Raw genomic sequence first — 111,557 nt, 5'->3', positions numbered from 1 at the left:
AGGAACTTCTCGAGCAGCGGAAGATCGTCCTCGGCCACGGGGCGCAGGATCACAGGATCATCACTCATTCCGGTCACCCTACGTCCGGCGCGGGTCGTGGCGGCCGTGCCGCCATCCGGGTGCACCCTGTCACGACACGTTTCTCCGGCTGAGATCAGTGGCATCGGCGCACATACCGTCGGCGGGATCGGGTGCTCGACGCCCACTCGAAGCTGCCGGATCAAAGGGGCGTGAAGCCGCGTGGAGAGCGTGCAGAGGATTCTCCGCCCTCACCGGCTCCACGGCACGAACACACCGCGGCGCAGCACCGTACGCCTTCTGCGGTCTCTTGCGGCACTCCCGCTGCTCGCGGTGCTCGCGAGCGCGTGCGACTCCCCCACCGGCACCGGACCGGTCACCTTGAACTGGTACAACTTCCCCGACGACTCCGGGGCCCTGGCGACTGCGGCAGGCAACTGCACGAAGGCTTCGGGCGGGCGGTACCGGGTCGCGTACAACAAGCTTCCGCGCACGGCGGACGGCCAGCGCCAGCAACTCGTGCGGCGGCTCGCCGCCCGGGACAGCACCGTCGACATCCTCGGGCTCGATGTCACCTGGCCCGCCGAGTTCGCCGAGGCGAAGTGGATTCTGCCCTGGAGGGGCGCGAACCTCCGGCGCGCCCGCCAGGACACCCTCGAAGTACCTCTCGAGACGGCATCGTGGAAGGGCAGGCTCTACGCGGTTCCTTACAACACGAACACCCAACTGCTCTGGTACCGCGACGACATCGTCCCCACGCCGCCCACGACCTGGGCCGAGATGCTGGACATGGCACGTGCTCTCGCCGAGCGGGGCAAGCCGCACTACGTGGAGATCCAGGGGGCCCAGTACGAAGGGCTGACGGTCTGGTTCAACTCGCTCGTCGAGAGCGCCGGGGGTTCGATCCTCAATGCCCGCGCGACCGCTCCTTCGCTCGGCCCACCCGCCGTCCGGGCGGCCACCATCATGCGCGACCTTGCCACCTCACCGGCTGCCGACCCGTCCCTGTCCAACCAGATGGAGGACCAGAACCGGCTGGCCATGGAGTCCGGAACCGCCGCCTTCGAGGTCAACTACCCGTTCGTCTATCCGTCGATGAAGGCCAACAACCCGAAGCTGTTCAAGAACTTCCGCTGGACGTCCTACCCCCGCGTGCAGGCGGGACGACCCGCGAAGCCCACGATCGGCGGCATCGACCTCGCCGTCGGCGCCTATTCACGCCACGCCGACCTGGCCTTCGAGGCCGCACTGTGCCTGCGCAACCGGCAGAACCAGATGACGGCGGCACTTCAGGGCGGTCTGCCGCCCACGCTGCGTTCGCTGTATTCCGACCCGGCGCTGGTCAAGGACTATCCGTTCGCCGCACAGGTGCTGGCGGCGCTGGAGAGCGCCAGCATCAGGCCCAAGACCCCCGCCTACCAGAACGTGTCCATCGCGATCTCGCACACGCTCTCGCCGCCGTCCGGCATCGAGCCGCGCAGCGACGTGGAGCGCATCGGCAGCCAGATCCAGGACGCCCTCGAGTCCAAGGGGCTGATCCCGTGAACCGACCGGCGGCCGCGCACGCCACCGGGCCGGCCCCGGCGCCGGGCAAGGCCACGGCGCTGTCCGAGGGCGCGCGGCAGGAGCGGCGGCTGGGCCTGCTGCTCTGCGCCCCCGCTGTCATCGTCATGCTGGCGGTCACGGCCTATCCCGTCGGTTACGCGGTCTATCTCTCGCTGCAGCGCTACGACCTGCGCTTCCCGAACCAGGCGCGCTTCGTGGGGCTGAGCAACTACGGTGCGGTGCTCTCCTCAGAGTTCTGGTGGCAGGCGTTCTGGGTGACCCTGGTCATCACGTTCGTCTCCGTGGCGGTGGAGCTCGTCCTCGGCTTCGTGCTCGCCCTCGTCATGCACCGTACGATCTTCGCGCGCGGGACCGTGCGCACAGCGATCCTGATCCCGTACGGGATCGTCACCGTGGTCGCCGCCTTCTCCTGGCAGTACGCCTGGACGCCCGGCACCGGATACCTCGCCGCACTGCTGCCGGCGGGCGACGCCCCGCTGACCGAGCAGTGGCCCGCGATCGGACTGATCATCCTGGCCGAGGTGTGGAAGACCACCCCGTTCATGGCGCTGCTGCTGCTCGCGGGGCTCGCCCTGGTGCCGGAGGAGACCCTGCGTGCCGCGCAGGTGGACGGCGCCACCGCCTGGCAGCGGTTCACCCTGGTGACGGTGCCGCTGATGAAGCCCGCCATCCTCGTGGCGCTGCTCTTCCGCACCCTGGACGCCTTCCGGGTCTTCGACAACATCTACATCCTGACCTCGGGCGCGCACGGCACCGGTTCGGTGTCGATCCTCGGCTACGACAATCTCTTCACCGCGCTCAACCTCGGCATCGGCTCGGCCGTCTCCGTGCTCATCTTCCTGTGCGTCGCGCTGATCGCCTTCGTCTTCATCAGGCTGTTCGGGGCCGCGGCCCCCGGCGCAGGGGAGGTGGGACGCTGATGGCCCGTGCGGGCGAGCGGCATGTGACAGGCTGGACGGTCGCCAATGTGGTGGTGATCGCCTATGCGCTCTTCCCGGTGCTGTGGATCGCGTCCCTGTCGTTCAAGGATCCGAGCACCCTCACCGACGGCAATTTCATTCCGAGCAAGTGGACATGGGACAACTACCGAGGCATTTTCCAGACCTCGGAGTTCACCCGCGCCCTGATCAACTCCGTGGGCATCGCGCTGATCGCGACGGCGATCGCCGTGGTACTGGGGACCCTTGCGGCCTACGCGGTGGCCAGGCTGCGCTTCCCCGGCAAGGGGCTGCTGATCGGAATGTCCCTGCTGATCGCGATGTTCCCGCCGATCTCGCTGGTCTCCCCGCTGTTCAACATCGAGCGGATCCTGGGCATCTTCGACACCTGGCCGGGTCTCATCATCCCGTACATGACCTTCTCCCTCCCGCTCGCGATCTACACCCTCTCGGCGTTCTTCCGGGAGATTCCCTGGGATCTGGAGAAGGCGGCCAAGGTCGACGGCGCCACCCCCGCCCAGGCGTTCCGGCTGGTGATCGCCCCACTGGCGGCGCCCGGTGTGTTCACCACGGCCATTCTGGTCTTCATCTTCTGCTGGAACGACTTCCTGTTCGCGATCTCGCTGACCTCGACCACCGCGGCCCGCACCGTCCCGGCGGCCATCGCGTTCTTCACCGGCAGCAGCCAGTTCGCCCAGCCCACCGGTTCGATCGCCGCCGCCGCGGTCGTCATCACCGTTCCCATCATCGTCTTCGTGCTGCTGTTCCAGCGGCGCATCGTCGCCGGACTCACCTCCGGGGCCGTCAAGGGCTGACCGGCCTGGCCGGTCCTCAGCACAAGGAGCACTGACCGTGGCCGAGATCGTCCTCGAGGGCGTCACCAAGCGATACCCCGACGGTGCCCTGGCGGTCCGCGACGTCGACCTCACCGTCGGGGACGGGGAGTTCGTCATCCTGGTCGGACCCTCCGGATGCGGCAAGTCCACCACGCTCAACATGATCGCCGGACTCGAGGACATCACCGAAGGAACCCTGCGCATCGGCGGTCAGGTCGTCAACGACAAGGCGCCCAAGGACCGTGACATCGCCATGGTGTTCCAGAGCTACGCCCTGTACCCGCACATGAGCGTGCGCGACAACATGGGCTTCGCCCTGCGTCTGGCCAAGGCCGACAAGGCCGTCATCCGCACCAAGGTCGACGAAGCCGCGCGGATCCTCGATCTGACCGAGCATCTGGAACGCAAGCCGGCGAACCTGTCCGGCGGACAGCGCCAGCGCGTGGCGATGGGCAGGGCCATCGTCCGCGACCCCAAGGCCTTCCTGATGGACGAACCGCTGTCCAATCTCGACGCCAAACTCCGGGTGCAGATGCGCACCCAGATCTCCCGCCTCCAGCAGCGTCTCGGCACCACCACCGTCTACGTCACCCACGACCAGACGGAGGCGATGACGCTCGGCGACCGCGTCGTCGTCATGCGCGGCGGCGTCGTCCAGCAGGTCGGCACACCGCAGCATCTCTACGACGAGCCGCGCAATCTGTTCGTCGCGGGTTTCATCGGCTCCCCCGCCATGAACTTCCTGAACGCGACGCTGGAGGAGAACGTCCTGCGCACCTCCGTCGGCGAACTCGCGCTGGAGGCACGGACACTGAGGCAACTCGAGTCGCAGGGCGCCCCCCGGGATCTGATCGTGGGACTGCGCCCCGAGGCCTTCGAGGATGCCGCCCTGGTCGACCCCGGCCGCGCGGGCACCGCCTTCACCACCACCGTGGACGTGGTCGAGTCACTCGGATCGGATGTGTACGCCTACTTCACCGAGACCGCATGGCGGCCCACCACGACCACGGAACTCGAAGAACTCGCCGCAGACTCCGGCGTCTTTGACACCGGGACCACCGAACACCAGATCGTCACCCGCCTCAGCGCCGCCACACGGATCCGTGAAGGGGCGCCGGCCGAACTGTGGGTCGACACATCCCGGATGCACCTGTTCGACCCGCGCACCGGCGTGAACCTCACACACCCGCAGAACGCCGGCGGCCGGGGGTAGGGCGGGGCGCCACGCGGCGCCCCGCCCCTGGAGGGCGTGTGTACGGTCAGCTCTTGTCAGGCCGCTCGGTCACCCGGAGGCTGTTGATCAGGGGCTTTCCGAACCCGCCGCGGGCTGCGAAGCGTACGTTGAGGGTCCCGTCGGTGACGGTGACCGTATACGTGCGCGTCAGGGCGGTGTAACTGCCCGCCTCCAGCGCGATGTCGAGGGCGGGCAGCACCTCGGCGCCCTCGGCCAGCACATCGAAGACGCGCTTGTTCGGCCGCGTCGAGGACAGTTCGGCGAAGCCGAGCTCCACGGTGTAGACCCCGTTCGGCACACTGTCGAAGCGGTACTCGTACATGCCCTCGCGGGCGCTGCGGTACAGCTTCTGCTCGTCCGTGCCCATGATCGTACGGCTGGTGGACCTGGTACCGGAGTTGCCCTGGTAGCCGTACGAACCGGCCGAGTACCTGCGGTCAGGTGACCAGGCGTCGCCCGCGGCGTCCACACTCCCGGCGCCGGCGCCCGAGTCGAGCGCCATCTGGTAGCGGGGCACGATCATCTTCACCGGTACGGTCAGGACGGGACTGCGGCCACTCACCGAGGTGATCTTCACATCGGCCGTCAGGACCGTGCCGGGCTCCATGCCGGTGGTGTCGACGGTGAGGGTGACCGGCACCTTCGCCCCGGTCGGAAGGTCACCGCCCGCCGGGGTCGCCGTCAGCCACGGCGCGTCCTCCGTCACCGTGAAGGCCGTGCCGAAGCCGGGGTTGGTGAGGTCGAACGTACGCGTCCGCCGCTGCTGTGGTGGCGCCACCACGTCCAGGGACGGACGGGATGCTGTGACCTTGCCGGTCCTGAGGGACTGCGTGACGCCGCTGACCTCACCCGCCGTGACCTGCACCGTGCTCTGTGCGGACTGGTACGCGGGGGCAGTCAGCGACACCGGCTGTTCGCCGGACGGACTCTGGACGACGTACCCGCCGTCGGCGGCCGTCGTGGCGGTGACCGCCGAACTCCCGGCGCCCACGGTGACCGTTGCCCCTTCGACGCCCTTGCCGTCGTTGGCGTCGAGCACCCGGCCGGCCACCACACCGCTCTTGGTGGTGCGGAAGGCCACCGCCAGCCCGCCGTTGAGCACGGCGCTGTTGAACGAGTAGCGCAAGGCGTCCGTGCCGGTGGCGTTCTCCACGCCGATCGTGGCGCTGGACCCGGCTTTCAGGCCGGTTCCGGTGGTGTCCTTGTAGTGGTACGACACACGCCCGTCCTCGCCGATCACGGCGGAGAAGGAGAACGTGTCGTTCTGCGCGGACCAGTGGGACACCTGGCGCCACTCGATGACGAAGGAGCGGTGGGGCGCGGAGCCGGTGACAGCGGTGAAGACACCTGAGCCGGTGCCGGCCGCGCCGACCATCAGATCGTCCCAGAACGGGTAGAGCGCCGCGTTGGGCGTGCCGGTGCTCGGGATGTCGCCGTTGACGTCGCCGGTGTGCGCGCCGCCGAAGCTGACGGTGCCGTTGGTGCCGACGTATGCCGTGCCGTACGTCTTGCCGTACAGGGGTACGGAGAACGGCAGATCGACGCGTTCGGTGGTGTTGTCGCCGGTCAGCGCGAGCTGTCGGTCGCCGGGCACATACGTCCGGTCAGCTGCGGCGCACGCGTAGCCGTAGGTGTCGATGCGGTCGGGGAGGGTCACGGCCGCCGTGGTGTCGGCGGTGAGTGTCACACGGGTGCTGCCCGGGGTGACGCAGCGGGACGAGTGGGTGGCCCGTATGTCGTACGTACCGAGCGGCAGGGTGGCTTCGAAGCGGCCCTGGTCGTCGGTGGTGGCGGTCACCGGGGTGTCGGCGACGGTCACGGCCGCACCGGCGGCGGGGCCCGCGGAGGAGGAGACGGTGCCGGTGACTTTGGCGGAAGGCGCCTGCGTCAGTGTGAAGTCGCTGGTGGCGGTGGCTCCCTCGGTGACGGACGCGGTCGCGGACTCCTGTCCGTAGCCGAACTTGCCGACGGTCAGCGTGTAGTCGCCGACCGACAGCGCCGGGAAGCTGTAGCTGCCGTCGGCAGCCGTCGTGGCGGTGCGGTCGGAGGGGCCGTCGGCGGTGATCCTCGCTCCGGCCACCGGTTCCCCGCCGGAGCGGACGGTGCCGGTCAGCGCGCCGACCGCGCCGCGTGGTGCGGCCTGGACCGCTGCGAGCGCATCGAGCCGGCCCTCGCCGAACACGTTGTTGTCGGCGGCGGTGCCTCCGCAGGTGGTGTTGTCGGTGTCGACCGCGGTGCCGTCCAGCAGGGCCTCGGTCTGGGCGATGTCCCCTTCGAGGGCGGGCGCGGCGGACCACATCAGGGCCACGGTGGCGGCGGTGTGCGGTGAGGCCATCGACGTACCGGAGAACGACCCGTATCCGCCGTTGCGCACGGAGGAGCGGACGTTGACGCCGGGGGCGGCGATATTCGGCTTGATCGTGCCGCCGGGACCCGCACCGCGCGAGGAGAACGACGCGATCGTGTTGTTGATGTCGAAGGCCCCGGAGCTGTACGACGCGGTGTAGTCGCCGGGGGAGCCGCTGGTGGCGCAGGAGGGCCCGGAGTTGCCGTTGGAGAAGGCAGGGAAGATACCCGCGGCGCGCCAGGTGTCGACGATCTGCTGGTACCAGTCGTCGTGCACCGAGCTGCCCCACGAGTTGTTCACGATGTGCGGCGCGAGATCGGGACGCGGGTTCTGGCGGTTCAGATCGGTGGGCGCGACGATCCACTGTCCGGAGGCGAGCAGGGATGCCTCGGAGCAGGAGCTGGTCTCGCAGCCCTTGGCGGCGATCCACTTGGCGCCGGGTGCGACTCCGATCTTGTTGGCGCCGCCGTCGTCGCCGACCATCGTGCCCATGGTGTGGGTGCCGTGGTCGTTGTTGTCGCAGGGCGCGGCCCCGGCGCAGACCCCGGCCGGGTCGAACCAGTTGTAGTTGTGGTCGTACGCTCCCCCCGCACCGAGACCGCGGTACTGCCCGCGGACGGCCGGATGCTGGTGGTCCACTCCGCTGTCGATGTTCGCGACGACCATGCCCTCGCCGCGGACACCGAACTGGTCCCACACCTGGGGGGCCTTGATGCGGTCGATGTTCCACTCGACGGCGTCCACGGCCCCCTCCCGGTCACCCTTGGCGGGCTTGGGGATGGTCACCTTGTCGTCGGCGTCGATACGGGCGACCTCGGGCCGCTGGGCGAGGGTGCCGGCGAGCTTCTCGGTGCCGACGACACGCACCGCGTTGACGATCCAGTACGAGGTGTACTCGGCCTTGACCCCGTCCAGGGCCTTGATCAGTCCTGCCTGAGTACGGGCGGCGTGCTCCGTTTTTGCGCGGAAGACGGCTTCGCCCTTGCCTGCTTTGCTGCTCTGCCGTGATGCGGCGCTGAGGTCGGCGGCGCTGTCGAGGTAGACCCAGAAGGCGGCCTTGCCCTCGTCGAGCTGGACCCGCAGTTCGGGTTCGATCTTCCGTTCGGCCGGGCTCAGTGTGGGCGGCGGCTCGGGCGCTGCGGCCGCGACACCTGCGCCGAGGGGTAACAGCAATATGGCGGTGAGGGCAGCGAGCGCCGCTCGTAACGGTCTGTTTCTTCGTGCCACGTAGTCTCTCCTCATGCGTCGTGTGCGCCAGGTGGAGGTGCATGCATACGTGTGCTGTGAGTGCCCTGTGAGCGCCTTGTGAGCGCCTTGTGAGCGAATCGTGAGGCACGCGCCATGGTGATCCACGGACCATGTGCATTACAAGACCGTCTCCGTCCCCGTTCCGCTCCGCGCCCCCGTCCAGGACTGCCCCGGGTTCGATCCGACCGGCGCAGGACGGCCGGGCGTCGACGTACGGCGCAATCTAGGCTGGGTGACGAGCGCGCCCGACGAGCAGCGTCGTCGAGCGGGCAGCCGTCCCGGCGCTGGAACGGAAGGCCATGGCAGACACGGAGAGCGTCCTGCGGTGCCTCACCGGCATCCTGCAGGCGGGCCATCTGACAGGCATCGAGCAACTGCCCGGCCTGCTGGCCCGGCAGGCCGAGCTGGTGGGCGCGTACGGCACCCGTGTCTTCGTCACCGACCTGCGCCAGCTGGTGCTACGGGAACTCACCGGCCGCGGCCTCGACGCAGGCGAAGGCGGCGAGGAGTTCGCCGTGGAGTCCACGCTGCCCGGGGTGGCCTTCCGCGAGACGCGCATCCTTTCGTCCCCGGTCGCAGAGTCGGGCCGCACGCGGTACTGGGTTCCGGTGCTGGACGGAACGCAGCGGCTGGGAGTGCTGCGCGCGGATGTCGCCGAGGGCACACCCGAGGACCAGGCACGCGCCACGCTGATGCATCTGTCGTCGCTCACGGCATTGCTGATCGTCAGCAAGCAGCCGTTCAGCGACGCTCACGCCCGCCTGGTGCGTACGGAAACGATGAATGTCGCCGCGGAGATGCAGTGGAAACTGATGCCGCCGCTGGCGTTCGCCAACGAGCAGATCGCGCTCGGTGCCGCGATGGAGCCGGCCTACAAGGTCGCCGGTGACGCCTTCGACTACGCGACCGCCGCGGACACGGTGCACCTGGCCATCTTCGATGCCATGGGACACGACAGAGCAGCCGGGCTCACCGCGAACCTCGCGGTGGCGACCTGCCGCGCCCAACGGCGGGAAGGGCATGACCTCATCAGCACTGCTCGGGCCATCGAGCAGACGCTGCTCGACGAGTTCCATCACGACCGCTACGCCACCGGCGTCCTCGCCGACCTCGACAGCCGCACCGGAGAGCTGAGCTGGATCAATTGCGGGCACCTGCCACCGGTCGTGATCCGTGGGGGCCGGTGGGTCACCACGCTGCACTGTCCTCCCACCCACCCGATGGGAACCGACCTCGGCCTGCCCGCCATCGTCCGCAAGGAGCATCTGGAGCCGGGAGACCGCCTGCTGCTGTACACCGACGGCATCACCGAGGCCCGCGACGCACTGGGCCGCGAATTCGGACTGGACAGGTTCGTCGACTTCATCGTCCGTCACCAGGCCGACGGACTGCCGGTCCCCGAGACGCTGCGCCGCCTCATGCGCGCGGTCCTGCAGCACCACGAGAACCACTTGTCCGACGACGCCACCGTCGTCTTCCTCGAATGGCACGGCACCGCCCGCAACGCCGCGATGCGACCGACCGCGCCCGCCTCGAATGCCGGCTCTCATGGCGACGCACTCGCCCTGTGACACCCGGGACCGCGTCCCCGACGGCCGGCTACCGGCCCTCGGTGTCGCCCGTGCGCGCGTTCTCCTGGGCGGTTCGGCCCGCGGTGAGCCCGCCTGACACGCTCTCGGCGCGGCGGGGCTCCATCACGTCCGGTTCGGCGTCCCTGATCTCACGCGTCACCTCTTCGTGAGCGCTGAGGTGGGGCTTGCCGTGCTGGCGGGGACGCTTCATGAGGGTCTCCTCCTGTCATGTGTGGGTGTGTGCCGCACGCGTACCCAAGGCTCGCCGTCTCATCCCCTCAGTGTGGCGGGGGATCCTCCGTGGGGTGCGCTCCGGGGGCGACAGCAGGATGTGCGAGCGGAGTGGGCGAGAGGACGGTGGGCTCCTCGCCGGATTCCAGGAGGGTGTTGGCGGCGCCCACGATCAAGGGGTCCGGTTCGCCGACTGCCTCGATGTCCTTGCTGATGTAGTCGCAGCGTTGGAGCAGACTGCGCATGGCCTCGAGCCTGCCGCGCTTTTTGTCGTTGCTCTTGACGACCGTCCAGGGAGCTTCGGGGGTGTCGGTGGCGCGGAGCATGTCGACCTTCGCCGCGGTGTAGTGGTCCCAGCGGTCCAGCGAAGCCACGTCCGTCGGCGAGAGTTTCCACTGCCTGACCGGGTCCACCTGACGGATCGCGAAACGGGTGCGCTGCTCCGTCCTGGACACGGAGAACCAGAATTTCACCAGCACAATGCCGTCCTCCACCAGCATGCGCTCGAAGAGCGGGCACTGGTGCAGGAACAGTTGGTACTCGTCCTTGGTGCAGAAGTCCATGACGCGCTCGACGCCGGCCCTGTTGTACCAGGAGCGGTCGAAGAAGACGATCTCGCCGGCTGACGGCAGATGCGCGACATAGCGCTGGAAGTACCACTGGGTCCTCTCACGCTCCGTGGGTTTCTCCAGCGCCACGACGCGGGCTCCACGGGGGTTGAGGCGCTCGGTGAACCGCTGGATGGTGCCGCCCTTCCCCGCGGCGTCACGGCCCTCGAAGATCACGATGAGCCGCTGACCGGTGTCCTTGACCCATCGCTGAAGCTTGAGCAGCTCGATCTGCAGCACCCGCTTGCGCTGCTCGTACTCCTTGCGCCGCAGTTTGGTGTCGTACGGATAGTTCTCGCGCCACGTCCGGATCGCGCGGCCCGACTCATCGAGCAGAATCGGCTGCTCCGGTCTGGTCTGGTCGACCGTCAAGCCGTCCAGCAGACTCTCCACGTCCTGGTCTTTGCCCTCGTCACCCTTCACACTCACCCCCTTCCCCCTTTTTCGTCACATGCATCGCTGCCGTCGCGGCGATGTGCCTGCGGCTCGTGCCGGCGGGGCGCGCCTGAGACACGCGCGGGACCCGACAGGGCGCTACCGGCCGCCTTCGCCCTTCCTGCCGTCCGGCAAGGGCCACAGGTGCGCGGTCTCACCCGGCGCGAGCTGGTCCACGACGTCCGCCAAGGCCGAGCACGCCTCCTCGATCCTGCGGCGGATGCCGATCTGCTCGGTGACGATCGCGGCCAGCAGCAGGGCGGTCAGTGCGGCGGCCCCGTTGAGCGCCTGCAGGATGACCATGACCTCCGGCAGAGTGCGGCCCTCGAACGGTCCCTTGCCGGACGTCGCCGCCGAGATCGCCAGCACCGAGATCAGGAGCGCGCCCACCGCCGCGCCCGGCAGCTGATAACGCAGCGCGGCCCAGATGAGCATCGGGAACGCCAGGAACAGCAGCGGCAGCTCACTGCGGGTGGCATGGAACATGATGCCGAGCGACGCCAGGCAGAGGGCCACACCCTCGGTCCACCAGTACGGCCTCGTTTCCCGCGGCAGCCGGGCCCGGCGCAGCACCAGCAGCAGCGGGGTGACGACCAGGACCCCCATCACGTCCCCTGCCCACCACGCCAGCCAGACCGGCCAGAATTCGTCCGCCGGCAGCGAGCCGCTGAGCACCACGGTGCCGGTGCCCATGGTCGCGCTGATGAGCATGCTGCCCGCGCCGACGCACACCAGCGACAGCCCGTCCCGCAGTCTGTCGAGCTCCGTGCGGAAGCCGATGCGCCGGAGAACGAAATACGCCGTCACCGGTGCGATCGTGTTTCCGGCAATGACGCCGAGGAACGCCACCCCCACCGGTTCGAGCGAGGCCATCGACAAGAACGCACCGAGCGCGATACCGGGCCATACCCGGATCCCCATCCACAGCAGGCAGCTGAGGGCGATACCGGTGGGAGGCCACAGCGGCGTGACGACCGCCCCCTCCACCACGACCTGCTCGAGGAGACCGATCTGCCCGCTCGCCCAGTAGGCGGCGGCGACGGCGAGGATCCGCAGCAGCGCTGCGGCAGGACGTCGGACTCTCTCGCGGCAGACCACGCCTGACATCACACAACGTCCTCACGCCCGCGTCGCTCTGACACGCGCTAGCGGCGTTCACGATCTACCGAGGGCCGGCCGGCGGATCCTCCGCGGCTGCTTCCGGCGGACGGTGGAGCAGGACCAGGACGGCGGCGTCGTCGGTGTGATCGTTGAGCTCCGCCACCCCCATCACGCGGGAGGCCAGTTCCCCCGCCCCCACGCCGGACCGCACGCCGGAGCGGACCAGGCCGGCCACCGCGTCCAGGCCCGCCTCGATGGGGTACGAGGGTCCTTCCACGACGCCGTCCGTGAGCAGGACGTACGCGTCACCGGGCAGCAGGCGCCGCCGTGCCACGGGGTACTTCTCTCCGGGCAGGATCCCGAGGGGCACGCCACCCTCGTCCTCGGCCACTCCGCCTTCCCCGCTCGCTGTCGCCCACACGGCGGGCACATGTCCTGCGCGCGCGCTCTGCAGCTCCGCCGTGACCGGGTCGAAGCGCAGGAAGCTGCAGGTCGCGAAGAGCCCGTGGTCCACCGAGAGCAGGAGGTCGTTGGCCCGTCCGAGGATCTCGCCGGGGTCGGTGGTGGCGATGGCGACGGCTCGCAGCCCGATGCGGACCTGCCCCATGAACGCCGCGGCCTCGACGCCGTGGCCCTGTACGTCGCCGATCGAGAAGCCGAGGGAGCCGTCGGGCAGGACGAAACCGTCGTACCAGTCCCCGCCTATGTCGAGGCCGTTGCGTGCCGGCGCGTACCGGGCGGCGACACTCAGACATCCCGGCGACGGAAGACCGGCCGGCAGTGTGGCGCGCTGCAGGGCCTCGGCCAGCTCGACGCGGACCTTCTGCCGCTCCGCGCCCTGCCGGACACGGTCGGTGAGCTGGCCGAGCGTGCTCAGCAAGTCGTCGGCGGTCGCCGACCGTATGGGACGACGCCGGGTCATAGACCTCTCCGAGATACGCCCGAAGGCCACTGGCCCGGCCACTGCTGTACGGCACTGTGGACGGGTTCAGCTGGGCTCGTACAGTGCGGGTTCATTGTATTTCCGACCGTCCCGGTGCCGCACGGTGCGAGCCGGCGGCAGCAGTTCCAGGTGAGTATCCGAGGCAGGCTTCCTGAGTACGCCGGCCGATCCCCTTCCGCGCCGCGCCTGGTCGAATGACGGCCATGACTCCCTGTTCACCCCGCAGCCGCCGTATGCACCATGTGACCGCCACCGGCACGGCCCTCGCGGGCGTTCTCGTGCCCTTGGTGGCCGGTGTCGTCATCGCCAAGGTGATGGGCGCGGACCCCATGGCGCCGGTCAACACGCTGATCGCCCACGGTGGACGGCGCATCGGCATCCCCGCGTCGCAGTGGCGCGGATGCCGCGGGTACGCCCTGCTCGGGCTGGGTCGCGGACAGCGGGACCGTTCGAGGTGCTGCCGGTACGGGCGGATACGGAGAAGCCACCGGTCCGCCGGGCGCCCCGGCTGTGCGGCCCTGTGAGGAGCGCAGTGACGCAGGGTGCGCAGCGTCACCGGGGGTCACCCTGCTCGTCGTCAGGCGTGCGGCACGACGGCCACTGGGCAGGGGGCATGGTGGATCACGGCGTGGGTGATCGATCCGATGTGGGAGCCCGACGCGGCCCGGCGACGGCCGACGACCACGAGTCCCGCGTTCGCCGCCGCGTCGACAAGATGGCCGGCCGCCCGGCCAGATGCGGCCTTCTCGGACACCTCCACGTGCGGGAACTTGTCCCGGTAGGGGCGTACGGCTTCCGACAGCGCCGACTCTCTCTCCGCCCTGGTGCCCGAGTCGGCGTCCGCACCGCCGGAAGCCCCCGCATGATGACGGAAGGCCGGGAGGTGCCAGGAGTTCAGGATGTGCAGCGGCACGGCGTGCCGCGCCGCGAAATCAAAGGCGAAGTCGAGGAGTTCGTCCGTCACGTCATGTACGTCCAGACCGAGGACGACTCCGGGGCGTCCCCCGCCACCGGCCCCGTCCTCGGAGTAACCCGGTCGGACCAGGATCACCGGGTGCTTCGCATCCCCCACGACCTCCTGCCCCACGGACCCGACCAGGAAGCCCATGGCACCGCTGAGCCCGTGTGACCCCATGACCAGCAGGCCCGCGTCGTCGGCTGCGCCCACCAGCACCTTGGCGGGGGCATCCTCGACCTCCTCGGTCACCGTGACGACGTTCGGCAGCCGCTCCTGTACGCGCTTCTCCATCGCGTCGAGCAGGCTCTGAGCCTCGTCGTCCCTGGTCTCGCGGGTCGCTTTGACGGCCGCGAGCTGGTGCTCCTGCCACCGCGACGCGTACACCAGCCGAAGGGTGGTCCCACGCGCCGCGGCCTCGTCCGCTGCCCAGTCCAGAGCCGCCAGGCTCTCGTCGGAGCCGTCCACTCCCACTGCGACGGGTCGGGACATGTTGCTCTCCTTGCCTCGGGCTGTCACAGGCATCCGTGCACGAGGGCGCCTGATCAAGAAATTACTCACTCAGTGGAAAGGGCGCGATTCAGGGCTTCACGCCCAGTGAACGTGGCCCGGACCCCCACTCACCGAAGTCCGGCCGCGGCCGCGGCACCGCCCGGTGTCACACCTCCGGCACCACGGCGACGGGGCATTCACTGTGATGGAGCACCGCGTGCGCCACCTTGCCGAGTTGGAGGCCGCCGTGACCATGCCTGCGGCGCGCTCCGACGACGACCAGGCCCGCAGCGGCGCTGCCCTGCACCAGCACCTTGTGTGCCGGGCCTTCGACGGTGGAGCGGTGCAGTGCAAGCCCCGGGTGCTCCTGTACGCCATCGGCGGCAGCCGCGTCGATCCTGTCGGCCGCTGCTTCCTGGTCGTCCGCGCCGGATCCGCCCGGCGCCCGGGGGTGACCGAGGGCCTTGTACAGCAGGGTTCGCCATGCCCGCACGGCCTCCAGTCGGCAGCCACGTGCCGCGGCCTCCTGGAACGCGTACCGGATGGCGCTTGATCCCTCGTCCGGGTCGGGGACACCGAGCAGGACGGGCCGGCCGGCCGTTTCCCACCCGGCTCTGTCTCCTCGCACCACGACCACCGGACAGTGGGCGCGCGCCGCCACACCCAGCGACACCGATCCCAGCAGCCGGCCCTTGAGCCCTCCCCGGCCGCGGGATCCGGTGACCAGCATCGCCGCGTGGTGGCTCTCGTTCACCAGGGTGGTCACGGTGTCCTCCGCGAGAACGTCGGTGACCACCTCGACATCGGGGTCTGCGCGGCGGGCACGCTCGGCAGCGGCGGCGACCAGGGTGTCGATCAGCATCTGTTCCGAGGGGCGATCAGGGCTGTCCGCCGGCGAGACGCCCTCGTACCGCTCCCACCTGGAGGCGTACACCAGGCGCAGCGGAAGGCCGTGGACCGCCGCCTCGCGCACGGCCCAGTCCACCGCTTCGAGGCTGCAGTCGGAACCGTCGATTCCCACGACCAGGGGCAGCATCCTCTCCCACCGCCTTTCTTCGCCCAAGGGAAGGCCTACTCCGTCACCGTCGCACGGTGGGACCGGCATCGCGCGGGACGGCTTGCCGAAGTAGTCGCGGTCATGTCCGAACAAGACGGGGGTCGCGCACGTACTGGACGTACAACAAGCCAGATCGGAACCGAATGACGAACAAGGATGGATGCGATGACCGCGATGGGCAGAAGCGGGTGGACTCGACCGGGACGCAGGAGCGTCGCTCTGCTCACCTGCGGTGCGCTGGCCGCCGGGGGGCTCACAGCCACCGCGATGGCCGTGCTGCAGCCTCAGACGGCCGTGGCCTCGAGCCACCGGGAAGCCCCGCTCATATCGGGGCAACCCCAGTACGACAACACGGACGTGTACGCGTTCGTCAGCCCTGATCATCCCGACTCGACGACGCTGGTGGCGAACCTGCTGCCGATGCAGGAGCCGGGTGGCGGGCCGAACTTCTACACGTTCGCCAACGACGCGCGCTACGACCTTCACATCGACAACAACGGTGACGCCAAGGACGATCTGCTGTACCGGTTCACGTTCAAGGACCACCGCAAGAACGACCGCACCTTCCTCTACAACACGGGTGTGGTCGAGAGCCTGGACGACCCGGACCTCAACTTCACGCAGACCTACGACATCGACCTGCTGCGACTCGAGCACGGCAAGGTGATCTCCAGCCACAAGGTGGCGAAGAACCTGCCGGCCGCACCCTCGAACGTCGGCAAGGCGTCGATGCCGCACTACAAGAAGCTGCGTGACCAGGCCGTCCACAAGATCCCTGGCGGGCTGAAGTCCTTCGCCGGCCAGGCCGACGACCCGTTCTTCCTCGATCTACGGGTCTTCGACCTCCTGTACGGAGGTGACCTGTCCGAGGTCGGGAACGACACGCTCAAGGGCTACAACGTCAACACGATCGCCCTGCAGGTGCCGACCGCCTATCTCCAGCAGTCCGCGAAGCAGCCGGTCATCGGCGTCTACGCGACGACGGAACGGCAGAACGCCGGCGGCGAGTGGACCCGGGTGTCGCGGCTCGGCATGCCCCTGGTCAACGAGGTCGTCAACCCGGTCAAGGACAAGGACAAGTTCAACGCCTCCTCGCCCGAGAACGACGGTGACTTCCTGAAGAACGTCACGGAGCCGGAGCTGCCGAAGCTCATTGACGCGATCTACAAGATCAAGGCTCCGGCGGAGCCCCGCGACGACCTCGTCTCGGTGTTCCTGACCGGCGTGAAGGACCTCAACCAGGTGGAGGGGGTCACGGCGTCGGAGATGCTGCGGCTCAACACCTCCATCAAGCCGGTCGCGAAGCCGAAGCGGCTGGGGGTGCTGGACGGCGACACGGCCGGCTTCCCGAACGGGCGGCGGCTCACGGACGACGTGATCGACATCGCCTTGCAGGTCGTCGAAGGTGAACTCGTCGGCTCCAAGAACGACTTGGGTGACGCGGTCAACAAGAACGACAAGAAGTTCGACCGCTCCTTCCCCTACGTCGCCCTGCCCGCCGCGGGCTCCGACACGCGGGCAGCCGCGAGTTCGACCACGAAGAACGCAACGGGCCTGACAGGCGGAGGGTCCTGGGGCACCGGGTCGTGGGACAACACCACGATGCTGGCCTCTGCGGCATCAGCGGCTGCGGGGGCGCTGGTGGTCGGCCTCGCGATGATCTGGTTGCGTTCGCGCCGCCGCCCCGCCGGACGCCGCTCCTGGATCGACTGACCGGCCAGGGCATCCGGCACCTCTGACCGGCCCGGCGGCGCGATCCGTACCCCCCACGGCGGCGCCGCCGGGCCGCCCCCCGAAATCCCCAGGTCCACCGAGACCACCGAGAAAGGCGAGACACATGCCGGTACGGAAGCCGCAGTTCGCGCGAGCGCCCGAGAAAGGGCGCGGGCCGCGAGGGCGCATCGCTGTGGCTGCGGCCCTTGCGGTGGGGCTCACCGTCACATCGGTGGTGATGGGGACGGACAGCGACTCCGAGCCGGAGGGACGGCCCGCGCAGGTGCTCGCGGCAGCCGTGCCCGTCGAGCGGCTGACGGCAGGTGACCTCGCGCAGGGCATCGAGGGCCTGCAGAAGCACCTCCGCAGCCAGCCCAAGGACGCCACCGGATGGGCGACGCTGGGCGCAGCGTATGTCGAGCAGGCTCGGACCAGCGGAGATCCGACGCGGTATCCGCAGGCGGAGAAGGCGTTCAATCGTTCCCTGGAGCTGCGCCCGGCCGACGAGAACGACGCGGCACTCGCAGGCCGGGCGGCGCTGGCCGCCGCCCGGCACGACTTCGACACGGCACTGGGTCAGGCGGACCGGGCGCTGCGCGTCAATCCCTACAACGAGCGGGCGCTGGCGAGCCGGGTCGACGCGCTCGTCGAACTCGGCCGCTACGAACAGGCGCAGGATGCGGTGCGCCTCGCCGACCGGCGACGCCCCGGCATCCCGGTCTTCACCCGGTACGCCTATGTACTGGAGCTGCGCGGCGATGTGACGGGGGCGCGGCGGGTTCTGCTGCGTGCGCTGGACTCCGCCGCCAGTGACCCGGATGTCGCCTACGTCGCCACCGCGCTCGGCCGACTGGCCTGGAGCCAGGGCCAGTACGGGCGAGCTCTGGATCACTATGCGACCGCGCTGCGTGCCGAACCGGATCATGTGCCGGCGCTGGAGGGGCGGGGCCTCACCCATGCCGCGCAGGGCAACAGGCAGCGTGCGCTGAGCGACCTCGAAGAGGTCGTACGCCGGTACCCGCTTCCGGGCCAGCTCGCCGCTCTCGGCGAACTGCGCGAGGCGGCCGGGCAGCGCAAGGAGGCCAAGGAGCAGTACGAACTCGTCAGCGCGTGGACCCGGCTGGCCCGTGCCAACGGTGTCGCCACCGACCTGGAGTCGGCCCTCATCGAGGCCGACCACGGCGACGCCCGCGAGGCGCTGACATCGGCGCGCGCCGAATGGGCCCGCCGCAAGAGCGTCCACACGGCGGACGCGCTCGCCTGGGCATTGCATGCCAATGGCAAGGACCGGGAGGCGCTGGTCTTCGCGAAGAAGGCGACGGCGAAGTCGCCCGGCTACCGCAATGCCTCCTTCCTCTTCCACCGGGGCATGATCGAGCGCGCGCTCGGGGACGATCGGGCCGCCCGCCGCGATCTGCGCGCCGCACTCGAACTGAACCCGGGCTTTTCGCCCACCGGGGCACGCGAAGCCAAGTCCGCGCTGTCCGCGCTGTCCGGGCGCCGGGGGGATTCATGAAGCGACGTACCACCGCTCGCGCGCTCGCCACACTGGTGGCGGGAGCGGCTCTTGTCCTGCTCCCCGCCCAGGCGGCACAGGCACACCCGCTGGGGAACTTCACTGTCAGTCAGTACGACGGCCTCGTCGTGGCTCCGGGACAACTGCGCGTGGCGCATGTGGAGGACCTGGCGGAGATTCCTGCCGCACAGGAACGGACCCGTATCGACACCGACGGGGACGACCGGCTGGCAGCGGCCGAACTCTCGGCATGGGCCCGGACCCGGTGCGACGGTGCGGCCGCAGGCGCCCGGCTCACGGTCAGCAGTGAGGCGTCGGCGTCGCAATCGTCGTCGATCTCCGCCGGGAGCGCAAAGGCGCAAGTACGCCCAGGGCAGGCAGGACTGCAGACCTTGCGTGTGACGTGCGAGCTGACGGCGTCGTTGCCGCGAGGTGAGGGGATCAGGCTCGCGTACCACCCGGCGGACGCCACGACCGGGGCGGGCTGGCGGGAGATCACCGCGCAAGGCGATCTGATGACGCTCGCGGCGTCGGACGTGCCGTGGGACTCCGTCTCCCGGCGGCTGACCGCGTACCCCGACGATCTGCTCGCCTCACCGCCGGACCACCGGTCGGCAGACGTCACGGTCCGTACCGGCGGACCTGCTCTCACCGACGCCGGAAAGCAGGACAGCGGCTCCCCGGTGGCGGGCGTGCTGCCGCGAGGAGCTGACCGGTTCGCGCAGGCGCTGACCGGGCTGGTGGCCCGGCACGAACTGACCGTCGGCTTCGGGGCGTTCGCCCTCGGTGTGTCCCTGCTGCTGGGTGCCCTGCATGCGCTGGCGCCCGGCCACGGCAAGACCATGATGGCCGCTGCCGCCACGGCAGGCGGCCGGAACTCACTGCGCGACATGCTCGCCCTCGCGGCATCGGTGACCATGACCCACACCCTGGGCGTCTTCGCCCTGGGCGCCCTGATCACCGCGGGGCGGGCGGCGCCCACCGTCGTGTCCTGGCTGTCCGTCGCGAGCGGCAGCCTGGTCGCGGTCGCCGGAGCGCTGCTGCTGCGCAGGGCGTGGCGCCGACGCCACAGCGCCCACGGGCACGGCCATACCCACGGGCACGATCATGACCACGGGCATGGTCATGGCCCAGAGCATGGTCATGACCACGGGCATTCACACGGGCACGGGCAAACGCCAGGTGGCGGCGGCGAGTTGCCGCAGCGCGAGGAACGGGTACCCGTTCTCACCGCCGCTCGGCCCCACGAGCACAGCACCGTCCATGCTGCCTCCGCGCGCACTCCCGCGGGTCGCGGCCAGGAGCACACTCACCCCCACAGCCATGACCACAGCCACACCCCTCCCGCCCCCGGTCTGCGCGGGGTCATCCTCCTCGGCCTCGCCGGCGGGCTGGTCCCCAGCCCGTCCGCGGTGGTCGTCCTGGTCGGTGCCGCCGCGCTCGGCCAGGCGTGGTTCGGGTTCCTTCTGGTCCTCGCATACGGGGCAGGACTGGCGCTCACACTGGCGGGGGCCGGATTCGCGGTGGTGCGGTTGCGGGACACCACGGTGCGCAGGCTGGCGATGCGGCCTAGGGGCCGGGCCGTTGCGCTGGCCCGGCGGGCGGCGCCGCTCGGCTCGGCCGCTGTGGTCCTCGTGCTCGGGTGCGGACTGCTGCTCAGGGGCGCAGCAACGGCGCTGGGGTGAGTCGTGCAGCAGACCGCGCCCACCCGCCTGGCCGCGCGGTGCCTCTCAGAGGCGGCCGGTCTTCCCGAATTCCGCGACGGCTTCCCGGTGGGTCCCGCCTCCGGGCTGCCGTCGGATGGCCACAGCCGCGCTGTGCAGGGAGTGGAGCGCCATCAGCAGAAAGCCGATGTCGTCCAGGTACACGGGGTCGGGAACAAGATCCACGGGAGAGAGTGTGTAGATCACCGCGCACCAGAACAGTGCCTTGCTCCGCAGCGGGATCCCGGCGGCGAGCAGCAGTCTGCGTGCCTTGAACACACGGACCAGCAGTACGCCGGTGGCGACCGCGACGCAGACCAGTGCGATCACGGTCAGGGTGAGCCAATCTGTGCCATCCATGTATCTCGTATACCCGCCGGGACCCCTCTGCGTCATCTCGGGCCTCTCCCATGAGGCGAGAACCCCGCCGGCCGGCGCGTGGCCCGCGGGACGCGCTCACAGCGGCTCGGCGTCGAGCAGCGCGGCCCACGCGCCCTCCGTGCCGCCGATGCCGCCCGGCGTGCCGGGCAGCGCCTGCTCCGCCCAGATGACCTTGCCACCAGGGGTGTAGCGGGTGCCCCACCGCTCGGTCATCTGGGCGACCAGGAACAGGCCACGGCCTCCCTCGTCGGTCGTGGCCGCGTACCGCAGGTGCGGCGAGGTGCTGCTGCCGTCGGAGACCTCGCAGGTCAGGGCGCGATCACGGATCAGCCGTACCCGGATCGGGGCGGAGCCGTAGCGGATGGCGTTGGTGATCAGTTCGCTGAGCACCAGTTCCGTGCCGAAGGCGAGCTCGGCCAGGTCCCACTCGTCCAGCTTCTCGGCCACGGCCGCCCGCATCCGCGCCACGGCTGCCGGATCGACCGGCACCTCCCACTCGACGACGTGGTCGGCGGGAACCACACGGGTACGGGAGATGAGCAGGGCGACGTCGTCCTTGGGCCGGCCGGGCAGGAGCGCTTCGAGCACTGCCCGGCAGCTCTCGTCGGGCGGCCGGTCAGGATGTCCTGCCAGGGCCTCGCGCAGCATCTCCATCCCGACGTCCAGGTCGCGGGAGCGGTCCTCGATCAGGCCGTCGGTGTACAGCACCAGCTGGGTGCCCTCGGCCAGCTCCAGCTCGGCGGTCCGGAACGGCATGCCGCCCAGCCCGAGCGGCGGCCCGGCCGGTACGTCGGCGAACTCCGCGCAGCCGTCGGGATGCACCAGCGCGGGCAGCGGGTGGCCCGCCCGTGCCATCGCGCAACGCCGGGAGACGGGGTCGTAGATCGCGTAGAGGCAGGTGGCGCCCAGGACGCCGGCGCCCACCTCCGTGTCCGACTCGTCCTGGTCGATCCGGCCGACCAGATCGTCCAGGTGGCCCAGGAGCTCGTCGGGCGGCAGGTCGAGGGTGGAGAAGTTGTGCACCGCGGTGCGCAGCCGGCCCATGGTGGCGGCGGCATGCAGTCCGTGGCCGACGACATCGCCGACGACCAGCGCCACGCGCCCGCACGGCAGCGGGATCACGTCGAACCAGTCGCCGCTCACCCCGGACTGCGCGGGAAGGTAGCGGTGTGCCACGTCGAGGGCGCTCTGCTCGGGCAGGGCCCGTGGCAGCAGGCTGCGCTGCAGAGTGACCGCGAGCGCGTGCTCGCGGGTGTAGCGGCGGGCGTTGTCGATGTTGACGGCGGCCCGGGCGACCAGTTCCTCGGCGAGGGACAGCTCCTCCTCGTCGAACGGCTCCGGTTTCTGCGAGCGCCAGAAGTTGACCACGCCCAGCACCACGCCCCGCGCCTTGAGCGGGGTCGCGATGAGCGAGTGGATGCCGTATTCGATGATCCGGCGGGTGCGCTCGGGGTCCTGGGCGTGCCAGCCGGTCGCCGCCGACAGGTCGGGCACCAATTCGGAACGGCCGCTCCCGAAGCCCCGGGCCTGGGGGGTGGAGGGGAGGAACTCGATCAGCTTGCCCAGCGGATACAGGGGCGCGTCGTCATGAATGCCGTTGACCGCGGTGCGCCGCATCTCGTCGGCACCCGTACCGCTGGGCTCCTCGCCCTGGAGCACGGGGTCGGCCAGGTCGACGGTGACATAGTCGGCGAACCGGGGAACGGCCACGGTGGCGAGCTCCTCGGCGGTGTGCACCACATCGAGGGTGGTGCCGATACGGGTGCCGGCGTCGTAGAGCAGCTTGAGGCGTTCGCGGGCGACCTCGGCCTTGCCGGACAGCGCCCGGAGCTCGGTGGAGTCGCGGAGGGTGGTGACCGTGCCTCCAGGGCCGCCGTCCCGGCCCGTCCGCCGCTGGTTCACCGCCAGCAGCCGCTCCCCGGCCAGGTGCACCTCGTCGGTGACCACGCGACCGGAGGCGAGCACGTCGACCGTGCTCGGGTCGAGGCCGGGCAGATCCGTGACGTGACGCCCCTCGGCATTGGGCGGGAGGTCGAGCAGCCGTCTGGCCTCGTCGTTGGCCAGCACCAGCCGGCCGTCGTCGTCGACGATGAGCACCCCTTCGCGCACGGAGTGCAGCACCGTGTCGTGATGCTCGTACATGCGGGTCATCTCGGCCGGACCCAGGCGATGGGTCTGCCGTCGCAGCCGTCTGGTGATCAAGGCCGTGCCGCCTGTGGCGAGCGCGAGCGCGACGGCGCCCGCGCCGACGATGATCGGCAGATTGCGGTCGACCACGCTGGTCACGTTCTCGACCTTGAGGCCGGCGGAAACCAGAGCGATGAGCTTGCCGCGCGGGTCGGACACCGGGTCGTAGGCGGGCACGGTCGCCTGGACCTCGTGACCGAGCGGGCCGTCCACGCTCTCGGTGTACACCCGGCCCTGGAGCGACGGTTCGATCGTGCCGACGAACCGCTTGCCGATCCGGTCCGGAATGGGGTGGGTGTACCGGATCCCCTCGGTGTCCATGATCACGATGAAGTCGACCCCCGCCTCCTTGCGGGCCAGCTCGGTGATCGGCTGGAGCACCTTGGAGGGGTCGGGGCTGTCCAGCGCCTTCGCCAGGCCCGGAGAGCGGGCGAACGAGCTGGCGACCGCGATGGAGCGGTTGATGGCCTCCTTCTCGCCGTCGTGCCGGGCCTGCAGCACCAGGGCGACCACCCCGCACGCCACGAGCAGCACCACGACCGCCACCTGCAGGACGAAGACCTGCCCGGCGACGCTCCGTGGGCTCTTTTCGGTCAGTGACCGCACCGACGCGCCCCGAATCGGTCGAAATCATCGACCATATCGCATTTCTAACACTGTTGGCAGGGTGGTGCTATCGGCCGGAGTCGGCCGGGTCCGGGTCCCAGGAGCGGTACGCCCTGGCCGCAGCCCGCTATCCCGGGAGCCGGACGCCCTCGACGGCGTTGTCGAAGACCGGCCGGTATGTGCTCCACAGCGCCGCGGGAGCGCTGAGATAGATGACGTGCTGGGTGCCGTCGGGCTCCGCGAAGGCCAGTTCCACGGCGCGGAAGCCCCGCTCCCGTCCCTCGAACGTGAACTCCCAGTATCCGGCCGGCCCACCCCGGAAGGTCGTCCCGTTCATCCGTACGCGCTCGTACCCGGGGTTGTCCCGGCGCGTCTGCGCCTCTTCGACCTCTCGCCAGTGCCGCAATGCGTCACCCCCGGCGAAGCGGGTGGCGCTGACGCGCAGTCCCACCAGTCCGGACGGGTCCACGTAGGCGATTTCACCGCCGCCGGTCGTCGTGCGCTTCCAGTCCTTCGGCACCGGTACCGCCACGCCCTTGCCCTCCTTCCGGAGGCGGTAGCCGGCGGGAACGGGCGGGACCGAAGCATTCAGGCTGCTCGAGGACGAATTCGGCTTGTCCCCGCCCCCGTCCCCGTCCCCGTCCCCGTCACGACCGTTCATGACGAGTGCCGCACCCGCGACGACGGCGCCCACCGCCAGGACCGCCACGGACGACAGCGCTGCCCGACGGCCCCGGCCCGGCGAGCGGGACGTACGAGGCTCCGACTCGGCCGCCGGCCGGGACAGCTTCCAGGTTTCGACCGGCGACTCGGCCACCTCGGCCGCCTCGGCCAGCAGGCGTTCTGCCCGGTCGGCGTGCATTCGGGCCGCCGGTTCCTTGACCAGCAGGCCGGCAATGACACCGCCCAGGCGCGGCGCGCGCAACGGCTCAGGCTCGTCGACCGCGATGGCGTGCGCGGTCGCGATGGCCGAAGCGCGCCGGAACGGGGGCCGCCCCTCCACCGCGTGGTAGAGCGTGGCCCCCAGTGACCAGAGGTCGGAGGCGGGGCCGGCCCCTCCCGCCTCACCCACCAGGCGTTCCGGAGCGACATAGTCGACCGACCCGACCCACTCCCCCGTCGTCGTGAGGGAGGGCGCTCCGGCCGGCAGGGCGATACCGAAGTCGGTGAGGACGATCCGGCCGTCATGGCCGAGCAGCACATTGGCGGGCTTCACGTCCCGGTGGAGCACCCCGGCCTCGTGTGCGGCGCGCAGCGCGCCGGCCACGGCGGCCCCGATACGCGCGGCTTCGCCCGGATGCAGCGGACCCTGTTCCTTGATCGCGGCGGACAGGGTGATCGAGGGTATGTACTCCATGACGATGCACGGCCGGCCCTCGTCGACGACCACGTCATGCACCACGACCACATGGGGATGGCTGATGCGCGCCGCGCTGGTGGCCTCGCGGCGGGTGCGTTCATGAAGGATCCGGACCTCGCGGTCATCCAGGTGTGCGGGGATGTGCAGCTGCTTGACTGCGACGTCACGGCCCAGGAGTTCGTCCTCGGCCCGCCACACCGTCCCCATGCCACCACGGCCCACGTGCTCGGCAAGCCGGTACCGGCCTGCTACGAGTCGCCCTGCCTCGGACAAGGCCCCGCCCCCTTCTGCACCCCGGACTCCAGGGGTCGCAGCGGCCACGATAAACCGTTTCCGCGGGATCGCGCGGGTCGCGGCTCTCCCATATGGATGTCAGCCTGGACGCATGAGCTGGGCATCGTGGACGACTCGCGGCGTGTACTCGGGGAGCGGCGGCGTGCGCACCGACGAGGTCGGCGTGCTGTCCGGTGATCTGACCGTGCATACCACCTGGGTCGACGGCACTGCGGAGATCACCGTGCAGTACACCGGCGCGGCCGACTGGTTCACCATGACGGGGAGCCCCGTGCAGTGCCCGTCCGAGGAGGCCAGCCGCGCTCTGCACGAGCAGGTGGTGCAGGCGGTACGGGACGGCTCCGGGGCGACGGTGCCCCTCCCCCCGCTCCCGGAACCGGAACCGGAACAGTGACCCAGCGCGGCGTCGCATCGCGCCGCCGCGAACGTGACATGTGAGAAGTACCCGGAAGGTCAATGATCACCGTAGTCACGATTTGTCACGGGTCTGCCGGTGTCGCATGGTCAGGAGCCCATGTGACGGATGGGAGGATGCCTCCATGAATCCTGACGTGTATTTCGACATCACCATCGACGGCGAGCCGGCCGGCCGGATCGTCTTCACGCTGTTCGACGACGTGGTCCCGAAGACCGCGAAGAACTTCCGTGAACTGGCCACGGGTGAGCACGGCTTCGGATACGAAGGCTCCGCCTTCCACCGTGTGATTCCTGACTTCATGCTCCAGGGCGGTGACTTCACCGCGGGCAACGGCACCGGGGGCAAGAGCATCTACGGCGCGAAGTTCCCTGATGAGAACTTCCAGCTCAAGCACACCAAGCCGGGCCAGCTGTCCATGGCCAACGCGGGCCCGAACACCAATGGCTCGCAGTTCTTCATCACCACCATCGTCACCGACTGGCTCGACAACAAGCATGTCGTCTTCGGCGAGGTCGTCGAAGGCATGGACGTCGTCAAGAAGATCGAGTCGCTGGGCTCGCGCAGCGGCGCACCCAGCGCCGTCGTCCGGATCGAGAAGTCCGGCGCGGTCGGCGCATAGGCGCCGCACAACGGTCAACACCGGTCAGGGGAACAGGCTCCGGGCTTGTTCCCCTGACCACCGACGCGGGACGGCAGTGCGGGTCCCCGGTGCCGACGGACCGCCGGGCCTCTTGGTCGCCGGGTGTGGCCGGACCATGATGTCGCCATGCACCGGCCGCTCCCATCCTCCCTCCACACTCCCGCAGTCCCCCAGTGGTCGACCGACGACGCCGTCCTGAACGTGGCGCTCGTCTACCCCATGCAGGGCCCGGCCGGCATCTTCGGCCCCACATGTGTCTCCTGCGCCCGGCTCGCTGCCGAGGAGCTCAACAAAGCGGGTGGCGTCCTCGGCAGGGAACTGCGGCTGCTGGAGGTCGACGGCGGCGCAGCGCCGCCGCAGGTCGCACAGGATGTGGAGGCCCTGGTGGCGACCGGCGCAGTGCAGGGCGTCACGGGCTGGCACATCTCCTCCGTACGACAGGCGGTTGCGCCTCGTATCGCGCACCGGGTGCCGTACGTCTACACGGCTCTCTACGAAGGCGGCGAGCGCACCGAGGGTGTGTTCATGACCAGCGAGACACCTGCCTGGCAACTGCTGCCCGCCATGGAGCTGCTCGCCGGGACGCGGGGGGTGCGGCGCTGGTACGTCGTCGGCAACAACTACGTCTGGCCGCGCCGCACGGCGAGGGGCGCGCGCGGCTACGCCCGCGCATGCCGGGGCGGCCGCGTCTGCGGCGAGTCGTATCTTCCGCTGGGCACCGAGGACTTCCGGACCGTCCTGCAGCGCATCGAGCGGACGGACGCCGACGCCGTGCTGATGCTGCTGGTGGGCAGCGACGCAGTCCGCTTCAACAGGGCGTTCGCCGCCTCGGGGCTCGACCGGCGGTGTCTGCGGCTGAGTACTCTGATGGACGAGAACATGCTGATGGCCAGCGGCCCTGAGGCTACCGTGGACCTGTTCAGCACGGCCGGGTTCTTCGCCTCCCTCGCGAACCAGGACACCATGGACTTCCACGGCCGGTACGCCGGCCGCTTCGGGATCGATGCCCCGGCACCGGGAAGCCTCGGTGAATCCTGTTACGAGGGAGTGCTGTTGCTGGCGGCACTGGTCGAACGGGCGCGAACCCTCGATGTGTCCACGATCGGAGCGACTGCCGACTCGGTCTCGTACGAGGGGCCACGTGGCCTGCTCCGACTGCGTGACCGGCATGTACGCCAGCGCATCTATCTGGCGCAGGCGGACGGGCTCGACTTCAATGTGCTCGCTCAACTGAGCGGCCCTCACGGTCTGTTGTAGCCCTGCCCTCCAGGGCGTCCGCGAGCCTCGCCAGTAAGGTGCGCAGCTCCTCGTCGTCGCTGCCGCCCAACTCCAGCCAGTCGGCCCGCACCTGACGGTCGAGCCGCTGCCGGCGCTCCATCCCCCGCGGGGTGAGATACGCGAGGACCCGGCGCCGGTCGGCGGGGTCGATCCGGCGGTAGACCAGGTTCTGGTCGACGAGTTGGTCGACCAGCTTGGTGAGTGTCGGCGCGGGCAGTGAGGTGCGGTCGGCGATGACCGACATGTGATGCCCGCCTTCGGAGAGCAGGCCGAGTACCCGCCACGCCTCTACGGAGCAGTCGAACTCGTCGAGTACGGACTGCACTCGGCGCACCGAGAGACGTTCGGCCCGGGTGAGCAGCTGGAGCAGTTCCTGCGGCCGGCTCGCCATCATGCTCCTCATCTCACGCCTGTGCGGGGACACTCGACAGCGTACGCCGCTCGCTGCCTGCCTTGACAGGGTTGACGACAGCCCGATACTTTCCACAGGAAGTATTTATTGCCGTTACTGAGGTGCCGTCAATCAGGCGTCCCAGTGCGGCTTTTTCTATTTTCCCGGCGACCTCTGTGCTTCAAGAGAAACGCGGCTTCAATGGAGCCGAAACGCCGAGGAAACAGCGTCGGCGCAGTCTGTGACCGCACTTCAGTAGACCAGTCCGGACACCACCACCGGACGGCTGGGAATTCGCGCGCCGACCGCCGCAGCATCTGAAGCACCGAGTATCTCTCTCACCATCTGTCCCTCCCTCCCCGAATCCCGAATTCTTCCTCTCGTTCCCATGCCCTTCTTGGGCAAGGAGGTATTTCATGTCCGGGCTCAGTATCAGTAGACGCGGCCTGCTTGCGGGCGCATCGGCCATCGGCGCGTCCGCCGCCCTCAGCGCCTGCGGCGCCAGGACCGGCAGCGGTACGTCGTCCGACGACGCCGGCGTCGAGGCGGACACCTCGGGCGGCACAGTCAGGATCGGCCTGCTGAACTCACTGTCGGGGACGATGGCGATCAGCGAGGTGACGGTCCACAACTCGCTGCTGCTGGCCGTCAAGGAGATCAACGCCTCCGGCGGTGTGCTCGGCAAGAAGCTCAAGGCCGTGAGCCAGGACGGCGCTTCGGACTGGCCCACCTTCGCGGAGAAGGCGGAGAGCCTGATCAAGGAGGACAAGGTCGCGGCCACCTTCGGCTGCTGGACCTCGGCGAGCCGCAAGGCCGTCAAGCCGGTCTTCGAGAAGTACAGGTCGCCGCTCTTCTACCCCGTGCAGTACGAGGGTCTCGAGCAGTCGCCGTACATCTTCTACATCGGCGCGACGACCAACCAGCAGATCGTGCCGGCCCTCGACTACCTCAAGAAGCAGGGTCTGACCCGGCTCGCTCTCGTCGGCAGCGACTACGTCTTCCCGCGCACCGCCAACAAGATCATAAAGGCCTACGCAAAGGCCAACGGCATGAAGGTGGTCACAGAGGACTACGCACCCCTGGGATCCACCGAGTTCAGCACGATCGTCAACGAGGTCAAGGGATCGGGAGCCGACGCCGTATTCAACACCCTCAACGGCGACAGCAATGTGGCCTTCTTCAAGGAGTACAAGTCCGCGGGCATGACCGCGAAGAGCATGCCGGTGCTGTCGGTCTCCATTGCGGAAGAGGAGGTCAAGAGCATCGGTACCCAGTATCTGGAGGGTCAGCTGACGGCCTGGAACTACTACCAGACCACTCCCGGCGCGGCGAACACCGCGTTCGTCAAGGCGTACCAGGGCGAATATGGGGCCGGAAAACCGACCAGCGACCCGATGGAAGCCGCCTACATCTCCGTCCACCTCTGGAAGGAAATGGTCGAGAAGGCGAATTCGTTCGACATCGCCAAGGTCAAGGCGGCGTCGGACGGCATCACCTTCGACGCCCCTGAAGGCAGGGTCACCGTCGACGGCGCGAGCCAGCACGTCCACAAGACCGCCCGGATCGGCAAGGTCGGCGCGGACGGGCTCATCACGGAGGTATGGAACTCGGGCGGGCCGATCAAGCCCGATCCGTATCTCAAGGGCTACGACTGGGCTTCCTCTCTCTCCTGAGCCGGTACCCGGCCCCTTGGACGGATCCGGCCTTTCAGGGCCGGGTCCGCCCCGCGCCCTCGGCAGCCCCACCAGCCCCATGCCCGTCTCCCACCCGGAGCCGCTCCATGACGGTCATCCTCAACCAGTCCTTCACCGGCATCAGCATCGGTGCCGTACTCCTGCTCATCGCGCTCGGCCTGACCCTGACCTTCGGTCAGATGGGTGTGATCAACATGGCGCACGGCGAGTTCATCATGGCCGGTGCCTACACCACGTACGTCCTGCAGAAGTCCGTCAGCGGCGCGGGGGTCTCGCTGCTCGTCGCCCTGCCGGTGGCCTTCCTCGCCGCCGGCATGATGGGAGCACTGCTCGAGTGGCTGCTGGTCCGGCGCCTGTACACCAGGCCGCTGGACACGCTGCTGGTCACGTGGGGTATCTCCTTGATGCTCCAGCAGCTGGCGCGTGACCTCTTCGGCGCCCCCAATGTGCAGACCCGCGCCCCTGACGCGCTCACCGGGAACGTCTCGGTGACGGACTCGATCACGCTCGCCAACAGCCGGCTGTTCATCCTCGCCCTGGCGCTCCTCTCCGTTCTCGTGCTCACCCTCGTCCTGCGGTTCACCTCGCTGGGGCGCCGGATCAGGGCCGTCGTTCAGAACCGCGATCTCGCCGAGGTGTCGGGCATCGCCACCGGCAGGGTCGACCGGATCACGTTCTTCATCGGCTCCGGACTGGCGGGCGTGGCGGGCGTCGCACTCACGCTCGTCGGGCCGATCGGGCCGACGACGGGAACCAACTACATCGTCGACGCCTTCCTGGTGGTGGTCGTCGGCGGTATAGGCCGGCTGAAGGGCAGCGTGATCACGGCCTTCGTACTCGGCGTTCTCCAGTCGGTACTGGAGTACTCCACGACCGTCAGCGTCGCGAAGGTGATCGTGCTCGTGGCGATCGTCGCCTTCCTCCAGTGGCGACCCCAGGGCCTGTACACACTGCGCACCCGGAGCCTGGCATGACGACATCCGTGACTCCCCCGACCTCGGCCCCCGACTCGGCGGAGGCCGGTCCCACTTCACCCCTCAGGCGACTGCGGGTCCCCGGCGGATTCGCCCTCGGTGCCGTACTCCTGCTCGGCGTGGCGCCGCTCGCCCTGTCCGACTTCCGGCTCGCGCTCCTCGCCAAGTACCTCTGCTGGGCGATGGTCGCCGTCGGCGTCAGTCTGGCCTGGGGCCGTGGCGGGATGCTCGTCCTCGGCCAGGGCGTCTTCTTCGGTCTCGGCGGCTACGCAATGGCCATGCACCTCAAGCTCACCGACGCCGCGGCGGGGCCGGGTGGCAGTCCCGGCGCGCTGCCCGACTTCATGCAGCTGTACGGAACCGGTGAGGCCCTGCCCTGGTGGTGGCGGCCCTTCGCCGACCCGGCCTTCGCGCTCGCCGCGACCGTGCTGCTGCCGATGGCGGTCGCCGCCCTGCTCGGATTCCTCGTCTTCCGCCGCGGGGTGCGCGGTGCGTATTTCGCGATCCTCAGCCAGGCGCTCGCCGCCGCCCTCGCCATCTGGCTGGTCGGACAGCAGGCGACCACCGGCGGCACCAACGGACTCACCGACTTTCAGGGCTTCTTCGGGTACGACCTCGACGACCCCGTCAACCAGCGGATGATCTACTTCATCATCGCCGTCTGCCTGCTGTTGCTGATGGCTGCCGCCCGCGCGCTGTTCGTCAGCCGATACGGCGAACTCCTCGTCGCGGTACGGGACTCCGAGGAACGGGTCCGCTTCCTCGGCTACAACCCCGCCCATGTCAAGCTGGTGGCGTATGTCGTCGCGGCGGGTATGACCGGCCTCGCCGGTGCGCTGTTCGTGCCGGCCGTCGGGATCATCTCGCCCGCTCTGATCGGCGTCGTGCCGTCCATCGGGTTCGTCATCGGCGCGGCCGTCGGCGGCCGGGCGTCGCTGCTGGGCGCGGTGCTCGGCGCGATCGCGGTGGCCTGGGCACAGAGCACACTGTCCGACGCCTTTCCCGGCGCGTGGACGTACCTCCAAGGGCTGCTGTTCGTCGTGGCGGTCGGCTTCCTGCCAGGTGGCCTCGTGTCACTGGGCGCCGTCCTGCGCAGTCGCCGTACCCGTACAGGAGAGAAAGCATGAGCAGCGACAAGCCGGGCGAGGGGCTGAGCGTCCGCGATCTGCGGGTGTCGTTCGACGGCTTCACGGCGGTCGACGGCGTGAACCTGGATGTACGCCCGGGCGATCTGCGGTTTCTCATCGGCCCGAACGGTGCCGGGAAGACCACGCTGGTCGACGCGGTCTCCGGGCTGGTGAGGGCCACCGGCTCGGTCCGCTTCGGTGGGCAGGAACTCATCGGCAAGGCGGTGCACAGGATCGCCCGCCTCGGGATCGGGCGTACGTTCCAGACGGCCACGGTCTTCGAAGAGCTGACCGTCCTTCAGAACCTGGACATCGCCGCCGGGGCCGGGCGGGGACCGCTGACAATGCTCCGGCGGCGCAGGGGCGTGCCGGAGCCGGTCGCCGAGGTGCTGGAGACCACCGGGCTGACCGGCCTGCGCGACCGGCCTGCGGGAGTGCTGGCGCACGGCCAGAAGCAGTGGCTGGAGATCGGCATGCTGCTGGTGCAGGACGTACGGCTGCTGCTTCTCGACGAGCCGGTGGCGGGAATGAGCCACGAAGAGCGCGAGGCGACGGGTGAGCTGCTGCGACGCGTGAACGAGGACAGTACGCGCACGGTCGTCGTGATCGAGCACGACATGGACTTCATGCGGTCCTTCGCGAGCAGCGTCAGCGTGCTGCACGCCGGCAAGGTTCTGAGCGAAGGCACCGTCACCGACGTCCAGGCCGACCCCCGGGTGCAGGAGGTCTACCTCGGCCGCGCCTCCGTCGCCGAACCCGTCCCGTCCGCACAGGAGGCATGATGCTGCAGATCCACGACGTCCGGGCCGGCTACGACCGCTCCCCCGTCCTGCACGACGTGACGCTGTCGGTTCCCGAGAACAAGGTCGCGGTGGTCCTCGGTCACAACGGGGCGGGCAAGAGCACCCTGTTGCGGGCAGCCATGGGACTGCTCAGGCCGAAGAGCGGAACGGTGCTGCTCGACGGCGAGGACATCACCCGTATCGCCCCGCACCGGAGAGTCGCGCGGGGCATCGCGTACGTGCCCCAGGGCCAGCAGTCCTTCCCGCACCTCACCACGGCCGAGAACCTCCAACTCGTCGCGGACGGGCGGCGCGACGGAAGGGCGGCGATCGCCGACGCCCTGGATCTCTTCCCCGTACTGCGCGAACTGACCGGCCGGCGGGCCGGACTGCTCTCCGGTGGCCAGCGTCAGCAGCTCGCCATCGCCCGAGCGCTCATCACCCGCCCGAGACTGCTGCTCCTCGACGAGCCGACAGAGGGAATCCAGCCCTCTGTCGTGACCGAGATCGAGGAGACGATCCTCGCCCTGACCCGGCGCGGCGGAATGTCCGTGCTGCTCGTCGAGCAGCACGTCGGCTTCGCCATGCGTGCTGCGGAGCGCTACTACGTCCTGGAGGCGGGACGCATCACCTCGTCCGGGGAAGGGGGAACCGGCGCGGAGCAGACCGTTCGGACAGCGCTCAGCGTGTAAAGCGTTGCAAGATCTTTCCGAAACTTGCAACAAGCTCTTGCAGATTCGCTAACGTGGACGAGCTGACACGCCACTCGCCGTGAAAGGGGCTTTGAACGTGCGCAGTTCATCCAGAAAGAGGCATGTGCTCGGCTGGCCGGCGTTGCTCTCGCTTCTGCTCGCAGCCGTCGTCCAGACGGGCCCGGCCCATGCCTCGGCAGCCGGAGGCGGCGTTCCGTCGACATTCCGTGCCGCGACGTCGACCAGCTGGGGCCAGCAGGTGTTCGTCACCGGCGACGCGGAGGCTCTGGGGGCCTGGGATCCGGCGCTGGCCCTGCCCCTCGACGCGGCCGCGTATCCGACGTGGTCGGGCGAGACCGCGCTCCCGGCCGGCACGGCCGTCCAGTACAAGTACTTCATCAGGAACCCGGACGGCTCGGTGATCTGGGAGGAGGGCCTCAACCGCATCCTCACCCCCTGGGCGGACTCGCCCGTGACCACTACTGACCGCTTCCGATTCTCGTCGGACACCCCCGCGTCCGGTACGGCGCCGACATGCGTCACCTCGAGCAGCGGCTGGCGGTACACGTTCGTCCGCAACGACTGCGGCACACCGTACGAGTTGCAGGTGATCTACCGGGACGGCAGCGAGAGCGGGTGCCGCCACGTGGCTCCGGGGTCCGAGGCGACGTTCCCCGGGTACGGAACCCGTGCGAATCACCCGGTGGCGATCCACCACTGCTGACCTCAACTCGCCGATCTGGCCGAAACAAGTGCCTCCGTCCGCTCAGTCGCGGACATCACCTGTACCGCCCTGCCGGCTGCTCATAGCATGGTCGCCCGAAACAGCCTGACAGCCGAAGATGCGGGTGAGGACTGGATGCAACGCGAGTCGTGGCGCCCGGACGCCATCGACACGAAGGTGCCCAGCGTGGCACGAATGTACGACTACTTGCTGGGGGGCGACGACAACTACCAGTCCGACCGCGAGGCCTGCGAGCAGCTGCTGCAGCAGGTTCCCAGCACCAAGGTACTGGCGGTCAACAACCGCCGTTTCCTGCAGCGCGTGGTGCGCCTGCTGGCCAGCGAGTACGGCGTGCGCCAGTTCATCGACCACGGCTCCGGTCTCCCGACCCAGGACAACGTCCACCAGGTCGCCCAGGCCGTGGATCCGGCCTCACGCGTGGTGTACGTCGACAACGACCCGATCGTGCTGGCCCATGGCCGGGCTCTGCTGGAGGAGAACGACCGCACCGCTGTCATCCACGCCGACATGCGGGACACCGACGTCATCTTCGGTCACGAGGAGACGACGAAGCTGATCGATTTCAGCCGACCGGTCGCGGCCCTGTTCGTATCGGTGCTGCACTGCATTCCTGACGAATCAGACCCGGCAGGGCTCGTCCGTCAGGTCGCCCAACGCCTCGCGCCGGGAAGCTTCCTCGTGGTCTGCCAGCTCGTCAGCGACCGTCCGGACATCCGGAAGTTCGTCACCGACTTCATGGCAGAGGCCACCGGGGGTCACTGGGGACGGGTACGCGAGGAACACGAGGTGACCGAGTACTTCAACGGGCTCGAGATCCTGGAACCCGGCCTGGTGGAGGTGTCGACCTGGCGGCCCGACTCCGACCTCGCCCCCACGCAGCTGACCGATGAATGGATCGAGTGGGGCGGCGTCGCCAGGATCCCGTGAACGCCGCCGGCGGACACGGCATCATGTCCGCGGACGCAGTACAGCGCTCCGGACGGGACCCGCCTCGCGGCAATCCCGTCCGGAGCGCTGTGGTGCTCACAGACCGGCCAGGCGCTCCCGTATCACCGCGATCGACTCCCTGGGGGTGAGCGCGCAGGCGCCGAGCCGGTCCAGCATGTCGCGGTACTGCTCGACGATCTGGGGCTTCTGACTGAACGTACTGTCGGTCAGATGCTCGATGTAGACGGCATCCTTGAGCTCGTCCAGTGCGAAGCGCAGGTAGGTCACACCCGTGCCGACGCCGACCGAGGCGGTCACGTCGAGCGGGGCGATCTGCAGGACCACACGGCGCTGTTCCATCATCGAGGCGAGATACTCGAGTTGCTCGCGCATCACCTCCGCTCCGCCGACCCTGCGCATCAGTACGGACTCGTCGATGAGTGCCCACAGACGCGATGCGTCCGGCTGCGCGAGCTGCCGCTGCCGCTCCTGCCTCAGGTCCACCCGCCGCTCGACGTCATGCGGATAGAGGTGTGCCGGTCCGGAACGGATGACCGCCCGGGCGTAGGCGGGCGTTTGCAGCAGGCCGGGCACATAGAACGGCTCGTAGGTACGAATGGTCGCGGCCGCACCCTCCAACGCGACCAGTGGAGCGAAGAAGTCGGACAGCACATCGCTGAACGAGCGCCACCAGTCCGGTCGGCGTGACTGCTCCACCAGCCGCATGAACTCGGCGACACGCCCTTCGTCGCTCACCCCGTACAGGCTCAGCAGAGCCGCGGCGTCCGCCGGCTTGCAGCCGTGCCGGCCCAGCTCGATCCGGCTGGTCTTCGACCGGGAGAAGCCGAGCCTGGTGTCCACGGCGGAAGGATCGAGCCCGGCGCCGACCCGCAGCTCTCGCAACTTGCCGCCCAGGATCAGTTTCAGGGCCGTCGGGTTGCTCTCGACCGCCCCCAGTGACTCGACGAACAACGACGGGCTCGGTACCACTGCAGCCATCGCGCGCTCCTGCGGACTATGAAAGGACCACGACAGTATCGAGCACAGGCGGGAGCGGCCAGGGGTAACCGGTCGGCCACCCACCGTGTTTCAGCCAATCATCGAGTCGAAATCGCCCTCGCGGGCTCCGGTCACGAAGGCGGCGATCTCGTCCCGTGTGTAGACGAGCGCCGGTCCCTGCGGATCCCTGGAGTTGCGCACGGCGACATACCCGCCCGGCAGGGACGCCATCTCCACACAGTTTCCTGTTGCGTTGCTGCGGCTGCTCTTGATCCATATCACCGAGTTCAGCTCGATCGCCCGCATGCCGTTGGGGAACTCCATGCCCAACCCCTTTCATTTCGCACATCCGTTCGCCGTGGAACCGGCCAGTGCAATCCCGGATGCAATTGCATTCTGAGGGCGCGCTCGACAATACTCGTGCCACACCGAGTGCCGCAGCATCGAACTCCGAAGCCTGCAGGGGGACATGACCAGTGACGATTCACATGTCAGCCTCTTCCGCGACGAGGTTCGACCAAGAGGTGCCGCTGCTCGGCCACGCCGATCGCGGGACGGCGGCACTGTCGCAGGGCCTGCCCGCGGACCCCGTGGCTCCCGGTTTCGAAGAATGCCCGGGTCCAGGCCTGTTCGCCGCCTGCGGACTGGACGGCCAGCTCCAGAACGCCCGTCAGGCACGGCAGTTCGTCGGTCTGACCCTCGACAGATGGGCGCTGCAGCCGCTCGCGCCCGACGCGGAACTCGTCGTCAGCGAGCTCGTGGCCAACGCCGTCCAGCATGCACTGGCGCCCACTCCGGCGGACCCCACGGACTACCCCCTCTGGCTGGGCCTCTTCCGCCATCCCGGGCACCTGGTCTGCGCCGTGGCCGACCCCAGCCCGGACCCGCCGCGCCGGCGCAACGTCGGCACCTCGGCGCTCGGGGGCCGCGGGCTTGCGCTGATCGACGCACTCAGCGACAGCTGGTCCTGGTCCCGTACGCCGCCGCGCGGAAAGACGGTCTGGGCAACCCTTCCGCTTCCCGGCACGATCCGCGCCCTGCGTCAGCCACCGCATCCGCGCCCCGCGTAGCCGGCAGCTGAAGCCCCGCGGAAGCTGTCAGTGGGCATCGTTCATGATGATCACGAGTTTGCCGGCGACGTGCCCTTGGCCGAGGTACCGCATGGCTTCCACGGCATGGCCGAGCGGATAGGTACGGTCGATGACCGGCCTGATCGCTCCTGACTCGGCGAGCTCTTTGAGCAAGATCAAGTCACGCTTGTCCTGTGTCGCCGCGAACGGGCGCAGGCGCTGGCGTACGAACGGAGCGACGACGAACGCCGAGGCGATCCGCCGGGCGGGGCCGAGCCACCTGCCCCCGCCGCCGGAGGACAGTACGAGGGTCCCCGTGGGGGCCAGCGCCCGGCGCAGTGCCGCGAGGGAGTGATTGCCGACAAGGTCGAGGATGACGTCGTAGCGCTGCTCGGCGGTGGTGAAGTCCTGGGCGGTGTAGTCGATGACGTCATCGGCGCCGATCGATCTGACCAGATCGACGTTTCTCGTGCTGCAGACCCCGGTGACGCGGGCGCCGAGCCATGCGGCGATCTGAACGGCGAATGTGCCCACGCCACCCGAGGCACCGTTGATCAGGACCCGCTGCCCGGCCCGGACCTGCCCTCGATCGCGAAGCCCCTGCAGTGCGGCGGTGGCGGCCACCGGGATCGTCGCAGCCTGCTCGAACGACAGCGCCGCCGGCTTCGGGGCGACGAACCGTTCGGGGGCACGGACGTACCCGGCAAGGGTGCCGGCACATTCCGCGTACACGTGGTCGCCGACTTCCAGGCCCGCCACACTCATGCCCACCGCCTCGATCTGCCCGGCCACGGCCCTGCCGAGGACGTGGTTCGTCCGCGGCCGACGCAGTCCGCCCGCCATGGCCCGGACGGCAAAGGGCTCGCCACTCAGCAGGAAGGCGTCGGCGGCGTTGAGGGCGGCCGCGTGCACCCGGATCAGCACCTCGTCGTCGGCGGGTGCCGGCTTGTCGATCTCCCTGATGTCGAGTGCGTCGGGTGACCCGTACACGTGGTGGACGACCGCCTTCATCGCGTCCGGCGACTGCTGCGCAGATACATCGGTGACACGCATCCCGGGCCCCTTCTTCAGCACATCGATAGGCTTACAATGTAAGCCAGCTTACCGCGTAAGCTAAGGTCCTGATGAAGGCCTGTCAAGGAGGAAGGGTGGAGCGACCATGGCACCGCGGAGCGCCGCGGGTGCGGCCCCACGTGAGCCGCTGAGCACGGAGCGCGTGCTGCGCACCGCACTGGCACTCGCCGATTCCGGCGGCGCCGAAGCGCTGACCATGCGCAGGCTCGGCCAGGAACTGGGCGTCGAGGCCATGTCCCTGTACAAGCACGTGGCCAACAAGGACGCGATCCTGGACGGCATTGTCGATCTCGTCGTGGGCGAGATCAGCGTCCCGTCCCCGGAGGACGACTGGAAGGCGGCCATGCGCCGACGGGGGATCTCGGCACACGAAGTGCTGCTACGCCACCCATGGGCGTGCAGGCTGCTGATGTCCCGTCCCCACGTCGGGCCCGCGATGCTGCGCTATGTGGACTCGACACTCGGCAGCCTGCGGGAAGCGGGCTTCTCGATCGAACAGGCCGACCGTGCCTGGAGCGCCATGGACAGTCATATCTACGGCTTCACGCTCCAGAGACTCAACTTCCCCTTCGAGGTGGAGCAGTTCCCCGAAGCAGCAGCGACCCACCTGCCTCAACTGCCTCCCGGCCGTTACCCGCACCTGACCGAAATGGCCGTCCACGTCATGGAGGGCACGTACGACGGCGCACCCGACTTCGTCTTCGGCCTCGACCTGATCCTTGACGGCCTGGAACGGATGGTCGCAGGGGCCTGATCCGCCCGCCGGCCGAGGCACGAACTGCCGGGCACCGCGGCACTGGTGCCACGGTGCCCGGCATCGGTGCGCGCCTGCGAACACGCTCTGCGGGCGCCGGACGGTGCAAGGGGCCTACGAGGTGCCCTTCTGCATCAGCTCCCTGAAGTCCACCGTGTCGGAAGCCGCAGGCCTCTCCGCCGAGACCTTGGTGCCGTAGTCGCTGTAGAAAACGGTCGAGTTGAACTCGCCGGTCTTCATCTGGCCCCGTTCAACCTTCTTCACCAGCAGGTCGTTGTCGTCGACCCAGATGTCGACCTTCTCCGTGGTGATCCCGGCGTCGCTGAGCTGCTTCTTGAGCTGCGCGAGCTGGTCGGCGTCCAGGGAGCTGTTCTTCGCACTGAGTTCGGCCACATCGACCGTGCCCGAGTAGTGCGTCGCCGTGACCCCGCGTACGTCCTCCCGGCCGACCTTCTTCACGTCACCCGAGGCCAGCAGGGACTTCACACCCTGGTCAGGGGTGGTGTTCTGCAGCTGGTCCTTCATCACCTCACCGGCCGCGCCGGCGACCTCGGCCAGATCGTCGTAGTCATAGCTGATCCAGTGCTTCCCACCGGACTGCTGGGCGGTGGCCGCGCCCATGTTCACGACGTAGCCCTCCTTGAAGTACCGGGCCTCGATCGGGCCGTTCACTCCGGCCTGCTTCAGGCTGTCCGCCATGGTGCCGCCGGTGTACGTGATCTCGATCGTGCCGGTGAGGCCGTCGGTCCATGCGATGGCCCCGGACTGCTTCATGGACATGGCGTCGCCCATCACCGTGGTGCCCTCGACACGCGCTGAATCGGCACCCTTGGTCTTGGCCTGCACACTGCGCAGTGCCGCGATCGGGTCCACCTTCACCACACCTGCGCCGCGATCCTGCTTGCTGTCCTGCTCGCCACCGGATCCGTTGCAGGAAGTGATCGACGCAAAGGCCACTGCCACGGCAGCGGTTACGTACATGTGCCGCACGGTCTTCGTATTCATGCCTGCTCCACCCCTCGTTGTGTCGCTTCACGCTAGCGCCCGGGTACGACATGTCCCCCACCCCCGGCATGGTGAAGACGGCCTTCCCCTCTTGAACGGTTGCGGTGGCTCTGTGGACGTGGTCCAAGTCTCACCCCGCCGGACACGGTCGGACTTGCGTTCGGCCGTGGTGATCGTGATGGGATGAGCCGATGCGATCCCCCACACGCATGTCCACGCAACCACGCAATCCGTACGACGAACTGGCTCAACTGGCGGACCCCGAACCGGACTACGGCGCAGACGCGGGCGGCAGCGACGAAGGCTTCTCGGGTTTCGAACGGCTCGGGATCCGATCGGACGACGACGAGGCGGACGACTGGTCGCCTCCCAACCACCGCGGCAAGAGCCGCCTCGCGGCGTTGCCCGTCGCGTTGAAACTCACCGTCGCGGCCGTCGTCACCGCGGCGTTCTTCGTGACGGGTGACCGCCTCGCCGTGGCGTACGCGGAGGAGAAGGCCGAGGACAGAATCCAGCAGTCGCTGGACCTCGCCGCCAGGCCACAGGTCGACATCGCGGGCTTCCCCTTCCTGACCCAGGTACTGGACCGCCGTATCGACAAGGCCGACGTCACCGTCCCCGACGTCGCCGCTGACAAGGTCTCCCTGGCCGAAGTGCACGCCACCGCAACCGACATACGGATCGTCGGCGATCTGCCGACCGCGATCCAGGGCGCGGTGATCGACCGCATGGACGGCGACGTGCTGCTCTCCTTCGACGACCTCAACCGCGAACTGGGTGCCTCCCAGGTCGAGTTCACCAACGCCGGACGCGGCACCATCCGGATCACCGGATCGCTCCCGATCGCCGGGCGCGACGTGAGCGTATGGGCGAAGGCGCACCTGAAGCGCGACGGCGACCGCACCGTGTCCACCACCGTGGAATCCATGCGCCTGGACGTCCCGGGCCTGTTCACGTACCGCCCCGGCAAGGACTCCGCGCACTCCGGACTGCGGCTGCACCCCGAAGCAGTACGCCGGATCACCAAGGAGGCGGCCCGCGCCAAGGCGCTCCTCGACCTGCCCGCCGTGGTCGAGCGTCTCGGCATACCCCGCTCCCAGATCGACCGTGCCCTGAGAAGCGAGGCGGAACTCAGCCGGCTCACCGGCTCGCCGCGCTTCATCGAGCAGATGCTGAAGGTCAACCTGGTCGACCTCGTCATCGACCACCCCTGGCTGCTGGAGAAGGCAGGCATCGACCCGAACCTGATCGGTGCCCTGCTCGAACTGCGGCCGCCGGAGCTGTCCGACCGGCTGTCCCTCTCCTTCTCGCTGCCGAAGACCACCGGCGACGTGCGGCTGCGCGACGTCGTGGTGGAGCGTTCGGGCGTACGGGCCGACCTCACCGGCACCGGCCTGACCTTCGGCGAGGTGGCCGGCACGGGCGGTGACAGCAGGTAGGTGATCGCCCCAGCAGTGTCCATCGTTTCAACCGTGCGAACCGGGGCACCTGCATCGCGACCGACGACGAAGGGACTGCCATGAGTGCCGGAGAGAAGGCCAAGGCCAAGGCCGAGCAGGTTGTCGGCAAGGCCATGCGGAAGACCGGCCACGCGATCCACAACCGGGAAGCCGAGGCCAAGGGTGCTGCCCTGGAGACCCGCGGCAAGGCGCGGGCTGCCAAGGAGAAGGCCAAGGACACCTTCACGGACTGACCCCGCGGCAACGGGCCCGGCGGCACCTGCGTGCCGCCGGGCTGCTCCTGCGTGTCATGCGACCAACGGTCAGAACGACTGAGGGTGGCGGAAGAGACGCGCAGGGTCGTACGACCTCTTCACCCGCGCGAGGCGCTCTGCGTTCGCGCCGTAGTACGCCCGGCGCCAGTCCCGCAGTTTCGGATCCGTGTAGTTCTGGTAAGCCCGCCCGCTCGCCCAGGGGCGCATCGCCCCGTGCGTGGAGTCGAGCCATGCCTGGTGGCGGGCGACCGTGGTCGCTGAGGCGTGGTCGGGCCACGAGACGATGTACTGCGCCAGGAACAGCGCGTTGCGGTGGACGAATGCCGTGTCGGCCGCCCGGACCCGCCCCACCGCGCCGCCCAAGGCGTCCAGGGCGATGCTCCCCGCGCCGCCTCCGGTGAGCGCCGCCAGGCGTTCCACCCGGGAGAGCAGCGCCTTGATCCCGTCGGACGGGATACGCCGGGTGTAGAAGTCCGAGCGTGCCGCGTACGATTCGCGCGCCACCCGGCCCTGCGGGGTACGGCCTGGCAGGCCGCCCTTCTGGTGGGCCTGGGCGATGGTGAAGCCCGAGACGCCGCCCATCACCTTCATCGCGTCCATGAACGGCCTGGTGCGCACGGACACCGACCGGGCGGGCGCGCCGATGGCGTCGGCGAGACGGTCGAGGCGGTTCTCGAGGTCACTGCGGCCTGCGAGGGTCAGGCCGCCGACGCGGACCGACCCGGGCCGTCCGCCCGCCGGCGCGGACAGATGCAGATTGGCCCAGATCTCATCGGGTGCCGTGGGAGCCCAGCGCTGCCACTCCCGCACTACGGCTGCGGCCCTGGACCATGGCCAGCTCAGGAAGAACGTCGTGCACCGGGGGGCCGCATGGGTACGCAACCGCAGTTCGGTGACGACGCCGAACTGGGCGTTGCCGCCGCCACGCAGAGCCCAGAACAGGTCGGGGTCGTGCCGGCCGTCCACGTAACGGATCCGTCCGTCGGCGGTGACGATGCGGGCGCCGGTGACGCTGTCGCTCGTCAGACCGTAGGCGCGGCTGACGACGCCGATACCGCCGCCGAGAGCCAGTCCCGAGACGCCGACCGTCGGACAGGACCCGGCGGGCACGGTGCGCCCGCGGGCCGTCAACCGGTCGTACACGTCGATCAGTTTGGCGCCGGCGCCGATCGTCGCGGTGCTGCCCGAGAGGGAGACGGATGCCATCTTCTGCACATCGACGACCAGGCCGGGCCCGGACGACCAGCCGGCGTACGAGTGGCCGCCGCTGCGCACCGCGACGGGCACCTGGTGGCGGCGGGCGAATTCCAGGCAGCTGCGCACGTCCTCGGGCCGTGCGCAGTACGCGATCCCGGCCGGCCGCACCCCGTCGAAGCGCGGGTTGAACAGCTTGCGTGCGGCGTCGTAGTCGCGGGCGCCGGGCCGTACGAGGGTTCCGTCCAGCCCGCGTCCCAGTGCCGCCCAGTCACCTGCGCGAGGGGGACGGGGAGCTCTGCCTGCCGTGGGCGCGGACGACGGGGCGGTGGAGGCGCCCGCCGCCCGGGTCCCCACGGCCACGCCCACGCCGGCCGCAACACCGGCGCCCAGCAGGCCTCGGCGTGTCAGCCTGCCGGCGCCTGTGGCCGCCGCATCCGTGTCCGTGCCGCACTCCTGACGTACCGTCTCGTCCATCGCCCGTCCTCGCCCTCGGTTGGTGTCCGGTGGTGAGGATGGCGAGGGTGCGGTGGCGGGTTCCCTGCGCGTGCCGGCAGCCGGCCCTCCCGTCCGTGATGTCGCTCTCAGGTCCGCCCCGGCCGGCAGAGAAGGTGCCTGGCATCCGCATCGGCGCAGATGCCGTGCCACGTCATGGAGTTCGGGCACGCCCGGCGCCCGGCGATGTGTGCGGGGCGGTGGCGGAGGATCGCCGTGCGCGTCGTCACTCGGCACACTCCGAGCGGCGGGGCGGCAGCCCGGTGGGGACGACCCACGGCACGGCGGCGCGCTCGGCTGTGGTCCTGCCGACGGCCCGGGCGTCGGTCTTCCGCAGGTGCATGCAGAAGGCGCAGGTGTCTCCCTCATGCGAACTGGAGGCAAGCCAGTACGCGTCGACAAGCGCGTGGTCTGGCTCGGGAATCGGGTCGTTGCCGAACGTATCCATGCCCAGACAACGGTCGAGTCCGGCCACGGGAACGCGATTGCCCTCACACGCAACCGAACTGTCACCAGTCCGGGAGGCGTTCCGGGGACCGCGCGGCAGCCGCGGGGCCCCGACAGGCGGGCCGAATCGCAGGCCGGCCTGCGCATTTCCATGATCGCGGCATGTGTGGGCCCGGATCGACCGCCGGCGGGCGGCTGTCCGCGGACCTGGGTGCCGAGGCACGCTCGGTACCACTCCAGGGCCTCGGCGACCGTGGTCCCGAGCGGGCGGGGCGTGGTGCCGAAGGCGGCTCGAAGGCGGTGGAGTCCTCGATTGCCGGCGCGCGAGGTTTCAGATCGAGGACGGCGCCTCCGGATACGCCTGGATCGCACGGCGGTACACATGCGATTCACAGGCGCCCCGGGCGGCCTGATGCGCCGCACGTGTCAGCTGGTGCCCCGCCCCACGGAGCGCCGCCGTGCCGTCCGGCGCTTGAGCGCCCGCCGTTCGTCCTCGTCGAGACCGCCCCAGACACCGGAGTCCTGGCCATGGGCCATGGCCCAGTCCAGGCACTGCTCGCGGACCGGGCACCGGCGGCAGACCGCCTTGGCGTCGGCGGCCTGAAGCACGGCAGGTCCGGTGTTGCCGACCGGGAAGAACAGGTCGGGGTCCTCGTCGAGGCATGCCGCGTCATGACGCCAGTTCGCGCTCTCCACAGGAAGTGCCTCCTTCATTCACAGACGTTGATCGGTTCCCGTTCGGGTCGCCGACAACGGGCTGCTGAAACCTCCGACGCGTATACGCGGGCGGGATCTGGCCGAAATCCAGTCGCCCGGGCCGGGCGCGAAGGTCCATGCTGCGGACATGATCGAGCGTGAGTTCGCAGTGCGTCTGGTCGAGGCGCAGTTGGAGCGCGAGTACCGTGCCGAACTGGCCCTGTACGGCGCATCGGTTCACACCGTGGTGGCCGGAGTGACGCAGCACGAGCTCGGCTGGATCGTCGGCCACCAGTCCTCCGAGTACCTCCGTACGGGGAACGGGAGCGACGCGCTGGCCGGGAACGGCCCCTACCTCGTGGACGGCAACGACGGCAGCCTGCACCGGATCGCCGCCGTGGACCTGGTCACCGGGGCATGGGAGGACGACCACCGCGTCCGTTACAGGGGTGAAGACCTGCCACAGCCGCTGGACGGCCTCGTGGCCGAGCTGCTGCAGACGGCCGCCACGCGGGGCAGGGTGCACGCCGTGCGCCTGTTGCGGCAGCGCGTGCCCGGCTTCACCATCGCCCAGGCCCAGTCCTGCGTGACCACGCTGGAGGCCCGAGGTGCGTTTCCCTCAGCACTGGCCGTCCGTGCCGCCGAGGCGCTTCCGCAAGCGCCCCGACGGCCCGTTCCTCTCGGCGTCGAGGTTGTCACGGGGCCCAATCCTCCGACGGGCGAACTCCCGGCCCCGGTCCTGGCCCCTTCGGCCGCGCACCGTCGGCGCCAGGGCGCCGACCGCTGCCGGGGCAATCTCCTGGGGAACTTCCGTGAGCTGCGGGGCAGGGGTGAGCAGGCCCCGAGCATCCATGCCGCGGCCGGGACCTCACCGCGCCCCGTCGAGAGCGAGCTGGCCGCCTATCTGCGTGCAGGCCCCGTGCTCGCCGCCTCCCCCGGGCTGGTCCATGACGAGCTTCGCGGTGACGGCACGATCATCTGCGGCCTGTCCGTGCAGACCGACGGTACGTGGTTCTGGTACTCCGACCTCGCCTACTACGTCGCGACGTACCACCTGGCACTCGACGACCGCTTCCTGGCTCATGCGGCGAGTCTCGACTGGCGGCCTCCCCGTCTCAGCGACGAGGAGCTGCTCGCGCTGGAGGGCCGTTTGGCGCCCTGAGCGCCGGCGGCCCGCCATTCCCTCGGCCCGAGGGAATGGGAATGCGAGGCCCGCTGTTGCACCAGCCGACACTGGCATGGACAAATCACACGCCACCCTGATTCCGGGGGCGATGTCCGGCGAAGGGAGAAAATATGCCCCGCAGTGGCGCACGCCCTGTGGTCACGCTGCGTTCATCGGCCGGTACCGGCCGCACGTATGTGACGCGCAAGAACCGCCTCAACGATCCCGACCGCCTCGTGCTCCGCAAGTTCGACCCCGCCGCCGGGCGGCACGTCCTGTTCCGCGAGGAGCGGTGACGCGCGCGGTCCGCCATCTTCCAGGAAGGAAGCATTCATGAAGCCCCGTATCCACCCCACCTCCCGCCTCGTGGTCTTCCGCGACCGTGCCGCAGACGTGGCATTCCTGACCCGTTCGACGGCGGATTCCGCCGAAACGATCACTTGGAAGGACGGGAGCACCTACCCGCTGATCGACGTCGAGACCTCGTCGGCGAGCCACCCCGTCTGCACCGGCACCGCCCGCGTGGTGGACACGGCCGGCCGAGTGGAGCGTTTCGAACGCCGCTACGGCACCGGCGCCACTGCGCACGGCCGGACACACGGGACGCATGGACTGTGAGCCGGTAGAACTCCCCGGACAGTGGCACGAGAACGCATGTTCTCCTACTGTTGCCCCGGGCGAGAACGAACGTTCTCGCCCGGGGCTGCCTTGTGGGAGAGAGTCATGTCCGTACGTCCCCCCGTTCCGCCGTTCACGCGGGAGACCGCGATCGAGAAGGTCCGCCTCGCCGAGGACGGCTGGAATTCGCGCGACCCCGAGCAGGTGGCTCTCGCCTACAGCGAGAACTCGCGCTGGCGCAACCGGGCGGAGTTCATCACCGGACGCCAGGAAATCGTTCGATTCCTGTCCCGGAAGTGGAAGCGGGAGCTGGACTACCGGCTCACCAAGGAGCTGTGGGCGTTCGACGGCAGCCGCATCGCCGTGCGATTCGCCTATGAGTGGCACGACGACTCCGGCCAGTGGTACCGCTCGTACGGCAACGAGAACTGGGAGTTCGGCGAGGACGGTCTGATGCGGGTACGCCACACCTGCATCAACGACATGCCGATCGCGGAGTCCGACCGCGCCTTCCACTGGCCGCTCGGCCGACGCCCCGATGACCACCCGGGCCTGAGCGGCTTCGGGTTCTGAACCCGCGTCAGACGCCGTGCAGCACCACGCACACCGCGATCAGTGGCTCCGCGCAGACGACTCCCCCCGCCGAGTGGGACGACTGCGCGACCGGCTCTGTCGTCGGTGACGGGCTGCCGACGGGCTCCGGCGGCGCGGTGTCGGTGGGCGTCGGTCCCGTCGGGGTCGGATCCGTCGGCGCAGGCGGGGTGGAGGGTGCCCCGGTTTCCGGCCCGTCGTCAACAGGGGGTGACGGGCTCGCGACCGGGGCGGGCGTCGAGGAACGGCCCGGGAGGGGGATCGCCGGCGCGGGCTTCCGGGAGACAGGCTCCGGTGCCACGGGCGTCGTGCTGCCGTCCGCGGCGCTCCCGGACACCGAGGGCGACGGACCCACGGCTCCGGCGAGGTCGAACGGAGGGCTCGCGACAGGGGCAGCACGCCGCGGTGCGTCCGTTTCCACCTGGCCTCCCGGATCGGGCCGCGTCTCGACGCGGTCGGCCTGGTCCTCGTCCGACCGGCCGAGTCCCGGCAGCCAAGGCGCCCGGGAATCGCCGCCGACCAGCACACCTACCGGCATGAGGGCGCAACACGCACTGGCAAGGATCAGAATCCAGCCGAACCGCCGGAACTTCCTGCCCCGCCGTCCGCTGGCATCGACGAAGACCGGCCTGTGCTGCTCGTTCCCGCGCCCACGCGCCCTTCCGGCGCGACTGTGTCGACGGCTCATGTCCGGCACCCCTTCTCGCGGGGCCCGGAGCACATTTCGTACGGCCGCCCCACGTTGCACAGCCCTACCTCAGTACGGGCCGCTGCGATGGGATCACTCAACTGGGGCAAGAATCTAGACCATAGTGGTGCACTTCGCCCATCAGGCGCGCTTGTTGTGCATTTCATCGTGAAGCACAAGCGCCCCACCGGAATGAGCTGTTGAGAGCCGACTGGCTTGTCCTGATCGGCGCGTGCACCACAGCTGCTAGAAACGCCTCGTCACGGACCGAACGTGCAGCACACCTGCGAGACCTGCGGTCGTGCTCGGCGAAGGGCGGCAGGCCATGGCTGAATTCGAGATCCGGAACGCGAGTGCCCGCGACATCGCGCTGATGCGCGACTGGGCCGAGGAGGAGGGGTGGAATCCGGGCGACTCCGACCGCCATGCATTCGCTGTCGCCGATCCGGCAGGGTTTCTGGTCGGACGCCGCAGCGGTGAGCCACTGGGGTGCATCTCGGCGGTCCGGTATGGAGTCGGTTCCGGTTTCATCGGCTTCTACATCACCAGGCCCTCGGTGCGCGGACAGGGCTACGGGATGCAGCTGTGGCGTGCGGGCATGGCCCGCTTGGACGGCCGGGTCGTGGGACTCGACGGCGTCGTCGATCAGCAGGACAACTACCGCAGGTCGGGGTTCAGTCACGCCTGGAACAACATCCGCTTCGAGGGAGCGCCGGGCGCCGGCGCCGTTCGGTCGGAGGGTTTCGCTCTCGTCGATGCCGGCACGATCCCTTTCGGACAACTGACCGCCTACGACAGGCGTTTCTTCCCCGAGACACGTGGCGGCTTCCTCGCCGCATGGACGAGCCTGCCCGGCCGCACGGCCGTCGCCGCCCTGCACGAGGGCGAGTTGCGAGGACTCGGCGTCATCCGCCCTTGCAGCGGGGCCTCCCGCATCGGCCCTCTGTACGCCGACGCACCGGACGTGGCGGCCGCCCTGATCCACTCACTCGCGGCGAGCGCGCCCGGTACGGCCGTGGCCGTCGACGTCCCCGACCACAACAAGGCCGCTACGGACCTCATGCAGGAACTGGGGTTCGTGCCCACCTTCGAGACCGCGCGGATGTACACCGGCCCGGTTCCCGAGATCGACGGGCGGGGCTTGTTCGGCATCACCAGTCTCGAACTCGGCTGACGCCCCGCGCCGGCGTGCCCGGTGCCGATCCTCTCGGCCCCGTCCGTCAGACGTGGCCCCGGAGACCATCGTTCCCACTGTCACGCCCCCGCCACCGCACGCGGGCCCTGAACTCGGGAAACGTGTCGTCGGCCGGGGAAGGGGTACTCGCGACGTCGCCCGCAACCGCCCGAGCCCCCGGCAGCGACCCGAGGAGGAGAGGACAGTGACCGGAGAGTACCGGCCGGAAGGCTTCGAAGAGACCGATGATCCACTGCCCCGGGACATGCCCGACCAGGAGGCCGAGGAGCAGGACCGGCAGGAGGAGGACGCACACCTTCCTGGAGAGGCACCGGAAGACGGTGAGGAGGGGAACGATGTGCCGGACCTCGATGAGGCCGGGGCCGGTCCGCGCGGAGCGATGCCGTCGCAGGACGCACCCTCCGACCAGCCCGTCCCCGACGAGCCCACCGGCTGACTGACTGAGTCGTTCCCTGACGCGCTGTCGTGGCCGGATGATCGCTTCCGTGGGCGTCGAAGGAGGTGCCACTCGCGCGGGTCAGGAGACGGCGCATCAGATCCTGGCCCTGGGGGTCGTCACGGAGCGTGTGACGTCCATGGGCGGGCCTCGGTCGGCAGGGCGCACCTCAAGCCCATTTGTACTTGCCTCCGCCCACCCATCGCACCTGTGCCGGATCGTCGAGATCGACATGCTTCAGGCCCGCCTTGTATGCCAGCTCGATCAGGTCCGGAAGGTCGTGAGCGGTCCCGGCCACGTTCCCGTTGATCTCGACCAGACGGAACGGTGGTGCGCCAGGTGTGACGGGGAGGACGACGATCTGCGCCACGGCCCCGGCTTGCGGTTGAGCGTCAGCAGTCGACATCGTGGGCCGCTCCTGTCCGTGCTCGGGCGTCATGCGGGCGCCGGCCGCTACGGCAGCATCGGGTGCTGCTTCCACGGTAACGCCGGGTCGGGCGGGGAGCGCGTCGGTCGTCCTGGAGCACGTGATGCGGCCAGGAGCAGGGTGGCACGGGGCGTCCTGGGCCCGTGCCCCCAGCGGCGGTCAGGTGCGCGCCCGCAGAGAGGCCACGTGCTCGCGGACTTGCTCAGGAGTCAGGTAGAGGTCGGTGAATTCGGCATCGCGCAGGGTGACGCGCTTCTGCTCCTGCAAGCCCGTACGCACGAAGTCGTCGCCGGCAACGGCGTTGAGCATCCAGTTGGTGAGTACCCGGGTCTTGGCGACGTTGGTCCTCAGCGCCGACCAGTGGTAGGCGCGCGCCACCGCCTGGGCCGGCAGGCCCCGCAGTTCGATGCCGAGCGGCTTGGACACGGCGTCCCGGCCACCGAGGTCGACCACCAGACCAAGGTCCTTGTGCACATAGGGCTGCAGCGGCTGATGGCGCATCGAGGCGATGATGTTGTCGGCGACCTTGGGCCCCTGCCGCATGGCATGCTGCGCGGTCGGCGGGCAGAGTGCGTCGCCGCCCTTGGCCAGATCCGGCACTGCCGCGGCGTCCCCGAGGGCGAAGACGCCCTCGGCGCCCGGCACGGCCATCTCGGCCCCCACCACGAGCCGGCCATGCGCCGTCTCGGCGTCGAGGGTGCCGATCAGCGGGCTCGCGACGACACCCGCCGTCCAGATGAGCGTGCGGCTGGGCAGAACGCGACCGTCGGTGAGCGTCACCTTGTCGGCATCCGCTTCGGCGACCGAGACCCCGAGGGAGACCTCGATCCCGCGCCCGCGCAGGATGTCCACAGCAACCTGTCCGAGCCGGTCGCCCAGTTCGGGCATCAGCTTGGGAGCCAGGTCGATCAGATGCCATGAGATCCGCTCGGGGTTCAGGCGCGGATACCGCTTCACGGCGTGCTGGGTGAGGCGCTGCAGGCAGGCGGCGGTCTCGGTCCCGGCATACCCGCCGCCGACCACCACGAACTGAAGCCTGGCCGTCCGTTCCGCCTCGTCGTGGCTGGCGTCCGCCAGATCGAGCTGAGCGATCACATGGTCACGGATGAAGGCAGCCTCGGCCAGCGTCTTCATCCCGCGCCCATGCTCGAGCAGCCCGGGGATGTCGAAGGTCCGGGTGACGCTGCCGGGGGCGAGGACGAGGTAGTCGTACCTCGCGTCGACCAGTTCACCCGTGATCTTGCGGATCACGCACACCTTCGCCTTGGTGTCCACGCCGATCGCGCCACCCGGAATGATCCGGGTACGGTGCTTTCGGCTCCGGCGAAGGGACACAGCGACGGACTGCGGCGTGAGCACGCCCGAAGCCACCTGGGGCAGCAGCGGCAGGTAGAGCTGGTAGGAGAAGGGCGTGACGAGCACGATCTCCGCCTCGGTGGCGGCCAGCTTCCTCTCGAGCCGACGTACGCACTCGACCCCGGCAAAGCCGGCTCCCACCACCAGAATCCTCGGTCGCGCCATGATGTCCTTCCCTTCTTCACGACGGCAGTCCGGCATCGGCTGCCCCGCCTCAGGGGATGTGCACACACCGTTGCGCTGGTGCGGCGGAATTCGGTCACTTTTCGCGTGTACCGCGGGTGGGCTCGGTCCTCGTCCCGTCCCCCGTCCAGCGGTGCCACCAGTGATGCCGACGCGGGTGCACGGCACGGCCGAGCCGGCGGCCCAGCAGGAGGTATCCGAGGAGGGCGCCCGTCGTGTTCAGGATGACATCATCGACATCGAATGCACGACCGGTCACGAGGGCGCCCTGAACCAGTTCGACCAGCGTCATCACCAGGGCCGTCACCACCACCACCCGCAGCAGGCCCCGGGCCCGCGGCACGAGCACCGGCAGAAGCAGACCGAACGGAACCCCCAGCACCAGATTTCCGCCCAGTTGCTTGACGGTGTCACGCAGCGCGGGCTGTGTGAGGTAGTCACGGATGGAGTCGCCCGGTCGGAGATTACTGTGAGTCAACGGCTCGGAGGCCGCGGAGGGCTCCAGTGTCAGGCGCGCGAGCACCACGCTGAAGGCGACGGTGGCCGCGAGCGCGAGCAACATGGCGAGGCCTCTCAGCAACGGTGTCATGGGCCCGTCCCGCGTGCTCGTCCGCGATGCGTCGTGCTGTGCCGCCGTGCCGTGGGCTCCGGTCCGCATGTGTCTCCCCTTCAAGTCCTCTCACGTGCCATGCGGTTACCCGGAGTGCGCGGCCGCACGCCTGCACCTGATCCAAGGGCCCGGGCGGGCCGGCGGTGCGACGGACCGGCATGGGCCGATGACATGATCGCGCCCATGACGTCCGCGTACGCTGCGCCGTACTGGCCCGCCACACTTGCCACGACTCGCCTGGAACTGCGTCCGGTTGCGTCCCCCGACGTGCCGGCGATCGCTCGCCTGTGGACGGATGCGGAGGTGCGCCGGTATCTCGGCGGGCCCGTCGCCGAGGACGTGGTGCGCCTACGCGGGCAGAGGTGCATCGGGGCCACCGGCGTCTTCAGCGTGGTACGACGCGAGGACGACCGCCTCCTCGGACTGGTGCTGGTGGAGCCGGACGCACGTGACGGCCACGCCGAAGTGTCGTATCAGTTTCTGCCTGAACACTGGGGCCGCGGCTACGCCAACCGTCCGGTATTGCATCAGATGGGCGCGCAGCCGCTACGTACAAGGTCGGCCGAGTGCTCGGCGCGCTGAGGTCGACAGTATCGCTCAGGTTGCTGACCTGCACCGCTTTCCAAGAATTCCCTTCTGATGCATGATTTACGCATCTGGCGGGAGGTCGTGGATGGTGCGATCCAAGCTGCCCGACCTGGCTGGGGCGGCGCATCTGGAGTTGGTCCCGGGCGTGCGGCAGTTGCACCCCGCGGACGCGATGGTCAACGCGATGCTGAGCGGCTGGCGCTCGCAGCAGCTGGCCCGGAACCTGAAACACGGAACGATCTACGACCGGATGCGGATCGTCCGTCACTTCCAGGACTTCAGCGCCGAGTACCCCTGGCAGTGGTCCGCCGGCCACATGGACGAGTGGTCGGCCACCCTGACCAGCGAGCGGCATCTGGCGGCGTCGACCGTCCGCGGGTACCAGGGCGCGGTGAGGCAGTTCACTGAGTTCCTGGTGGACCCCCGGTACGGCTGGGCGCCGGTGTGCGAGACGGCGTTCGGCACGTTCCCGGTGGCCATCTGCCACGAGTGGAACACCATCCCTCACCTGCAGGACTACGAGGGTCAGCCCGAAGCCCGGCCCTTCAGCCGCGAGGAGCTCCAGCTCTTCCTCGACTACGCCGACGACCAGGTCGAGCGCGCGCTGCGTTCGGGGCGCAAGGGCGCGCTGGCGGCCTACCGCGACGCGACGATCTTCAAGGCCATCTACGGCTGGGGCCTGCGCCGGACCGAGACGGCCAAGTTGGACCTGCTCGACTTCGGACGCAACCCAAAGGCCCGTCAGTTCGGCCGGTACGGAACCCTGCTGGTGCGGTTCGGCAAAGCGAAGCGAGGCCAGCCACCGCGTCGGCGCAACGTGCTGTCGGTGATGGACTGGGCGGTGGAGGCCGTCCAGGACTACGCAGAGAACGTCCGGCCGCGGTTCGGCTTCCCCGACCAGCCCGCGCTGTGGGTCACCGAACGCGGCGGCCGGGTGCGGGCCGAGCACATCAACGACCGGTTCGCCGAGTACCGGGACGCTCTGGGGCTGCCGAAGGCACTCGTCCCGCACTCGTTGCGGCATTCTTACGTGACACATCTGACGGAGGACGGGGTGGACCGGCGCTTCATCCAGCAGCAGGTCGGGCATGAGAACGACAGCTCGACGGCGGTGTACACGCACGTCAGCGACGACTTCATGGACTCCGCCCTGCAGGCGGCGCTGGCGCCGGCCTTCGTGTGACGGCGGCCGGGAGAGAGGGACTGATCCGATGAGCGCGAAGCTCGACTACCAGTGGAACCTGCGCAAGGTGATGGCCGACCGCAGCATGTTCTCCACCAGCGACCTCATCCCGCTGTTGGCCGAGCGCGACATCACGCTCTCCTCCAGCCAGGTCTACCGGCTGGTGGCCGAGCGACCGGAGCGACTCAGCCTCAAAGTCCTCATGGCGCTCCTGGACATTCTGGACTGCACGATGGACGATCTGATCGAACCGGTGGCCGCGACGACCGGCCGCAGGGCGGCGCCACGGAAGGCGGCCGCGGCCGGACAGGGCGGTCCCGAGGCCGGGTTGGGCGAACTGCGGCCCAAGCGTGCCCGGATCACACCGACGTGACGACGTCGCGACACCTCGTCGGTGACCCCCTGGACGAGATCGTGGAGCTGGTCTGCGGGGTCGAGCGGCACCTGGCCGGCGACGAGGTCCGGCAGGTCGTGGCACGCACGGTCCGGGGCCCTGTCACCCGTCGGCGGGTCGCGCAGGAGCTGCGGAGCAACCCGCGGGTACTGACCACCGGTCAGTACCCGTCGGTGTGGTCGGTAGGGCTGCTCCTCGCCGCGCTGAGAAAGGCCGGGGCGCACGAGGTGTCTGCTCCGCGCTGCTGCGGTTGCGGGAAGGAGCTGCGTACGTTGTTCAGCCGCCGCGGCGGCTACTGGGGCTGCCACAGCTGCCTGCACCCGCCCGAGCTGTGCACGGCATGCGGCCGGATGCAAGTGAGCAAGCGCGACCGGCAGGGCCGCCCGCTGTGCCAGAAATGTCCAGACGAGGACGGCACCGAGACCGAACTGGTGGGCCTGGTCGCACGGCTGGAGCCGCCCTTGACCGCTGAGGCCGTGGAGCAGGTCCTCATCCACGTCGCCGTCCGGCCCGTGGTCCGCCGCCGGATGGCTCGCGCTGTCCTGGAGCGCCCGGGCCTGCTGACCGGTGAGGGAGCCGAGGCACCGGAACCCCTGGTCCTGCGCTTCATCGAGCTGCTGATCACCGCCGGCGCGACGACGGTCGCGCTGCCGCCGTGCCCTCGATGCGGAGAGGAGCGGGCCCTGACGCAGAAGCTCGACGGCACCCGGGTCTGCCAGCCCTGCTACCAGAGCACCCGGAGCCAACCCTGCAGCAGATGCGGCACCGAGCGCCCGCTGACCTGGCGGGACGATGCCGGGCTTCTGGTCTGCGCCCACTGCAGGCGCCGCGACCCGGTCGTCCGCGAGCGCTGCTCGCGCTGCGGCAAACTCCGGCCGATCGCCCACCGCAGCGAGGCCGACCAGCTGTGCCAGCACTGCCGCCCTGTTCGGCACGGCACTTGCTCGCTGTGCGGGCTCCACAAGACCATCGAGATCTCGCAGGCCACCGGCCTGCCCTGGTGTGCTGCGTGCGCCGGCCGGTGGATGCGGTGCAGCAGCTGCTCCACCGTTGCGCCCGTGCGCGCCGGAACCCTTGCCCGGCCGGTCTGCGCCCGCTGCCACAACCCCGATCCGGCCTTCTGGAGATCCTGTGGCCGCTGCGGATCCGGCTGGCAGCTCACCACCGCGGCCTGCCAGCGATGCCGGCTCGATCTCCACCTGGCAGACCTGCTTGCGGGATCCGAAGAACAGATCCGGCCGGACCTGCTCACCCTGCGCACCGCGCTGCTGGGCGTCGAGCGCCCCGACTCGGCGCTCACCTGGATCCGCAGGCCCGATGTCCTGGCCGTCATCACCCGCCTTCGCGACGAGTCCGGACCGATCGGCCACAGCATCCTCGACGCGCTGCCCCCGAGCGCCCCCTCGCGCACCTGCGCAGCGTCTTGGTCGCCGCTGGCGCCCTGCCGCACCGCGACGAGCGGCTGTTCGCACTGGAGCGCATGGTCCGCCAGGCCGTCGACGCGCGCACCGACCCCATCGAACGCCGAATCCTGCACGGCTACGCGCACTGGAGGCTGCTGCAACGGCTCCGGCAACGTCTCAAGCCCGGAGAGGACGTCACCCGCCAGCAGTACCGGAACATCGTCACGCACATCACGCAGGCCGTGGCCCTCATGAACTGGCTGCCCCAGCAGCGCCGCACCCTGGCGACGTGCACCCAGGGCGACGTCGACACCTTCCTCCTTCGGACGGGCGTCCGCCCCAAGGAGAGCGCCGCGTTCATCCGCTGGGCGGTGACCCACCACCACGCAACGGCGATCGCTCCTCCGCCGCAGATCCAGCGGGGCCCGAGCGGGCCCTTCGACGAGGACAGGAGGTGGGCTGATGCCCGTCGCCTCCTGCACGACGAGACTCTGAGTCCGGCCGACCGCGTGGCCAGCCTGGTGATCCTCCTCTACGCCCAGCAGTTGGAAACCGTCATCCGCCTGAAGGCCGACCAGGTCACAGAGGAGGGCGGCAAAGTCCTCCTGCATCTGGGGACCTCCCCGGTCCTGCTCGCTCCGCCGCTCGACCAGGTCATGCGCGACCTGCTGGCCACTCGCCGCGGCCGTTCGATAATCGGGGCCCCCGCCGACTGCGTGTGGCTGTTCCCGGGAAACCGCCCGGGCCACCACATCGGCGAGTCCGGCATGCGCAAGCGTCTGGCCAAGATCGGTGTCCGCCCCAGAGCCGGGCGCAACGCCGCCCTGTTCGCGCTGGCTCAAGAAGTGCCGGCCGCGATCCTCGCGCGCGAGCTCGGCCTGACGATCGACGTCGCCGTCTACTGGCAGCGACTGTCCGCCGGCGACTGGATGGCCTACGCCGCCGGCCTCAGAAGCCGTACCAGCGCGACGGCCAGGACACCGCAGGCACCCTCCTCGCCCTGAGCTGCCGCCTGGCTGGCGGATGCCGAGAAGCCCCGGTTTCGACCGGGGCCTCTCGGCGTCTTGGAGCGAAGGTTGGGGGCGATGAGCCTGTTCAGGTGCGGGGATGGGTCTCGTACATTCGCGCCGCGACGACGATGCCGGCGGCGGCGGTGAGGGCGGCGACGGCCCAGATGGCGGTGGTGAGGCCATAGGCGTCGGCGAGGACCCCGGCGAGCAGGGCCCCAACGGCGAAGCCGCCGTCGCGCCACAGCCGGTAGACGCCGACCGCGCGGGCCCGCCAGGCGGGGTGGGCGACGTCGCCGACGACGGCGAGCAGGGTCGGGTAGACCAGGGCGGTGCCCATGCCGAGCAGGACCTGGGCGGCGGCCCAGACCGGCAGGGTGGTGCCGACGGCAACCAGGGCGATCGCGACGGCCTGCACCAGCATCCCGGCGGTGATCAGGTGCTTGCGGCCGATCCGGTCGGACCACCAGCCGGTCGCGATCTGGCCGAGACCCCACACGGCCGGGTAGAGGGCGGCGAGCAGGCCGATCTGTCCGATCGTCAGGCCGTGGGCGGCGAACAGCAGCGGGAAGATGCCCCAGGCCAGGGCGTCGTTGAGGTTGTTCACCATGCCGGCCCAGCTGGCGGAGGACAGCGCCCTGTCGGTGAGACTGGTGAGTCGGGCGATCTGGCCGGTGGTCAGTTCTGCGTGGTGGTCGGGTTGGTTGGCCGGGGCCGGGTGGAGAGCGGCCTCGGCGCGGGCGTGTTCGCGAGTCTCGCGCACCGCGAGGGCAGAGAGGCCAAGGCCCAGGGCGGCGTAGGCGATGCCGAGGAAGAACGGCTGGGGCCGCAGGCCCCAGTGGGCGGCGATGGCGCCGGTGGCCATAGCGGTGCCGGCGAGGGCGAGGTAGCCGGCGGCCTCGTTGAAGCCCATCGCCAGGCCGCGCCGGGCCGGGCCGACCAGGTCGATCTTCATGATGACGGTAGTGGACCAGGTCATGCCCTGGTTGATGCCGAGCAGGACGTTGGCGAAGACCACCCAGCCCCAGGACGGTGCCCAGATCAGCAGCAGCGGCACCGGCAGCGCGACGATCCAGCCCGCCACCAGGACCGGCTTGCGGCCGTAGCGGTCGGACCACGTCCCGGCGAAGAAGTTGGTGACGGCCTTGGTCGCGCCGAACGCCACGATGTAGGTCAGGGCTGCGGTGTAGGCCGACAGGTGGAACGTCCGGTCGGCGAGCAGGGGCAGCACCGTGCGTTCCTGGCCGAGCATGCCGCCGACCAGGGCGTTGACCGCCACCAGCAGGGAGAACTGGGCCAGGTTCGCGCGCAGTCCGAGCCGGATCCCGTCGGCGGCCGGGCCGGTGGTGGGGTCGGTCGTGGTCACGAGCCGTCCTCCAGGGCACGGCCGGTCGCCTTGGCCCAGTCGTCGGCGCCGCCGACGAGCACCGCGAGGTCGCGGGTGCCGCGCGCGGCGAGGAGGCTGGCGGCGGTCATCGCGCGCTCGCCGTGGCCGCACATCACCACCGCGCCCTCACCCGCGCCCTGGCCGTCGGCGGTGAGGTCGCCGAGCTCGGTGTGGGCGGCGCCGGGGATGTGCCCGGCGGCGTACTCGGTGTCCTGGCGGACGTCGAGTACCGGCCGGGTGCCGATCCGGTCGGCCGTCACCAGCTCGACCGTCTCGACGGGGCCGCCGTCGGCTCGCCAGGCGTCCATGCCGCCGGCCAGCTGCCCAGCGAGCCGGTCGTAGCCGATCTTCACGGCCTGCCAGGCGGGTTCGGCCGGGTCTTGGCCGGGGGCGAGGACGAAGACGAGCGGGGCGTCGTCGGACAGCAGCCAGCCGAGCCAGCTCGCGAACGCTGGCCGCAGCGGGTTGGAGAGGGCGCCGGGGATGTGACCGGCGGCGAAGTCAGCGACGGGGCGGGCGTCGACCAAGTGGGCGCCGTTGGCGAGCAGGGCGCGCACCGCGGCAGGGGTCAGCGGCGCCAGTGCGGGTGCGGTGGTCAGCAGGGCGGGGCCGCGGCGGTTGATCTCGCCGAGGCGGTCGAAGTAGGAGGGGTAGGAGCCGAGGGAGCCGAGCAGCCGGACCACGAAGGTGTCCTCGTCCGGAGCCGCCAGCAGGTCGTTCGCCCGCTTCTGCGCGCCGATGGTGGTCGTGCGTTCGCTGCCGGGCGGGGCCGAGCAGAACGATCCGGCGCCGTGGGTAGGCCACACCGCGGTCGCGTCCGGCAGGGTAACCAGGCGTTGCAGCGACCGGTACTGGGCGCGGGCCAGCTCCTCGGCCCGGTCCGCACCGAGCAGGTCGGTGCGGGCAGCGGAGCCGACGATCAGCGAACCGCCAGTGAACACCCCGAGCTCTCGGGTGCCGTCGAGGAGCAGGAAGGACAGGTGCTCATCCGTGTGGCCGGGGGTGGCCAGGGCCCGAAGGGTGATCCCGCCGAGATCCACCTCGTCGCCGTCGGCGAGCGGCGTGTGGGGGAAGGCACGGTGGCCGGCGGCGGAGGCCAGCACCGCGGCGCCGTCGGCGGCGAGCTGGAGGGCGCCAGTGAGGAAGTCGGCGTGCAGGTGAGTGTCGGCCGCGAACGCCACGCTCAGGCCCCGACGGTCGGCGGCCTCGCGCAGCGCACGCAGATCGCGGGAGGCATCGACGGCCAGGGCGCGGCCGTCGCCGAGGTCGACGAGGTAGGCGCTGTTGCCCAGTCCCACATCCACGAGGGGTATCAGATGGTCGTCGGCGAAGCCCATGGTCTTCTTCCTATCGAAGGAGTGGCGGGAGCGCGCGGCAGAGCTGCCGGGGCCGGGGTGGCATCCCCCTCCCGCTTCTCCTACAATATTCCATAGAACTTTGGAGGATGGAATGGGAGACCCCGCGAACAAGGCGGCGCTGTACGACGCCTTCGCCACCACGGGCAAGGCTCTGGGCAGCGGCAAGCGCCTGGAACTGCTCGACCTGCTCGCCCAGGGCGAGCGCACCGTCGACGCGCTCGCCAAGGCGGCCGGGCTGAACCTGACCACCGCCTCGGCCCACCTGCAGACCCTCAAGCAGGCCGGCCTCGTCACCACCCGCCGCGAGGGAGTGCGCATTCACTACCGGCTCGCCGGGGACGACGTCGCCGCCCTCTACGCACTGCTGCGCCAGGTCGCCCAGCGCCACCAGGCCGGTGTCGACACCGCGCGCACCGCCTACCTCGGCACCGACGACGACCCCGGGGAGGAGGTTGGACGCGAGGAACTGCTGGCCCGCGCCCGGGCGGGCGAGGTCGTCGTCCTGGACGTCCGCCCGGCCGAGGAGTTCGCCGCCGGCCACGTCCCCGGCGCGCTGTCCATCCCGGTCGACCAGCTCGCCAGCCGCATCGCAGAACTGCCGCACGACGTGGAGGTCGTCGCCTACTGCCGCGGCGCCTACTGCGTGCTCGCCTACGACGCCGTCCGCCTGCTGCGCGAGCAGGGCCGCCGCGCAGTCCGGCTGGCTGACGGCATGCTGGAGTGGCGGCTCGCCGAACTGCCCGTGGCCACCGGAGCCCCCGCATGACGCCCACGCACCCCGCGCTCGACGGCGGCCCGCTCTACCTGGACTACAACGCCACCACCCCCGTCGACCCCCGCATCGCCCAGGCCGCACAGCCCTACCTGGCCACCTGGTTCGGCAACCCCTCCAGCACTCACTCCTACGCGGTCGAACCCCGGCGGGCACTGCAGCGGGCCCGTGAACAGATCGCCAGCCTCCTCGGCGCCCGCGCGCAGGAGATCGTGTTCACCGGCTCCGGATCGGAGGCCGACAACCTCGCCATCCGCGGCGCGGTCCTCGCCGCCCGCGCCGCCCGGCCCCATGTGATCACCCAGGTCACCGAACACCCCGCCGTCCTCCAGTCCTGCCAGGCGCTGGAGCGACTGCACGGCGCCGAGGTCACCTGCCTGCCGGTCGACCGGCACGGCCTGCTCGACCCCGCAGACCTCGCCGCCGCCATCACCCCGCACACCGTGCTCGTCACCGTCATGGCCGCGAACAACGAGACCGGCGCCCTCCAGCCCATCACCGAACTGGCCTGCATCGCCCACGGGGCAGGCGCGCTCTTCCACTGCGACGCCGCCCAGTCCGCCGGGAAGATCCCGCTGCACGTCGACGACCTGGGCGTCGACCTGCTGACGGTCGTCGGCCACAAGATGTACGCGCCCAAGGGCATCGCGGCGCTCTACGTACGTGACGGCGTCACACTCGAACCGCTCCTCTACGGCGGAGGACAGGAACATGGCCTGCGCGCCGGCACCGAGAACGTCGCCCTCGCCGTCGCCCTCGGAGCCGCCGCCCAGCTCGCCGCCGACGAACTCGCCGACGGCGCCCACCACCGCACCGCCGCACTGCGCGATCAACTCCACGCCCTCCTCGACCAGGCGCTACCCGGCCGCGTCCACCTCAACGGCCCCACTGGCAACCGACTGCCCAACACCCTGAACATCAGCATCGACAACACCCTCGGCCACGAACTCCTCGCCGCCGCACCACAGATCGCAGCCTCCACCGGCTCCGCCTGCCACAGCGGCGACCACCGCCCCTCACCCGTCCTGAGCGCCATGGGCCTGGACACCGAGCGCGCCCTGTCCGCCCTGCGCCTATCCCTGGGCCGCTGGACCACCAGCACCGACATCCACAACGCCGCCCGCGCCCTGACCAACGCCGCAGCGCAGGCAAGCCCCCGCATGACCATGACCACGCGCGAGGCACCCGGCGCGCACCGCCGACCCGCGCCGGACCCGGAACTCCTAGGCTGAGCCGCATGCCCGATCACGACCCGCAACTCGTCCGGGACCAGCACGGCCACTGGCAGCGGACCTACACCGCCCACGCCGGCATGTACGGCGACCAGCCCTCCGAGCCGGCGCTCCACGCCGCCGAGGTGTTCCGGGAAGCCGGTGCGGATGACGTGCTGGAGCTCGGCGCCGGGCACGGCCGCGACGCGCTGTTCTTCGCCCGATCCGGATTCACCGTGCTGGCCACCGACTTCAGCCCGGTGGGCCTGGACCAGCTCCGCGAGCGGGCCGCCACCGACGGCCTGGCCCAGAAGGTCACCACAGCCGTGCACGACGTACGGGAGCCGCTGCCGCTCGCCGAGGCCTCGGTGGACGCGGTGTTCGGCCACATGCTGCTGTGCATGGCCCTGTCCTCCAAGGAGATCCACGTCCTGGTGGACGAGGTGCGCCGCATCCTGCGGCCGGGCGGTACCTTCGTCTACACCGTCCGCCACACCGGCGACGCCCACTACGGCACCGGTACGGGGCACGGCGACGACATCTGGGAACACGGCGGCTTCGCCGTCCACTTCTTCGACAGTGAGCTGGTTGACGCCCTCGTCGATGGCTGGCACCTCACCGAGGTCCATGCCTTCGAGGAGGGCGAACTGCCCCGGCGCCTGTGGCGCGTCACCCAGGCCCTGCCCCGATGACCGCCACGACGCCGCCCGCGCCGGACCTGGTGGTCGACGGCACCGGACTGCTCTGCGTCCAGCTCCTGCTGAAACTACGTGGCCGGATCGCCGGCGCTCCGGCGGGCACGGTGGTGCACATCATCACCACCGACCCAGCCGCCCCGCTCGACCTGCCAGCCTGGTGCCACCTCACCGGCCACACCTACCTCGGCCCCATTCCCGACGCCACCGGCCGCGACGTGTACGGCCTGCGTCTTACCGCCGACGCCACACTGACGCGGCCCGGCGCACCCTGGCACCCGGCTTCTGGCTGACCTCGACTGTGAGGTCCTTCGGTGCCGCGGTCCACCTGGGGTCCGATGTCCGCTATTCCGTCAGTTCCAACATCCGACTCCACCATTACGCGAGGCCGTGGCCGCCGCCGTCAGCTGGGCGTCGGCCGAAGTGACGTCCCGGGTCCCAGGCGTGGTGGCGGTCACCCAGGAGGCCAACGAGCGCTCCCGGCAGCTCCTCGATGCTCTTGGGGGCGTCCTGGTCGGCAGGTTCGAGGAATGGGGCGCGCCGCAGGTGATGTACCGATTCGCCTGACGGCGAGGCGGGGCCGGGCCGAGGGCGGCGCCGGGTACGGTCCCCTTCGTGGAGCTCGACCCGTTCACCGATCTGCTCGACTGTCCGATGTACCTCGTGACCGCCGCAGCGGCAGGCGAGCAGGCAGGGTGCCTGGTGGGGTTCGCCTCGCAGTGCTCGATCCACCCGCCCCGCTTCGTCGTGTGGCTGTCCACGGCGAACCGCACGTACCGCGTGGCGCGGAACGCCTCGCATCTGGGCGTGCACCTGCTGCGCCGGCAGGATCGTTCCCTGGCCGAGCTGTTCGGCGGCGAAACCGGTGATCGTACGGACAAGTTCGCACGCGTCTCCTGGCATCCGGAGCACGCCGGCACACCGGTGCTCGACGGCGCCTGCGCCTGGTTCGTCGGGCGGGTGGAGGACCGCTTCGAAGGAGGCGACCACGTGGGATTCCTCCTGGCACCCGTGGCCGAGGCCCGGGCCGAGGCGGGCGAACCCACGCTGCTCAGCCTCGCGGACGTCGTCGATCTCACTCCGGGGCACCCGGCCTGACCCGCCGAGGAGGCCGATCCGGCCGAACTTCCCAGGCCGGCCGGAGCCATGAGAGGTCGCTCCGGTCATGGCCCGGCCCCGCCCGTGGGTGCGATACCGCGCACGCCCGCCCGGTCGACCACCGCGGTCCTGAGGATCGCGCCGGTGCCGCTGAGGTCACCCTTCTTCAAGCCTCTTTCCCGGGCCGGGTACGTCGGCGACGTCGTCGCCGAATTCGACCAACTGGCGCTGCGACAGCCCGTCCTGGTCGGCCGGCCCCTCGGCGGCAGCACGGCGATGCTCACCGCTGCCGCGCATCCTGAACTCATCCGCGCGCCCGTCCTCGTCGAGGCCGGACCCGGACGTACCCCTCGAGATCGGCCCGAAACTCTGCTCCGGGTTCTCGAGGACTTCCTCGAGGACGAAGCCGGTTCTTGACCTCAACCAAACTTGAGCTCTTACGGTCCTTCCAGAGCCGCCGGAACCGACCCGCGGCACCCTTCGAGGAGGTCCGTCATGGCCGAGAGCACCATGGACACCGTGGTCCCCGACCGCTACCGCTACGCGGTGATCCCGCACATCATGGTCGACGACGCCGCAGCGGCGATCGACTTCTACCGGCGGGCGTTCGGCGCACATGAGGAGTTCCGGATCGACGCGCCGGGCGGCGGAATCCTGCACGCCGAGATCAGGATCGGTCCCTCGGCCCTCATGCTGGGCGACGCGAGCGTGGAGGCGGCGGAGGCCGCCGCCTTCGCCGCGCCTGCCTCGCTCGGCGGCGGCACCACCGTCACGCTGCATGTCTTCGTGCCGGACGTCGACGCACTGGCCGAGCGCGCACAGGCCGCGGGCGCCGAGATCCTCCAGCCGCCGACGGATATGTTCCACGGCGACCGGACCGTCATCCTCAAGGATCCTGCGGGCCACATGTGGGTCTTCCTGACCCACCTGGAGGACGTGTCGGAGGAGGAACTCCGGCACCGGCTCACGGCCTCCGTGTGAATGCGGAAAGCGACAGCAGGCGGCGGCGAGGGGTGATCCGTCCCTCCACGTGCGGAGCGGCTCCCCCGTCGGGCCTGCCGGGTGCCTAGAGTGCCGCCCATGGACCTGGACGATGATCTTCACGGGCTGGGCCGGGACGAACTGCTCGCCGAGGTGCGGCGCTTGCGCGCCGGTATCCGCGCGCACCGTGACAGTACGGGACACGACCTGTGCTGGCACCACCCCCAGCTGTGGGGTCTGTTGCCGGAACGCGTGGAACCGGACGTGGCCGTACCCCCGTGGCCGCGGTTCCTGCGCGGCTGCGTCCTCTACCGGGAATCCCTGGAGAGCCGGCTCCCGAACGCTCCGGTCCACGATCGGGAGTACGGCGAGTAGGCGTGCACAGTGCTGCCCGCTTCCCGCCGCGGACGCCCAGGACCACGCTCGCAGGATGCGATCGGCGATGCCACGATGGAGCTACGTGCCGGAAAGCGAGCGTCCATGGGAGATACCGCCACCGCAGGGACGAGGTCGCGGCTGTTCTCCGGCCGGGACCGGGCCGTGATTGCCGCAGCCTCCCTGTCCATGCTCCTTGTGCAGATGGACTGGTTCGCCCTGAACCTCATGCTGCCGGTCATCGCCCGCGACTTCGACACCCCCACCACGGATCTTCAATGGCTGGTCAGCGGATACATGCTGACGCTGGGCGCATTGATGATCGCAGGCGGGCGGGCAGCCGACGTGCACGGCAGACGGCGGATCATCGTGATCGGCCTGAGCGGATTCGCCGTCCTCTCGATTGTGTGCAGCGCCGCACAGAACGAGGTGTGGCTCGTCGTCGGGCGCGTGGTCCAGGGCGCGACCGCGGCGCTCATCTTCCCGGTCGCGGTGGCCGTGGTCACCGCGTACTTCCGTGATGACCGGCAGGGCCGGGCGGTCGCCACGGTGCTCGCCTTCAGCGCGATCGGAACCGCGCTGGGTCCGTTCGTCGGAGGCGCGTTCGCGGAGCACGTCAGCTGGCGCGCGGTCTTCCTGCTCAACGTTCCGTTCTGTGCGGTCGCGGCCTGCCTCATGCTGCGATACGTCGGCGAGACCAGGGACGAGAAGGCCGGCCACAGCCTGGACATCAAGGGAGCGTCCGCCGTGGCCGGCGGACTCGCCGCCCTCATGCTCGCCGTCGACCAGGGCAGCCAGTGGGGATGGGGTGCACCGGCCACCCTCGTATGCCTGATCGGGGGTGCGGTCCTGCTGGTCGTTTTCGTCGTCATGGAGCAGCGGACCGCCGAGCCGCTGCTGGATCTGACGCTGCTGCGGAACGGCCCCTTCGTCACCGTCACCCTCGCCGGGTCACTGTCCAATGTCGTGTACTGCCTCGTGGCCGTACTGTCCGCGCTCTACCTGCAACAGGCGCGCGGTCTGTCGCCGCTCGAGTCCGGCCTCGTCTTCCTCTCCCTGTCCGTCGGAGCGGGAGCCGCCAGCTACTGGTCGGGGCGGCTGGCGCAGCACTGGCGCCCGGAGTCGCTGATGGCCGCCGGAATGCTGTTGAGCGGTCTCAGCCTGCTCGGCCTCACCTGGGTCACCTCGCTGGCCCTCTACACCGCGGTCTTCGCCCTCGTGGGCATCGGCCTCGGGCTCGGCTGGGCGCTCACCAATGTCGCCACGCAGTCCTACGTACCCGCCTCGCGGCTCGCCGCCGCGTCGGGGCTGGTGCTCACTTCGCTGGTGCTGTTCGGCGCCGTGGCGGTGGCCGTGGCGTCCACCGTCCTGGAGGCGGTCAGTGGATCCGCGTCCCGTGCGGCCTCCGACGGGCCCGCGATCGAGGGTGTACTGAGGGTCGCTGCCGCGCTCGCTCTCGTGGGCTCGGCGGCCTTGGCCGCGGTGGCCCGTAAGTACGCTCCTGGCAGGGTCGCGCCGTGATACCACCGTCCCCTCACCCGGAGTGGAGAGCGTGCACCTGCTGCTGACCTCGGACACGCACCTTCCCAAGCGGGCACGTGAGCTGCCGGCCGAGCTGCTGGAAGGGATCGAGTCGGCCGATGTGGTGTTCCATGCCGGCGACTGGGTCGATGTCCGCACGCTCGACCTGCTGCAGACGCGCGCGTCCCGGCTGGTCGCGGTGTACGGCAACAACGACGGTCCCGAACTGCGTGCCCGGCTCCCCGAGGTGGCCCGGGCGGAGCTGGGCGGCGTTCGCTTCGGAGCCGTCCATGAGACCGGGCCTGCCCAGGGCCGTGAGCGCCGTTGCGCCGAGCGCTTCCCCGACCTGGACGTTCTGGTGTTCGGGCACAGTCACATCCCCTGGGACACGACCGCAGCCGGGGGTCTGCGGCTGCTGAATCCCGGCTCACCGACCGACCGCCGGCGGCAGCCGCACTGCACGTACATGACCGCGGAGGTCGCCGACGGGCGGCTGGGCGAGGTCCGTCTGCATCGCCTGTGATCCGCACGGGCGCCTCGTGGGACCGTACCGCCCGGCATCCGCAACCGTGGCGGGAAATGGCGCGTCTTCGACCCTGTTGGCCGTGCGTGCGGCCTGGCGATGCGACCAAATGGGGGGAACCTGCGGTGAACAGATCCAGAGGGTGGACGAGACGCGGGGCATGGCTGATTGCCTCCGCCGTGCTGGCGTCGGCTGCAGTGGGGTGCAAGGACACAGGAGACGCCGGGGAGAGCGCGGGATCGAAGCCACCCGAGCCTGCTGCTTCCGCGGAGACGCCTGACGGCGACCAGAGCAAGGGCGATGGAAAAGAATCGGCCAAGCCGTCGCAGGACGCGTCGAAGAAGCCGGGCGGCAGCGGCTCGACCGGTGCACTCACCTGCGATCAGCTGCGGAACGCCGAGTTGCAGAACTCTGCGCTGCGGTTGCCCGACGCCCCCGAAGGGACCATCGCCCTCACGGACGGACGGTGGGAAGGCGACGGCGTGGTGATCGAACTGCAGCCGCAGTGCGGCATCGGGGACATGACCGGGGATCCGGCAGCGGACGCCGTGGGGGCCATCCAGGTCACGACAGGGGGAACAGGCAGGTTCTACGGCCTGGTCACCTGGCGCAACGACGCCGGGACGCCGGTTCCGGCGGCCGCGGCCTCACTCGGCGACCGTACACCGGTTGTTTCGGTCGACATCTCCTCGGCGCCCCCGAAGCAGGCGACCGTCGTCTACCTCACCCGCGGTGACTCCGATCCCGCGGCCGTGGTGACGCTCAGGCGGACCGCCGTCTACCAAGTGACGGGGCCTGCCATGGTCGAACTCCACCACAGCGATGCCCCGTACACCCCGTGACATCGAGCGCAACCGTTCGCCACGGGTTAGGGCGAACGGGTGACGCGGCGACGAACCGGAACTTCTTGCCGGGGAACGAGCGTTGGCACGATGACGCGCGGCAACGCGCTGACGACGTCGGAACGAACCGAGAAGAAGCCGAGGTGGCACCGGTGGCGATGTGGGATCGGATCAAGGACCAGGCCAAGATTCTGCAGCAGGCCCAGGGGGTGCGGGGCTCGAGCGGTCACGGATCAGGATCGGGCTCTGGGGGCGGGCCGAAGGCGCTTCTGGTGAAGGCGCTGAAGTCGCAGCTCACTTCGGTGAAGGCCGAGCTGAAGAGCGGCGCCTACCGGGACGCCAGCATGGCGATGTGTGCCCTGGTGGCAGCCGCCGACGGGCATGTCGACCCGGCCGAGAGGCAGCATGTCGAATCGCTGATTCTGGGCAATGACGTCCTGCAGAACTTCCCCCCGGACCAGTTGCGTCAGCGGTTCAACAAGCACGTCGACCTGCTCGCGGTCAACTTCCAGCAGGGGAAGGCCGAGGCGATGCAGGACATCGCGAAGGCGGCGAAGAAGCAGACGGAGGCCAGGGCGGTGATCCAGACCGGCCTTGTCGTCGCCGGGGCGGACGGCTTCGTCGCGCCGGCCGAGGAGCAGGTCATCCGGGAAGCGTGTTCGGCACTGGGTCTGTCTCCTGCGGAGTTCAGCCTCTGAGGGCACGCACCGTGCGTCGTGACCTTCCCGGGCGTCAAGCCGGGGAAGGTCACGAGGCGGGGGTGCCCTTCGCACGGACCGGTGCTCCGGCCGGGTGACGTCACCGTCTCGCCCCCGCTCCCCCGGTGTCCCTCTTTCGCGGATCGGCATAGCGTGGAACGCGTCCGGCGGGGAATGCCCTGTCCGCTTTCCATGGGAGGCGTCCGATGAGCGAGAACATCTGGAACTACCCGTCGGCGAGTGGCCACGCCGCCGGCATCGAGCTGGCCGGCTTCAAGGTCGAGGCGTTGGACGGAAGCATCGGCAGGGTCGACAAGCATTCCGATGACGTCGGGTCCGCGTACCTTGTGGTCGACATCGGCATCTGGATCTTCGGTAAGCATGTGCTGCTGCCCGCCGGCACCGTCACCCGCATCGACACAGCAGGCGAAACCATCTTCGTCAGCCGCACCAAGGACCAGATCAAGGCGGCTCCGGAGTTCAACAAGGAGGAGTACGTCGGCAACCCGGAGCTCCAGGAGCAGATCGGCCAGTACTACGGCAGCCATCGCGCCTGACGACAGCGGACCGCCGGACTGCGTGCGGCACCGGGCCGCCGTCGCCGGTCAGCCGAACGAGTGGCCGTGGCGGTGAGAGCGCGCCAGGCCTGGAACATCTGCGGCCCGAGCGGTGCTCTTCGGTGCCGCCCCCCGGCACGCCCAGCCGGCTCCATGACGCTGAGACCCACTCGGCTGAACCGTGCGCCGGCTCACCCGGGGCCCGGTCCACAGCGGGCGAAGCCCGGGCCGTGTCCGCGTCAGCGGCGCCACAGAGTTCAGCTGCGCGCGAGGCGTCGGGCCTGCTCCTGCTCATCGTGCCGGACCTCACTCGGGTGCACGCCCCGCAACTGCCAGCGCACGGTGACACCGTCCGGGCCGTCGAGGCGTCCCCGGCGCAGGGCTGCCCGGATTCGGCCGCGGACCTCCTCCTCGGCCTCGGGTTCGGCGGCGAAGAGCACCCGCAGACGGACCTCGCCCCGGTCATGATCCGCTGTGGTGTGATGCGGGGCGAGCGGACACGGCGGTTCGTGTTCCCAGTGCCCGCACAGAGCGACCGTGACGGCAGCTCCGGGTGCCCGTGCGTCGGCACCGGCATCCATGAGCACGACCGCGTCCAGGGCGAAAACAGCGCGCATCGGGTCAGCATCCCACCGGCTTCCCCTCCCGCCACCCGTCGGGCCGATGCCGCTGCCGATGGGCTCGGGTCCGGTGCGGCCTACGCTCTCGGCAGTTCTCTGATCGAGGGAACGGCCAGCAGGACGCCCACCACCGCCGCGCCTATGACCGTGCCGGCCAGCAGGACGTGGCGGGTGCCCCACAGCTCTGCCACCGGGCCTGCCAGGGCGCGGCCGGCTGCCAGCATCAGCAGTGAGCCCGCGACGTCGTATGCGTGCAGCCGGTTGAGTGCCTCCTGCGGCACATGCGTCTGCACCGATGTCGACCACATCACGAGCCAGTACGCGAAGGCCGTGCCCAGCACGAACTGCCCCACGGCCAGCACCGTCACCGAGGCGTCCGCGGCCAGCAGGACCGAGTTCACCGGCACTCCGAGCAGTGCCAGAGCGCCGGCCGCCAGCGGCCGCCGGGGTCGGGTGCGCAGGGCGAGGAGGCCGCCGGCGGCGCTGCCCGCTCCGTTGACCGCCATCAGCACGCCGTACGTGGCCGAGCCGTGCTCGCCCGTGACCAGTGCCGCCGTGAGCGGCAACAGCGGACCGAGAACGGTCAGTCCGTACACGGTCCAGATCGCGATCACGCCCCAGAGCCAGGACCGTGCTCTGAACTCACGCCAGCCGCCGACCAGTTCCGCCCCCATCGAGCCTCGCTGCACGCCGTCCCCGGGCGCCGGTGCCGGCCGCATCAGGGCCAGGCATACGGCACGGACGGCGAAGGTCGCCGCGTTCGCACCGAAGACCGCACCGGCTCCCCACACCGCGACGACCAGGCCCGCGAAGGCGGGGCCCGCCATCGTCATGAGCGCCTCGCAGACCCGCAGCACCGCGTTGGCCTGCTGCACGTCTGCCGATATACGGGGAATCGTGCTCGCCACGCCGGGCTGGAACAGCGCCGCGCCGACGCCGCCGACCGCGCTCAGTACGTACACCGACCACAGCGGCGGACTGCCCACGACGAACAGGGCGGCGAGAACCGCCGTGCCGACCAGTCGCAGCACATCCGCGATGATCATCATGCGGCGAGCCGTGTAGCGGTCGGCCAGGACTCCGCCGAAGAGGACCAGCAGGGCGAACGGCCCCATCCAGGCACCGAGCGCATAGCCGACCGAGGAGGTCGGACGCCCCTCGCCCAGCAGGCCCGCGGCCAGTGCGACGGGCACCATACCGTCGCCGAAGACTGCTACCGCCCGGGCCACGAAGAACAGCCGGAAGTTGCCGTTCCACAGCCCCGGCCGCTCCGCCGCCACGCCGTCCAGGCGGACCGGATCGGTCATCACAGGGGCAGGTCCGAGCCCGCCCGTCGCACTCATCCGTCACGTAGGCGAGATCTACCAGCCAAGAGGTCTGGACCACCAGCCGTTTACCGACGCCCGCCGGAGCTCGTCGACGTTCCCACACCTCGTTCCGCCGGAGCCGGAACGAGGCGCAGGCGAATGAAGTGCGTCACATCCGTACGCAACCATTCGACAGCGACAAATCAACCAATAGGCCGGATAAGGCCTGTCACCCGCGCCGCGATTGGTCCGCCTTGCTGCATTTTCGGTGGAAGGGCCAGGACTCCCGACAAACGGAGGGGATGATTCCAGGGCACTTTCCGGCAGCGGCGGACCTCTGGTAGACGTGGCTGAGCCCCGCCCGCACCAGCCGGAAGTCTCGCCATGGACCAGGACCGCGCAGCCGACCACATAGCCTTCACGATCGACCTCACCTTCGAGGAGGCCCGGCGACGGGCCGAGGTCGTGACCGCGCTCGGACCGGACTGGGACCCGGCTGCCGCCCTCCGCTCCGAGGACGAGGCCTACGCGCTGCTGTACTCGGGCCTCGACGCCGAACAGCAGCGCACGTACGACATGCTCGTCGCTGCCGGTGTCCTGCCGGGAGGGGAGCCGGGCCGTGCGGCTGCCCATTGATCCGCAGGCGGACCACGCCCGCCGCGCCTGGGTCCCCTGCCCCGGCTGCGACGACGCACGCGACTGCGTCCCCTGCGCCGACGGGCGCAACTGCCGTGACCACTGGCGCTTCCTGATCTCCAGCAAGGGCACCCGGGTGCATCTCCAGTGCCCGAGCTGCACCCACATGTGGACCCTCGAGACCCGCCGTGGCGGGGGCCGTCCGGCAGGGTGAGGCGGTCGGCACGCGTCGTGGAACCGCGGGGCCGCCGTCAGCGTCCGTCCGGGCAACAGCAAGATCACGGACGCCGACCTGAACAGGGGATACCGCATATGCCCGGTACTGCTGCCCGCTACCTCTATCTCGCACGGCACGGCGAGGCCTCGCCGGACGAGAGCGAGCTGACTGAGAACGGACGCCGCCAGGCCGTGCTGCTGGGCGAGCGGCTTCGGCGCAGCCCGATCACGGCGATCCACCACGGTCCGCTCCCGCGGGCCGGGCAGACGGCCCAGCTGATCCGCGACCAGCTCAGTGATGTGTCCCTGCAGCCGTCGGAGCTGGCCGGGGACTACATCCCCTACCTTCCGCAGCGCGACGAACTGCCGGCGGAATCGGCCGACGCCATGCTCGGCCGTCTGGCCCAGTTCCCGGCCGAGGAGCGTGAACAGGGTCCGCAATGGGCGCGGGCGGCCCTCGCACGGTTCACCGGACCCGTCGAGGGCGACGAGCCCCTGCATGAGCTGATCGTCACGCACGCCTTCCTCGTTGCCTGGCTGGTGCGGGACGCTCTCGACGCGCCGAAGTGGCGGTGGATGGGCCTGAACTGCGCCAACGCCGCACTGACGGTCATCCGGTACGCGCCGGGCCGACCCTCGTCGGTGATGTTCCTCAACGATATGAGCCACCTTCCGGAGGATCTTTGCTGGACCGGTTTCCCGCCGGAGCTCCAGATCTGAGGCACCGGCCGTCGAGCGGCGCGCGTCGGCTCATTCCCGCGCCGGGGGATCCTCACCCCGCGTCGTGTTCGGCTGCCGCGCATACACGACGGTCGTGGCCAGGACGACAGCGGCGGCCAGGAACAGCAGCGCGGACACCGACCAGCCCAGGTGAATGAGGTACGCACCGATCAGACCCCCGACGAACATCGCGAGGATCGAGGCGGAACGGCGCTTCGCCGCTCCGGCTCGGTGGCCGATGGCCGGGTCGTGTCCGAACGGGGAACTGCTCAGCAGCGCGGTCGTGGTCGAGGTGGTGACCAGCGTCGTGGGCAGGGCGGGGACGTGCGCGCGCATCGTGGTGACGTTGCGCATGCCCATGGCGACCGCGAGCACCGCAGTCACCAGGACCTGCCGGGCGGACGTGGTGCTCGGCGACAACACGAGTCCCCATGCCGTGAAACCGGCGGCCGAGATGAGCAGGCCCTCGACCATGAGGGCGAGGACGAGCCACCGGTGGGTACGGGCCTCGAGCCGCGGCTCCATCCTGGCGCCGATCACGGTGCCGACGGCGAAGGAGCCGAGCGAGACGGCCGGAACCATGGTCGACAGGCCGCCCTCCCCCGCGGCGCCGAAAGCGAAAAGCAGGACGTTGCCCGTCTGCATGGCTGTGAAGACGGGCCCCAGTTGCAGGAAACAGGCCGCTTCCACCACTCCGGTGGACAGCGTCAGGACGATCAGCAGCGGTGTGAGAGCCCGGGGGCTCGGCTCCACGTCCCCTCCTCACAGCCGGCGCGACTGCCCCCGAGTGTGAACGCACGCCTGCGGCCGACGTGGGATTGGGCCGATCGCGGGCACCGGCACCCTGCCCGGCGGGGCTCCGGTCGGGGCCGCTTCGCTGGTCCGTTCGCGCGAACGGCCGGACTGTCGCACACCTTCGCGCCAAAGGCTCCGCAACCGTGGGACCTGCACACAGCAGTCCCCCACACCTAGGACCCCATATGTTCCGTCGGCTGTCCGTCGTCCTGTCCGGCCTCCTGGTGGCCGGACTTCTCACCACAGGGTCCGCGGCCGCGGACCATGCCGATGAGCCCCGTGAGCTCACGTCCAGGGAGCAGGCCGGCCTGGAGTTCGCCGGTGATGTGCTCGGGGGGCTCTTCGGCCGCGGGGCCGCATTGAGCAACTGGCCGTACTGACAAGGGCTGCGGCCCCTCGGGAACAGGTGTCGTCAGGGTCCGGCCCGCTCGTCAGCGGGCCAGGGCCTCCCCGGCCGCGGCGTGGGCCGCCTCCCGATCGTGCGGGACCAGGCCGATACGGGTGCGGCGGTCGAGGACGTCGGACTCGTCGAGCGCGCCCTCGTGCCGTACCGCCCACAGGAGTTCGGCTCCGGTGACCGGATGTCCGGGTACCACGGGGCGGGCCAGGGACGGGTCGGCGAGGCCGAGGGCGTGGACGGTGGCGGCCTCCGTGCCGTAGCGGCGGACCAGCCGCCGGGGCGCGTCGATGCCCGCGAGCGTGGCGGGAAGGGCGGCGCCGATCAGGGGCAGGGAGGCCGTCCGGCACGGGCCGGCTGCCAGGCCGACGGCCGCCACCGCGGCGTCGAGCGAGTCCTGGGCCATGCGCCGGTAGGTGGTGAGCTTGCCACCGACCACCGTGACGACTCCGTCGGGCGCAGTCAGCACCGCGTGCTTGCGGGAGATGTCGGCGGTACGGCCCGAGGCCCCCGCGTCGAGCAGGGGCCGCAGTCCCGCGAAGGCTCCCACGACGTCGTCCCGGGTCACAGTGATGTCGAGGGCGGAGCCGAGTACATCGAGCAGGAAGCCGATGTCGGTCTCGGGCACTTCGGGTACGTCCGGTATGTCGCCGTCGACGGGTTCGTCGGTGAGCCCCACGTACACGCGGCCGTCGCCCTGGGGCAGCACGAGCACGAAGCGGTTGCTCTCGCCGGGGATCGGGATGTGCATGCCGGCGGTGAGACTGCCGAGGTCCTCGGAACGCAGGACGAGATGCGTGCCACGGGAGGGGCGCAGCCGGATGTCGTCGACCAGGCCGCCGGCCCAGACGCCTGCGGCGTTGATGACCGTACGGGCCCGGATCAGCAGTTCCTCGCCGGTGAGTTCGTCGCGGACGCGGGCGCCGGAACCGCTGAGGTACAGGGCGCGGGTGCGCGTGAGGACACGGGCACCGTGGGCGGCCGCCGTGCGGGCGATCGCAGTCACCAGGCGTGCGTCGTCGGTGAGTTGGCCGTCCCAGGACAGCAGTCCGCCGCGCAGGCCGGTCGGCCGGAGCGCGGGGGCCATGTGGCGGGTCTCCACCGATGAGAGGGTGCGCGGGGCGGGCAGGGTGGCGCGTGAGGTGCGGGCGGAGGCGCGCAGCAGGTCGCCGGCGCGGAATCCGGCCCAGGCCAGTGCGGCCTGGCCGCGGGAGACCAGCGGGGTCAGCGGCAGGACGAACGGCTGGGCGCGCACCAGGTGCGGGGCGGTGCGTTCCATGAGGACACCGCGCTCGACGGCGCTTTCGTGGGCGACGTCGATCTGGCCGGTGGCGAGATAGCGCAGTCCGCCGTGGATGAGCTTGGAGCTCCAGCGTGACGTGCCGAACGCGAGGTCGTGGGCATCGATCGCGGCGACGCTCAGTCCGCGGGAGGCTGCGTCCAGGGCGGCGCCTGCGCCGGTCGCGCCGAGGCCGACGACCAGGACGTCGACCTGGGTGCCGTCGGCGAGTTCGGCGAGTTCGCGGGCGCGGCGTGCCGCGTTCAGCGACGAGGCATGGGCGGGGCTGATGCTCGGTCGGCTCATGGGGTGAGGGTCCTCTCCAGAAGGGTGCGCAGTTCGCCGAGGAAGGCCGAGTCGGAGAGCTCGGGGTCGGTCCCGTCGGTCATGGTGCGCAGCGAGAGCGTGAAGGACTGCACGACGAGCAGCAGCGATCGCGCCTGGCGGTCGAGGTGGGCCGCGCGCACGGATCCGTCGGCGTGGCCCTCCTTCAGCGCGCCGGTGATGAGCCCGAGCAGGGCGTCCTGGCTGGCACCGCGGCGGTCGAGCACATAGGGCAGCAGGAGCTCGGGATCCACGTCGAGGATCTTGTGGAAGAGCGGGTGCGCGCGGAAGGCCGCGACTCCGGCGACCAGTCCGTCGACCAGCCGGACGCGGGTCGGGGCGTCGGGTTCGCTCGCGGGCATGGCCGACACGGCGAGGCCGATCCACTCCCTGGTCATCACGTCGCCGACCAGGGTCCTGACATCCGGCCAGCGGCGGTAGAGCGTCATGCGCGACACCCCGGCGCGGCGGGCCACGTCGGTCAGGGTCGTGCGGCGTACGCCGACGGCGAGGACGCAGTCGCGTGCCGCGTCGAGGACAGCATCTGTGTCCGAGGTGTTGTGACGAATGGGCGTCATCTGTCACAGTGTAATGCCAGAGCGGGCCGTGTGGCACGGCGCCTTGCGAAATCGACGGTGAGGAACGACCCAAGTGACCCAAGACATGCTGTGGAGCGGCTGGGGTGACCCGGCCAAGGCGGCCCCGCTGCCCGACTCAGTGATCGGCCTGCTGCGCGACCTGCTCGGGGTCACGCCCCTCGAGACGGGACCGGCGGTGCTCGACGGCATCGACGTACCCGAGAGCCCGCTCTCCCCCGGGGCGCGCCAGGCGCTCGCCGACTGCGTCGGCGACGCGCACGTACACACGGATGCGGAGAGCCGCATCCGGCACACCCGCGGCAAGTCCACCCCGGACCTGCTGCGCATCCGCGCCGGTGAGGTCGACGACATCCCGGCGGCCGTCCTGCTTCCGGGCAGTCATGACGAGGTGCTGGCCGTCCTGCGCGCCTGCACCGAGCACGGTGTGGCGGCGGTCCCCTTCGGCGGCGGCACCTCCGTCGTCGGCGGTCTCGCCCCGGAGGTGAAGCGGTCCTTCGTCGCGCTGGATCTGCGCCGCCTCGACGGGCTGCTCGCGCTCGACGAGGTCTCGCGCACCGCCACCCTCCAGCCGGGGCTGCGCGCACCCCAGGCGGAGGCGCTGCTCAACGAGCGCGGCTTCACGCTCGGCCACTTCCCGCAGTCCTACGAGTGGGCCTCGATCGGCGGTTTCGCCGCCGCCCGCTCCAGTGGCCAGGCCTCGGCCGGCTACGGCCGCTTCGACGAGATGGTGCTCGGTCTCACCGTCGCCACCCCCGAGGGCACGTGGGAGGCAGGACGGGCGCCGCGTTCGGCGGCCGGCCCCGACCTGCGCCAGCTCGTCCTCGGCTCCGAAGGCGCACTCGGCGTGATCACCTCGGTGACCGTACGGATCCGGCCCCTGCCCGCGACCCGCGTCTACGAGGGGTGGCGCTTCGCCTCCTTCGAGGCCGGCGCGGCAGCGCTGCGCACGCTCGCCCAGGACGGGCCGCGGCCGACCGTCCTGCGGCTGTCGGACGAGACGGAGACCTTCATCGGTCTCGCCCAGCCGGACAAGATCGGGAACTCGGACGCTCCGCAGCCGGGCGGATGCATGGCCATCGCCGGCTACGAGGGCACCCCCGAGGACACCGAGGACCGCAGGACCCGTGCCCGCGACGTGCTCCTGGCCTGCGGGGGCGAGTTCGTGGGCGAGGAGCCCGGCGAGCGCTGGGCCCACGGGCGCTACAACGCGCCGTATCTGCGCGACGCACTCCTGGACGCCGGCGCGTTCGCCGAGACCCTGGAGACCGCCGGGTTCTGGTCCGCGCTGCCGGCGCTGTACGACGAGGTACGCCAGGCCCTCACGGCCACCCTGACGGAGGCCGGTACGCCGCCGCTGGTGATGTGCCACATCTCGCACGTCTACGAGAACGGCGCGTCGCTCTACTTCACCGTGGTCTCGGCGCAGGGGGACGACCCGGTCGCGCACTGGGCCCCTGTCAAGCGGGCCGCCAACGACGCGATCCTTGCGGCCGGCGGCACCATCAGCCACCATCACGGCGTCGGGACCGACCACCGCGACTGGTTCACCCAGGAGATCGGTCCGCTCGGCGTTCGCGTCCTGAAGGCCGTCAAGGCCGAACTCGACCCGGCTGCCGTCCTCAATCCCGGCGTGCTCATCCCCGTCCGCTGACCGAGCCCCCTGCTGTCCGAAAGGCACCTATATGCGACAGTTCACCGCCGTCGTCAATCCGACCGCAGGGGGTTCCAGCGGTACGGCGGCCCTGCTTCCGCTGGCCCGGCTCCTGCGGGAGGCCGGCGCGCAGCTCGACACGCAGTACAGCCGCAGCCTCGAGCATGCGCAGGAGCTGGCCCGGCGGGCCGGCGAGCAGGGGCATGTCGTGCTCGCCGTCGGCGGGGACGGGATAGCCGGGTGCGTGGGCGGGGCCCTCAGTGGCACGGACACCGTGTTCGGCCTCGTGCCGGCAGGCCGCGGCAACGACTTCGCCCGCGCGCTGGGGCTGCCCTCCGATCCGGCGCCCCTGGCCGAGCTGCTGCTGCACGGCGTACCACGGGCCGTCGACACGATCGAGGTCGAGTCGGCCGTGCACGCCAGGACCACCGTGCTGGGCAGCGTGTACGCAGGCGTCGACGCGGTGGCCAACCGGTACGCCAACACCTCCCGGCTGCTGCGCGGTGCCGCCTCGTACTACGCCGGCGGGCTGCGGGCGGTCGTGTCGTGGCGGCCCGCCGCGTACCGGATCACCATTGACGGCGTGGAGCACGAGCGGCTCGGCTACACGGTCGTCGCGGCCAACTCCGGCTTCTACGGCTTCGGCCGCAAGGTCGCCCCGGATGCGCGGCTCGACGACGGGCTGCTCGATGTCGTCGTCATCCAGCACGCCCCCAAGCGCCTGTTCTTCACGATGATGAACGAACTGAAGACGGGCGCGCACCTCAAGCGTCCCCAGGTGGAGATCCTGCGGGGCAAGGAGGTCCGTATCGAGGCCGACCGGGAGGTGCCGTACGGCGCCGACGGCGAGGTCGACGCGACGCTTCCCGTGACGGTGCGGGTGCAGCCGGGCGCACTCAACGTACTCGGCTGACGCGACCCGGACGGCCCCTGGACGGGGCCGTCCCGCTGCTCACTGCTCGCGCATGCCCCAGGGGGAGCCGTACTCCTCAAGGAGGTCGAGGAAGGGGCGGGCGTCGAAGGCCTCCGGTCCGAGAATGCCCCTCCCCGACCAGGCATCGGTCGCGACGAGTTCGAGGGCGACCACCGGGTTGACGGCCGTCTGCCACACAACGGCCTGGCTGCCGTACTCCTTCATGGACCACTCGTTGTCGACGACGTGGTACAGGTAGACCTCGCGCGGCCTGCCGTCCTTGGTGCCCTTGACCCAAGTGCCCGCGCAGGTCTTGCCGCGCATCCGGTCGCCGAGAGTGGCGGGATCGGGCAGGCAGGCCGCGACCACGTCACGCGGCGAAACCTGGACCGGCCCTTCGGGCCCCTTCACCGTCACCGGATCGGTCTTGTCCAGACCCACCTGGTGCAGGACCTGCAGCGTGTTGATGAAGTCCGTGCCGAGGCCGTACTTGAAGGTGACCCGGTTCGCCTCCACCCAGCGCGGGATCAGCAGCACCTCTTCGTGCTCGACGTTGACGCACTCGACCGGCCCGATGCCCTCGGGGAAGTCGAACACCTCGGGCTCACTGAACGGCGGTGTCGTGAACCAGCCGCGGCCCGCCTCGAAGATCACCGGCGGGTTGAGGCACTCCTCGATCGTCGTCCAGATACTGAACGAGGGCGCGAAGTCGTAGCCCTCCACGGTGAGGTTCGCTCCGTCCCGGATCCCGACCTCCTCGATGGAGTCGAAGAGTTCGTCGGCGGCGTAGCGGGCGAACACGTCCGACAGACCCGGCTCCACTCCCATGCCGACGAGGGCCAGCCGGCCCGACTTCTCCCACTCGTCCGCCAGCGAGAACTGCTCGTCGCCCAGTTTGACCCCACACTCCTCGTACGGCCGCTCCGGGTGCGGACGCGACAGTGACATCGCCATGTCCAGGTAGTGCGCACCGGCCGCGAGCGACGCGCGGAACAGCGGCATGACGAAGCGGGGGTCGGTCGCGTTCAGCAGGGCGTCGCAGCGCTCCCGCCTGAGAAGTTCCGTGACCGCCGCCTCGTCCGACGCGTCGATCCGGGCGGCGGCGAACCGGCCTTCCTCCGGTCCGCCGGAGCCGGCCCCGGCGGACGCGACGGCGGCCACGGCAGCCTCGGCTCGCGCCTGGTCGTAGTCGGCGACGACCATCCGTTCGAAGAATCCACGGCGGGCGGCGATCCGGGTGATGGCCGTACCCACACCACCGGCGCCGATCAGCAAGATGCGCATGACGAGGTCCTTCCCTGTTTCCCGGGGACTGTCCCGGCCCCCTGATCAAACTCATCGGCGGTTGATACCGTCAATGGCGTTGGCATAAGGCGCTCCCGGTGAGGAAAGGCAGGCCAATGGCGAAGAAGGTGGTGTCGGAGTCCGAGCGGCGGCGGCGGCGTCCCACGAAGACGGGCGTGGTCCTTTCGGAGCAGCTGATCGTGACGACGGCGCTGCGGATGCTGCGTGAGCATGGCGCCGCCGGGCTGACCGCCCGCCGGATCGGTGCCGCGCTGGGGGCCGATCCGAGCTCGCTCTACCGGTACTTCCGCGGTATGGACGAGCTGACGCTGGCCGTCGGTGACGAGCTGATCGGCCGCGCGCTGCGTGGCTGGTCCGCGTCCGCCGACTGGCGGGCCGACCTGCGCGAGCTGGGTCTGCGCATCCACGCCGCCTATCTGGCCCATCCGCAGGCCGCGGTACTGACGGCGAGCCGCGTCTCCGGGCGCGCCCATGAGATCGCGTCGGACGAGATCATCCTCGGCGTGCTGCACCGGGCGGGTTTCCCCACGCCCGCGGCGGTGCGCGTCTACCACTGCTTCATCGACCAGACGCTGGCCTTCGCCGCACTCGACGCGGCCACTGCCGCGCTGCCCGAGGCGGCCCGCCGGGCGGACGAGGCCGTATGGCAGGCCACGTACGCCCGGCTGCCCGCGGACACACACCCCTGTATCGCACCGGCGGCGCCGCATCTCGTCGCTGAGATGAACGTCAGCGCCTATCCGGCGGCGCTGGACATGCTCATCGAGAGCGCAGCGGCCCGGCTCGCCGCAGTGTGACGGCCGCACGGGACCGGATCATCCTGCCGCCGGCGCCGACGGGCTCTCGATCCGGGCGAGTTGCGCGGCAAGGCTGCCCAGCCATTGCTCCAGGTCGATGAGCACCGGCAGCGGAGGACTGAGCGGTGGCTCGGTGGACGGGCGGAACACCGAGCGGACAGGAGTCAGCCTCGGCGCTCCCTCGGCACACAGTTCGGCCACCCGGTCGGTGGCGAGCGCGAGTTGATCCGCCGCCGTACCGACCCGGGCGACCGCCTCCGGGGGGATGGTCACTGTCGGCTGGTCGATGCGGGGCAGCGAGTGGACGCCCAGCAGGACGTGGTTGGCGGCGATGAGGACGGCATGCCAGTCCCACATCGCGGCCGGCCGTTCGCCCGGTTCGCTGCGGAACTGCAGATAGGCGGCTTCGGCGAGACGCAGACAGTGCAGGACGGGAATCGTGGAGGGTGGGGGAACCGACCCGGGCGGTTCGGCCACGAGCCCCCGGACGGTGCCCGGGACCAGCGGGGCGCAGGCATGCAGCAGGGCGCCCATCGTCCGTCGGACCTCCCGGCGCGCTCCGGCGGGCCACGCGAGCAGCCCGCACAGCAGGCCGATCGCGCTGCCGGTGACCACGTCCTCGATCCGGATCTCCGCCAACTGCCAGGAAGCGGGAGCGAGCTGGGCGAACGCCGCCGCGACCACCAGCGTGAACAGGGCCTGCGCCCAGGCGATGCCCAGCAGTGGCCCCAGTGCGAAGGCCGCCAGCATGCCGGGTGCGAGCAGCACCGCGTAGGCGTCGGTGTGCTGGCCGGCCACGAACAGCAGCGTGCCCGCCGCCACGGCCCCCAGCAGGGTGCCGATCACCGCCGAACGCACTGCCGACCAGGTCTCCCACACGGTCGTACGACCGAGCGTCAGCACCGCGAGCAGCACCCAGAAGCCGTGCTCCAGATCCAGCGACCCTGCCACCAGCCGGGCCGCGCCCAGTCCTACAGCGATGCGGACCGCGTTCTGGAACTGCACCGAACGCAGGGTCATGTTGCCGGCGAGACGCCGCCACCACAGCGCGGGGGTGCTCGCGTCGACGTACCAGAACAGCTCCTGGGGCGGGATCGGGTCCGTACGTCTGCCGTCGAGCCCGACCGTCACGGAGACATACAGGGTCCGGACGGACACGGCGGTGCCAAGGACTGCGGCCTGGCGGCGCAGCGCCCTGCCGCCGGGTACGCGGGGCGGGGGCCCGCTCGCCTGGGCGAGGCGCTGTGCCTGGAAGTCCCGGATCGCCGTGTCCAGAGCAACGAGGCCGGCGGCGGGGGGCGGTCGTCCGGTGCGCAGGGCGGCCGCGACGGCATCGCACAGCGCGGACACGCGGGCGAGGAGGTCGGCCGACGTGGCATCAGCGTCGGCGTCGGCGCTGCTCCCCGGCGCAAGGGTGCCGGGCGGCCGGAGATCCCCCGAGTGGGCCAGTTGGTCCAGCAGTCTGCGGGCCGCCGTGCCGGCATGCGCTAGCGCCCGGTCCGCCCGGCCGGGCCCTGCGGGCCGTTCGGCGGGCGGCAGGCTGGACAGCCGCAGGTTCCGGCCGGTCGCCCGTAGTTGGTCCGCAACGGCGGCGGCCTGCTCCGGCGGCGGACGGGCCGCCGTCTCGTCCCCCGCCGCGGAGGCGGCGGTCGCGATGGCGTCCGCCAGCCGCTCGCGGTAGGGGACGGCCGCCGGCGCGGGGAGCAGGAAGACCTCGCACAGGGCCAGCACCAGCACGCCGAGGGTGATGCCGGTCAGCCGGTCCCCCAGGGCCTGTGGTGCGTAGGGCGGGAAACACGCCAGGATGTAGCAGAGCTGGAGCCCTGGTGCCGCTCCGGCCGCGCGGGGGCCTGCTACCGCGGCGAATGCGAGGACGAACCCGACGACCAGCATCCCGAGGACCGCCGCCCAGGTGCTCACTGCCAGCACTGTGCCCAGCACGACCAGCAGCAGGCCGACGGGCAGCGCACGCAGCATCACGGCGGCCCGCTGCCGCCCCGATCCCGGGATCTGTGACATCGCGCCGAGCGCCACCGGCCCGAACAGAGCGTAGATCGCCGTCTCCGGCCGGTCCACGGCGTACACGAAGGGGTAGAACCCGGCGCTCGCGGCCACGGTGACCCGTACGGCCCTGTGCACGATCGCCGTACGGTCGGGGCCGGACGGGACGAAGTGGTGACGCTGCCCGCCCTTGCCGGCGGTTTCGGCGCGCGTCACGGCAGTACCTCACGGATGCCGACCGCCATGCCGACGGCCGCGGGCGGCGAGTGCGACGGCACCTGGCCGTGCACGGCGAGCCGGTGGCGTGCAGCCGTGTCGACGACCGCCGCGGCCGGCATCACGGTCCTGCCGAGCCGCAGGACACCGTCGTACGCGTACTCGTGCGACCGTTCGGGCGTCATCGCACTGATCGCCGCCGGCGCGCCGGCGAGCGCGACCGTGGCCATGGTGAAGGCCCCCGTCCGGGCCGTAGTTGACGGCTCTGCGCGCATGGGCACGTTCCTCTCGGGCGATGCCTGGCAGGCGTCGCGAGTGGGCCGGGCGTGGGCCCGCGTCCCATTGTCGGTGTGTACGCGGCGGACCGCAGCCCGGGCCGCGGAGTCCGGGGTGCGGCGGACGGGACGCGGACCGGGCCGCACGGGCGGCCCGGTCCGGAACGCGGCGGACGTCGTTCGGCGAGCCGGATCGCGCGGGACGGGCGGGCCGGGGTGACCATGGCAGAGGGTGCAAGGAGGTCGTATGCCCGCCGAGTCCGCTGCGCCGTATGCCGTCGTCCCACCCCTCTGGGAGGCGATGGAGCGGTACTTCACCCTGCTGCAGGCCCATGCGTCCGCGGAACGGATGCGGGAGGAGGTGCTGACCGACGACTTCCGCACCGGGTTCGTCGACGGTCTGGTCTGGGAGGGTGACCAAGGGCTGCGGGACTTCCTCGCCGCGCGCTCGGACTTCTTCGACGAGTCGCACACCGTCGAGCAGATGTCCACGCCCGAGCAGCTCCCCGACGGCCGCGTGCGAGCCCGCACACGGCTCCAATTCTTTCTGCGGCAGCGGATCGGGAAGGCGCCGGCGAGCGACACCTTCACGGGAAAGGCGTTCCACCTGTGGGAGTTCGCTCCACGGCCGGACGGGGCGTGGCTGGTGGCGGCCCAGCTCGTGGAGGGCTTCGCCGCGCTCGACGCCAACGCCCGGCGGCTGTTCTCGCAGCCCGCCTCCGGACTGACCCTCGACGACCGCTGACCCGGACCCCGCCACCCGACCGCTCACCCACGGAGGCCGACCACGTGCGCACCTTGCTGCCGGTCCTGTTCGCGCTCTGCGCGGCGCTGAGCAACGCCGTCGCCACCGTTCTCCAGCGCAAGGCGGCCCTGAGCGTGCCGCGGTCCGAAGGTCTGCGCGCGGGGCTGATGGTCGATCTGCTGCGGCGGCCGCTGTGGCTGGCCGGGATCGGGGCCGTGATCGCCGCCGGTGTCTGCCAGGCGCTGGCCCTCGCGACCGGTCCGCTGACCGTCGTGCAGCCGCTGTTCATCCTCGAACTGCCGCTCACGCTCGTCGTCGCCTCGCTGCTGATGCACCGTGGACTGCCGCGGTCCGGTTGGCTGGCGGTGGCTGTGGTGGTGGTCGGGCTCGGCGTCGCGCTGGCCGCGGCGTCCCCCTCGGGCAACCGCACCCATGTGGCGCTGGACCGCTGGATCCCCGCACTCGCGGTGTGTGTCGCAGCGGTCGTCGTTCTCTGTCTGACGGCGATCAAGCATCCCGAGGGCCGGATCCGGGCAGGCTGTCTGGGCGCAGCCACCGCCATCAGTTTCGCGGTGACGGCGGCCTTGATGAAGGCGTCCATGCACATCCTCGACGACTACGGAATCGCCGCGTTCTTCACCTCCTGGCAGACGTACGCCTTCGCTGCGGTCGGCGGAGGCGCGCTGTTCCTGCTGGAGAACGCGATGCAGGCCGGGCCGCTGGTCGCCTCGCAGCCCGCCCTCACCCTCGGCGACGCGACGGTGAGTCTGGTGCTCGGAATCATCATCTACGAGGAACACGTCCGCGCCGGCTGGTGGTTGCTGCCTCAGCTGCTCGGTGTCGCCCTGATCGCCGCGGGTGTCCTGGCACTTGCCCGCATCCCGCTCACGCAGGCGCTGGTCGCACCCGACGAACCGCAGAAGGACGCGAACGCCCTGTAGCCGGTTCTGCGTGGTGAGGACCCTTGCTTCCCGATCCCCAGCGTGGTTCAGTGGCTCATCCACTCAGCCACTGAGGAGAATTGTGGAGACACTGCCCCGCGAGACGATCGTCGACGCACTGGAGATGCGCCTGAGGGAGGACATCCTCACCGGCCGCCATCCCACCGGCAGTTATCTGCCCCCCGAGCGTGAACTCGCCGATGGCTACGGCGTCACCCGGACCACCCTCAAGCACGCCTTCGGCCGCCTGGTGCAGGCCGGACTGCTGGAGACCCGGCACGGCGTGGGCACCCGGGTGCGGGACTACGCGCGCCTCGGCGGTGCGGATCTGCTGCCCATGCTGGTGCGGCACAGCCCCGGCTGGCTCGGCGAGATCTTCGAAGTACGGCGCAGCATCGGCGCGTTGATCGCGGGCCGCGCCGCCGAGAAGGGCACGGCGGCGCAACGCACCGAGCTGCGGGAGCTGCTGGCCGCCGTAGCGTGCGCCGAGGGCGGGGATGCGGTCCAGCTCGCCGACATCGAGGTGCACCGCGCGCTGGCGCGCGCCACCGGCAACCGGGTCTACACCCTGCTGACCAACACCCTGTTCAACGCCTACGTGCCGATGCGGGCCCATCTGGTGGGACCGTTCCTGGACCCGGAGGCCGCCCATGCGCGACTGGCCCCGGTCGTCGAAGCGGTCTGCGCGGGCGACGGTGCGGCGGCGCGCGCCGCTGCCGATGTGTATCTGAGCGCCACCGAGCGGATCATGCTCGACGGACTGGGGGTCGGCTGATGGCCGGACGCGGAACGGAGTTCACCGAGACCATGGTCGGTTCGGTGCGGCTGGCCGGCGAGAGCGAGACGCGTCCGATGCGGCTCGATCTGGCCGTACGTGCCGAGGAGTTGATGCTCCCGCACCGGACGACCGACGGCACACTGACCGGCCGGGTGCGGATCGCCGGGTGGGCCGACGACGGCGACGTCCGGGGCGAGCTGGAGATTTCGCCGATCGCCCGGCGGCGGATCCGCTACCGGCTGGACTTCACCGCCGAGGACGGTCGCCGCTACTCGCTCGACGGGTGGAAGTCCGTCTCGGCGCTGCGGCCGGTGCAGTCGATGACGGTCCTCCCGTTCGCGCTGCTGGCGGACGGCAAGGAGGCCGGACGAGGCACTCTGCGCTTCCGCGTGGCGACCGCGCTGCTGCCCTTCCTGGGCAGCTTCCGCTTTCCCCGAGCTCGGGTCGCACAGGACACGGCACGGCATCTGGCACCGCGCTGGAGCGGCAGCCCCGGCCGCACCGAGGTCTGGTACACCACGCTCACCGACCCCAAGACCCGCACCGGACTGTGGCTGCACCATGAGCTGACCGCGCCGGCCGACGGCTCCCCCGCACAGGCGCACGGCTGGGTCGCACTCTTCCCGCCCGAAGGTCCCGTCGAGCACGCCCGGTTCGGCCCCGAACCGTGGCAGCCGGATCCAGCCGGCTTCAGTGTGGACGGGATCGAGGCCGGACCCGGCCGACTGCGGGGGTCCGCGGGCGGATTCGGCTGGGACCTCACCGAACGTCCGGAGGGCGAGCCCCTGTTCACCTTCCCGCGCTGGTCCTGGCGGCGTCCGCTGCTGCCGGCCGCGCAGATCCTCCCGTCCGCGCACGCCTCCTACACCGGCACGGTCAAGTACCCGGGTGGCGAACTGCACCTCGACGCCGCCCCGGGCGCTTCCGCCCGGATCTACGGACACGGCAACGCCCGTCGCTGGGCCTGGCTGCACGCCGACCTCGGCGGCGGCGACGTCCTCGAGATCGTGGCCGCCGTGTCCATGCGTCCCGGGCTGAACAAGCTGCCGCCGCTCACCTTCCTGCGCCTGCGCAGGAACGGCCGCACCTGGCCGCGCCGGGCGGAGCGCAGCGCCGTCGGCTGGGCGGGGCTCGGCCGCTTCCGGACACGTATCGGCCTGCCCGTATGGACGGTGAGCGGCACGGCGGGGCTGCGCCGCATCCGGGTCGAGGTGACCCAGCCCGAGGAACGCACCCTGGCGCTCGACTACACCGATCCCGATGGCGGGGCCGCCGTGTGCCGCAACAGCGAGAGCGCGGACGCCCGGGTCCTGCTGGAGCGGTGGTGGGGCCGGTGGCGTACGGAAGCCGAGTGGTTCCTCGACGGCACGGCGCACGCGGAGGTGGGCGACCGGTGAGCAGCAGGCTCAGCGGACTCGTCGCCGCTCTTCTCGCCGACGACGGCAGCGCGCCCTGGCCCGGCGCGGTGACCGACCGGCTCGGCAGGATGCTCGATGCGATGCCCACAGCGGCCCGGGCCGCGGTGCACGGTGCGGCCGCGGCCGTCGACGCGTACGCCGCGGTACGCACGGGCCGGCGGCTGAGCGGGCTCACGCCGGGCGAGCGGGAGAGCGTGCTGGCCTCGCTGGCAGCCCGCCCCGCGCTGGTGCCTGTGCTGGACGCCGTGAAAGTCCCGGTGATGCTGGCCGCCGGCACGGAACGGATGCTCCACGAGGAGCCGCGCCGCGCGCCCTCTGCGCCGCCGTTCGAGGATCCGCCGCTGGACTGCGTGCCGTCGGCCGAGTGGCCGGACCGTTCGACGGCCGACGCCGTCGTGATCGGCTCCGGCGCGGGCGGCGCGATCGCCGCCCGCACGCTCGCCCGCGCCGGGATGCGTGTCGTGGTCCTGGAGGAGGGACGCCGGCACACCACCGCCGGATTCGGGCGGCGGGCACCGCTTGACCGGTTCGCGGAGCTGTACCGCGACGGAGGCGCGACCGTCGCGCTCGGCAACCCGCCCGTAGTGCTTCCGGTGGGCCGCGCGGTGGGAGGCACCACCGTCGTCAACTCCGGTACGTGCTACCGCACTCCGGACCATGTGCTCGCGCGCTGGCGCGACACGTTCGGAGTGGGCCTGGCCGACGCGGCCTCCTTCGCGGCGCGCCTCGACGAGGTCGAACGCACCCTGCGGGTGGCGACCCAGCCGCTCGACGTCCTGGGCCGCAACGGGCGCACGGCCCTGGTCGGGGCCGAGATCCTCGGCTGGAAGGCCGGACCCCTGCGGCGCAACGCGCCTGGCTGCAAAGGCTCGTGCCAGTGCGTCGTCGGCTGTCCGACCGGCGCCAAGCAGAGCGTTCAGCTGTCCGTGCTGCCGGACGCATGCGCGGCCGGGGCACGGATCGTCACCAGTGCGTACGTGCGCCGGATCCTGACCGATCCGGACCGGCCCGGCGGCCCTCGCGCCTGCGGCGTCAGCGTACGGCGGCCGGACGGAACGGACTTCGAGATCCTCGCCCCGCTGGTCGTCGTCGCCGCCGGGGCGCTGCACTCTCCCCCGCTGCTGCGGCGCTCCGGTCTCGGCCGTCACCCCCGGCTCGGGCGCAATCTCGCCGTCCATCCGGCGACCAGCGTCGCCGGGCGCTTCACGGAGCGGATCACCGCGTGGCACGGCGTGCTGCAGAGCGTCGGCATCGAGCAGCACCACGACGACGGGATCCTCATCGAGGCCACCGCCGGGCCTCCGGGCATGGGATCGTTCGTGCTGCCCGGCGTGGGCCGCGCCCTGCGGACGGAGCTGGAGCAAGCGGGCAACCTCGCCACACTCGGCGCGATGATCGCCGACCGGCCCTCGGGCCGCGTCCTGGGCGCCCGGCGCAGTGTGCTGCGCTACGACCTCGATCCGCGCGACGGCCGACGGCTGCTCCGCGCGGTCGAGGCCATGGGCGAGCTGCTGTTCGCCGCAGGGGCCGAGGAGGTCCTGACGGGGATCGCGGCCGCGCCACGGGCCCGTTCCGTCGCGGAACTGCGGCTGCTCCTCGGCAATGTGACGGCACGACAGCTGCATCTGTCGGCGTTCCACCCGACGGGGACGGTCGCCATCGGGGCCGACGCGCAGACCGCGCCCGCCGATCCCCGTGGCCGGCTGCGCGGCGTGCACGGCGTCCTGGTCGCGGACGGATCGGCGTTGCCGAGCTGTCCTGAGGTGAACCCTCAGCTGACCATCATGGCAACGGCACTTGCGGTGAGCGAGGCCGCCGCGGGCGGCCCGGCCTGATCCCAGGGGCAGAGCGTCGGAGACGGGGCACCGGCCTGCGGCCGTGCCCCGTCGTGTCAGCTCGGCGGTGTGAGCTGCCCCAGCGTGTGCTCCAGACGGCGCACGGCGGAGCGGGCGTCGTCCGACGGCAGGGCCGAGAGCTCGCCGATCAGTGCGCGCACCCGGGCAGTTGCGTCGTCGGTGCGGTCGAGTTCCCGTTCGGTCCAGGCCGCGCGGACGACGCAGCGGGCTCGCTCGTCCAGTACCTCGGCGCCGAGCGCCTCGAACGCGGCGTCCGCCCTGTCGAGCAGGACGAGCGCCTCACGGCGGACGGCAGCCGCTTCCCCACCGTCCTCGGACCCGCCTTCGTCCTCCTCCTCGTCGCCCTCGTCGTCCTCGTCGTATTCGTACAGGTCGTCGAGGAGCAGCTCGGCCGTCTGTGTCCATGTCCTGGCGCGCTCCAGCAGGAACTCGGGACCGTCGCCGTCGACGGCCGAAAGCGCCTTCCCCATCAGGTCCTTCGCTGAGCGAGAGTCACCCTCCTGGGCCTCGAGCCATGCCAGGGACCGAAGTGCCCGGGCGAGGGCGACCGCTTCGCCCACGGTCTCCCACAGGTCGACCGCGCGGTGGTAGGCCGCGACGGCCTCGTCCTGCATCCCCGCGCCCGCGAGGCATTCGGCGGCGAGCGTGGCCAGCTGAGCGTGCGGGCGCTGGTGTTCCCAGCCCTTGACCACTTCGGCGGCGAGCAGATACTGCTCGGCGGCGGCCCGGTGGTCACCGAGTCCGCGCAGGTTCCGCGCGAGCGTCTCCCGTGCCTGCACGGCGCGCTCGTCGCCGTGCTCCAGCAGGTCCGGCAGCGCGGACTCGAGCACTTCGGCCGCCTCGGCGGCGCGTCCGCTCCCGCCGTAGGCCTGGGCGAGGACCAGGCGGGCGTACGCTCCCGCGCCGGCCGAGTCCCCGGCCGCATCGAACCAGTGCGTCGCCTCCAGGGCGTAGAGCGCTGCTTCGGACTCCTTGCCGTCACGCTGGTAGAGGATCTCGGCCAGCGTGAGCCGTATCCGCCCCAGCTCGTCGGGCTCTACGAGTTCGGCGCCGTGCGTCAGGGCGGCGCGCGCCGCCTGCTCGGCCTCCTGCGGCCGGTGCAGCATCAGCAGCAGCCGGGCGCGGCGGCTCAGGGACTCGGCGGCATCCCACGGACGGCCGGCGGTGATACTGCGCCCGGCCGCGGAGGCGAACAACTCGTCGGCACGCTCCGCGTCGCCCGAGTGCCAGGCCTGTTCGGCCCGCAACTGCTCGGCGTCGGAGAGCAGATCGCCGAGCTCGCCGCCCTCCTGAGTGACCGCGCCGGCGAACTCGGTGACGAACGCCGCCAGATCGGAGTCGAAACGCGCGTGGTCGAGGACGAGCTCACCGCCGTCCGTGTCCCGCAGGGCCGGCTCGAGCTTCAGCGCGGACAGTGCGACCGTCGCGATCCGCCGTGTCCTGGTGGGATCGGACGGGTCCAGGGCCTGCGCCGACGCCGTGGCCGTCGCCAGCAGCTTCCGGATCTCGTCCGGCTCCGCCCCCGTTTGCGCTGCCGCGTACACCACCCTCAGCTCGTTGAGGGCCGCCCGGCTGGGGTCTCCGGCCGCCCGGTAGGCGGCGACGGTCTGCTCGAAGAGGCTGCGGACGGTGTCCCCGCCCGCGTGACCCGCGCGGACAGCCCGGCGTTCCAGCAGGTCGGCAGCGAGCAGCGGGGCGGGGGCCTCGTCCCGCTCGGTGACCAGGGCGTCGACCCTGTCCCATGCGGACGATGCCTTCGGGTGGCCTTGCGTGCGCAGTTCGCGTGCCTCGGCCACCAGCTCGGACAGGGGCTGCTGCGACGCCGCCTCCTGCGGTGCCGGTGCGACAGCCGCAGAAGGCACGACGGTGGTGAGTGACGCGCCCCGGACGCCCAGGGGCAGGCTGTCCACCAGCGGCCGGCCTGCGCGCCGGTCGGCCAGTCGGCGGGAGACCACGTCGCTGCCGTTGCGCAGGTCGAAGCGGGCCGCGATCGACACGGCCTCGGAGTCCAGGATGTCGTACAGCTCGCGCACCGTGCGCTGCTGTCCCGCGTACGCGACCGCGGGCTGCGTCTGAAGGCCGAGGGCCAGCAGGCGCTGGAGCAGTACGAGCGTCCCGGTGAACATCTCCAGTCGCGCCGAGGGGTTGCCCTGTGAGGTGAGGTGCGAGGCGTGCTCGGCAAGCAGTTCGAGGCCGCGGCCCTCGTTCCCGGTCAGTGCGCAGAACTCGATGTGCAGACCGATCGACGGCAGCAGGCTTTCGTTGCCCCGCGCCATGCGGTAGCCGCGCAGATGGTTTCTGCGGGCCTCGTCGGCGCGCCCGGTCCGCAACAGCGGCAGCAGCGACTTGGCGAGGACCCGGTGCGGCTCCTCCATGCAGGTCGAGCGGCCGGCGAGGACCGGCTCCCACACCTGCAGCGCCTTCTCGTCCTGTCCCTGTCGCAGCCAGTACCAGCCCTGGTCGTTGAGCTCGCAGGCGTGGCAGTTGGCCATCTGATCACGGTCAGCCGCGGTCCACGCGGCGAACGCGCGCGCCGCCCGCTCGGTGTCGCCGGTGTCGTCGGCGAGTTCGAACTCGGCCTGCCGAACGGCTCGTTCGCTGTAACCGCCGACGCGGTACCGGCGCTCCATCTCGGCGAGCCACTTCTCCATGCTCGCGAGCGGCATCTCCGGCAGGGACAGCATGCCGGAGCTGACCCATTTGAACAGCCAGTGGAAGGTGTAGGTGTCACTGGAGTCGAACGCCGACGGGTCCTGGTCCCACTCCTGAAGGAGCCGGGCGAACGGGACCATCATCTTGCCCCGCTCGGTGCTGTACTCGTACGCCTTGATCAGGCCGAACAGGGCCTGGCGGAGCAGATCGCGGTCCCCCGTCGACTCGGCGGCCGCGACAAGTTCCTCGGCGCGCGCGTTGCGCAGGAGGCCGTTGGGCGCGGACGCGTTCTCCCACAGGGCGCGGCGGATGTCCTCGGGGGGCGGGCTGGTGGTCACTTGTCGCCCTCCTCGGACGTGACGGCCTGAGCGGTGATCGGATGTGTGGCCCATTCCAGGAGGCCGAGGAAGGCCCGGTTGAGCAATGACGTGTCGGCGGGGCGCAGGGGGCGCTGGGCCATCAGCAGGGCTTGGCCGTACAGCGACTCGACGGCGGTGCCGGCCAGTTCGGCGTCGGTGATGGAGGCGATGCGGCGGACCAAGGGGTTGTTGTGGTTGAGGACGAGCCGGGCGCGCGGTGCCGAGCCGCGCAGTGCGCCGAGGATGTCGCTCCACAGATTGTCGGCGCTCTCCTCGGCTGCTGCTCGGTCCCGCTCGTGGCGGGCTTCGCGGTCGTCGAGGAAGAGCGCCGGTACGGTCACCGGCTGGAAGGCCCGTAGCGCCACGTCGCACGCGAGTGGGTCGAGGCGGGTCCGGGCCGTGGCGAGGAAAGCGGCGAGGGCCAGTTCCAGGTGGGGCTCGACGGGGTCGAGATGTGCCGTGACGGCGCCCGCGTCGAGTTCGCTGATGGTGACGTCGTCCCTGATCTGCGGCAGCAGGGCGATGAGATCGGCGTCGTAGGTGTACCCGCCGTTGACGACTCCCAGGCCGTGTGCGGCCGCGATGGGCGAGACCTGTCGGAACTCCTCGACGGTGCGCGTGAAGTGGACCTGGGGGTGCGCGCGGACGAACTCGTCGAGCGTGACGCGGCCGTCGCTGGTTTCGAACGGCAGCCACGGCAGCATCAGCGCGAACAGCTCCGCGTCGTGCCGGGCCATGGACTTGACGCCCAGATGGTGCACGGTGAGGAAGGTGGCGAGGCGGTCGGGATCACCGGCTGCGAGCTCGGCGAGCCATTCCCGGATCCGGACGCCCAGCGCGTCGCGTACGGCGGCGAGCGTCTCGTCGTCGTACAGGTTCTCCCGGGAGGCCGTGGGGCGAAGGGTGTCGGTGTCGAGGACGACCCGGACGAAGAACGCCCAGTCCGGAAGCAGGTTGTCCGCCCGGTCGGTGAGAAGCATGCCCTTCAGGTAGACGCGGTGGGCGGCCCGGTGGGCAGGGCTGGTCGCGGCGGGGAGGACGTAGCCGACTCCTCGCACCCCGGCGACGGGCAGGTCCAGGTCGATGGAGTCGAGCGGGGTGAACCCGAAGACACGCGAGCAGTGCCCGGCGAGCGCGACACGGCGGGCGGTGGGCGTCGGGTGGGCCCGGTCCCATACGGCGGGCCGCTCGGTCAGGGGGCGGTCGATGGCGTCCGGGCCGGTGAAGGTGACGTCGTGGGGCAGCAGCGAACCGAAGTCAGCGGCGAGTTCGGCGACGCGCCCGGGGTCGGTCCATTCCTGGGCGCCGGGTCGCGGCTCCAGCCGGACGGTCGTGCCGGGTTCCGGCCGGGCCTCGTGGGGCAGGGTCCGCACTGTGTACGAGCCGTCGTCGCTCGCCAGCCACTCGACGGGCGGCTCATCGGGCTTGCGCGCGGACCGCGACACGACGCGGATCTGCCGGGCGACGACGAAGCAGGCGAGCAGCCCGATGCCGAACTGGCCGAGAAACTCCTGCCGCGCGTTCTCCAGACCGTCGCGTTTGGAACTGCGGCCGATGGTGGCGAGCAGCGTGTGCACCTCGTCGGAGGTCAGGCCGACGCCCGTGTCCTCCATGACGACGGCGTCGCCGGTCGCCGTGAGGCGGATGTTCATGGGCGCCGACGGGTCATGGGCGAGGCGGGCGGTGACGGCGTCCACCGCGTTCTGGAGCAGTTCGCGCACGTAGACGCGGGGACTCGAGTAGAGGTGGTGGGAGAGCAGGTCGACAAGACCTCGCAGGTCCACCTGGAAGGTGTTGGCCGTCGGCAGGGACGCCTGGTCGCCGTCGGGCGACGCGTCTGCTGCTGGTCGAGAGGATTCGGGCGAGGAGAGGTTCATGGGCGCAGGGGGCGTCCTCGCGACTCCGATGTGGCGGCCGCGGGCGCGGGTCGGGCGATCGCGGGGTCCCCCCCTCACGAATCGCGATATGGCCCGGCCCCCGGCCTCGGCGGTGCAGGCACGCGTACACAGGCGTGCCTGCGCCGCCGAGGAGGGCCCGGAATTGATGACCATGGTAAGGACGGGCACCGACAATGCCCAGAGACTTTCACCGTGCGCCGGTCCTGCCTGCGGTTCAGCGTCCGCGCAGCGACCCGGCCGTGTTGCCCGTCCGCTCGCGCAGCAGGATCCGCAGGGTGTTGGCGTGCTCGTAGCCGACCTTGCGGGCGATGGACTCCAGCGACAGGTCCGTCGTGCGCAGCAGGTGCGAGGCCTGCTCGACGCGCAGATCCTGTACGAAGCGCAGCGGTGAGGTGCCGAGCACCCGGCGGACCGTCCGCTGGAGGGTGCGTTCGCTCACCCCCAGGGACCGGGCCGCTTCGGCCATCCCGATCGGCCCGTCGAGATGCAGCCGCACCCATCGTTCGAACGCGGCGACGAGCGGATCGTTCTGGGCCAGGGCGCTCGGGATGGTGTACGCCGACTGCGAGGGCCGTTCGTCGACGACGAGGTATCGGGCGATCAGATCCGCAAGGGCGGGGCTGGTCATCCGGACGACGGCGAGTGCGAGATCGACGTGCCCGAAGGCGGCGCCGGCCGTCGTCACCCCGTCCGATGTCGTCACCATCCGCGTCTCGTCGAGCGTGACCGACGGAAAACGTTTTCGGAACAGCGGCGCGAGCCACCAGGTGGTGGTCGCCTCCCGCCCGTCCAGGATCCCGGACTCGGCCAGGACGAAGGTGCCGGTGCAGGCCGAGGCGACGGGTGCACCGCGTTCGCGGGTGGCGGCCACGAGGTCGCGTACGGGCGCGAGCGCGGGACCGGCGATCTGCTCGAGGAGCGTGTCGGGCCGCCTCTCGGCGAGCGCCGGGACGAGCAGCAGATCAGCGTGCGCGGCGGCGCTCACCGGTTCGGCCGTCACGAGGTGGCCCGCGCCGGTGCGGACCCGGCGGCGGGCGCCGACCGTCGTCACCTGCCAGACGGGCGGCGGATGGGGCAGCTCGCCGCGCATCCCGTTGGCCGCGTCCAGCACGTCCAGCAGCGCCGAGAGCCCGGAGTCGAACACACCGTCGTACACCACCAGCGCGACATCCATGGCGGAAATGGTATCCGACACGTCGTTTACGACACTGGGTCGGTACGGATCGGCGGCCTACGTTGATGCTGTCCCCGAATCCGGGTGCACCGCACAGCCAAGGAGCAACCTCATGAACATCGGACTGCTGGCGCGCATCGAGGCCAAGCCGGAGTACGCCGACCAGGTGCAGGGCCTGCTGCAGAGTGCCTTGCAGCTCGCCCGCGAGGAGGAGCACACCGTGACCTGGTTCGCGTTCCGGGAGAGCGAGACCACCTTCGGCGTCTTCGACACGTTCGAGAACGAGGAGGGGCGGACGGGCCATCTGCAGGGCCGGATCGCCGCGGCCCTGATGGAGGCGGCGCCGACGATGCTGGCGTCACCGCCGGACATCCGCCCCGTCGACCTCCTCGCGGTCAAGCTGCCCTGACCGCACGGGCCCGCGGAATCCACCCACCGACCCCAACCACCAACGGCCCCCCGCCCAGACGAGCCACGGGGCCGTGAACCTTCAGGCACGCGACCGCTCCGGCCAGGTGAACCCCAGTGCCTGAGCGGCCTCGCGGCTCCCGCCGGCAAGGGTCGCGTACGTCGTCGGGTTCACCTCGGCCAGCCGCCGCAACGCGGCCTCGGCCCGTTCCTCGGGCGGCGTGCCGCCGTCGGGCAGGGTCCAGACGAACTGGACCCACGCATTCCCGGTGTCCTGCGCCGGGGGGCTGGGGTACGTGAACGACAGCTCGACCTGCTCGGGCTCGGCGTAGTGGGTGCCGATCCAGCCCGGTGCACAGCGCCACCGGCCGAGCAGACCGGGCTCGGCGCGCAGGCGCTCACCCAGTAACCGCGCCACGGTGCGGGCCGGCCACTCCCAGGTGTGATCGCTCTCGGCGCGGCTGATCTCCTCGTCGTACTCGGCCGCGTCGAAGCGGAGTTCGCCCGGCAACGGGAGTTCGGCAGCGGACCGCGAAGCGTTCGGACGGCGCCAGTTGCGCCATACGACGGTGTCGCCTTCGCGGCTGATGGTGACGTACAGGGCACCGCAGCATCCCTCGGTGCACCATGCCTCCGCGAGCTGCACGTCCGTGGGCTCCTCGGACGCCCGGAGCAGCCCGCGGCCGAGCAGGTACTCGGGAGTCTGCGCCTGCCCGCTGTCGAATGCCTGGGCGATCACAGGTGTGCCGTCCACGAGAAGGCGGGTCTCCACCTGTCCAGGGCCCGCCGGATCCGGCACGGTGACCTGCACCGCCAGCCGGTTGAACGCCCGGCGTTCGGCAGGGGCGAAGGAGTACGTCGCGCCGGTCGCATGCAGGATCCACGCGGCCCGCCGTCGCTCGGCGATGTCGGCGGACGGTTCGGCCGCTGTGACCTGGCCGGTCCACTCCGGGTGGGACAGCACCGACCTGAGGGCGACGGCGATCCGTTCCCGCTCGCCCGGTTCCCAGTCCAGCAGGGCGCTCCGGCCGCTGTGGAGGTCGAGGAGGAGGGACAGCAGGAGGGCGTAATGATCGAGCGAGGGCGGGAGTTCACCGAGCCGGCGTACGAGGGCCGCATACGCGGGCATCGCGTCCGTGTACTGCCCGATCGCGGACCGGTAGTCGTTCGGGTCGGTCATGACGGCCAGCAGCCGGGCGGCCTGGGCCAGCGTGGCTGCGTCGAGGGGCTGTTGGTCCAGCACTTCGGCGAGTCGGGTGCTTTCGGCGATACTGCGCGCCTGGGAGGCGGGGGTGGTTCGGCGGTCGAGCGGTTCGGCCAGGAGCCACCTGCGGGACGCTGGGTCGCCGCGGGTGCAGAGCGCTTCGATCAGTTTGCGCCGTCGCCGTGGGTGGGAGCGCTCCGCGAGCCAGCTGAGGTCGCCCGTGGCACAGTCGACGGCCACCAGCGCGTCGGCTGCCGGGCCCGTGCAGCAGGCCAGCAGTCCGACGGTCCGGATCAACTCCGCGTCCCGTGGGAGGCCGTGACGGCCCAGCAGCGCGAGCCCGACCCAGACGGTGCGGCGGTCCACCGCGTGGCGTACGAGGTGTCTGCCCAGTGAGCGGCACCACTCGCCGTCCGGGAGCGGCACCGCCTCCAGCGACCGTGACACCTCGCGTGCGGAGAGGTCCAGACCCAGGACGCGGGTGTGCAGTTCCTGGGCGGTGCGCTCGATGTCCCCACCGCCGAGGCAGGTCAGAGCGTCCTGCAACCCTGCGCTGCGTTCGGTGACGGAACCCGACCTGCCGGGCTGGGCCGACTGGTCGGGGAGCGGCCTGCCACCGTCGGGCAGCGGTTCGTCGGGCGCCTGGCGATGCAGGCGCAGTGCGTGGTCGTACAGCGATGTCCGGGGGGCGAGCGCCTTGCGCTCGTCGCTCACGCTCACCGGCGGGTGAAGGTCTCGATTCTCTTCGTCATGCGACGCATCCTGCCATCACCCGCCGGAGCCGGACCACCGGATTTCCACGGGGCCGTGTCAGCGGCGTCGCCCGCGCAGGCGGTCGAGGGCCTGACGGGCCTGCGCCCGCCTTCTCGGGTCGGCGGCGGCCCGACGGGCCGAGTCGATCGCCCGCCGGCCCTGCGGCGTGCGGATCACGTGCTTGATGCGTGCGAGCAGTCCGGGCACTGTGCCTCCTTGGGTGCGGAAACTCGGACGGCGTACCGTCCCCTTCCCGACTGCGCCTACCCCACAAGTCGGTTGTGATGGGTGCCGGTGAGGGGGCAGGCCGGGTGCGCCCGGCCGGCCCCCTTCCCGCGCCTCATTGCACGCTGGTGATCCAGCGCTGGACCGTCGCGTTGGTCCTGTCGTCCAGGGCGCACAGGGCTTCGATGGCCGCGAGGTCGCCGGGGCGGGGGGCGATGCCCGCGGTGGTCAGGGCGGCGTGGAGATCGAGCCGCCGCCGGTCCGCGGGTTCCAGCGTCACCTGCACCCGCTGTCCGGGTTCCGGGGCGGGCAGGAAGAAGTCGTCGGCCCCACGGTCCCCGGCTGCTTCGTCGAACGGGTCGCAGGCGTCGGCGCCGGGGAAACGGTACGGGTCGATCGTCGATCCCGTCGTCGGCATCACGTGAGTGGAGAGCTGCCAGGCAGTCACACGTTCCTCCTCAGTAGTGGTCTCGCTGAGCGATAGGAAGCGTGCGCGGCCTCCTTCAGTTGCACCGCGAGCAACACACCACCCGAATGCCCCCTATGCCATCTCGTCACATCAGCTGTTCCGGTACGCGCGCCAGCCGCCGTGGTGACTGATGTCCTCGGCGTCCTGGACCGCGCCCGGTTCGCACAGGAAGCCCGGCGCCGTGGTGCCGTCCGCGAGTTCGACACGGCCGATCGCCATCGGGCGGGGCAGCGCGGCGGTCAGGATGCCGAGTCCCTGGACGGGCAGTTCCCAGACCTCGGCCGCGACGGCGGTGCCGCCCTCACCGGTGTGGACGAGTCCGGGCTTCGGCGGATCGGTGCGCAGGGCGAACAGCCGGTAGACGGATGCGGTGGAGGTCCGGGACAGCAAGCGTCCCCCGAGGGCGAGGAGTTCGTGGTTGAGGGGCTGACCGGTCAGGTGGGCTCCGACGACGGCGATCCGGGCGGGCGGGGTGAGGTGGGCGGCGATCCGGGCGAGGCGGTCGTCCGTGCCGGCCGGGCCGGTCAGCATGACCCCGAAGGGGTGGCCGTCCTCGAGGACACCTGCGGGAATGGCGACCGCCGCGAGGTCGAAGAGGTTGGTGGAGTTGGTGAACCTGCCGAGCCGTGCGTTCACCCCGATCGGGTCCGCGGCGACGTCGGCGAGCGTCGGATGACCGGGCGTGGTGGGCAGGAGCAGTGCATCCGCATCCTCGGCGGCGAAGCCGGCCATGGCGCGGGTGCGCAGCTCCGCGAGGCGGGCCTGGTCGGCGAAGAGCCGGTGCGCGGGGATGTCGCGGGCACCCCGGATGATGGAGGCGACAGTGGGGTCGAGGTCGGGGGTCTCCTTGTCGACGAAGGCACCCACCGCGGTGTAGCGCTCGGCGACGAACGCGCCCTCGTACAGCATGGCCGCGGCCTCGGTGAACGGGGTGAGGTCGACGGGGACGAGCTGGGCCCCGGCTGCGGCGAGTCGCGCCGCCGCGGCCTCGAAGGCCTCCGCCCAGCCGTCGTCCATCTCTCCCAACTGCGCGTTCGTGGGCACGGCGATACGCCATGGGCCGGGCGAGCGGTGCGGGGCGCGGCGGCCGGGCGGGGACGCGACGAGGGCGAGCGCGAGTTCGGCCTCGGGGAGGGTGCGGGCGAAGACACTGACGCAGTCCAGGCTCGCGCAGGCGGGGACGACACCATCGGTGGGCACGAGCCCGCGGCTTGGCTTGAGTCCCACGATGTTGTTGAACGCGGCGGGTACGCGCCCGGAGCCGGCGGTGTCGGTGCCGAGGGCGAGGTCGGCGATGGCCAGGGCCACCGCGACCGCGGATCCCGAGCTCGACCCGCCGGCGACGCGGGCCGGGTCGAGCACACTGGGCACGGCTCCGTAGGGCGAACGGGTGCCGACGAGACCTGTGGCGAACTGGTCCATGTTGGTGCTGCCGAGCACGATGGCACCCGCTGCCTTGAGGCGGGCAACTGCCGTGGCGTCCGCGGCCGGCCGGTATCCGTAGGAGGGGCAGCCGGCCGTGGTCGGGACGCCGGCGATGTCGATGTTGGCCTTCACGGCGAGGGTCCGCCCGGCGAGCGGCAGTTGCTCACCGGCGGCCAGGCGGCGGTCGACGGCCCGGGCGTCCTCCTCGGCTTCGGCGAGGGGACGGAGGGTGATCCAGACGTCCGGTCTGCGGACGTGCGCGATACGGGCGTAGGCATCACGCACCCGGTCGAGCGCGGTGGCAGGCATGGCAGGAGCTCCTTGAAGGGTCAGCGGGTGTCATTCGGGGGACGGTGCGAGGACGAGCAGAGGCGTACCCGCTTCGACCTGGGAGCCGGGGGCGACCAGCAGCCTGCTGATCAGGCCCGCGGAGGGTGCGTGCACCCGGGATTCCATCTTCATGGCCTCCAGGGTGAGCAGGGGCTGGCCCGCCGCCACCTCGGTGCCGGGCTCGACATGCAGCTGCCAGACCGAGGCCGCGAATTCCGCCTCCACCAGCCGGGCACCGTCGGGCAGTTCAACGGCGGGCTCGGCGACAGGTGACGGGGCGTGGGCCTCGTCACGGTCGAACTCGCCGGCCGCCTCCCACGCGTCGCGTTCGGCGGAGAAGGCGGCTGCCTGTCGGGCGCGGAATGCCGCGATGGACGGTGCGTTGTCGGCGAGAAAGCGCTGGTGGTCCGCGAGCGAGAAAGTGCCGTCCTCGATCTGCGGCGTGAAGCGTCCCGCCGCCATGTCCGCACGCAGCTCCAGGAGTTCGTCCGCCTCCACCGGATACCACCTGATCCGGTCGAAGAAGTTCAGCAGCCACGGGCGTTCCTGCCAGCGGGACCACACCTGGGTGGTGCGCCCGACGAACTGGTATCCGCCGGGGCCCTCCATGCCGTAGATGCACAGGTAGGCGCCGCCGATGCCCACGGAGTTCTCCGCGGTCCAGGTCCGGGCCGGGTTGTACTTCGTCGTCACCAGCCGGTGGCGCGGGTCCAGGGGGGTTGCGACGGGTGCGCCCAGGTAGACGTCGCCGAGGCCCAGGACGAGATACTCGGCTTCGAAGACCGTGCGGTACACGTCGTCGGCCGTGTCGAGTCCGTTGATCCTGCGGATGAACTCGATGTTCCACGGGCACCAAGGAGCGTCGTCGCGTACGCCCGCCATGTAGCGGGCGATCGCCTCGCGGGTGGCCGGGTCGTCCCAGGACAGCGGCAGATGAACGGTCCTGGAGGGGACCACGAGGCCGTCGGTGGGGCCGAGTCCGGACTCCAGGCCTACCAGCGTGGGCAGCAGCGCTTCCTGGGACAAGGCGTCCGGATCGATCCGGATCTGGAGCGAGCGGATGCCCGGGGTCAGATCCCGCACCCCTGGCAGGTTCGCTGCCGCCACCGCCTCGGCCAGCGCGTGCACGCGCATCCGCAGGGCCAGGTCCAGATTCATCTCCCCGAACTCGACGAGTACGTTGTCGTCCCCGCTGCGTCGGTAGGTGACCGACTCGCCGCGCGCCAGGATCCCGCCGTCGACGACGGCGGGGCGCGCCCGTCCTGCGGTGGTGACGGGAACGAACCGGACCGTGTCGCCGGGGCGCAGCTGTCCGAGCTTCCAGCGTTCGCCCGTCACGACGGTCGCGGGGCAGACGAACCCTCCGAGCGAGGGGCCGTCCGGCCCGAGCAGCACCGGCATGTCACCCGTGTAGTCGACGGCGCCCACCGAGTAGGGCGTGTCGTGGATGTTGGACGGGTGCAGCCCGGCCTCGCCGCCGTCGGTCCGTGCCCACCGGGGCTTCGGCCCGATCAGCCGCACGCCCGTACGTGCGGAGTTGAAGTGGACCTTCCACTGGGCGCCGTAGAACTCGTGGATGTCCTCCTCGGTGAAGAACTCCGGTGCCGCGTGCGGTCCTTCGGCGGCGCCGATGTGCCATTCCCCGCCGATGCGGGGCCGGTCGTCGGGGGGCACGGCGGTCGCTGCCGCCGAGGTCGTACCGCCGTGCAGCACATCGCCCGTGCGCAGCGGGCGGCCGCCGTGTCCGCCGAATCGGCCCAGGGTGAAGGTGGCGGTGCTGCCCAGGAAGTCCGGGACGTCGAGGCCGCCGCCGGCCAGCAGAAGGTAGGTCCGCAGGCCCGGCCCGTCCGGGGCGCCGATCCGCAGGCAGGATCCGGCCGGGACGGTGACCGGCTCCCACTGGGCAGCGGGTGCACCGTCCACGGTCACCGGCGCCGGTGCGCCGGTGACGCACACGGTCGTCGCGTGGGTGAACCGCAGCGCCGGGCCCTCGAGTGTGCACTCCAGTCCGGGTGCGCCCGCGTCGTTGCCGAGCGCCAGGTTGCCCAGGCGGAAGGACAGGTCGTCCATCGGCCCGGACGGCGGCACGCCCACGCTCCAGTAGCCCGTGCGTCCCGGCCAGTCCTGGACGGTGGTCAGCGTGCCGGGCGCCATGACCTCGATACGCGGCGTGGGGTCGCTGACCGTCGCGAGGCTCGCGGTCGTGTGGGTCGCGGCCTGGACCGAGGTGTCGGCGAGTGCCGCGCGGACGAGTCCGAGATTGGTCTCGATGCCGTCGACACGGGTGGCGGCCAGTGCCGCGTCCAGGCGCCGCAGCGCGTCGGCGCGATCGGTTCCGTACGCCACGACCTTGGCCAGCAGGGGGTCGTACGCCGTCGTCACCTCCGTACCCGTCTCGATCCAGGTGTCGACCCGGACGTCCGCGGGGAAGTCCACCCGGGTCAGCAGGCCGGCGCCGGGGCGGTGGTCACGGGACGGGTCCTCGGCGTACACGCGGGCCTCGACGGCGTGGCCGCGGGGCGTGCCCGGCTCTCGTACGACGCCGGTGTCGCCCTGCGCGAGGCGGAGCATCCACTCGACGAGGTCGACCCCGTAGATCGCCTCGGTCACCGGGTGTTCCACCTGGAGGCGGGTGTTGACCTCGAGGAAGTACGCCTCGTCACGTGCCGCGTCGTACACGAACTCCACTGTCCCTGCCGACCGGTAGCCGACGCTCCCGCAGAGGCTCCGGGCCGATGCGGCCAGTTGTTCCCGCAGGGCGCGGGGCAGGCCGGGTGCGGGTGCCTCCTCCACCACTTTCTGGTTCCGGCGCTGCAGCGAGCAGTCGCGGTCGCCGAAGGTGATCACCCGCCCTTCGCCGTCGCCGAAGACCTGCACCTCGACATGGCGGGCGCGTTCGACGAGACGCTCCAGGAACACGCCCGCCGAGGAGAAGGAGGCGGCTGCGACGCGTTGCACGCGCTCCCAGGCGTCGGCCAGTTCCGCGCGGTCGTGCACCGCGCGCATGCCGATCCCGCCGCCGCCGCCGGTGGCCTTCAGCATGACCGGGTAGCCGATTTCGTCGGCTGCCGCCAGTGCGGCGTCGAGGCCGGGCAGCAGGCCGCTGCCGGGGGCGAGGGGGACGCCGGCGGCCTCGGCGGCGGCGCGCGCGGTGTGTTTGGCGCCGAAGAGGTCGAGCTGGGCGGCGCTCGGGCCGACGAAGACGATGCCTGCCGCCTCGCAGCGGCGTGCGAAGTCCGCATCCTCGGAGAGGAATCCGTAGCCGGGATGGATGGCGCCCGCGCCCGTGTCCTTCGCCGCCCTGAGGACGAGATCGGCGTCGAGGTAGGACTCCTTGGCCGGCGCAGGGCCCAGTCGTACGGCCTCGTCGGCGAGCCTGACGTGGGGCGCCGAGCGGTCGGGGTCCGAGAAGACCGCGACGGTGCGCAGCCCGAGGCGCCGGGCCGTGCGGATGATGCGGACCGCGATCTCGCCGCGGTTGGCGACGAGCAGGGTGTCGAAGGCGGTCATGCGACGGCCCTGCCGATCGTCATCTCGACGGCGGTCGGCTCGAAGCCGTTGCAGGGGTTGTTGATCTGGGGGCAGTTGGAGACGAGGACGAGCACGTCCCGCTCGGCGCGCAGGGTGACACGCAGGCCGGGCGCGGAGATGCCGTCGACGATGCCGAGGGTGCCGTCCTTCTCGACCGGTACGTTCATGAACCAGTTGACGTTGGAGACGAGATCGCGTTTACCCAGGCCGTGTCGTGCGCCTTCGGTGAGGAAGTTGTCGACGCAGGCATGCTGCGACCATGTGTGGTGGCCGTAGCGCAGGGTGTTCGACTCCTTGGAGCAGGCGCCGCCGACGGTGTCGTGGCGTCCGCAGGTGTCCTCGGTGACGGTCATCAAGGGCGTGTGCTCGTTGGACATCAGCACGCTGCCGGTGGTCAGAAAGATGTTCCCCTGGGCCTGGAGGGTGTCGGGGGCGCTGTAACGCACTGCGGTGTCGTGCACGTCGTAAACCAGGAAGTCGACTGCCTGGTTGCCGTGCAGGTCGGTGATGGTGAGCTGCTCGCCGGCGCGGACGACGGCGCTCCAGGCGGCGCGGGCGGGTACGACGGTCATGATTGTCCCTTCGCGGCGAGGAATTCGCGGGTGTTGAGGTGGGCGCGGCGGCCCTCGGGGGTTGCGTCGTACAGCGGATCGCCGGGGTCGGTGGGGGCAGCGCGCCAGGCGAGCACCTCGAGCGGGGTGCTGATGTACTCGGGGCGCGGATCGAGCGGATGCGGGACGTTGGCGATCAGCACGGTGACGTCCTGCTCCGCGCGCAGTGTGATCGAGGCGCCCGGGCCCGCAGGTCCCGTGAAGTCGAGGGTGCCGTCGTCGCGGACCTCCACGCCCTGGAAGAAGGAGACGGACGGCGGCAGGTCGCGCGACTCCAGGCCGTTCTTCAGGGCAGCGAGGGTCAGCAGCTCGCGGCCGGCCGGAGAGGCGGAGCACGCGGCACCGTCGCCGTAGCGCCGCGTGTTGCGTACGAGGGTGGAGGTGCCGCACAGGGCGTCGTGCCGGCCCGAGGTGTCCGTGACGAGGGTGGCGAGCACCCGGCCCTGGTCCGACAGGAGCTGCTGTCCGGCCCGCAGATACGCGTTCCACTGGACCTTCACGGTGTCGGCGGCGTTGAGGCGCTCCCAGGGGCGGCCGTCGGCGTGGAGCAGCACATGGGCGCAGGCGTCGCCCTTGAGGTCGGTGAGCCGCAGCTCGGTGCCCCGGGCAAGGACGCGGTGGGTGTAGCCGCCGCCCGCCACGGTCTCCGCCCACACCAGGTGCCCGGCTTCGCAGGGCGGCGCGGGCCAGTCGGTGGCGGGGACCACCGGCATGGCCTCGGTCTTCGTGCCGTCCTGGGCCCGGGCGTGGTCGCGGGCCCCGTCTGTTGTCGCGGTCGCCATGGCGGCGGACCTCCTCCGGCTCGGCATTCAGCATTTCTGTCGCATGACAGAAATTAGGAGGAGCCCGCGTCCGCCGGATTGCCCTCCGATTGCCGCTCCGTTACGTGGTGCTCACGGCCCGCCGCGTCACGGAGCACAGCCGCACGCCCCTGGCCCTCCCGTCCGCGCGACGGGAGGGCCAGGGGCGTGTCGTTGCCCTGGCGCTCGGCAGCCCTCAGGCTCCCCGGCGGCTCCGCAAGGCGCGTACGAGCGCGCCGAGGGCGAGTGCGCCCGCGAGGAACAGAACGGTGAACCACTGGAAGTACCAGTGACCGCCGGACGGGTCGTACACCGCCTGCCGGGGCCAGGCCAGGTTGACCGTCATGAGCAGGCCGTACGCGAGCGCCACCGCGTTGACCGGCAGGCCCCACCGCCCCAGCGAGAACAGCGGCCGGCCCGTCTCGTCCTTCTCGTCCGGACCGGGCTCGCCCCACTGTCCGCGCAGCCGTCGCACGAGCATCGGGCCCGTGACCATCGCATAGGCCAGGTAGACCATCGCGATGCAGGTGGTGCCGATGGCCAGCAGGGCTTCCGGGGAGAGGAAGTTGAGCAGCAGGAGCAGTGCGGCGAGCACGCCCACCGCGACGGCTGCCGCAGCCGGCATCCCGGTGCGGCGGGGCACCTTGGCGAGCATCGTCGAGCAGGGCATCTGGCGGTCGCGCGCCATGGAGTACAGCATGCGGGTGGCCGATGTCTGGATGGCGAGGGTGGCCGCGCAGACGGCCAGGACGACATCGGCGAGCAGCACCTTGCCGATGCCGTCGCCGAGGGTGCTCGTCAGGACGTACGAGAGGCCTTCCGTGGCGAGCCGTCCGTCGGTGAGGCTCGGCGCCGCGAGCAGACCGCCGAGCAGCAGCAGCCCGCCGCACACTCCGGAGGTGGTGAGCGCGCTGAAGGTCGTACGCGGCGCGGTCCGCCGGGGGTTGACCGTCTCCTCGCTCATCTCGCTCGCGCTCTCGAAGCCGATCAGGACATAGGCGGCCGTGAAGGAGCCGATGAGCAGGGCACCGATCGCGCCGCCCGCCTCTCCGGTGTGCAACGTGATGCCCGGGGTGCGGTCGGAATGGGTGAGGAGCAGGGTCACGATCAGACCGACACCCACGATCTCCGCGGTCACCCCGATGGTGTTGACGACGGTCAGCACCCGGTTGTCGAGCACGTTCACGAGCGTGGTGACGGCGAGCAGCATCAGACCGAGCAGCGCGGCGTTCGCGGCGCCGCTCGCGGATGTCGGCGACGGATCGCCGCCGACCAGCTGGAAGCCTGACCATATGGCGGGCAGCACGGCCTGCAGCGCGAGTGCCGCGGCGCCGACCACGACGATCCTGCCGATCACCATGAGCCAGCCCGCGTACCAGCCGAAGGCCGGGGTGCTGAGCCTGGTCGACCACTGGTAGATCGCGCCGGCGATGGGGTAGCGGGCGGCTAGTTCGGCGAAGCAGGCGGCGACCAGCAGCTGTCCCGCGAGGACGACGGGCCAGGTCCAGAAGAAGGCCGGGCCGCCGAACGAGTAGCCGAGGGCGAAGAACTGGAAGACGGTCGTGAGGACGGAGATGAAGGAGAATCCGGCGGCGAAGGAGGCGTAGCGGCCCATCCGGCGGCGCAGTTCCTGCTGGTACCCGAATCCTGCGAGCTCGGCGGAGTCGGCGGCGTCACCCTCCGGGCCGGTTCCGGCCGGCCCGGGTCGTACGCCGCTGGGAGTGGTGGCGGTCATGGCAGCCCCTGTCACTTATTCCTGTCGTGCGACAGAAATTAGGGACCGGGTGTTTCACCGGTATATCGCCTCCGTGTCCGCCCCGGGCCCAAGTCCTCACGCCCGGCCGTCGCGGCCCGGTCCCGCGGCTCTCGGTGGTCCGGTCCGGCGTTGAGTGGCACGCTGAAGGTGGGCATCTGCCGAGGGGACCCGGGAGGGCCGATGGGACGAGACGTCCCGGCGATGGTGTTCACCCGTGACGACCGGCGCCGGTACCGCAGCAAGATGCAGCACTGCCTCGATGCGTTCGCGCGGATGTTGCGTGAGGAACAGTTCGAGTTCGAACGGCCCCAGGTGGGTCTGGAGATCGAACTGAACCTGGTGGACGCCACCGGGGAGCCCGCGATGCGCAGCACCGAGGTGCTCGACGCGATCGCCGATCCCGCCTGGTCGAGCGAGCTCGGCCGGTTCAATCTGGAGATCAACATCCCGCCGCGCACCCGGCTGACCGCGGGCGGACCCGATTCCTGGGAGCAGGAGATCCGGGACGCGCTGAACCACGCAGAGGAACGGGCGGCGGCCTTGGGGGCGCACCTGATGATGATCGGGATCCTGCCGACGCTGCGGCAGAGCCATGTGAGCGGGGCGGCGCTGTCGGAGAATCCGCGGTACCGGCTGCTGAACGAGCAGGTCTTCGCGGCCCGCGGGGAGGATCTGCGGATCGAGCTGGACGGGGTGGACCGGCTGCGGACGTACGCGGACACGATCACGCCGGAGGCTGCGTGCACCAGCACCCAGTTCCATCTCCAGGTCTCGCCCGACGAGTTCCCGCGCTACTGGAACGCCGCCCAGGCGATCGCGGGCGTGCAGGTGGCGCTGGCGGCGAACTCACCCTTCCTGTTCGGCAACGAGCTGTGGCGCGAGACCCGGATCCCCCTGTTCGAGCAGGCCACCGACACCCGGCCGGAAGAGATCAAGGTGCAGGGTGTGCGGCCCCGGGTGTGGTTCGGCGAGCGGTGGATCACCAGCGTCTTCGATCTCTTCGAGGAGAACGTGCGCTACTTCCCCGCGCTGCTGCCCCTGTGCGAGAAGGAGGACCCGCTGGACAAGCTCGACAGCGGCGGCGTCCCCGATCTGGGCGAGCTCACCCTGCACAACGGCACGATCTACCGCTGGAACCGTCCGGTGTACGCCGTTGCCGGCGGCGAACCGCATCTGCGGGTCGAGAACCGCGTGCTGCCGGCCGGGCCCACGGTGGCCGACACCCTGGCGAACGGCGCCTTCTACTACGGGCTGACGCGCGCCCTCGTCGAAGAGGAGCGGCCGGTGTGGTCGCGGATGTCGTTCTCGGCGGCGGAGGAGAACCTGCACACCGCGGCACGGCACGGGATCGACGCGCGCCTGTACTGGCCGGGCGCGGGTGAGGTGCCGGCCGCCGAACTCGTGCTGCGGCGCCTGCTGCCGCTGGCACACCAGGGGCTCGAGATCTCCGGCATGGACGCCGCCTGGCGGGAACCGCTGCTCGGGATCATCGAGCAGCGGTGTGTCACCGGCCGCAACGGCGCCTTGTGGCAGTCGGAGATGGTCCACCACATCGAGGGTGGCGGGCAGGTCGACCGTCATGAGGCGCTGCGGCGCATGACGCTGCACTACATGGAGTACATGCATCTCAACGCCCCGGCGCACACCTGGCCGGTCGACTGAGCCGGCAACGGCCGCACCGTCAACGGTTCTTTGCCGCCTCCGCCGTGTCGAGTGCGGTGTCGAGCTCCATGGCGGCGGTGATCAGTGCGAGATGTGTGAACGCCTGGGGGAAGTTGCCGAGCTGCTCGCCGGTCGGGCCGATCTCCTCGGCGAACAGACCGACATGGTTGGCGTAGGTGAGCATCTTGTCGAAGGCGTACCGGGCCACGGTGAGCTGTCCGGAGCGTGCGAGGGCAGCGACGTACAGGAAGCTGCACATGGAGAACGTGCCCTCGCTCCCGCGCAGTCCGTCGGGGGACGCACCGGGGTCGTAGCGGTAGACCAGGCTGTCGGAGACCAGTTCCTCCTCCATGGCGTCCAGTGTCGACAGCCAGCGCGGCTCCTTGGGTGACAGAAAGCCGACCATGGGCATCAACAGCAGGGAGGCATCGAGCACTTCGCTGTCGTAGTGCTGGACGAAGGCCCTGCGACGGGTGCTCCAGCCCCGCTCCATGACCTGTTCCAGAATCTGGTCGCGGACGGCGGTCCAGGCGGCCACGGGGGCCGGGCGGGCCAGATCCGTCGCCAGCCGCACACCGCGGTCGAAGGCCACCCAGCACATCAGACGGCTGTACGTGAAGTGCTGCCGGCCGCCGCGGGTCTCCCAGATGCCCTCGTCGGGCTGGTCCCAGCGGGTGGACAGCCAGTCGAGGAACTCGGCGAACTTCCGCCAGCCGTCGTAGCCGACGAACTGCGTGACGTCCCGGGCCTGGGCGAGCGCGTAGACCGCTTCGCCGTAGATGTCGAGCTGCAGCTGATCGGCTGCTCCGTTGCCGAGCCGTACGGGGGCGGAGCCGCGGTAGCCCTCGAGATGCCCGAGAATCTCCTCGGCGAGGTGGGGATCGCCGTCCACGCGGTACATGATCTGCAGGGGTTCTCCGGTGACGGTCCGGTCCCCCGTCAGACGCTCGCCCAGCCAGCGGCGGAAGGCGTTCGCCTCCTCGTCGAGCCCGAGGTCCAGCAGGGCTCTGACCGACAGGGAGGCGTCGCGGATCCAGGTGTAGCGGTAGTCCCAGTTGCGCTCGCCGCCGATCTGTTCCGGAAGCCCCATGGTGACCGCCGCGACGGGAGCACCGGTGGGCGCATAGGTGAGCAGCTTGAGGGTGATGGCCGAGCGGTTGACCATGTGCTGCCAGCGGCCGCGGTAGCGGCTGCGCCGGGTCCAGCCGTGCCAGAAATCGCGGGTCGCCTGGAAGTCGTTCCAGACGCCGGCTTCCGTCGCCGGGGCAGGCTGCTCGTCCCCGTCCGCGTACACGGTCAGCACGATGGCTGCCCTCTGCCCCTGCTTGAGCACCACCGAGCCGTGCACGTCGTCGGCGTCGCGTTCCAGGGTCAGGGTCTCGGCGCCCACGGTCTCCAGCCGGGCCTGGGTACCGGCGGCCGCGAAGTGGGCCTGCCCGGGCTCCAGCCGCAGGCGGTGGGGGGCGCGCCCGTAGTCGAAGCGGGGCCGGCAGGTGAGCGAGAAGCGGACGGTTCCGCGGGTGACCCGCAGCACCCTGACCAGCCGGGTGGGCGCGGACGGGTGGTCGTGCCCGTCGACCGGCATGAAGTCGACGACCTCGCCGACACCGTCGGGGGTGAGGAACCGGGTGACCAGAACAGCCGTGTCGGGGAGATAAAGCTGCCGCACGGTGGTGCCCGGGGCGTCGCAGGTGAGGGCGAAGAGGCCGCCGCGGTCGTGGTCGAGCAGCCCCCCGAACAGGCTCGGCGCGTCGAAGCGCGGTGCGCAGAACCAGTCGACGACACCCTCGGACGACACCAGCGCGGCGGTGCGCATGTTCCCTACGAGACCGTGCTCCGCGATCGGAGGGTAACGGCGCATGCGGTCCCTGCCCCTTCATATGGCCCCCGACGCGTGCTCCCACGGTAGGTCAGGGGCACCGTGCGGGCACGTCGGTGCGGCACGCGGGCGTGCGGTGCCGCCGACACCGACACCGCCGAACGGGCGGTCCGTGGGCGCACTCGCGGGACTGCCGTCTCAGCGGTCGTACGCGTCGCGGCACATGGCCGTGATGCCCGGGTTCGTGAGGCCGTCGGAGGCGTTGCACAGGCCGTGCATGTCGTACGCCTTCGGCCGGGGACGAGGCATGCGCACCACGGGACGCGGACGGTGCGTGCGCGGACGCTGGACCGTGCGCTTCGGCGCCCCGGCGCGCCGCACGGTCGGATCGGGCACGGCGCGGGCAGGCGCCGCCGCGGGGCGGTCACCGGTGTTCTCCGGCTGTGTGTGCCGGCGGGGCTTGATCTCCGGGCCGGTGGTCACCAACTCCTCGCGCGCCGACGGCTGGGCCGGGTACCGCCGTTCGGCGGCTGCGGGTGAGGGGTCGCCGCCCGCCGGAGCCGGGCCGGGCGACACGGGCCGCGGCGCCGGCTCGACCGAGGTGCAGCCCACCGCACCCATGAGCAGGGCGGTGGCGAGGGTGAGGGTCTTGATCGGGAGTCGCATCCGATCACCATCCCGCAGCGCGCCCCGAGTGATCCACTGAGCGCGTCAGGGACCACCGGCACGAGTGACGTCGGGCCGGTGTGCGCCGGGTGAGTCGCGCCGTCAGTCCTCCGATGGCAGCTCGAGTGATCGCAGCTCGAGCACGCCGCAGGGGAGCGCGCGCGGCAGCACCAGCAGGGAGCGGCCGGTGGGCTTGCGCGGGTTCGGGACCGCGCGCCGCTGACTGCGCCAGGCACGTACGAGCGCGTCATAGATCGGCGATTGCGACGGCGCGCAGCTCACGGGTGTCGGCTCCGGGATTTCACCGGCCCTGTCCGCGGCAATTCTCTCGTCTTCCATGGCCGTCCAACGTCGATGATGTCCGTAGAGGTACGTTCCCCAATCACCGGAATGCGCCCGGTTTTCTCTTCTTTTCTTCGACGATGAAAGAAATTGATGCCCAGCACAGCTGGGACGGGGGGCGCACGCCAGCGCGGAATCATCTCTGTTCGGTAACAAAGCGCCCCTTCCGTAGGCATAGTCCACCACTTTGGTCCACCTTGTTCCCCAACCCAGAACGGACACCAGGGAATCAAATAGTCCAACCTGCGAACACCCGCTCGATACGGGACAAGAGCGAGTGACAGCGCCACCGAGAGCCCGCTGACGGAATTCACCCGGATCGGTAAATCCGGCCCCCACCGGAGATCCACGAAAGCGGGGCCGCCGGCTGCAACCCGGCGACCCCCGTTCGACCCACCCCGCAAGCCAGAATTGGGGAAGGCCTTGACAGAAAAGGTTATCCGAAGAATCGCACCTTCATCACTTGGTCCGACGATCGAGCGAGCCCGCGCCGGCGACAGTCAGGCATTCGCCGGCCTGTACAGCTGTTACCACCATGAGGTTTTCCGCTTTGTACTGGTACGGGTCACCGATCGCCATCTGGCCGAGGACATCACAAGCGAAACGTTCCTGCGTGCCTTCGGGGCGATGGCACGCTACGCCCCGACCGGGGCCGATGTCGGCGCCTGGTTCATCACCATCGCCCGCAATCTGATCATCGACCACTTCCGGTCCTCGCGGGTGCGACGGGAAGTGCTCATCGGTGACGCCAGAGCCCAGGACACCGTCACCGCGCCGTCTGCGGAGGATCAGGCCCTGGAGATGATCCGGCACGAGCCGCTGCGGTCCGCGCTGGCCGCCCTGCCGGCCCATCACCGCAAGACGATCCTGCTCCAGTACTGGGCGGGCTGGCCCAATGAGCGCATCGCACGGGAGATGGACGGACGCACCACGGGAGCCGTGAAGGCGTTGCGGCGCCGGGCGTTCCTCCATCTGCGCACCTCGCTGAGGCGGGAGGCCATGGCGAAATGACATGGAGAACAAGGGGAAGGCCCGCCAGGCACCGCCTCGAAACGCCCCTGCTGCCGATCACGGTGCCCCAGCCCTTCCCGGCGCCGGGGGCCGCGCTCGCCCCTGTCGATGCGCACCGTGTCCTGCTGCACTGCGCGCTGGACGTGGCCGGCGTCCCCCTCGACGCGGCGGACCACATCGCCATCACCCACATCGCGGAGCTCGACTTCTCATCCGTGGACCGCGTGATCTCCTGGATCTCACGCGGCCAGTCCGGGTTCGGCTGACCTCAGGGCCAGGGCAGCCAGGGCGTGGAGAACAGGCCGGTACGCGCTGGGCGGGGCCGCTGTCCGGTCGGATCCTCCGACCGGACAGC

Annotated in this window: 109 protein-coding genes and 1 pseudogene (1 of these 110 running past the window's edge); 64 read left to right on the top strand and 46 right to left on the bottom strand. The window is 70.6% G+C overall.

Annotation, left to right across the window (positions count from 1 at the left end):
- A protein-coding gene (locus tag ABZ208_RS19805) for a GNAT family protein (RefSeq protein WP_356910750.1) crosses the window boundary here: on the bottom strand, positions 1-68 show its 5' end (the start). It extends 499 nt beyond the left edge of the window; 68 of the gene's 567 nt are visible here — the first part of the coding sequence; it begins with the start codon at positions 66-68; its stop codon lies beyond the left edge, outside the window.
- Between the two features lie 172 nt (positions 69-240).
- Here ABZ208_RS19805 and ABZ208_RS19800 point away from each other — a divergent pair, with 172 nt between their 5' ends.
- From ABZ208_RS19800 to ugpC, 4 genes are read left to right on the top strand one after another with little or no spacing between them, the layout of a single operon-like run.
- Entirely contained in the window at positions 241-1,563 is a 1,323-nt protein-coding gene (locus ABZ208_RS19800) for an ABC transporter substrate-binding protein (protein WP_356910749.1), read from the top strand.
- A 59-nt stretch (positions 1,564-1,622) separates the two neighbouring features.
- Positions 1,623-2,504 (top strand): sugar ABC transporter permease, encoded by an 882-nt coding sequence (locus ABZ208_RS19795; RefSeq protein WP_356910782.1) that lies wholly within the window; start codon positions 1,623-1,625, stop codon positions 2,502-2,504.
- Positions 2,504-3,337, top strand: coding sequence for a carbohydrate ABC transporter permease (locus tag ABZ208_RS19790; RefSeq protein ID WP_356910748.1), 834 nt, complete (start codon positions 2,504-2,506; stop codon positions 3,335-3,337). The genes ABZ208_RS19795 and ABZ208_RS19790 overlap by 1 nt, the downstream gene beginning before the upstream one ends.
- A 37-nt stretch (positions 3,338-3,374) precedes the next feature.
- The gene (ugpC, locus tag ABZ208_RS19785; protein ID WP_356910747.1) at positions 3,375-4,571 is read left to right on the top strand and encodes a sn-glycerol-3-phosphate ABC transporter ATP-binding protein UgpC; all 1,197 of its coding nucleotides are present in this window, start codon (positions 3,375-3,377) and stop codon (positions 4,569-4,571) included.
- Between the two features lie 46 nt (positions 4,572-4,617).
- On the opposite strand, the gene ABZ208_RS19780 is transcribed toward ugpC, so the two are convergent.
- On the bottom strand, positions 4,618-8,166 hold the full coding sequence (locus ABZ208_RS19780; RefSeq protein ID WP_356910746.1) for a S8 family serine peptidase: 3,549 nt from the start codon (positions 8,164-8,166) through the stop codon (positions 4,618-4,620).
- A gap of 320 nt (positions 8,167-8,486) precedes the next feature.
- Between ABZ208_RS19780 and ABZ208_RS19775 the strand changes: the two genes are divergently transcribed.
- Positions 8,487-9,758 (top strand): PP2C family protein-serine/threonine phosphatase, encoded by a 1,272-nt coding sequence (locus tag ABZ208_RS19775; protein WP_356910745.1) that lies wholly within the window; start codon positions 8,487-8,489, stop codon positions 9,756-9,758.
- A 28-nt stretch (positions 9,759-9,786) separates the two neighbouring features.
- On the opposite strand, the gene ABZ208_RS19770 is transcribed toward ABZ208_RS19775, so the two are convergent.
- The 4 genes from ABZ208_RS19770 to ABZ208_RS19755 form a co-directional block, all read right to left on the bottom strand.
- On the bottom strand, positions 9,787-9,969 hold the full coding sequence (locus tag ABZ208_RS19770; RefSeq protein ID WP_356910744.1) for a hypothetical protein: 183 nt from the start codon (positions 9,967-9,969) through the stop codon (positions 9,787-9,789).
- Positions 9,970-10,036: 67 nt separating this feature from the next.
- A complete protein-coding gene (ppk2, locus tag ABZ208_RS19765; RefSeq protein WP_356910743.1) occupies positions 10,037-11,026 on the bottom strand; it encodes a polyphosphate kinase 2 in 990 nt (329 codons plus the stop codon).
- Between the two features lie 105 nt (positions 11,027-11,131).
- On the bottom strand, positions 11,132-12,130 hold the full coding sequence (locus ABZ208_RS19760) for an MASE1 domain-containing protein (protein WP_356910781.1): 999 nt from the start codon (positions 12,128-12,130) through the stop codon (positions 11,132-11,134).
- 64 nt (positions 12,131-12,194) lie between these two features.
- On the bottom strand, positions 12,195-13,055 hold the full coding sequence (locus ABZ208_RS19755) for a PP2C family protein-serine/threonine phosphatase (protein WP_356910742.1): 861 nt from the start codon (positions 13,053-13,055) through the stop codon (positions 12,195-12,197).
- Between the two features lie 224 nt (positions 13,056-13,279).
- Between ABZ208_RS19755 and ABZ208_RS19750 the strand changes: the two genes are divergently transcribed.
- A complete protein-coding gene (locus tag ABZ208_RS19750; protein ID WP_356910741.1) occupies positions 13,280-13,600 on the top strand; it encodes a hypothetical protein in 321 nt (106 codons plus the stop codon).
- 53 nt (positions 13,601-13,653) lie between these two features.
- Here ABZ208_RS19750 and ABZ208_RS19745 read toward each other — a convergent pair whose 3' ends face one another.
- Together ABZ208_RS19745 and ABZ208_RS19740 are read right to left on the bottom strand one after the other, a co-directional pair.
- Positions 13,654-14,523 (bottom strand): universal stress protein, encoded by an 870-nt coding sequence (locus ABZ208_RS19745; RefSeq protein WP_356910740.1) that lies wholly within the window; start codon positions 14,521-14,523, stop codon positions 13,654-13,656.
- Positions 14,524-14,689: 166 nt separating this feature from the next.
- The gene (locus tag ABZ208_RS19740) at positions 14,690-15,559 is read right to left on the bottom strand and encodes a universal stress protein (RefSeq protein WP_356910780.1); all 870 of its coding nucleotides are present in this window, start codon (positions 15,557-15,559) and stop codon (positions 14,690-14,692) included.
- Positions 15,560-15,745: 186 nt separating this feature from the next.
- On the opposite strand from ABZ208_RS19740, the gene ABZ208_RS19735 reads away from it, so the two are divergent.
- From ABZ208_RS19735 to ABZ208_RS19725, 3 genes are all read left to right on the top strand, one after another.
- Positions 15,746-17,293 (top strand): DUF4331 domain-containing protein, encoded by a 1,548-nt coding sequence (locus ABZ208_RS19735; RefSeq protein ID WP_356910739.1) that lies wholly within the window; start codon positions 15,746-15,748, stop codon positions 17,291-17,293.
- Between the two features lie 193 nt (positions 17,294-17,486).
- Positions 17,487-18,809, top strand: a complete 1,323-nt coding sequence (locus ABZ208_RS19730) for a tetratricopeptide repeat protein (protein ID WP_356910738.1) — start codon at positions 17,487-17,489, stop codon at positions 18,807-18,809.
- A complete protein-coding gene (locus ABZ208_RS19725) occupies positions 18,806-20,494 on the top strand; it encodes a nickel transporter (RefSeq protein WP_356910737.1) in 1,689 nt (562 codons plus the stop codon). The genes ABZ208_RS19730 and ABZ208_RS19725 overlap by 4 nt, the downstream gene beginning before the upstream one ends.
- Before the next feature lie 45 nt (positions 20,495-20,539).
- Here the strand turns inward: ABZ208_RS19725 and ABZ208_RS19720 are convergent, their stop codons facing one another.
- The 3 genes from ABZ208_RS19720 to ABZ208_RS19710 form a co-directional block, all read right to left on the bottom strand.
- Positions 20,540-20,872 (bottom strand): YkvA family protein, encoded by a 333-nt coding sequence (locus ABZ208_RS19720; protein ID WP_356910736.1) that lies wholly within the window; start codon positions 20,870-20,872, stop codon positions 20,540-20,542.
- A gap of 96 nt (positions 20,873-20,968) precedes the next feature.
- Positions 20,969-23,677: a SpoIIE family protein phosphatase gene (locus ABZ208_RS19715; protein ID WP_356910779.1), complete on the bottom strand. Its 2,709-nt coding sequence runs from the start codon at positions 23,675-23,677 to the stop codon at positions 20,969-20,971.
- Between the two features lie 136 nt (positions 23,678-23,813).
- A complete protein-coding gene (locus ABZ208_RS19710; RefSeq protein ID WP_356910735.1) occupies positions 23,814-25,319 on the bottom strand; it encodes a serine/threonine-protein kinase in 1,506 nt (501 codons plus the stop codon).
- A gap of 112 nt (positions 25,320-25,431) precedes the next feature.
- Here ABZ208_RS19710 and ABZ208_RS19705 point away from each other — a divergent pair, with 112 nt between their 5' ends.
- From ABZ208_RS19705 to ABZ208_RS19695, 3 genes are all read left to right on the top strand, one after another.
- Positions 25,432-25,734, top strand: coding sequence for a hypothetical protein (locus tag ABZ208_RS19705; protein WP_356910734.1), 303 nt, complete (start codon positions 25,432-25,434; stop codon positions 25,732-25,734).
- 145 nt (positions 25,735-25,879) lie between these two features.
- Positions 25,880-26,377: a peptidylprolyl isomerase gene (locus tag ABZ208_RS19700; RefSeq protein ID WP_356910733.1), complete on the top strand. Its 498-nt coding sequence runs from the start codon at positions 25,880-25,882 to the stop codon at positions 26,375-26,377.
- Positions 26,378-26,524: 147 nt separating this feature from the next.
- Positions 26,525-27,655: a substrate-binding domain-containing protein gene (locus tag ABZ208_RS19695; RefSeq protein ID WP_356910732.1), complete on the top strand. Its 1,131-nt coding sequence runs from the start codon at positions 26,525-26,527 to the stop codon at positions 27,653-27,655.
- Here the strand turns inward: ABZ208_RS19695 and ABZ208_RS19690 are convergent.
- Entirely contained in the window at positions 27,612-28,067 is a 456-nt protein-coding gene (locus tag ABZ208_RS19690) for a MarR family transcriptional regulator (RefSeq protein WP_356910778.1), read from the bottom strand. The genes ABZ208_RS19695 and ABZ208_RS19690 overlap by 44 nt on opposite strands.
- A 416-nt stretch (positions 28,068-28,483) precedes the next feature.
- Between ABZ208_RS19690 and urtA the strand changes: the two genes are divergently transcribed.
- From urtA to ABZ208_RS19655, 7 genes are all read left to right on the top strand, one after another.
- Positions 28,484-29,740, top strand: a complete 1,257-nt coding sequence (urtA, locus tag ABZ208_RS19685; protein WP_356910731.1) for an urea ABC transporter substrate-binding protein — start codon at positions 28,484-28,486, stop codon at positions 29,738-29,740.
- 107 nt (positions 29,741-29,847) lie between these two features.
- Positions 29,848-30,735 carry an urea ABC transporter permease subunit UrtB gene (urtB, locus tag ABZ208_RS19680; RefSeq protein ID WP_356910730.1) on the top strand — a complete coding sequence of 296 codons (888 nt, stop codon included), beginning with the start codon at positions 29,848-29,850 and terminating at the stop codon, positions 30,733-30,735.
- Entirely contained in the window at positions 30,732-31,862 is a 1,131-nt protein-coding gene (gene urtC / locus ABZ208_RS19675; RefSeq protein ID WP_356910729.1) for an urea ABC transporter permease subunit UrtC, read from the top strand. Before urtB ends, urtC begins: the two co-directional genes overlap by 4 nt.
- Positions 31,859-32,644, top strand: a complete 786-nt coding sequence (urtD, locus tag ABZ208_RS19670; RefSeq protein ID WP_356910728.1) for an urea ABC transporter ATP-binding protein UrtD — start codon at positions 31,859-31,861, stop codon at positions 32,642-32,644. Before urtC ends, urtD begins: the two co-directional genes overlap by 4 nt.
- Positions 32,644-33,336, top strand: coding sequence for an urea ABC transporter ATP-binding subunit UrtE (urtE, locus tag ABZ208_RS19665; protein WP_356910777.1), 693 nt, complete (start codon positions 32,644-32,646; stop codon positions 33,334-33,336). The genes urtD and urtE overlap by 1 nt, the downstream gene beginning before the upstream one ends.
- A 97-nt stretch (positions 33,337-33,433) precedes the next feature.
- Positions 33,434-34,060 (top strand): carbohydrate-binding module family 20 domain-containing protein, encoded by a 627-nt coding sequence (locus tag ABZ208_RS19660; protein ID WP_356910727.1) that lies wholly within the window; start codon positions 33,434-33,436, stop codon positions 34,058-34,060.
- Positions 34,061-34,195: 135 nt separating this feature from the next.
- Positions 34,196-35,008, top strand: coding sequence for an SAM-dependent methyltransferase (locus ABZ208_RS19655; protein ID WP_356910726.1), 813 nt, complete (start codon positions 34,196-34,198; stop codon positions 35,006-35,008).
- Between the two features lie 96 nt (positions 35,009-35,104).
- On the opposite strand, the gene ABZ208_RS19650 is transcribed toward ABZ208_RS19655, so the two are convergent.
- Together ABZ208_RS19650 and ABZ208_RS19645 are read right to left on the bottom strand one after the other, a co-directional pair.
- A complete protein-coding gene (locus tag ABZ208_RS19650; protein ID WP_356910725.1) occupies positions 35,105-36,007 on the bottom strand; it encodes a helix-turn-helix transcriptional regulator in 903 nt (300 codons plus the stop codon).
- 90 nt (positions 36,008-36,097) lie between these two features.
- Positions 36,098-36,331, bottom strand: a complete 234-nt coding sequence (locus ABZ208_RS19645) for a DUF397 domain-containing protein (RefSeq protein ID WP_356910724.1) — start codon at positions 36,329-36,331, stop codon at positions 36,098-36,100.
- 164 nt (positions 36,332-36,495) lie between these two features.
- On the opposite strand from ABZ208_RS19645, the gene ABZ208_RS19640 reads away from it, so the two are divergent.
- Positions 36,496-37,077, top strand: coding sequence for an ATP-binding protein (locus tag ABZ208_RS19640; RefSeq protein WP_356910723.1), 582 nt, complete (start codon positions 36,496-36,498; stop codon positions 37,075-37,077).
- A gap of 27 nt (positions 37,078-37,104) precedes the next feature.
- Here the strand turns inward: ABZ208_RS19640 and ABZ208_RS19635 are convergent, their stop codons facing one another.
- Positions 37,105-38,130, bottom strand: a complete 1,026-nt coding sequence (locus tag ABZ208_RS19635) for an NAD(P)-dependent alcohol dehydrogenase (RefSeq protein WP_356910722.1) — start codon at positions 38,128-38,130, stop codon at positions 37,105-37,107.
- 106 nt (positions 38,131-38,236) lie between these two features.
- Between ABZ208_RS19635 and ABZ208_RS19630 the strand changes: the two genes are divergently transcribed.
- On the top strand, positions 38,237-38,905 hold the full coding sequence (locus tag ABZ208_RS19630; protein WP_356910721.1) for a TetR/AcrR family transcriptional regulator: 669 nt from the start codon (positions 38,237-38,239) through the stop codon (positions 38,903-38,905).
- Between the two features lie 114 nt (positions 38,906-39,019).
- Here ABZ208_RS19630 and ABZ208_RS19625 read toward each other — a convergent pair whose 3' ends face one another.
- Positions 39,020-39,910 carry a hypothetical protein gene (locus tag ABZ208_RS19625; RefSeq protein WP_356910720.1) on the bottom strand — a complete coding sequence of 297 codons (891 nt, stop codon included), beginning with the start codon at positions 39,908-39,910 and terminating at the stop codon, positions 39,020-39,022.
- 209 nt (positions 39,911-40,119) lie between these two features.
- On the opposite strand from ABZ208_RS19625, the gene ABZ208_RS19620 reads away from it, so the two are divergent.
- Positions 40,120-41,349, top strand: a complete 1,230-nt coding sequence (locus tag ABZ208_RS19620) for a DUF2993 domain-containing protein (protein ID WP_356910719.1) — start codon at positions 40,120-40,122, stop codon at positions 41,347-41,349.
- Between the two features lie 80 nt (positions 41,350-41,429).
- The gene (locus ABZ208_RS19615) at positions 41,430-41,603 is read left to right on the top strand and encodes a hypothetical protein (protein WP_356910718.1); all 174 of its coding nucleotides are present in this window, start codon (positions 41,430-41,432) and stop codon (positions 41,601-41,603) included.
- Positions 41,604-41,672: 69 nt separating this feature from the next.
- Here the strand turns inward: ABZ208_RS19615 and ABZ208_RS19610 are convergent, their stop codons facing one another.
- From ABZ208_RS19610 to ABZ208_RS19600, 3 genes are all read right to left on the bottom strand, one after another.
- Positions 41,673-43,295 carry an FAD-binding oxidoreductase gene (locus tag ABZ208_RS19610; protein ID WP_356910717.1) on the bottom strand — a complete coding sequence of 541 codons (1,623 nt, stop codon included), beginning with the start codon at positions 43,293-43,295 and terminating at the stop codon, positions 41,673-41,675.
- A gap of 244 nt (positions 43,296-43,539) precedes the next feature.
- Positions 43,540-43,761: a hypothetical protein gene (locus tag ABZ208_RS19605; protein WP_356910716.1), complete on the bottom strand. Its 222-nt coding sequence runs from the start codon at positions 43,759-43,761 to the stop codon at positions 43,540-43,542.
- 425 nt (positions 43,762-44,186) lie between these two features.
- Positions 44,187-44,474, bottom strand: a complete 288-nt coding sequence (locus ABZ208_RS19600) for a WhiB family transcriptional regulator (RefSeq protein ID WP_356910715.1) — start codon at positions 44,472-44,474, stop codon at positions 44,187-44,189.
- 130 nt (positions 44,475-44,604) lie between these two features.
- Here ABZ208_RS19600 and ABZ208_RS19595 point away from each other — a divergent pair, with 130 nt between their 5' ends.
- The 6 genes from ABZ208_RS19595 to ABZ208_RS19570 all read left to right on the top strand — a co-directional run bounded on the left by ABZ208_RS19595 (position 44,605) and on the right by ABZ208_RS19570 (position 49,149).
- Positions 44,605-45,618, top strand: coding sequence for a YrhB domain-containing protein (locus tag ABZ208_RS19595; protein WP_356910714.1), 1,014 nt, complete (start codon positions 44,605-44,607; stop codon positions 45,616-45,618).
- Positions 45,619-45,752: 134 nt separating this feature from the next.
- On the top strand, positions 45,753-45,917 hold the full coding sequence (gene rpmG / locus ABZ208_RS19590) for a 50S ribosomal protein L33 (protein ID WP_356910713.1): 165 nt from the start codon (positions 45,753-45,755) through the stop codon (positions 45,915-45,917).
- 37 nt (positions 45,918-45,954) lie between these two features.
- Entirely contained in the window at positions 45,955-46,239 is a 285-nt protein-coding gene (locus ABZ208_RS19585; protein ID WP_356910712.1) for a type B 50S ribosomal protein L31, read from the top strand.
- A 105-nt stretch (positions 46,240-46,344) separates the two neighbouring features.
- Complete coding sequence (locus ABZ208_RS19580; protein ID WP_356910711.1) at positions 46,345-46,812, top strand: nuclear transport factor 2 family protein; 468 nt, start codon at positions 46,345-46,347, stop codon at positions 46,810-46,812.
- A gap of 1,031 nt (positions 46,813-47,843) precedes the next feature.
- A complete protein-coding gene (locus ABZ208_RS19575) occupies positions 47,844-48,692 on the top strand; it encodes a GNAT family N-acetyltransferase (protein ID WP_356910710.1) in 849 nt (282 codons plus the stop codon).
- 205 nt (positions 48,693-48,897) lie between these two features.
- Positions 48,898-49,149, top strand: coding sequence for a hypothetical protein (locus ABZ208_RS19570; protein ID WP_356910709.1), 252 nt, complete (start codon positions 48,898-48,900; stop codon positions 49,147-49,149).
- 169 nt (positions 49,150-49,318) lie between these two features.
- Here the strand turns inward: ABZ208_RS19570 and ABZ208_RS19565 are convergent, their stop codons facing one another.
- The 3 genes from ABZ208_RS19565 to ABZ208_RS19555 form a co-directional block, all read right to left on the bottom strand.
- Complete coding sequence (locus tag ABZ208_RS19565; RefSeq protein WP_356910708.1) at positions 49,319-49,519, bottom strand: hypothetical protein; 201 nt, start codon at positions 49,517-49,519, stop codon at positions 49,319-49,321.
- Positions 49,520-49,735: 216 nt separating this feature from the next.
- A complete protein-coding gene (locus ABZ208_RS19560; RefSeq protein WP_356910707.1) occupies positions 49,736-51,097 on the bottom strand; it encodes an NAD(P)/FAD-dependent oxidoreductase in 1,362 nt (453 codons plus the stop codon).
- Between the two features lie 94 nt (positions 51,098-51,191).
- Entirely contained in the window at positions 51,192-51,704 is a 513-nt protein-coding gene (locus ABZ208_RS19555; protein WP_356910776.1) for a VanZ family protein, read from the bottom strand.
- 204 nt (positions 51,705-51,908) lie between these two features.
- On the opposite strand from ABZ208_RS19555, the gene ABZ208_RS19550 reads away from it, so the two are divergent.
- From ABZ208_RS19550 to ABZ208_RS19530, 5 genes are all read left to right on the top strand, one after another.
- Positions 51,909-52,307: a GNAT family N-acetyltransferase gene (locus ABZ208_RS19550; RefSeq protein ID WP_356910706.1), complete on the top strand. Its 399-nt coding sequence runs from the start codon at positions 51,909-51,911 to the stop codon at positions 52,305-52,307.
- A gap of 91 nt (positions 52,308-52,398) precedes the next feature.
- Positions 52,399-53,496 carry a tyrosine-type recombinase/integrase gene (locus ABZ208_RS19545; RefSeq protein ID WP_356910705.1) on the top strand — a complete coding sequence of 366 codons (1,098 nt, stop codon included), beginning with the start codon at positions 52,399-52,401 and terminating at the stop codon, positions 53,494-53,496.
- A 28-nt stretch (positions 53,497-53,524) separates the two neighbouring features.
- Positions 53,525-53,869 carry a helix-turn-helix transcriptional regulator gene (locus ABZ208_RS19540; RefSeq protein ID WP_356910704.1) on the top strand — a complete coding sequence of 115 codons (345 nt, stop codon included), beginning with the start codon at positions 53,525-53,527 and terminating at the stop codon, positions 53,867-53,869.
- A complete protein-coding gene (locus ABZ208_RS19535) occupies positions 53,866-55,548 on the top strand; it encodes a hypothetical protein (protein ID WP_356910703.1) in 1,683 nt (560 codons plus the stop codon). The genes ABZ208_RS19540 and ABZ208_RS19535 overlap by 4 nt, the downstream gene beginning before the upstream one ends.
- Positions 55,545-56,297 carry a hypothetical protein gene (locus ABZ208_RS19530; RefSeq protein WP_356910702.1) on the top strand — a complete coding sequence of 251 codons (753 nt, stop codon included), beginning with the start codon at positions 55,545-55,547 and terminating at the stop codon, positions 56,295-56,297. The genes ABZ208_RS19535 and ABZ208_RS19530 overlap by 4 nt, the downstream gene beginning before the upstream one ends.
- A gap of 91 nt (positions 56,298-56,388) precedes the next feature.
- On the opposite strand, the gene ABZ208_RS19525 is transcribed toward ABZ208_RS19530, so the two are convergent.
- Together ABZ208_RS19525 and ABZ208_RS19520 are read right to left on the bottom strand one after the other, a co-directional pair.
- Positions 56,389-57,666: an MFS transporter gene (locus ABZ208_RS19525; RefSeq protein WP_356910701.1), complete on the bottom strand. Its 1,278-nt coding sequence runs from the start codon at positions 57,664-57,666 to the stop codon at positions 56,389-56,391.
- A complete protein-coding gene (locus tag ABZ208_RS19520; protein WP_356910700.1) occupies positions 57,663-59,024 on the bottom strand; it encodes a rhodanese-like domain-containing protein in 1,362 nt (453 codons plus the stop codon). Before ABZ208_RS19520 ends, ABZ208_RS19525 begins: the two co-directional genes overlap by 4 nt.
- 112 nt (positions 59,025-59,136) lie before the next feature.
- Here ABZ208_RS19520 and ABZ208_RS19515 point away from each other — a divergent pair, with 112 nt between their 5' ends.
- The 14 genes and pseudogenes from ABZ208_RS19515 (at position 59,137) to ABZ208_RS19450 (ending at position 68,318) form a co-directional block, all read left to right on the top strand.
- Positions 59,137-59,811, top strand: coding sequence for a metalloregulator ArsR/SmtB family transcription factor (locus tag ABZ208_RS19515; protein ID WP_356910699.1), 675 nt, complete (start codon positions 59,137-59,139; stop codon positions 59,809-59,811).
- Positions 59,808-61,049, top strand: a complete 1,242-nt coding sequence (locus ABZ208_RS19510; RefSeq protein ID WP_356910698.1) for a cysteine desulfurase family protein — start codon at positions 59,808-59,810, stop codon at positions 61,047-61,049. Before ABZ208_RS19515 ends, ABZ208_RS19510 begins: the two co-directional genes overlap by 4 nt.
- A gap of 5 nt (positions 61,050-61,054) precedes the next feature.
- The gene (locus ABZ208_RS19505) at positions 61,055-61,720 is read left to right on the top strand and encodes a class I SAM-dependent methyltransferase (RefSeq protein WP_356910697.1); all 666 of its coding nucleotides are present in this window, start codon (positions 61,055-61,057) and stop codon (positions 61,718-61,720) included.
- On the top strand, positions 61,717-62,016 hold the full coding sequence (locus ABZ208_RS19500) for a sulfurtransferase TusA family protein (RefSeq protein ID WP_356910696.1): 300 nt from the start codon (positions 61,717-61,719) through the stop codon (positions 62,014-62,016). Before ABZ208_RS19505 ends, ABZ208_RS19500 begins: the two co-directional genes overlap by 4 nt.
- A 97-nt stretch (positions 62,017-62,113) precedes the next feature.
- Complete coding sequence (locus ABZ208_RS19495) at positions 62,114-62,290, top strand: hypothetical protein (protein ID WP_356910695.1); 177 nt, start codon at positions 62,114-62,116, stop codon at positions 62,288-62,290.
- 87 nt (positions 62,291-62,377) lie between these two features.
- Positions 62,378-62,821, top strand: coding sequence for a flavin reductase family protein (locus ABZ208_RS19490; RefSeq protein ID WP_356910775.1), 444 nt, complete (start codon positions 62,378-62,380; stop codon positions 62,819-62,821).
- 174 nt (positions 62,822-62,995) lie between these two features.
- Positions 62,996-63,163 (top strand): annotated as a pseudogene (locus ABZ208_RS19485) (alpha/beta hydrolase); the annotation flags it as partial.
- A 153-nt stretch (positions 63,164-63,316) separates the two neighbouring features.
- Positions 63,317-63,802, top strand: coding sequence for a VOC family protein (locus tag ABZ208_RS19480; RefSeq protein ID WP_356910694.1), 486 nt, complete (start codon positions 63,317-63,319; stop codon positions 63,800-63,802).
- Positions 63,803-63,901: 99 nt separating this feature from the next.
- Entirely contained in the window at positions 63,902-64,177 is a 276-nt protein-coding gene (locus ABZ208_RS19475) for a hypothetical protein (RefSeq protein WP_356910693.1), read from the top strand.
- Positions 64,178-64,282: 105 nt separating this feature from the next.
- A complete protein-coding gene (locus ABZ208_RS19470) occupies positions 64,283-65,698 on the top strand; it encodes an MFS transporter (RefSeq protein ID WP_356910692.1) in 1,416 nt (471 codons plus the stop codon).
- A gap of 31 nt (positions 65,699-65,729) precedes the next feature.
- The gene (locus ABZ208_RS19465) at positions 65,730-66,221 is read left to right on the top strand and encodes a metallophosphoesterase (protein ID WP_356910774.1); all 492 of its coding nucleotides are present in this window, start codon (positions 65,730-65,732) and stop codon (positions 66,219-66,221) included.
- A 125-nt stretch (positions 66,222-66,346) separates the two neighbouring features.
- Entirely contained in the window at positions 66,347-67,063 is a 717-nt protein-coding gene (locus ABZ208_RS19460) for a hypothetical protein (protein WP_356910691.1), read from the top strand.
- A 152-nt stretch (positions 67,064-67,215) separates the two neighbouring features.
- Complete coding sequence (locus ABZ208_RS19455; RefSeq protein ID WP_356910773.1) at positions 67,216-67,761, top strand: tellurite resistance TerB family protein; 546 nt, start codon at positions 67,216-67,218, stop codon at positions 67,759-67,761.
- Between the two features lie 206 nt (positions 67,762-67,967).
- Positions 67,968-68,318, top strand: a complete 351-nt coding sequence (locus ABZ208_RS19450; RefSeq protein WP_356910690.1) for a PRC-barrel domain containing protein — start codon at positions 67,968-67,970, stop codon at positions 68,316-68,318.
- 257 nt (positions 68,319-68,575) lie between these two features.
- Here the strand turns inward: ABZ208_RS19450 and ABZ208_RS19445 are convergent, their stop codons facing one another.
- Both ABZ208_RS19445 and ABZ208_RS19440 read right to left on the bottom strand, forming a co-directional pair.
- A complete protein-coding gene (locus tag ABZ208_RS19445; protein ID WP_356910689.1) occupies positions 68,576-68,935 on the bottom strand; it encodes a hypothetical protein in 360 nt (119 codons plus the stop codon).
- Between the two features lie 80 nt (positions 68,936-69,015).
- Positions 69,016-70,245 carry an MFS transporter gene (locus ABZ208_RS19440; RefSeq protein WP_356910688.1) on the bottom strand — a complete coding sequence of 410 codons (1,230 nt, stop codon included), beginning with the start codon at positions 70,243-70,245 and terminating at the stop codon, positions 69,016-69,018.
- 384 nt (positions 70,246-70,629) lie between these two features.
- On the opposite strand from ABZ208_RS19440, the gene ABZ208_RS19435 reads away from it, so the two are divergent.
- The 3 genes from ABZ208_RS19435 to ABZ208_RS19425 all read left to right on the top strand — a co-directional run bounded on the left by ABZ208_RS19435 (position 70,630) and on the right by ABZ208_RS19425 (position 71,817).
- Positions 70,630-70,881, top strand: coding sequence for a DUF6400 family protein (locus ABZ208_RS19435; protein ID WP_328404514.1), 252 nt, complete (start codon positions 70,630-70,632; stop codon positions 70,879-70,881).
- Complete coding sequence (locus ABZ208_RS19430) at positions 70,865-71,095, top strand: hypothetical protein (RefSeq protein ID WP_356910687.1); 231 nt, start codon at positions 70,865-70,867, stop codon at positions 71,093-71,095. The genes ABZ208_RS19435 and ABZ208_RS19430 overlap by 17 nt, the downstream gene beginning before the upstream one ends.
- 98 nt (positions 71,096-71,193) lie before the next feature.
- Entirely contained in the window at positions 71,194-71,817 is a 624-nt protein-coding gene (locus ABZ208_RS19425; protein WP_356910686.1) for a histidine phosphatase family protein, read from the top strand.
- 30 nt (positions 71,818-71,847) lie between these two features.
- On the opposite strand, the gene ABZ208_RS19420 is transcribed toward ABZ208_RS19425, so the two are convergent.
- The gene (locus ABZ208_RS19420; RefSeq protein ID WP_356910685.1) at positions 71,848-72,570 is read right to left on the bottom strand and encodes a YoaK family protein; all 723 of its coding nucleotides are present in this window, start codon (positions 72,568-72,570) and stop codon (positions 71,848-71,850) included.
- Positions 72,571-72,797: 227 nt separating this feature from the next.
- Between ABZ208_RS19420 and ABZ208_RS19415 the strand changes: the two genes are divergently transcribed.
- A complete protein-coding gene (locus ABZ208_RS19415; protein ID WP_356910684.1) occupies positions 72,798-72,992 on the top strand; it encodes a hypothetical protein in 195 nt (64 codons plus the stop codon).
- 51 nt (positions 72,993-73,043) lie between these two features.
- On the opposite strand, the gene ABZ208_RS19410 is transcribed toward ABZ208_RS19415, so the two are convergent.
- Together ABZ208_RS19410 and ABZ208_RS19405 are read right to left on the bottom strand one after the other, a co-directional pair.
- Positions 73,044-74,594: a glycerol-3-phosphate dehydrogenase/oxidase gene (locus ABZ208_RS19410; protein WP_356910683.1), complete on the bottom strand. Its 1,551-nt coding sequence runs from the start codon at positions 74,592-74,594 to the stop codon at positions 73,044-73,046.
- Positions 74,591-75,190, bottom strand: coding sequence for a TetR/AcrR family transcriptional regulator (locus ABZ208_RS19405; RefSeq protein WP_356910682.1), 600 nt, complete (start codon positions 75,188-75,190; stop codon positions 74,591-74,593). Before ABZ208_RS19405 ends, ABZ208_RS19410 begins: the two co-directional genes overlap by 4 nt.
- Before the next feature lie 85 nt (positions 75,191-75,275).
- On the opposite strand from ABZ208_RS19405, the gene ABZ208_RS19400 reads away from it, so the two are divergent.
- Positions 75,276-76,862, top strand: coding sequence for an FAD-binding oxidoreductase (locus tag ABZ208_RS19400; protein ID WP_356910772.1), 1,587 nt, complete (start codon positions 75,276-75,278; stop codon positions 76,860-76,862).
- 31 nt (positions 76,863-76,893) lie between these two features.
- Positions 76,894-77,775, top strand: a complete 882-nt coding sequence (locus ABZ208_RS19395) for a YegS/Rv2252/BmrU family lipid kinase (protein ID WP_356910681.1) — start codon at positions 76,894-76,896, stop codon at positions 77,773-77,775.
- 39 nt (positions 77,776-77,814) lie between these two features.
- Here the strand turns inward: ABZ208_RS19395 and ABZ208_RS19390 are convergent, their stop codons facing one another.
- Complete coding sequence (locus tag ABZ208_RS19390) at positions 77,815-79,059, bottom strand: saccharopine dehydrogenase C-terminal domain-containing protein (protein ID WP_356910680.1); 1,245 nt, start codon at positions 79,057-79,059, stop codon at positions 77,815-77,817.
- Between the two features lie 116 nt (positions 79,060-79,175).
- On the opposite strand from ABZ208_RS19390, the gene ABZ208_RS19385 reads away from it, so the two are divergent.
- A complete protein-coding gene (locus ABZ208_RS19385; RefSeq protein WP_356910679.1) occupies positions 79,176-79,877 on the top strand; it encodes a TetR/AcrR family transcriptional regulator in 702 nt (233 codons plus the stop codon).
- An 18-nt stretch (positions 79,878-79,895) separates the two neighbouring features.
- Here ABZ208_RS19385 and ABZ208_RS19380 read toward each other — a convergent pair whose 3' ends face one another.
- Both ABZ208_RS19380 and ABZ208_RS19375 read right to left on the bottom strand, forming a co-directional pair.
- Positions 79,896-82,094 carry an FUSC family protein gene (locus ABZ208_RS19380; protein ID WP_356910678.1) on the bottom strand — a complete coding sequence of 733 codons (2,199 nt, stop codon included), beginning with the start codon at positions 82,092-82,094 and terminating at the stop codon, positions 79,896-79,898.
- Positions 82,091-82,369 carry a hypothetical protein gene (locus ABZ208_RS19375; RefSeq protein WP_356910677.1) on the bottom strand — a complete coding sequence of 93 codons (279 nt, stop codon included), beginning with the start codon at positions 82,367-82,369 and terminating at the stop codon, positions 82,091-82,093. Before ABZ208_RS19375 ends, ABZ208_RS19380 begins: the two co-directional genes overlap by 4 nt.
- A 247-nt stretch (positions 82,370-82,616) precedes the next feature.
- Between ABZ208_RS19375 and ABZ208_RS19370 the strand changes: the two genes are divergently transcribed.
- The 5 genes from ABZ208_RS19370 to ABZ208_RS19350 all read left to right on the top strand — a co-directional run bounded on the left by ABZ208_RS19370 (position 82,617) and on the right by ABZ208_RS19350 (position 88,086).
- The gene (locus ABZ208_RS19370) at positions 82,617-83,114 is read left to right on the top strand and encodes a hypothetical protein (protein WP_356910676.1); all 498 of its coding nucleotides are present in this window, start codon (positions 82,617-82,619) and stop codon (positions 83,112-83,114) included.
- A gap of 44 nt (positions 83,115-83,158) precedes the next feature.
- Positions 83,159-84,055: a DMT family transporter gene (locus ABZ208_RS19365; protein ID WP_356910675.1), complete on the top strand. Its 897-nt coding sequence runs from the start codon at positions 83,159-83,161 to the stop codon at positions 84,053-84,055.
- 82 nt (positions 84,056-84,137) lie between these two features.
- Positions 84,138-84,830, top strand: a complete 693-nt coding sequence (locus tag ABZ208_RS19360; RefSeq protein ID WP_356910674.1) for a GntR family transcriptional regulator — start codon at positions 84,138-84,140, stop codon at positions 84,828-84,830.
- Complete coding sequence (locus tag ABZ208_RS19355) at positions 84,830-86,230, top strand: hypothetical protein (RefSeq protein ID WP_356910673.1); 1,401 nt, start codon at positions 84,830-84,832, stop codon at positions 86,228-86,230. The genes ABZ208_RS19360 and ABZ208_RS19355 overlap by 1 nt, the downstream gene beginning before the upstream one ends.
- Positions 86,227-88,086, top strand: a complete 1,860-nt coding sequence (locus tag ABZ208_RS19350; RefSeq protein WP_356910672.1) for a GMC family oxidoreductase — start codon at positions 86,227-86,229, stop codon at positions 88,084-88,086. The genes ABZ208_RS19355 and ABZ208_RS19350 overlap by 4 nt, the downstream gene beginning before the upstream one ends.
- 56 nt (positions 88,087-88,142) lie before the next feature.
- Here the strand turns inward: ABZ208_RS19350 and ABZ208_RS19345 are convergent, their stop codons facing one another.
- The 3 genes from ABZ208_RS19345 to ABZ208_RS19335 all read right to left on the bottom strand — a co-directional run bounded on the left by ABZ208_RS19345 (position 88,143) and on the right by ABZ208_RS19335 (position 94,190).
- Positions 88,143-91,097, bottom strand: a complete 2,955-nt coding sequence (locus ABZ208_RS19345; protein ID WP_356910671.1) for a tetratricopeptide repeat protein — start codon at positions 91,095-91,097, stop codon at positions 88,143-88,145.
- On the bottom strand, positions 91,094-92,995 hold the full coding sequence (locus ABZ208_RS19340) for an HSP90 family protein (RefSeq protein ID WP_356910670.1): 1,902 nt from the start codon (positions 92,993-92,995) through the stop codon (positions 91,094-91,096). Before ABZ208_RS19340 ends, ABZ208_RS19345 begins: the two co-directional genes overlap by 4 nt.
- Positions 92,996-93,230: 235 nt before the next feature.
- Complete coding sequence (locus tag ABZ208_RS19335; protein WP_356910669.1) at positions 93,231-94,190, bottom strand: helix-turn-helix domain-containing protein; 960 nt, start codon at positions 94,188-94,190, stop codon at positions 93,231-93,233.
- 112 nt (positions 94,191-94,302) lie between these two features.
- Here ABZ208_RS19335 and ABZ208_RS19330 point away from each other — a divergent pair, with 112 nt between their 5' ends.
- A complete protein-coding gene (locus ABZ208_RS19330; RefSeq protein WP_356910668.1) occupies positions 94,303-94,599 on the top strand; it encodes an antibiotic biosynthesis monooxygenase in 297 nt (98 codons plus the stop codon).
- 81 nt (positions 94,600-94,680) lie between these two features.
- Here the strand turns inward: ABZ208_RS19330 and ABZ208_RS19325 are convergent, their stop codons facing one another.
- The 8 genes from ABZ208_RS19325 to ABZ208_RS19290 form a co-directional block, all read right to left on the bottom strand.
- The gene (locus ABZ208_RS19325; protein WP_356910667.1) at positions 94,681-96,522 is read right to left on the bottom strand and encodes a hypothetical protein; all 1,842 of its coding nucleotides are present in this window, start codon (positions 96,520-96,522) and stop codon (positions 94,681-94,683) included.
- A 90-nt stretch (positions 96,523-96,612) separates the two neighbouring features.
- Positions 96,613-96,762, bottom strand: a complete 150-nt coding sequence (locus ABZ208_RS19320) for a hypothetical protein (protein WP_356910666.1) — start codon at positions 96,760-96,762, stop codon at positions 96,613-96,615.
- A 133-nt stretch (positions 96,763-96,895) separates the two neighbouring features.
- Positions 96,896-97,228: a hypothetical protein gene (locus ABZ208_RS19315; protein WP_356910665.1), complete on the bottom strand. Its 333-nt coding sequence runs from the start codon at positions 97,226-97,228 to the stop codon at positions 96,896-96,898.
- 111 nt (positions 97,229-97,339) lie between these two features.
- Positions 97,340-98,983 carry an allophanate hydrolase gene (gene atzF / locus ABZ208_RS19310; RefSeq protein ID WP_356910664.1) on the bottom strand — a complete coding sequence of 548 codons (1,644 nt, stop codon included), beginning with the start codon at positions 98,981-98,983 and terminating at the stop codon, positions 97,340-97,342.
- Positions 98,984-99,013: 30 nt separating this feature from the next.
- Positions 99,014-102,514: a 5-oxoprolinase/urea amidolyase family protein gene (locus tag ABZ208_RS19305; protein ID WP_356910663.1), complete on the bottom strand. Its 3,501-nt coding sequence runs from the start codon at positions 102,512-102,514 to the stop codon at positions 99,014-99,016.
- On the bottom strand, positions 102,511-103,107 hold the full coding sequence (locus ABZ208_RS19300) for an urea amidolyase associated protein UAAP2 (protein ID WP_356910662.1): 597 nt from the start codon (positions 103,105-103,107) through the stop codon (positions 102,511-102,513). Before ABZ208_RS19300 ends, ABZ208_RS19305 begins: the two co-directional genes overlap by 4 nt.
- Entirely contained in the window at positions 103,104-103,928 is an 825-nt protein-coding gene (locus ABZ208_RS19295; protein WP_356910660.1) for an urea amidolyase associated protein UAAP1, read from the bottom strand. The genes ABZ208_RS19300 and ABZ208_RS19295 overlap by 4 nt, the downstream gene beginning before the upstream one ends.
- A gap of 214 nt (positions 103,929-104,142) precedes the next feature.
- Positions 104,143-105,681, bottom strand: coding sequence for an amino acid permease (locus ABZ208_RS19290; RefSeq protein WP_356910659.1), 1,539 nt, complete (start codon positions 105,679-105,681; stop codon positions 104,143-104,145).
- 201 nt (positions 105,682-105,882) lie between these two features.
- Between ABZ208_RS19290 and ABZ208_RS19285 the strand changes: the two genes are divergently transcribed.
- Positions 105,883-107,364, top strand: a complete 1,482-nt coding sequence (locus ABZ208_RS19285) for a glutamate--cysteine ligase (RefSeq protein ID WP_356910658.1) — start codon at positions 105,883-105,885, stop codon at positions 107,362-107,364.
- Positions 107,365-107,383: 19 nt separating this feature from the next.
- Here the strand turns inward: ABZ208_RS19285 and ABZ208_RS19280 are convergent, their stop codons facing one another.
- From ABZ208_RS19280 to ABZ208_RS19270, 3 genes are all read right to left on the bottom strand, one after another.
- Positions 107,384-109,225, bottom strand: coding sequence for a glycoside hydrolase family 15 protein (locus ABZ208_RS19280; RefSeq protein WP_356910657.1), 1,842 nt, complete (start codon positions 109,223-109,225; stop codon positions 107,384-107,386).
- A gap of 156 nt (positions 109,226-109,381) precedes the next feature.
- A complete protein-coding gene (locus tag ABZ208_RS19275) occupies positions 109,382-109,849 on the bottom strand; it encodes a hypothetical protein (protein WP_356910656.1) in 468 nt (155 codons plus the stop codon).
- 102 nt (positions 109,850-109,951) lie between these two features.
- Positions 109,952-110,188 carry a hypothetical protein gene (locus ABZ208_RS19270; RefSeq protein ID WP_356910655.1) on the bottom strand — a complete coding sequence of 79 codons (237 nt, stop codon included), beginning with the start codon at positions 110,186-110,188 and terminating at the stop codon, positions 109,952-109,954.
- A gap of 558 nt (positions 110,189-110,746) precedes the next feature.
- On the opposite strand from ABZ208_RS19270, the gene ABZ208_RS19265 reads away from it, so the two are divergent.
- On the top strand, positions 110,747-111,202 hold the full coding sequence (locus tag ABZ208_RS19265) for an RNA polymerase sigma factor (protein WP_356910771.1): 456 nt from the start codon (positions 110,747-110,749) through the stop codon (positions 111,200-111,202).
- Positions 111,199-111,468 (top strand): hypothetical protein, encoded by a 270-nt coding sequence (locus ABZ208_RS19260; RefSeq protein WP_356910654.1) that lies wholly within the window; start codon positions 111,199-111,201, stop codon positions 111,466-111,468. The genes ABZ208_RS19265 and ABZ208_RS19260 overlap by 4 nt, the downstream gene beginning before the upstream one ends.
- Positions 111,469-111,557 lie beyond the last annotated feature (89 nt).

The sequence above is a fragment of the Streptomyces sp. NPDC006208 genome (assembly GCF_040613775.1).
Taxonomy (GTDB): domain Bacteria; phylum Actinomycetota; class Actinomycetes; order Streptomycetales; family Streptomycetaceae; genus Streptomyces.
Note: the sequence above shows the minus strand (reverse complement) of the source record. Positions and strands in the feature narration are given on the sequence as shown.

What these genes read in the sequence shown, in the direction of transcription:
- ABZ208_RS19790 (WP_356910748.1), top strand. Translation starts at nt 2,504, where the DNA reads ATGGCCCGTGCGGGCGAGCGGCATGTGACAGGCTGGACGGTCGCCAAT.
- ABZ208_RS19775 (WP_356910745.1), top strand. Translation starts at nt 8,487, where the DNA reads ATGGCAGACACGGAGAGCGTCCTGCGGTGCCTCACCGGCATCCTGCAG.
- ABZ208_RS19770 (WP_356910744.1), bottom strand. Translation starts at nt 9,969, where the DNA reads ATGAAGCGTCCCCGCCAGCACGGCAAGCCCCACCTCAGCGCTCACGAA.
- ABZ208_RS19755 (WP_356910742.1), bottom strand. Translation starts at nt 13,055, where the DNA reads ATGACCCGGCGTCGTCCCATACGGTCGGCGACCGCCGACGACTTGCTG.
- ABZ208_RS19750 (WP_356910741.1), top strand. Translation starts at nt 13,280, where the DNA reads ATGACTCCCTGTTCACCCCGCAGCCGCCGTATGCACCATGTGACCGCC.
- ABZ208_RS19745 (WP_356910740.1), bottom strand. Translation starts at nt 14,523, where the DNA reads ATGTCCCGACCCGTCGCAGTGGGAGTGGACGGCTCCGACGAGAGCCTG.
- ABZ208_RS19740 (WP_356910780.1), bottom strand. Translation starts at nt 15,559, where the DNA reads ATGCTGCCCCTGGTCGTGGGAATCGACGGTTCCGACTGCAGCCTCGAA.
- ABZ208_RS19735 (WP_356910739.1), top strand. Translation starts at nt 15,746, where the DNA reads ATGACCGCGATGGGCAGAAGCGGGTGGACTCGACCGGGACGCAGGAGC.
- ABZ208_RS19725 (WP_356910737.1), top strand. Translation starts at nt 18,806, where the DNA reads ATGAAGCGACGTACCACCGCTCGCGCGCTCGCCACACTGGTGGCGGGA.
- ABZ208_RS19720 (WP_356910736.1), bottom strand. Translation starts at nt 20,872, where the DNA reads ATGGATGGCACAGATTGGCTCACCCTGACCGTGATCGCACTGGTCTGC.
- ABZ208_RS19705 (WP_356910734.1), top strand. Translation starts at nt 25,432, where the DNA reads ATGAGCTGGGCATCGTGGACGACTCGCGGCGTGTACTCGGGGAGCGGC.
- ABZ208_RS19700 (WP_356910733.1), top strand. Translation starts at nt 25,880, where the DNA reads ATGAATCCTGACGTGTATTTCGACATCACCATCGACGGCGAGCCGGCC.
- ABZ208_RS19695 (WP_356910732.1), top strand. Translation starts at nt 26,525, where the DNA reads ATGCACCGGCCGCTCCCATCCTCCCTCCACACTCCCGCAGTCCCCCAG.
- ABZ208_RS19690 (WP_356910778.1), bottom strand. Translation starts at nt 28,067, where the DNA reads ATGGCGAGCCGGCCGCAGGAACTGCTCCAGCTGCTCACCCGGGCCGAA.
- urtA (WP_356910731.1), top strand. Translation starts at nt 28,484, where the DNA reads ATGTCCGGGCTCAGTATCAGTAGACGCGGCCTGCTTGCGGGCGCATCG.
- urtB (WP_356910730.1), top strand. Translation starts at nt 29,848, where the DNA reads ATGACGGTCATCCTCAACCAGTCCTTCACCGGCATCAGCATCGGTGCC.
- urtC (WP_356910729.1), top strand. Translation starts at nt 30,732, where the DNA reads ATGACGACATCCGTGACTCCCCCGACCTCGGCCCCCGACTCGGCGGAG.
- urtD (WP_356910728.1), top strand. Translation starts at nt 31,859, where the DNA reads ATGAGCAGCGACAAGCCGGGCGAGGGGCTGAGCGTCCGCGATCTGCGG.
- urtE (WP_356910777.1), top strand. Translation starts at nt 32,644, where the DNA reads ATGCTGCAGATCCACGACGTCCGGGCCGGCTACGACCGCTCCCCCGTC.
- ABZ208_RS19655 (WP_356910726.1), top strand. Translation starts at nt 34,196, where the DNA reads ATGCAACGCGAGTCGTGGCGCCCGGACGCCATCGACACGAAGGTGCCC.
- ABZ208_RS19650 (WP_356910725.1), bottom strand. Translation starts at nt 36,007, where the DNA reads ATGGCTGCAGTGGTACCGAGCCCGTCGTTGTTCGTCGAGTCACTGGGG.
- ABZ208_RS19645 (WP_356910724.1), bottom strand. Translation starts at nt 36,331, where the DNA reads ATGGAGTTCCCCAACGGCATGCGGGCGATCGAGCTGAACTCGGTGATA.
- ABZ208_RS19640 (WP_356910723.1), top strand. Translation starts at nt 36,496, where the DNA reads ATGTCAGCCTCTTCCGCGACGAGGTTCGACCAAGAGGTGCCGCTGCTC.
- ABZ208_RS19635 (WP_356910722.1), bottom strand. Translation starts at nt 38,130, where the DNA reads ATGCGTGTCACCGATGTATCTGCGCAGCAGTCGCCGGACGCGATGAAG.
- ABZ208_RS19630 (WP_356910721.1), top strand. Translation starts at nt 38,237, where the DNA reads ATGGCACCGCGGAGCGCCGCGGGTGCGGCCCCACGTGAGCCGCTGAGC.
- ABZ208_RS19625 (WP_356910720.1), bottom strand. Translation starts at nt 39,910, where the DNA reads ATGAATACGAAGACCGTGCGGCACATGTACGTAACCGCTGCCGTGGCA.
- ABZ208_RS19620 (WP_356910719.1), top strand. Translation starts at nt 40,120, where the DNA reads ATGTCCACGCAACCACGCAATCCGTACGACGAACTGGCTCAACTGGCG.
- ABZ208_RS19615 (WP_356910718.1), top strand. Translation starts at nt 41,430, where the DNA reads ATGAGTGCCGGAGAGAAGGCCAAGGCCAAGGCCGAGCAGGTTGTCGGC.
- ABZ208_RS19610 (WP_356910717.1), bottom strand. Translation starts at nt 43,295, where the DNA reads ATGGACGAGACGGTACGTCAGGAGTGCGGCACGGACACGGATGCGGCG.
- ABZ208_RS19605 (WP_356910716.1), bottom strand. Translation starts at nt 43,761, where the DNA reads ATGGATACGTTCGGCAACGACCCGATTCCCGAGCCAGACCACGCGCTT.
- ABZ208_RS19600 (WP_356910715.1), bottom strand. Translation starts at nt 44,474, where the DNA reads ATGAAGGAGGCACTTCCTGTGGAGAGCGCGAACTGGCGTCATGACGCG.
- ABZ208_RS19595 (WP_356910714.1), top strand. Translation starts at nt 44,605, where the DNA reads ATGATCGAGCGTGAGTTCGCAGTGCGTCTGGTCGAGGCGCAGTTGGAG.
- rpmG (WP_356910713.1), top strand. Translation starts at nt 45,753, where the DNA reads ATGCCCCGCAGTGGCGCACGCCCTGTGGTCACGCTGCGTTCATCGGCC.
- ABZ208_RS19585 (WP_356910712.1), top strand. Translation starts at nt 45,955, where the DNA reads ATGAAGCCCCGTATCCACCCCACCTCCCGCCTCGTGGTCTTCCGCGAC.
- ABZ208_RS19580 (WP_356910711.1), top strand. Translation starts at nt 46,345, where the DNA reads ATGTCCGTACGTCCCCCCGTTCCGCCGTTCACGCGGGAGACCGCGATC.
- ABZ208_RS19575 (WP_356910710.1), top strand. Translation starts at nt 47,844, where the DNA reads ATGGCTGAATTCGAGATCCGGAACGCGAGTGCCCGCGACATCGCGCTG.
- ABZ208_RS19560 (WP_356910707.1), bottom strand. Translation starts at nt 51,097, where the DNA reads ATGGCGCGACCGAGGATTCTGGTGGTGGGAGCCGGCTTTGCCGGGGTC.
- ABZ208_RS19555 (WP_356910776.1), bottom strand. Translation starts at nt 51,704, where the DNA reads ATGACACCGTTGCTGAGAGGCCTCGCCATGTTGCTCGCGCTCGCGGCC.
- ABZ208_RS19550 (WP_356910706.1), top strand. Translation starts at nt 51,909, where the DNA reads ATGACGTCCGCGTACGCTGCGCCGTACTGGCCCGCCACACTTGCCACG.
- ABZ208_RS19545 (WP_356910705.1), top strand. Translation starts at nt 52,399, where the DNA reads ATGGTGCGATCCAAGCTGCCCGACCTGGCTGGGGCGGCGCATCTGGAG.
- ABZ208_RS19540 (WP_356910704.1), top strand. Translation starts at nt 53,525, where the DNA reads ATGAGCGCGAAGCTCGACTACCAGTGGAACCTGCGCAAGGTGATGGCC.
- ABZ208_RS19530 (WP_356910702.1), top strand. Translation starts at nt 55,545, where the DNA reads ATGAACTGGCTGCCCCAGCAGCGCCGCACCCTGGCGACGTGCACCCAG.
- ABZ208_RS19520 (WP_356910700.1), bottom strand. Translation starts at nt 59,024, where the DNA reads ATGGGCTTCGCCGACGACCATCTGATACCCCTCGTGGATGTGGGACTG.
- ABZ208_RS19515 (WP_356910699.1), top strand. Translation starts at nt 59,137, where the DNA reads ATGGGAGACCCCGCGAACAAGGCGGCGCTGTACGACGCCTTCGCCACC.
- ABZ208_RS19510 (WP_356910698.1), top strand. Translation starts at nt 59,808, where the DNA reads ATGACGCCCACGCACCCCGCGCTCGACGGCGGCCCGCTCTACCTGGAC.
- ABZ208_RS19505 (WP_356910697.1), top strand. Translation starts at nt 61,055, where the DNA reads ATGCCCGATCACGACCCGCAACTCGTCCGGGACCAGCACGGCCACTGG.
- ABZ208_RS19500 (WP_356910696.1), top strand. Translation starts at nt 61,717, where the DNA reads ATGACCGCCACGACGCCGCCCGCGCCGGACCTGGTGGTCGACGGCACC.
- ABZ208_RS19490 (WP_356910775.1), top strand. Translation starts at nt 62,378, where the DNA reads ATGTACCTCGTGACCGCCGCAGCGGCAGGCGAGCAGGCAGGGTGCCTG.
- ABZ208_RS19480 (WP_356910694.1), top strand. Translation starts at nt 63,317, where the DNA reads ATGGCCGAGAGCACCATGGACACCGTGGTCCCCGACCGCTACCGCTAC.
- ABZ208_RS19475 (WP_356910693.1), top strand. Translation starts at nt 63,902, where the DNA reads ATGGACCTGGACGATGATCTTCACGGGCTGGGCCGGGACGAACTGCTC.
- ABZ208_RS19470 (WP_356910692.1), top strand. Translation starts at nt 64,283, where the DNA reads ATGGGAGATACCGCCACCGCAGGGACGAGGTCGCGGCTGTTCTCCGGC.
- ABZ208_RS19450 (WP_356910690.1), top strand. Translation starts at nt 67,968, where the DNA reads ATGAGCGAGAACATCTGGAACTACCCGTCGGCGAGTGGCCACGCCGCC.
- ABZ208_RS19445 (WP_356910689.1), bottom strand. Translation starts at nt 68,935, where the DNA reads ATGCGCGCTGTTTTCGCCCTGGACGCGGTCGTGCTCATGGATGCCGGT.
- ABZ208_RS19440 (WP_356910688.1), bottom strand. Translation starts at nt 70,245, where the DNA reads ATGACCGATCCGGTCCGCCTGGACGGCGTGGCGGCGGAGCGGCCGGGG.
- ABZ208_RS19435 (WP_328404514.1), top strand. Translation starts at nt 70,630, where the DNA reads ATGGACCAGGACCGCGCAGCCGACCACATAGCCTTCACGATCGACCTC.
- ABZ208_RS19425 (WP_356910686.1), top strand. Translation starts at nt 71,194, where the DNA reads ATGCCCGGTACTGCTGCCCGCTACCTCTATCTCGCACGGCACGGCGAG.
- ABZ208_RS19415 (WP_356910684.1), top strand. Translation starts at nt 72,798, where the DNA reads ATGTTCCGTCGGCTGTCCGTCGTCCTGTCCGGCCTCCTGGTGGCCGGA.
- ABZ208_RS19410 (WP_356910683.1), bottom strand. Translation starts at nt 74,594, where the DNA reads ATGAGCCGACCGAGCATCAGCCCCGCCCATGCCTCGTCGCTGAACGCG.
- ABZ208_RS19405 (WP_356910682.1), bottom strand. Translation starts at nt 75,190, where the DNA reads ATGACGCCCATTCGTCACAACACCTCGGACACAGATGCTGTCCTCGAC.
- ABZ208_RS19400 (WP_356910772.1), top strand. Translation starts at nt 75,276, where the DNA reads ATGCTGTGGAGCGGCTGGGGTGACCCGGCCAAGGCGGCCCCGCTGCCC.
- ABZ208_RS19395 (WP_356910681.1), top strand. Translation starts at nt 76,894, where the DNA reads ATGCGACAGTTCACCGCCGTCGTCAATCCGACCGCAGGGGGTTCCAGC.
- ABZ208_RS19390 (WP_356910680.1), bottom strand. Translation starts at nt 79,059, where the DNA reads ATGCGCATCTTGCTGATCGGCGCCGGTGGTGTGGGTACGGCCATCACC.
- ABZ208_RS19385 (WP_356910679.1), top strand. Translation starts at nt 79,176, where the DNA reads ATGGCGAAGAAGGTGGTGTCGGAGTCCGAGCGGCGGCGGCGGCGTCCC.
- ABZ208_RS19375 (WP_356910677.1), bottom strand. Translation starts at nt 82,369, where the DNA reads ATGCGCGCAGAGCCGTCAACTACGGCCCGGACGGGGGCCTTCACCATG.
- ABZ208_RS19370 (WP_356910676.1), top strand. Translation starts at nt 82,617, where the DNA reads ATGCCCGCCGAGTCCGCTGCGCCGTATGCCGTCGTCCCACCCCTCTGG.
- ABZ208_RS19355 (WP_356910673.1), top strand. Translation starts at nt 84,830, where the DNA reads ATGGCCGGACGCGGAACGGAGTTCACCGAGACCATGGTCGGTTCGGTG.
- ABZ208_RS19340 (WP_356910670.1), bottom strand. Translation starts at nt 92,995, where the DNA reads ATGAACCTCTCCTCGCCCGAATCCTCTCGACCAGCAGCAGACGCGTCG.
- ABZ208_RS19335 (WP_356910669.1), bottom strand. Translation starts at nt 94,190, where the DNA reads ATGGATGTCGCGCTGGTGGTGTACGACGGTGTGTTCGACTCCGGGCTC.
- ABZ208_RS19330 (WP_356910668.1), top strand. Translation starts at nt 94,303, where the DNA reads ATGAACATCGGACTGCTGGCGCGCATCGAGGCCAAGCCGGAGTACGCC.
- atzF (WP_356910664.1), bottom strand. Translation starts at nt 98,983, where the DNA reads ATGCCTGCCACCGCGCTCGACCGGGTGCGTGATGCCTACGCCCGTATC.
- ABZ208_RS19305 (WP_356910663.1), bottom strand. Translation starts at nt 102,514, where the DNA reads ATGACCGCCTTCGACACCCTGCTCGTCGCCAACCGCGGCGAGATCGCG.
- ABZ208_RS19300 (WP_356910662.1), bottom strand. Translation starts at nt 103,107, where the DNA reads ATGACCGTCGTACCCGCCCGCGCCGCCTGGAGCGCCGTCGTCCGCGCC.
- ABZ208_RS19295 (WP_356910660.1), bottom strand. Translation starts at nt 103,928, where the DNA reads ATGGCGACCGCGACAACAGACGGGGCCCGCGACCACGCCCGGGCCCAG.
- ABZ208_RS19290 (WP_356910659.1), bottom strand. Translation starts at nt 105,681, where the DNA reads ATGACCGCCACCACTCCCAGCGGCGTACGACCCGGGCCGGCCGGAACC.
- ABZ208_RS19285 (WP_356910658.1), top strand. Translation starts at nt 105,883, where the DNA reads ATGGGACGAGACGTCCCGGCGATGGTGTTCACCCGTGACGACCGGCGC.
- ABZ208_RS19280 (WP_356910657.1), bottom strand. Translation starts at nt 109,225, where the DNA reads ATGCGCCGTTACCCTCCGATCGCGGAGCACGGTCTCGTAGGGAACATG.
- ABZ208_RS19275 (WP_356910656.1), bottom strand. Translation starts at nt 109,849, where the DNA reads ATGCGACTCCCGATCAAGACCCTCACCCTCGCCACCGCCCTGCTCATG.
- ABZ208_RS19270 (WP_356910655.1), bottom strand. Translation starts at nt 110,188, where the DNA reads ATGGAAGACGAGAGAATTGCCGCGGACAGGGCCGGTGAAATCCCGGAG.
- ABZ208_RS19260 (WP_356910654.1), top strand. Translation starts at nt 111,199, where the DNA reads ATGACATGGAGAACAAGGGGAAGGCCCGCCAGGCACCGCCTCGAAACG.